The 110,143-nt window shown below is 71.5% G+C and carries 107 protein-coding genes, 3 pseudogenes and 1 CRISPR repeat array (1 of these 111 only partly in view); of the genes and pseudogenes, 58 read left to right on the top strand and 52 right to left on the bottom strand.

Annotation, left to right across the window (positions count from 1 at the left end; all coding sequences use genetic code 11):
• Together ACZ60Q_RS18610 and ACZ60Q_RS18605 are read right to left on the bottom strand one after the other, a co-directional pair.
• Positions 1-65, bottom strand: partial view of a sensor histidine kinase gene (locus ACZ60Q_RS18610; protein WP_469635392.1) — the 5' end (the start) only. 1,159 nt of this gene lie to the left of the window's left edge; the window shows 65 of its 1,224 coding nt (coding positions 1-65); the start codon lies at positions 63-65; its stop codon lies off the left edge, out of view.
• Positions 62-763: a response regulator transcription factor gene (locus ACZ60Q_RS18605; RefSeq protein WP_469635390.1), complete on the bottom strand. Its 702-nt coding sequence runs from the start codon at positions 761-763 to the stop codon at positions 62-64. Before ACZ60Q_RS18605 ends, ACZ60Q_RS18610 begins: the two co-directional genes overlap by 4 nt.
• 127 nt (positions 764-890) lie before the next feature.
• On the opposite strand from ACZ60Q_RS18605, the gene ACZ60Q_RS18600 reads away from it, so the two are divergent.
• Genes ACZ60Q_RS18600 through ACZ60Q_RS18585 form a run of 4 tightly spaced genes read left to right on the top strand, consistent with a single transcriptional unit; the run spans position 891 to position 4,544 of the window.
• Positions 891-1,451 (top strand): hypothetical protein, encoded by a 561-nt coding sequence (locus ACZ60Q_RS18600; protein ID WP_469635387.1) that lies wholly within the window; start codon positions 891-893, stop codon positions 1,449-1,451.
• Positions 1,448-2,512: an efflux RND transporter periplasmic adaptor subunit gene (locus tag ACZ60Q_RS18595; protein WP_469635385.1), complete on the top strand. Its 1,065-nt coding sequence runs from the start codon at positions 1,448-1,450 to the stop codon at positions 2,510-2,512. The genes ACZ60Q_RS18600 and ACZ60Q_RS18595 overlap by 4 nt, the downstream gene beginning before the upstream one ends.
• Positions 2,509-3,333 carry an ABC transporter ATP-binding protein gene (locus ACZ60Q_RS18590; RefSeq protein ID WP_469635382.1) on the top strand — a complete coding sequence of 275 codons (825 nt, stop codon included), beginning with the start codon at positions 2,509-2,511 and terminating at the stop codon, positions 3,331-3,333. Before ACZ60Q_RS18595 ends, ACZ60Q_RS18590 begins: the two co-directional genes overlap by 4 nt.
• Positions 3,330-4,544: an ABC transporter permease gene (locus tag ACZ60Q_RS18585; protein WP_469635380.1), complete on the top strand. Its 1,215-nt coding sequence runs from the start codon at positions 3,330-3,332 to the stop codon at positions 4,542-4,544. The genes ACZ60Q_RS18590 and ACZ60Q_RS18585 overlap by 4 nt, the downstream gene beginning before the upstream one ends.
• A gap of 297 nt (positions 4,545-4,841) precedes the next feature.
• Here the strand turns inward: ACZ60Q_RS18585 and ACZ60Q_RS18580 are convergent, their stop codons facing one another.
• Positions 4,842-6,374 (bottom strand): PAS domain-containing protein, encoded by a 1,533-nt coding sequence (locus ACZ60Q_RS18580; protein ID WP_469635378.1) that lies wholly within the window; start codon positions 6,372-6,374, stop codon positions 4,842-4,844.
• 176 nt (positions 6,375-6,550) lie between these two features.
• On the opposite strand from ACZ60Q_RS18580, the gene ACZ60Q_RS18575 reads away from it, so the two are divergent.
• Positions 6,551-6,715 (top strand): hypothetical protein, encoded by a 165-nt coding sequence (locus tag ACZ60Q_RS18575; RefSeq protein ID WP_469635375.1) that lies wholly within the window; start codon positions 6,551-6,553, stop codon positions 6,713-6,715.
• Between the two features lie 284 nt (positions 6,716-6,999).
• Here ACZ60Q_RS18575 and pdxH read toward each other — a convergent pair whose 3' ends face one another.
• Positions 7,000-7,641 (bottom strand): pyridoxamine 5'-phosphate oxidase, encoded by a 642-nt coding sequence (pdxH, locus tag ACZ60Q_RS18570; RefSeq protein ID WP_469635920.1) that lies wholly within the window; start codon positions 7,639-7,641, stop codon positions 7,000-7,002.
• Positions 7,642-8,133: 492 nt separating this feature from the next.
• On the opposite strand from pdxH, the gene ACZ60Q_RS18565 reads away from it, so the two are divergent.
• Complete coding sequence (locus ACZ60Q_RS18565; protein WP_469635373.1) at positions 8,134-9,237, top strand: citrate synthase 2; 1,104 nt, start codon at positions 8,134-8,136, stop codon at positions 9,235-9,237.
• A gap of 30 nt (positions 9,238-9,267) precedes the next feature.
• On the opposite strand, the gene ACZ60Q_RS18560 is transcribed toward ACZ60Q_RS18565, so the two are convergent.
• Complete coding sequence (locus ACZ60Q_RS18560) at positions 9,268-9,930, bottom strand: class I SAM-dependent methyltransferase (protein WP_469635370.1); 663 nt, start codon at positions 9,928-9,930, stop codon at positions 9,268-9,270.
• Positions 9,931-10,054: 124 nt separating this feature from the next.
• On the opposite strand from ACZ60Q_RS18560, the gene ACZ60Q_RS18555 reads away from it, so the two are divergent.
• A complete protein-coding gene (locus tag ACZ60Q_RS18555) occupies positions 10,055-10,702 on the top strand; it encodes a helix-turn-helix domain-containing protein (RefSeq protein WP_469635367.1) in 648 nt (215 codons plus the stop codon).
• A gap of 300 nt (positions 10,703-11,002) precedes the next feature.
• Positions 11,003-12,169, top strand: coding sequence for an alanine--tRNA ligase-related protein (locus ACZ60Q_RS18550; RefSeq protein WP_469635365.1), 1,167 nt, complete (start codon positions 11,003-11,005; stop codon positions 12,167-12,169).
• A gap of 111 nt (positions 12,170-12,280) precedes the next feature.
• On the opposite strand, the gene ACZ60Q_RS18545 is transcribed toward ACZ60Q_RS18550, so the two are convergent.
• The gene (locus tag ACZ60Q_RS18545) at positions 12,281-13,180 is read right to left on the bottom strand and encodes a methyltransferase domain-containing protein (protein ID WP_469635363.1); all 900 of its coding nucleotides are present in this window, start codon (positions 13,178-13,180) and stop codon (positions 12,281-12,283) included.
• Positions 13,181-13,307: 127 nt separating this feature from the next.
• Between ACZ60Q_RS18545 and ACZ60Q_RS18540 the strand changes: the two genes are divergently transcribed.
• A complete protein-coding gene (locus ACZ60Q_RS18540; RefSeq protein WP_469635360.1) occupies positions 13,308-13,892 on the top strand; it encodes a TetR/AcrR family transcriptional regulator in 585 nt (194 codons plus the stop codon).
• Between the two features lie 325 nt (positions 13,893-14,217).
• Positions 14,218-15,109: direct repeats of the CRISPR family, unit length 29 nt; unit sequence GTGGTCCCCGCGCGTGCGGGGGTGTTCCC.
• A gap of 610 nt (positions 15,110-15,719) precedes the next feature.
• Here the strand turns inward: ACZ60Q_RS18540 and ACZ60Q_RS18535 are convergent.
• The 3 genes from ACZ60Q_RS18535 to ACZ60Q_RS18525 all read right to left on the bottom strand — a co-directional run bounded on the left by ACZ60Q_RS18535 (position 15,720) and on the right by ACZ60Q_RS18525 (position 17,468).
• Positions 15,720-16,823, bottom strand: coding sequence for a methyltransferase domain-containing protein (locus ACZ60Q_RS18535; RefSeq protein ID WP_469635358.1), 1,104 nt, complete (start codon positions 16,821-16,823; stop codon positions 15,720-15,722).
• A gap of 127 nt (positions 16,824-16,950) precedes the next feature.
• Complete coding sequence (locus ACZ60Q_RS18530; protein ID WP_469635355.1) at positions 16,951-17,172, bottom strand: hypothetical protein; 222 nt, start codon at positions 17,170-17,172, stop codon at positions 16,951-16,953.
• The gene (locus ACZ60Q_RS18525) at positions 17,169-17,468 is read right to left on the bottom strand and encodes a hypothetical protein (protein ID WP_469635354.1); all 300 of its coding nucleotides are present in this window, start codon (positions 17,466-17,468) and stop codon (positions 17,169-17,171) included. Before ACZ60Q_RS18525 ends, ACZ60Q_RS18530 begins: the two co-directional genes overlap by 4 nt.
• 458 nt (positions 17,469-17,926) lie before the next feature.
• Between ACZ60Q_RS18525 and ACZ60Q_RS18520 the strand changes: the two genes are divergently transcribed.
• Both ACZ60Q_RS18520 and ACZ60Q_RS18515 read left to right on the top strand, forming a co-directional pair.
• Complete coding sequence (locus ACZ60Q_RS18520; protein ID WP_469635351.1) at positions 17,927-19,171, top strand: Twin-arginine translocation pathway signal; 1,245 nt, start codon at positions 17,927-17,929, stop codon at positions 19,169-19,171.
• A gap of 2 nt (positions 19,172-19,173) precedes the next feature.
• Positions 19,174-19,533, top strand: a complete 360-nt coding sequence (locus ACZ60Q_RS18515; RefSeq protein ID WP_469635349.1) for a 4a-hydroxytetrahydrobiopterin dehydratase — start codon at positions 19,174-19,176, stop codon at positions 19,531-19,533.
• Between the two features lie 537 nt (positions 19,534-20,070).
• On the opposite strand, the pseudogene ACZ60Q_RS18510 reads toward ACZ60Q_RS18515, so the two are convergent.
• Together ACZ60Q_RS18510 and ACZ60Q_RS18505 are read right to left on the bottom strand one after the other, a co-directional pair.
• Positions 20,071-20,259, bottom strand: a pseudogene (locus ACZ60Q_RS18510) (helix-turn-helix domain-containing protein); the annotation flags it as partial.
• Positions 20,260-20,304: 45 nt separating this feature from the next.
• Positions 20,305-20,943 (bottom strand): HAD family hydrolase, encoded by a 639-nt coding sequence (locus ACZ60Q_RS18505; protein ID WP_469635346.1) that lies wholly within the window; start codon positions 20,941-20,943, stop codon positions 20,305-20,307.
• Between the two features lie 453 nt (positions 20,944-21,396).
• Between ACZ60Q_RS18505 and ACZ60Q_RS18500 the strand changes: the two genes are divergently transcribed.
• Positions 21,397-22,542 (top strand): MarR family transcriptional regulator, encoded by a 1,146-nt coding sequence (locus ACZ60Q_RS18500; protein WP_469635344.1) that lies wholly within the window; start codon positions 21,397-21,399, stop codon positions 22,540-22,542.
• Positions 22,543-22,579: 37 nt separating this feature from the next.
• Here ACZ60Q_RS18500 and ACZ60Q_RS18495 read toward each other — a convergent pair whose 3' ends face one another.
• The 10 genes from ACZ60Q_RS18495 to ACZ60Q_RS18450 all read right to left on the bottom strand — a co-directional run bounded on the left by ACZ60Q_RS18495 (position 22,580) and on the right by ACZ60Q_RS18450 (position 34,881).
• A complete protein-coding gene (locus ACZ60Q_RS18495; RefSeq protein ID WP_469635341.1) occupies positions 22,580-23,188 on the bottom strand; it encodes a DinB family protein in 609 nt (202 codons plus the stop codon).
• Between the two features lie 446 nt (positions 23,189-23,634).
• Positions 23,635-23,850 carry a DUF6243 family protein gene (locus ACZ60Q_RS18490; protein WP_469635339.1) on the bottom strand — a complete coding sequence of 72 codons (216 nt, stop codon included), beginning with the start codon at positions 23,848-23,850 and terminating at the stop codon, positions 23,635-23,637.
• A 453-nt stretch (positions 23,851-24,303) separates the two neighbouring features.
• Positions 24,304-24,921 carry a TetR/AcrR family transcriptional regulator gene (locus ACZ60Q_RS18485; RefSeq protein WP_469635337.1) on the bottom strand — a complete coding sequence of 206 codons (618 nt, stop codon included), beginning with the start codon at positions 24,919-24,921 and terminating at the stop codon, positions 24,304-24,306.
• Positions 24,909-25,643, bottom strand: coding sequence for an enoyl-CoA hydratase family protein (locus ACZ60Q_RS18480; protein ID WP_469635334.1), 735 nt, complete (start codon positions 25,641-25,643; stop codon positions 24,909-24,911). Before ACZ60Q_RS18480 ends, ACZ60Q_RS18485 begins: the two co-directional genes overlap by 13 nt.
• Positions 25,640-27,232, bottom strand: a complete 1,593-nt coding sequence (locus tag ACZ60Q_RS18475) for a 4-coumarate--CoA ligase family protein (protein ID WP_469635330.1) — start codon at positions 27,230-27,232, stop codon at positions 25,640-25,642. The genes ACZ60Q_RS18480 and ACZ60Q_RS18475 overlap by 4 nt, the downstream gene beginning before the upstream one ends.
• A 224-nt stretch (positions 27,233-27,456) precedes the next feature.
• Positions 27,457-28,638, bottom strand: coding sequence for an acyl-CoA dehydrogenase family protein (locus ACZ60Q_RS18470; protein ID WP_469635328.1), 1,182 nt, complete (start codon positions 28,636-28,638; stop codon positions 27,457-27,459).
• Positions 28,635-30,626 carry an acetyl/propionyl/methylcrotonyl-CoA carboxylase subunit alpha gene (locus ACZ60Q_RS18465; protein WP_469635917.1) on the bottom strand — a complete coding sequence of 664 codons (1,992 nt, stop codon included), beginning with the start codon at positions 30,624-30,626 and terminating at the stop codon, positions 28,635-28,637. The genes ACZ60Q_RS18470 and ACZ60Q_RS18465 overlap by 4 nt, the downstream gene beginning before the upstream one ends.
• Before the next feature lie 108 nt (positions 30,627-30,734).
• Complete coding sequence (locus ACZ60Q_RS18460) at positions 30,735-32,333, bottom strand: acyl-CoA carboxylase subunit beta (protein ID WP_469635324.1); 1,599 nt, start codon at positions 32,331-32,333, stop codon at positions 30,735-30,737.
• Positions 32,330-34,069: an acyclic terpene utilization AtuA family protein gene (locus tag ACZ60Q_RS18455; protein ID WP_469635319.1), complete on the bottom strand. Its 1,740-nt coding sequence runs from the start codon at positions 34,067-34,069 to the stop codon at positions 32,330-32,332. The genes ACZ60Q_RS18460 and ACZ60Q_RS18455 overlap by 4 nt, the downstream gene beginning before the upstream one ends.
• On the bottom strand, positions 34,066-34,881 hold the full coding sequence (locus ACZ60Q_RS18450; RefSeq protein WP_469635316.1) for a TIGR03084 family metal-binding protein: 816 nt from the start codon (positions 34,879-34,881) through the stop codon (positions 34,066-34,068). Before ACZ60Q_RS18450 ends, ACZ60Q_RS18455 begins: the two co-directional genes overlap by 4 nt.
• Positions 34,882-35,135: 254 nt before the next feature.
• Here ACZ60Q_RS18450 and ACZ60Q_RS18445 point away from each other — a divergent pair, with 254 nt between their 5' ends.
• Positions 35,136-35,870 (top strand): NUDIX domain-containing protein, encoded by a 735-nt coding sequence (locus tag ACZ60Q_RS18445; RefSeq protein ID WP_469635314.1) that lies wholly within the window; start codon positions 35,136-35,138, stop codon positions 35,868-35,870.
• A 115-nt stretch (positions 35,871-35,985) separates the two neighbouring features.
• Here ACZ60Q_RS18445 and ACZ60Q_RS18440 read toward each other — a convergent pair whose 3' ends face one another.
• Positions 35,986-36,984: an EamA family transporter gene (locus ACZ60Q_RS18440; RefSeq protein WP_469635310.1), complete on the bottom strand. Its 999-nt coding sequence runs from the start codon at positions 36,982-36,984 to the stop codon at positions 35,986-35,988.
• A 160-nt stretch (positions 36,985-37,144) separates the two neighbouring features.
• Between ACZ60Q_RS18440 and ACZ60Q_RS18435 the strand changes: the two genes are divergently transcribed.
• The gene (locus tag ACZ60Q_RS18435) at positions 37,145-38,035 is read left to right on the top strand and encodes a LysR family transcriptional regulator (RefSeq protein WP_469635306.1); all 891 of its coding nucleotides are present in this window, start codon (positions 37,145-37,147) and stop codon (positions 38,033-38,035) included.
• Between the two features lie 48 nt (positions 38,036-38,083).
• Here ACZ60Q_RS18435 and ACZ60Q_RS18430 read toward each other — a convergent pair whose 3' ends face one another.
• Positions 38,084-40,999: an FAD-binding and (Fe-S)-binding domain-containing protein gene (locus ACZ60Q_RS18430; protein WP_469635303.1), complete on the bottom strand. Its 2,916-nt coding sequence runs from the start codon at positions 40,997-40,999 to the stop codon at positions 38,084-38,086.
• A gap of 341 nt (positions 41,000-41,340) precedes the next feature.
• Here ACZ60Q_RS18430 and ACZ60Q_RS18425 point away from each other — a divergent pair, with 341 nt between their 5' ends.
• From ACZ60Q_RS18425 to ACZ60Q_RS18390, 8 genes are all read left to right on the top strand, one after another.
• Complete coding sequence (locus ACZ60Q_RS18425; RefSeq protein WP_469635300.1) at positions 41,341-42,897, top strand: sensor histidine kinase; 1,557 nt, start codon at positions 41,341-41,343, stop codon at positions 42,895-42,897.
• Positions 42,894-43,313, top strand: a complete 420-nt coding sequence (locus tag ACZ60Q_RS18420; protein WP_030117604.1) for a roadblock/LC7 domain-containing protein — start codon at positions 42,894-42,896, stop codon at positions 43,311-43,313. The genes ACZ60Q_RS18425 and ACZ60Q_RS18420 overlap by 4 nt, the downstream gene beginning before the upstream one ends.
• Positions 43,310-43,681 (top strand): DUF742 domain-containing protein, encoded by a 372-nt coding sequence (locus tag ACZ60Q_RS18415; RefSeq protein ID WP_003967208.1) that lies wholly within the window; start codon positions 43,310-43,312, stop codon positions 43,679-43,681. The genes ACZ60Q_RS18420 and ACZ60Q_RS18415 overlap by 4 nt, the downstream gene beginning before the upstream one ends.
• Entirely contained in the window at positions 43,662-44,306 is a 645-nt protein-coding gene (locus ACZ60Q_RS18410) for a GTP-binding protein (RefSeq protein WP_469635296.1), read from the top strand. The genes ACZ60Q_RS18415 and ACZ60Q_RS18410 overlap by 20 nt, the downstream gene beginning before the upstream one ends.
• Positions 44,303-45,565 (top strand): cytochrome P450, encoded by a 1,263-nt coding sequence (locus tag ACZ60Q_RS18405; RefSeq protein WP_469635293.1) that lies wholly within the window; start codon positions 44,303-44,305, stop codon positions 45,563-45,565. Before ACZ60Q_RS18410 ends, ACZ60Q_RS18405 begins: the two co-directional genes overlap by 4 nt.
• Positions 45,562-46,791 carry a cytochrome P450 family protein gene (locus ACZ60Q_RS18400; protein WP_469635290.1) on the top strand — a complete coding sequence of 410 codons (1,230 nt, stop codon included), beginning with the start codon at positions 45,562-45,564 and terminating at the stop codon, positions 46,789-46,791. The genes ACZ60Q_RS18405 and ACZ60Q_RS18400 overlap by 4 nt, the downstream gene beginning before the upstream one ends.
• A gap of 97 nt (positions 46,792-46,888) precedes the next feature.
• Entirely contained in the window at positions 46,889-48,007 is a 1,119-nt protein-coding gene (gene serC / locus ACZ60Q_RS18395) for a phosphoserine transaminase (protein WP_469635287.1), read from the top strand.
• A 185-nt stretch (positions 48,008-48,192) separates the two neighbouring features.
• A complete protein-coding gene (locus ACZ60Q_RS18390; RefSeq protein ID WP_469635283.1) occupies positions 48,193-48,804 on the top strand; it encodes a Uma2 family endonuclease in 612 nt (203 codons plus the stop codon).
• Between the two features lie 9 nt (positions 48,805-48,813).
• Here ACZ60Q_RS18390 and ACZ60Q_RS18385 read toward each other — a convergent pair whose 3' ends face one another.
• From ACZ60Q_RS18385 to ACZ60Q_RS18355, 7 genes are all read right to left on the bottom strand, one after another.
• Entirely contained in the window at positions 48,814-49,227 is a 414-nt protein-coding gene (locus ACZ60Q_RS18385) for a DUF4259 domain-containing protein (protein ID WP_469635280.1), read from the bottom strand.
• Between the two features lie 26 nt (positions 49,228-49,253).
• Positions 49,254-49,976, bottom strand: a complete 723-nt coding sequence (locus tag ACZ60Q_RS18380) for a class I SAM-dependent methyltransferase (RefSeq protein WP_469635277.1) — start codon at positions 49,974-49,976, stop codon at positions 49,254-49,256.
• Positions 49,977-50,049: 73 nt separating this feature from the next.
• A complete protein-coding gene (locus tag ACZ60Q_RS18375) occupies positions 50,050-50,304 on the bottom strand; it encodes a (4Fe-4S)-binding protein (protein ID WP_469635274.1) in 255 nt (84 codons plus the stop codon).
• A 32-nt stretch (positions 50,305-50,336) separates the two neighbouring features.
• Complete coding sequence (locus ACZ60Q_RS18370) at positions 50,337-50,645, bottom strand: GNAT family N-acetyltransferase (RefSeq protein ID WP_469635272.1); 309 nt, start codon at positions 50,643-50,645, stop codon at positions 50,337-50,339.
• Positions 50,646-50,719: 74 nt separating this feature from the next.
• On the bottom strand, positions 50,720-51,379 hold the full coding sequence (locus tag ACZ60Q_RS18365; RefSeq protein WP_469635269.1) for a hydrolase: 660 nt from the start codon (positions 51,377-51,379) through the stop codon (positions 50,720-50,722).
• 90 nt (positions 51,380-51,469) lie between these two features.
• Complete coding sequence (locus ACZ60Q_RS18360; protein WP_469635914.1) at positions 51,470-51,745, bottom strand: transposase; 276 nt, start codon at positions 51,743-51,745, stop codon at positions 51,470-51,472.
• 8 nt (positions 51,746-51,753) lie between these two features.
• Positions 51,754-52,887 (bottom strand): type III polyketide synthase, encoded by a 1,134-nt coding sequence (locus ACZ60Q_RS18355; RefSeq protein ID WP_469635267.1) that lies wholly within the window; start codon positions 52,885-52,887, stop codon positions 51,754-51,756.
• A 149-nt stretch (positions 52,888-53,036) separates the two neighbouring features.
• Here ACZ60Q_RS18355 and ACZ60Q_RS18350 point away from each other — a divergent pair.
• Both ACZ60Q_RS18350 and ACZ60Q_RS18345 read left to right on the top strand, forming a co-directional pair.
• Positions 53,037-53,117: pseudogene (locus ACZ60Q_RS18350) on the top strand (IS5/IS1182 family transposase); the annotation flags it as partial.
• A gap of 341 nt (positions 53,118-53,458) precedes the next feature.
• Positions 53,459-53,923: a MarR family winged helix-turn-helix transcriptional regulator gene (locus tag ACZ60Q_RS18345; protein ID WP_469635264.1), complete on the top strand. Its 465-nt coding sequence runs from the start codon at positions 53,459-53,461 to the stop codon at positions 53,921-53,923.
• 49 nt (positions 53,924-53,972) lie between these two features.
• Here the strand turns inward: ACZ60Q_RS18345 and ACZ60Q_RS18340 are convergent, their stop codons facing one another.
• From ACZ60Q_RS18340 to ACZ60Q_RS18330, 3 genes are all read right to left on the bottom strand, one after another.
• The gene (locus ACZ60Q_RS18340) at positions 53,973-55,001 is read right to left on the bottom strand and encodes a MarR family transcriptional regulator (RefSeq protein ID WP_469635911.1); all 1,029 of its coding nucleotides are present in this window, start codon (positions 54,999-55,001) and stop codon (positions 53,973-53,975) included.
• Positions 55,002-55,559: 558 nt separating this feature from the next.
• The gene (locus ACZ60Q_RS18335; protein WP_469635261.1) at positions 55,560-55,892 is read right to left on the bottom strand and encodes a PCC domain-containing protein; all 333 of its coding nucleotides are present in this window, start codon (positions 55,890-55,892) and stop codon (positions 55,560-55,562) included.
• Positions 55,889-56,650 (bottom strand): helix-turn-helix domain-containing protein, encoded by a 762-nt coding sequence (locus ACZ60Q_RS18330; RefSeq protein WP_469635258.1) that lies wholly within the window; start codon positions 56,648-56,650, stop codon positions 55,889-55,891. Before ACZ60Q_RS18330 ends, ACZ60Q_RS18335 begins: the two co-directional genes overlap by 4 nt.
• Positions 56,651-56,736: 86 nt before the next feature.
• On the opposite strand from ACZ60Q_RS18330, the gene ACZ60Q_RS18325 reads away from it, so the two are divergent.
• The 9 genes and pseudogenes from ACZ60Q_RS18325 to ACZ60Q_RS18285 all read left to right on the top strand — a co-directional run bounded on the left by ACZ60Q_RS18325 (position 56,737) and on the right by ACZ60Q_RS18285 (position 64,791).
• The gene (locus ACZ60Q_RS18325) at positions 56,737-56,964 is read left to right on the top strand and encodes a hypothetical protein (RefSeq protein WP_469635256.1); all 228 of its coding nucleotides are present in this window, start codon (positions 56,737-56,739) and stop codon (positions 56,962-56,964) included.
• A 340-nt stretch (positions 56,965-57,304) separates the two neighbouring features.
• Complete coding sequence (locus ACZ60Q_RS18320; protein WP_469635253.1) at positions 57,305-58,558, top strand: TfuA-like protein; 1,254 nt, start codon at positions 57,305-57,307, stop codon at positions 58,556-58,558.
• The gene (locus ACZ60Q_RS18315) at positions 58,545-59,693 is read left to right on the top strand and encodes a YcaO-like family protein (RefSeq protein WP_469635250.1); all 1,149 of its coding nucleotides are present in this window, start codon (positions 58,545-58,547) and stop codon (positions 59,691-59,693) included. The genes ACZ60Q_RS18320 and ACZ60Q_RS18315 overlap by 14 nt, the downstream gene beginning before the upstream one ends.
• Positions 59,690-60,583 (top strand): class I SAM-dependent methyltransferase, encoded by an 894-nt coding sequence (locus ACZ60Q_RS18310; RefSeq protein WP_469635248.1) that lies wholly within the window; start codon positions 59,690-59,692, stop codon positions 60,581-60,583. Before ACZ60Q_RS18315 ends, ACZ60Q_RS18310 begins: the two co-directional genes overlap by 4 nt.
• Positions 60,580-61,590 (top strand): NAD(P)H-dependent glycerol-3-phosphate dehydrogenase, encoded by a 1,011-nt coding sequence (locus ACZ60Q_RS18305; protein ID WP_469635245.1) that lies wholly within the window; start codon positions 60,580-60,582, stop codon positions 61,588-61,590. Before ACZ60Q_RS18310 ends, ACZ60Q_RS18305 begins: the two co-directional genes overlap by 4 nt.
• A gap of 72 nt (positions 61,591-61,662) precedes the next feature.
• Positions 61,663-62,019, top strand: coding sequence for a hypothetical protein (locus ACZ60Q_RS18300; RefSeq protein WP_469635243.1), 357 nt, complete (start codon positions 61,663-61,665; stop codon positions 62,017-62,019).
• Positions 62,006-62,866, top strand: a complete 861-nt coding sequence (locus ACZ60Q_RS18295) for a hypothetical protein (protein WP_469635240.1) — start codon at positions 62,006-62,008, stop codon at positions 62,864-62,866. The genes ACZ60Q_RS18300 and ACZ60Q_RS18295 overlap by 14 nt, the downstream gene beginning before the upstream one ends.
• A gap of 135 nt (positions 62,867-63,001) precedes the next feature.
• Positions 63,002-64,009: pseudogene (locus tag ACZ60Q_RS18290) on the top strand (JmjC domain-containing protein); the annotation flags it as partial.
• The gene (locus ACZ60Q_RS18285; RefSeq protein WP_469635239.1) at positions 63,943-64,791 is read left to right on the top strand and encodes an aldo/keto reductase; all 849 of its coding nucleotides are present in this window, start codon (positions 63,943-63,945) and stop codon (positions 64,789-64,791) included. The pseudogene ACZ60Q_RS18290 and the gene ACZ60Q_RS18285, both read left to right, overlap by 67 nt.
• Here ACZ60Q_RS18285 and ACZ60Q_RS18280 read toward each other — a convergent pair.
• The 4 genes from ACZ60Q_RS18280 to ACZ60Q_RS18265 form a co-directional block, all read right to left on the bottom strand.
• Positions 64,779-65,639 carry a hypothetical protein gene (locus tag ACZ60Q_RS18280; protein ID WP_469635236.1) on the bottom strand — a complete coding sequence of 287 codons (861 nt, stop codon included), beginning with the start codon at positions 65,637-65,639 and terminating at the stop codon, positions 64,779-64,781. The genes ACZ60Q_RS18285 and ACZ60Q_RS18280 overlap by 13 nt on opposite strands.
• Positions 65,640-65,735: 96 nt before the next feature.
• On the bottom strand, positions 65,736-66,260 hold the full coding sequence (locus tag ACZ60Q_RS18275; RefSeq protein WP_469635234.1) for a GNAT family N-acetyltransferase: 525 nt from the start codon (positions 66,258-66,260) through the stop codon (positions 65,736-65,738).
• Between the two features lie 75 nt (positions 66,261-66,335).
• Positions 66,336-67,175 carry an ABC transporter permease gene (locus ACZ60Q_RS18270; RefSeq protein ID WP_469635231.1) on the bottom strand — a complete coding sequence of 280 codons (840 nt, stop codon included), beginning with the start codon at positions 67,173-67,175 and terminating at the stop codon, positions 66,336-66,338.
• Complete coding sequence (locus tag ACZ60Q_RS18265) at positions 67,172-68,302, bottom strand: ATP-binding cassette domain-containing protein (RefSeq protein WP_469635228.1); 1,131 nt, start codon at positions 68,300-68,302, stop codon at positions 67,172-67,174. Before ACZ60Q_RS18265 ends, ACZ60Q_RS18270 begins: the two co-directional genes overlap by 4 nt.
• 128 nt (positions 68,303-68,430) lie before the next feature.
• Here ACZ60Q_RS18265 and ACZ60Q_RS18260 point away from each other — a divergent pair, with 128 nt between their 5' ends.
• Both ACZ60Q_RS18260 and ACZ60Q_RS18255 read left to right on the top strand, forming a co-directional pair.
• On the top strand, positions 68,431-69,294 hold the full coding sequence (locus tag ACZ60Q_RS18260) for a TetR/AcrR family transcriptional regulator (RefSeq protein WP_469635225.1): 864 nt from the start codon (positions 68,431-68,433) through the stop codon (positions 69,292-69,294).
• A gap of 52 nt (positions 69,295-69,346) precedes the next feature.
• Entirely contained in the window at positions 69,347-69,751 is a 405-nt protein-coding gene (locus ACZ60Q_RS18255; RefSeq protein ID WP_469635222.1) for a PPOX class F420-dependent oxidoreductase, read from the top strand.
• A gap of 57 nt (positions 69,752-69,808) precedes the next feature.
• Here ACZ60Q_RS18255 and ACZ60Q_RS18250 read toward each other — a convergent pair whose 3' ends face one another.
• Positions 69,809-70,858: a YncE family protein gene (locus ACZ60Q_RS18250; RefSeq protein ID WP_469635219.1), complete on the bottom strand. Its 1,050-nt coding sequence runs from the start codon at positions 70,856-70,858 to the stop codon at positions 69,809-69,811.
• A gap of 58 nt (positions 70,859-70,916) precedes the next feature.
• Here ACZ60Q_RS18250 and ACZ60Q_RS18245 point away from each other — a divergent pair, with 58 nt between their 5' ends.
• Positions 70,917-71,621, top strand: coding sequence for a GDSL-type esterase/lipase family protein (locus ACZ60Q_RS18245; protein WP_469635216.1), 705 nt, complete (start codon positions 70,917-70,919; stop codon positions 71,619-71,621).
• Positions 71,622-71,642: 21 nt separating this feature from the next.
• Here ACZ60Q_RS18245 and ACZ60Q_RS18240 read toward each other — a convergent pair whose 3' ends face one another.
• The gene (locus tag ACZ60Q_RS18240; protein ID WP_469635213.1) at positions 71,643-73,262 is read right to left on the bottom strand and encodes a right-handed parallel beta-helix repeat-containing protein; all 1,620 of its coding nucleotides are present in this window, start codon (positions 73,260-73,262) and stop codon (positions 71,643-71,645) included.
• An 899-nt stretch (positions 73,263-74,161) separates the two neighbouring features.
• Here ACZ60Q_RS18240 and ACZ60Q_RS18235 point away from each other — a divergent pair.
• From ACZ60Q_RS18235 to ACZ60Q_RS18225, 3 genes are all read left to right on the top strand, one after another.
• A complete protein-coding gene (locus ACZ60Q_RS18235) occupies positions 74,162-76,498 on the top strand; it encodes a glycoside hydrolase domain-containing protein (protein ID WP_469635210.1) in 2,337 nt (778 codons plus the stop codon).
• A 64-nt stretch (positions 76,499-76,562) separates the two neighbouring features.
• Positions 76,563-76,994, top strand: a complete 432-nt coding sequence (locus ACZ60Q_RS18230; protein WP_469635207.1) for a hypothetical protein — start codon at positions 76,563-76,565, stop codon at positions 76,992-76,994.
• Positions 76,991-77,680, top strand: coding sequence for a hypothetical protein (locus ACZ60Q_RS18225; RefSeq protein ID WP_469635205.1), 690 nt, complete (start codon positions 76,991-76,993; stop codon positions 77,678-77,680). Before ACZ60Q_RS18230 ends, ACZ60Q_RS18225 begins: the two co-directional genes overlap by 4 nt.
• Before the next feature lie 192 nt (positions 77,681-77,872).
• Here the strand turns inward: ACZ60Q_RS18225 and ACZ60Q_RS18220 are convergent, their stop codons facing one another.
• Both ACZ60Q_RS18220 and ACZ60Q_RS18215 read right to left on the bottom strand, forming a co-directional pair.
• On the bottom strand, positions 77,873-78,514 hold the full coding sequence (locus ACZ60Q_RS18220; protein ID WP_469635202.1) for a TetR/AcrR family transcriptional regulator: 642 nt from the start codon (positions 78,512-78,514) through the stop codon (positions 77,873-77,875).
• 279 nt (positions 78,515-78,793) lie between these two features.
• Entirely contained in the window at positions 78,794-81,085 is a 2,292-nt protein-coding gene (locus ACZ60Q_RS18215; RefSeq protein ID WP_469635199.1) for an exo-beta-d-1,3/1,6-glucosidase, read from the bottom strand.
• A gap of 173 nt (positions 81,086-81,258) precedes the next feature.
• Between ACZ60Q_RS18215 and ACZ60Q_RS18210 the strand changes: the two genes are divergently transcribed.
• Positions 81,259-81,858 carry a TetR/AcrR family transcriptional regulator gene (locus ACZ60Q_RS18210; protein ID WP_469635196.1) on the top strand — a complete coding sequence of 200 codons (600 nt, stop codon included), beginning with the start codon at positions 81,259-81,261 and terminating at the stop codon, positions 81,856-81,858.
• Positions 81,859-81,953: 95 nt separating this feature from the next.
• Here ACZ60Q_RS18210 and ACZ60Q_RS18205 read toward each other — a convergent pair whose 3' ends face one another.
• The 3 genes from ACZ60Q_RS18205 to ACZ60Q_RS18195 form a co-directional block, all read right to left on the bottom strand.
• A complete protein-coding gene (locus tag ACZ60Q_RS18205) occupies positions 81,954-82,454 on the bottom strand; it encodes a GerMN domain-containing protein (RefSeq protein ID WP_469635193.1) in 501 nt (166 codons plus the stop codon).
• Entirely contained in the window at positions 82,451-83,902 is a 1,452-nt protein-coding gene (locus ACZ60Q_RS18200) for an ATP-binding protein (RefSeq protein ID WP_469635909.1), read from the bottom strand. The genes ACZ60Q_RS18205 and ACZ60Q_RS18200 overlap by 4 nt, the downstream gene beginning before the upstream one ends.
• Before the next feature lie 104 nt (positions 83,903-84,006).
• Positions 84,007-84,723: a response regulator transcription factor gene (locus ACZ60Q_RS18195; protein ID WP_469635190.1), complete on the bottom strand. Its 717-nt coding sequence runs from the start codon at positions 84,721-84,723 to the stop codon at positions 84,007-84,009.
• A gap of 135 nt (positions 84,724-84,858) precedes the next feature.
• On the opposite strand from ACZ60Q_RS18195, the gene ACZ60Q_RS18190 reads away from it, so the two are divergent.
• From ACZ60Q_RS18190 to ACZ60Q_RS18175, 4 genes are read left to right on the top strand one after another with little or no spacing between them, the layout of a single operon-like run.
• Positions 84,859-85,497 carry a hypothetical protein gene (locus ACZ60Q_RS18190; RefSeq protein ID WP_469635188.1) on the top strand — a complete coding sequence of 213 codons (639 nt, stop codon included), beginning with the start codon at positions 84,859-84,861 and terminating at the stop codon, positions 85,495-85,497.
• Positions 85,494-86,579, top strand: a complete 1,086-nt coding sequence (locus ACZ60Q_RS18185; protein ID WP_469635186.1) for a peptidoglycan-binding protein — start codon at positions 85,494-85,496, stop codon at positions 86,577-86,579. The genes ACZ60Q_RS18190 and ACZ60Q_RS18185 overlap by 4 nt, the downstream gene beginning before the upstream one ends.
• Entirely contained in the window at positions 86,576-87,427 is an 852-nt protein-coding gene (locus ACZ60Q_RS18180) for an ABC transporter ATP-binding protein (RefSeq protein ID WP_469635184.1), read from the top strand. Before ACZ60Q_RS18185 ends, ACZ60Q_RS18180 begins: the two co-directional genes overlap by 4 nt.
• Positions 87,424-88,617, top strand: coding sequence for an ABC transporter permease (locus ACZ60Q_RS18175; protein ID WP_469635181.1), 1,194 nt, complete (start codon positions 87,424-87,426; stop codon positions 88,615-88,617). Before ACZ60Q_RS18180 ends, ACZ60Q_RS18175 begins: the two co-directional genes overlap by 4 nt.
• Positions 88,618-88,647: 30 nt before the next feature.
• On the opposite strand, the gene ACZ60Q_RS18170 is transcribed toward ACZ60Q_RS18175, so the two are convergent.
• Positions 88,648-89,550, bottom strand: coding sequence for a lysostaphin resistance A-like protein (locus tag ACZ60Q_RS18170; RefSeq protein WP_469635906.1), 903 nt, complete (start codon positions 89,548-89,550; stop codon positions 88,648-88,650).
• Positions 89,551-89,995: 445 nt separating this feature from the next.
• Here ACZ60Q_RS18170 and ACZ60Q_RS18165 point away from each other — a divergent pair, with 445 nt between their 5' ends.
• Positions 89,996-90,781 (top strand): SAM-dependent methyltransferase, encoded by a 786-nt coding sequence (locus ACZ60Q_RS18165; protein ID WP_469635179.1) that lies wholly within the window; start codon positions 89,996-89,998, stop codon positions 90,779-90,781.
• Here ACZ60Q_RS18165 and ACZ60Q_RS18160 read toward each other — a convergent pair.
• Positions 90,754-91,854 carry a hypothetical protein gene (locus ACZ60Q_RS18160; RefSeq protein ID WP_469635176.1) on the bottom strand — a complete coding sequence of 367 codons (1,101 nt, stop codon included), beginning with the start codon at positions 91,852-91,854 and terminating at the stop codon, positions 90,754-90,756. The genes ACZ60Q_RS18165 and ACZ60Q_RS18160 overlap by 28 nt on opposite strands.
• Before the next feature lie 198 nt (positions 91,855-92,052).
• Here ACZ60Q_RS18160 and ACZ60Q_RS18155 point away from each other — a divergent pair, with 198 nt between their 5' ends.
• The 4 genes from ACZ60Q_RS18155 (at position 92,053) to ACZ60Q_RS18140 (ending at position 94,480) form a co-directional block, all read left to right on the top strand.
• On the top strand, positions 92,053-92,331 hold the full coding sequence (locus ACZ60Q_RS18155) for a type II toxin-antitoxin system Phd/YefM family antitoxin (RefSeq protein ID WP_469635173.1): 279 nt from the start codon (positions 92,053-92,055) through the stop codon (positions 92,329-92,331).
• A 3-nt stretch (positions 92,332-92,334) separates the two neighbouring features.
• Positions 92,335-92,613 carry a type II toxin-antitoxin system RelE family toxin gene (locus tag ACZ60Q_RS18150; protein ID WP_469635171.1) on the top strand — a complete coding sequence of 93 codons (279 nt, stop codon included), beginning with the start codon at positions 92,335-92,337 and terminating at the stop codon, positions 92,611-92,613.
• 223 nt (positions 92,614-92,836) lie between these two features.
• Positions 92,837-93,589: a hypothetical protein gene (locus ACZ60Q_RS18145; protein WP_469635903.1), complete on the top strand. Its 753-nt coding sequence runs from the start codon at positions 92,837-92,839 to the stop codon at positions 93,587-93,589.
• A gap of 195 nt (positions 93,590-93,784) precedes the next feature.
• Complete coding sequence (locus tag ACZ60Q_RS18140; RefSeq protein WP_469635168.1) at positions 93,785-94,480, top strand: GmrSD restriction endonuclease domain-containing protein; 696 nt, start codon at positions 93,785-93,787, stop codon at positions 94,478-94,480.
• Positions 94,481-94,516: 36 nt separating this feature from the next.
• Here the strand turns inward: ACZ60Q_RS18140 and ACZ60Q_RS18135 are convergent, their stop codons facing one another.
• Positions 94,517-94,942, bottom strand: coding sequence for a hypothetical protein (locus ACZ60Q_RS18135; RefSeq protein WP_469635166.1), 426 nt, complete (start codon positions 94,940-94,942; stop codon positions 94,517-94,519).
• An 82-nt stretch (positions 94,943-95,024) separates the two neighbouring features.
• On the opposite strand from ACZ60Q_RS18135, the gene ACZ60Q_RS18130 reads away from it, so the two are divergent.
• The 3 genes from ACZ60Q_RS18130 (at position 95,025) to ACZ60Q_RS18120 (ending at position 97,198) form a co-directional block, all read left to right on the top strand.
• On the top strand, positions 95,025-95,843 hold the full coding sequence (locus tag ACZ60Q_RS18130; RefSeq protein ID WP_469635163.1) for a helix-turn-helix domain-containing protein: 819 nt from the start codon (positions 95,025-95,027) through the stop codon (positions 95,841-95,843).
• The gene (locus tag ACZ60Q_RS18125) at positions 95,840-96,079 is read left to right on the top strand and encodes a DUF397 domain-containing protein (protein WP_469635160.1); all 240 of its coding nucleotides are present in this window, start codon (positions 95,840-95,842) and stop codon (positions 96,077-96,079) included. Before ACZ60Q_RS18130 ends, ACZ60Q_RS18125 begins: the two co-directional genes overlap by 4 nt.
• Before the next feature lie 354 nt (positions 96,080-96,433).
• Complete coding sequence (locus tag ACZ60Q_RS18120) at positions 96,434-97,198, top strand: hypothetical protein (RefSeq protein WP_469635157.1); 765 nt, start codon at positions 96,434-96,436, stop codon at positions 97,196-97,198.
• A gap of 316 nt (positions 97,199-97,514) precedes the next feature.
• Here ACZ60Q_RS18120 and ACZ60Q_RS18115 read toward each other — a convergent pair whose 3' ends face one another.
• Complete coding sequence (locus tag ACZ60Q_RS18115) at positions 97,515-98,135, bottom strand: DUF1707 SHOCT-like domain-containing protein (RefSeq protein ID WP_469635154.1); 621 nt, start codon at positions 98,133-98,135, stop codon at positions 97,515-97,517.
• 180 nt (positions 98,136-98,315) lie between these two features.
• Positions 98,316-98,810, bottom strand: a complete 495-nt coding sequence (locus ACZ60Q_RS18110) for an anthrone oxygenase family protein (protein ID WP_469635151.1) — start codon at positions 98,808-98,810, stop codon at positions 98,316-98,318.
• Positions 98,811-99,719: 909 nt separating this feature from the next.
• On the opposite strand from ACZ60Q_RS18110, the gene ACZ60Q_RS18105 reads away from it, so the two are divergent.
• Complete coding sequence (locus ACZ60Q_RS18105) at positions 99,720-101,243, top strand: NHL domain-containing protein (protein WP_469635148.1); 1,524 nt, start codon at positions 99,720-99,722, stop codon at positions 101,241-101,243.
• 52 nt (positions 101,244-101,295) lie between these two features.
• Here the strand turns inward: ACZ60Q_RS18105 and ACZ60Q_RS18100 are convergent, their stop codons facing one another.
• Both ACZ60Q_RS18100 and ACZ60Q_RS18095 read right to left on the bottom strand, forming a co-directional pair.
• Positions 101,296-101,796 (bottom strand): hypothetical protein, encoded by a 501-nt coding sequence (locus ACZ60Q_RS18100; RefSeq protein ID WP_469635145.1) that lies wholly within the window; start codon positions 101,794-101,796, stop codon positions 101,296-101,298.
• 41 nt (positions 101,797-101,837) lie between these two features.
• Entirely contained in the window at positions 101,838-102,932 is a 1,095-nt protein-coding gene (locus ACZ60Q_RS18095) for a hypothetical protein (RefSeq protein ID WP_469635143.1), read from the bottom strand.
• Positions 102,933-103,323: 391 nt separating this feature from the next.
• On the opposite strand from ACZ60Q_RS18095, the gene ACZ60Q_RS18090 reads away from it, so the two are divergent.
• Both ACZ60Q_RS18090 and ACZ60Q_RS18085 read left to right on the top strand, forming a co-directional pair.
• The gene (locus tag ACZ60Q_RS18090; RefSeq protein WP_469635140.1) at positions 103,324-104,043 is read left to right on the top strand and encodes a hypothetical protein; all 720 of its coding nucleotides are present in this window, start codon (positions 103,324-103,326) and stop codon (positions 104,041-104,043) included.
• Positions 104,044-104,107: 64 nt separating this feature from the next.
• Positions 104,108-105,943, top strand: a complete 1,836-nt coding sequence (locus tag ACZ60Q_RS18085; RefSeq protein WP_469635137.1) for an FG-GAP-like repeat-containing protein — start codon at positions 104,108-104,110, stop codon at positions 105,941-105,943.
• Positions 105,944-106,133: 190 nt separating this feature from the next.
• Here ACZ60Q_RS18085 and ACZ60Q_RS18080 read toward each other — a convergent pair whose 3' ends face one another.
• Positions 106,134-106,550, bottom strand: a complete 417-nt coding sequence (locus tag ACZ60Q_RS18080) for a hypothetical protein (protein WP_469635134.1) — start codon at positions 106,548-106,550, stop codon at positions 106,134-106,136.
• Between the two features lie 313 nt (positions 106,551-106,863).
• Between ACZ60Q_RS18080 and ACZ60Q_RS18075 the strand changes: the two genes are divergently transcribed.
• The 3 genes from ACZ60Q_RS18075 to ACZ60Q_RS18065 all read left to right on the top strand — a co-directional run bounded on the left by ACZ60Q_RS18075 (position 106,864) and on the right by ACZ60Q_RS18065 (position 110,121).
• Complete coding sequence (locus ACZ60Q_RS18075; RefSeq protein ID WP_469635131.1) at positions 106,864-107,730, top strand: helix-turn-helix domain-containing protein; 867 nt, start codon at positions 106,864-106,866, stop codon at positions 107,728-107,730.
• The gene (locus ACZ60Q_RS18070) at positions 107,705-108,511 is read left to right on the top strand and encodes an SAM-dependent methyltransferase (RefSeq protein WP_469635128.1); all 807 of its coding nucleotides are present in this window, start codon (positions 107,705-107,707) and stop codon (positions 108,509-108,511) included. Before ACZ60Q_RS18075 ends, ACZ60Q_RS18070 begins: the two co-directional genes overlap by 26 nt.
• 74 nt (positions 108,512-108,585) lie before the next feature.
• On the top strand, positions 108,586-110,121 hold the full coding sequence (locus tag ACZ60Q_RS18065; RefSeq protein ID WP_469635125.1) for a helix-turn-helix domain-containing protein: 1,536 nt from the start codon (positions 108,586-108,588) through the stop codon (positions 110,119-110,121).
• Positions 110,122-110,143: the final 22 nt, after the last annotated feature.

Genomic DNA, 110,143 nt, shown 5'->3' with positions numbered 1-110,143 from the left:
AGGACGCCGGCCATGACCAGCAGTCCGCCGTACAGCGCGGCGAGACGGGTGCGCTCACTGTTCACCGGGGGCTCCCCGGCCCGGCGGCGCCCGCGTCGGGGCGGCCGTCCCCGACGCGGTAGCCGGCTCCGGGGACCGTCTCGATCACCGGGGGCGCGCCGAGCTTGGCGCGCAGCTTGGAGAGGGTGACGCGGACCGCGTTGGTGCGGTAGCTGGTGTCCTCCTCCCACACCTCCTCGATCAGGTCGTCGCCGCTGACGACCGCGCCCTCGGCCCGCAGCAGGGTCTCCAGCACGGCGAACTCCTTGCGGGAGAGGGAGAGGAAGCGCCCGTCGCGGCAGACCTGGCGGCGGGCGGTGTCCAGCCTCAGTCCGGCCCGTTCGAGGACCGGCGGAAGGGCGGGGCGGGAGCGGCGGCCCAACGCCAGGACCCGGGCGAGGAGTTCGTCGTACGCGAACGGCTTGGTCAGGTAGTCGTCGGCGCCGAGCCCGAGGCCGGCCACCCGGTCCCGTACCGTCCCGGCGGCGGTGAGCATCAGGATCCGGGTCAGCAGGCGCCGGGCGACGACGCGGCGGCACACCTCGTCGCCGTGCAGCCCCGGCAGATCGCGGTCGAGGATCATCACGTCGTACGCGCCGAACCGCAGCTTCTCCAGCGCCGCCCGGCCGTCGGGGGCGATGTCCACGGCGACGGCGTCACGGCGCAGCCCCTCGGCGATCATCTCCGCCAGGAATTCCTCGTCCTCCACCACCAGCACGCGCATGGGCACCTGTGTACCCGAAGGCGTTGTTTCGTCGGTGTAAGCATCCGGGCCGAGAGAAACGAAACCCCGTCCTCGCGCACGCTCAAGCCGTTCGTACCGGCCTGTCAGCCATCGACGAGGAGCCCCCATGAACCAGACCCCCACCCTCTGCCGCCGGACCACCACGCGTTCGCGAGGGCGCTCCCTCGCCGCGGCCTGCGCGATGGCCGCCGCCCTCGCCCTGACGGCGACCGCGTGCTCGGGCGACGGCGGCGGGACGAAGGACGCCGGATCCGCCTCCGGCTCCGGCTCCGGCTCCGGCTCCGGCTCCGGCTCCGGGAAGACGAAGGAGGACCAGGCCCTGGAGCACCGCACGTGCCTGCGTGAACAGGGCCTGGACATTCCCGAGCCGAAGCCGGGCCAGGGCGGTATGGGCGTCACCATCGACGGCGGGTCCAAGAGCCAGAAGGAGATGGAGAAGGCGTTCAAGGCCTGCGAGGACAAGGCGGTCGGCGGCGGAGCGAAGGAGCTGACCCAGGCGGAGAAGGACAAGATGGTCGCCTTCGCCCGGTGCATGCGCAAGAACGGCTTCGACATGCCCGACCCGAAGTTCGACGGCGGGGGGATGGAGGCGATGCCCGCGCTGGAGTCGAAGGACATGAAGAAGTTCGAGAAGGCCAACAAGGCGTGCGAAAGCGCCGGCCGATGAGGCGGGGACGGGCCGTGGCGGCGGCGGTGGCGGTGACGGTGCTCGCCGCGGTGGCCGGCTCGCTCGCTCTCACGCAGCTCGGGTCCGGCGCGGAGACCGGCGGGGCGAGGAACACCGGGCTGCCCCCGGCCACCGCCCCGGTCGAGCGCGGGGACCTGCGCGACAGCGCCCGGGCCGACGGGACGCTCGGCTACGACAAGGAGCGCAGGGTCAACGCGGGCACGACGGGCACCGTGACCTGGACGCCGCGCACCGGCTCGACCGTGGAGCGCGACGAGCGGCTGTACGAGGTCGACGGCCGGCCGGTCCGCCTGATGTACGGCTCCGGGCCCATGTACCGGACGCTGAAGCCGGGCGACGAGGGACGGGACGTGGAGCAGTTGGAGCGCAATCTCGTGGAGTTGGGCTACACCGGCTTCACCCCGGACGAGGAGTACACCGAGCTGACGGCGGCGGCCGTCAAGCGCTGGCAGAAGTCCCACGACGTGAAGCGGACCGGGAAGGTCGGGCCGCAGGACGTCACGTTCGCCCCGGGGAAGGTCCGGATCAAGAGCGTCGGGGCGGGCGTGGGCGAGCAGGCCCAGCCCGGCGCCCCGGTCCTCGAGACGACTGGTTCCGAGCGCATCGTGACGTTCCGGCTGGACGTGGCGGAGAGCCGGTTGGCGAAGGCGGGAACGAAGGTCACGGTGGATCTGCCGGACGGCACGACCGCGTCCGGGAAGGTCTCGTCGGTGGGCCGGACCGCGAAGCCGGGCGACGACCCGCAGGACAACAGCCCCAAGGTCACCCTCATCGTCTCCTTCGACGAGCCGGACGAGGTGGACGGCTTCGACCAGTCGCCGGTCACGGTGAACCTGACGGGCGAGACCCGCAGAGACGTCCTGACGGTCCCGGTGAACGCGCTCCTCGCCCTGCCCGGGGGCGGCTTCGGCCTCCAGGTCGTCGAGGGCGGCACGACCCGCGAGACGGCCGTCGAGCTGGGCATGTTCGCCGAGGGCCGGGTCGAGGTGTCCGGCGGCGGTCTGCGCGAGGGCACGAAGGTCGGGGTGCCGAAGATATGAGCCGCTACCTCGACGCAGACGCAGACGCCGATTCGGGCACGGGCCCCGGCACAGGTACGCACACGGGCTCGGGCTCGGGCACGGGTACGCACACGGCGGCCGGCGCCCGTACGGTCGTGGCCCTCGCGGGCGTCACCAAGGAGTACCCGGGCCCGGTCGTCGCGCTGTGCGGGGTGGACCTCACCGTCGAGGAGGGCGAACTCCTCGGCATCGTGGGCCCCTCCGGCTCCGGCAAGTCCACGCTGCTGCACATCATCGGCACCCTGGACCGTCCGACCGCGGGCTCCGTCCACATCGCGGGCCACGATGTGGCGGCGCTCTCCGACCGCCGCCTCTCCGCGCTGCGGGCCCAGCACGTGGGCTTCGTCTTCCAGGCGTTCCACCTGGTCCCGGGCGTCAGTGCCCGGGACAACGTGGCGGAGGGCCTGCTCTACTCCGGCCTCTCCCGCTCCGTACGCCGCCGCAGGGCGGCCGAGGCCCTGGAACGGGTCGGCCTCGCGGACCGCCTCGACCACAGGCCGCACCAGCTGTCCGGCGGCCAGAAGCAGCGGGTCGCCATCGCGCGGGCCGTGGTCGGCGAGCCCGCGTTGCTGCTGGCCGACGAACCGACCGGGGCGCTCGACTCGGCGTCCGGGGAAGCGGTGATGCGGCTGCTGCGCGACCTCAACCGGGAGGGGGCCACGATCGCGGTCATCACGCATGACACGGAGATCGCGCGGGAGTTGCCGCGCGAGGTGCGGATCCGGGACGGCCGAGTGGTCGCGGACGTGCGCAACGACGCCTCCGTGCCCGGAGCGGCCGCGACGGGAGCCGGGCTGTGAGCCGGGGCAAGGGCGGCCGGGGCGGGCTGAAGGCGGCCCGGCTGGGCCCCCGCGATGTGGTGCACGTGGGCTCGGCGGGACTGCGCAGCCGGCCGATGCGGGTGGTGCTCTCCGCGCTGGGCATCGCCATCGGCATCGCCACGATGATCTCGGTGGTCGGCATCTCCGCCTCCAGCCAGGCCCAACTACTGCGGGAACTCGACAAGTTGGGCACCAACCTCCTCGTCGCCTCCCCCGGCGAGTCGATGTTCGCCGGGGAGGAGGTGAAGCTGCCCGAGGAGTCGGTCGGCATGGTGGGCCGCATCAAGGGCGTCCAGGACGTCGGCGCGACGGCCGACCTGGAGGCGACCGTACGCCGCAACGCGAAGATCGACGAGGACGATACGGGCGGGATAGCGGTCAGGGCGACGACGGACGGCCTGCTCCGCGTCCTGCGCGGCGAGGTCAGCAGCGGCAGTTGGCTCAACGCGGCGACCGGCCGCTACCCCTCGGTCGTGCTCGGACATGTCTCCGCCGAACGCCTCGGCATCACCAGGCCGGGACAGCAGGTGTGGATGGACGACCGGCACTTCACCGTCGTCGGCATCCTCGCGCCGCTCCCCCTGGCCCCGGAGATCGAGCGCTCCGCCCTGGTCGGCTGGGAGGGCGCGAAGCGCCTGCTGGACTTCGACGGCCACCCGACGTCGGTGTACGAGCGCTCGACGGACGCGGCGGTGCGGGACGTTCGCAAGGTGATGGCGGCGACGGTCGACCCGCGAAACCCGCAGAACGTGAAGGTCACCGACCCGTCGTCGGCGCTCCGCGCGAAGGCGGCGACCGAGGGGGCGTTCAGCAGCCTGCTGCTGGGACTGGGCGGCATCGCGCTGCTCGTCGGAGGTGTCGGAGTCGCCAACACCATGATCATCTCGGTCCTGGAGCGGCGGTACGAGATCGGCCTGCGCCGTTCGCTGGGCGCGACCCGGGGCCAGATCCGCATCCAGTTCGTCACGGAGTCGCTGATGCTGTCGGGCCTGGGCGGCCTGGCGGGCGTGGCACTGGGCGCGGCGGCGACCGGGGCGTACGCCTACTCCGGCGGGCTGCCCTGGGTGGTTCCGCCGTGGGCGGTCGGCGGCGGCTTCGGCGCGACGCTGGCCATCGGCACGGTGGCGGGCCTGTACCCGGCGGTCCGGGCGTCCCGGCTCTCCCCCACCCTGGCGCTGCACGCGGCGTGATGGCCGTGTCTCCTGCCCGGACCGTCCGGCGCTTGCCCCTCCGGGCAGGAGGCACTGTCCCTGAGGACCCTCCGCACCGGTGTGGCAGCGCCGGGCGGTCCGGTACGCGGGAAGGACCCCATGCGTCGGCCGAAAGGTTCTCCTGCCCCTGCGTGGGAAAGAAACCAGAGTGCGTCACGGGCTCCGGAGCCACCCGACGGCCGGGTGGTTCCGGAGCCACCCGGCTGTCCGTGGGCCGGGGCCGGACGGTCGACGCCCAGCACGGGCGCCACCGAGGCCCGGAGAGGGCGGGGCCCCTCAGGGGCGCCGCCGCAGCGCCTGCGCCAGGTCGACCGCCCCCGCCACCCGGGCCGCCACCGTCTCCGCGTAGGCCGTGTCCGGGCGTTCGAAGGCTGCCCGGTTCGCCGCGCGCAGGAACGTGAGCACGCCCAGCGTCCGTCCCCGGCTCCGGAGCACCGTGCTCAGCGCGTGGGCCGCGTCCCGGGGCCAGCGGCGCTCCGTCGCCCAGGCCGCCGCCTCGGGGTCCCCGGCGCCCACGCTCGTACGGACCGAGCCGGTGCGCTCGACGGCCCGAAGGGCGGGGTGCCCGGGGCCGTAGCGGACGGGGAGGGAACCGCCCGCGACGAGCAGGCAGGGACCGGGCCCGTCCGCGGGGGTGGAGGCCGTGCGCACCAGGCGCTCGCCGCCCGCCGCAGAGCCGCCGGCGACCGGACCGTTCTCCGCCGGACCGTTCTCTGCCGGGCCGCTCTCTACCAGGCCGTTCTCTACGGGACCACTCTCCGCCAGGACGCCCGCCACCAGGTCGACCAGGACGTGGTCGGCGAACCCGGCGAGCGCGAAGTCCAGCAGGGAGGTTGCCGCCTCCATCGGGTCCTCGCACTCGGAGGCCGTACGGGCGGCCCGGTGCAGCTGGCTCGTCCGGAACCGCAGCCGGTCGGCCTCCTGCTCCGCGAGCCTGTCGGCGGTGACGTCCCGGAACAGCCACCCCACCCCGAGCGGGACCGGCTCCCCCGTCAGCGGCGAGGCCAGCCGCAGGAACCCGCTGCGCCAGCACCGGCGGCGTTCGCCCTCCGCCGTCCGCAGGGTCACCCACAGCTCGGCCGGGGCGCTCGGGGCGCCCTCGGCGAGCACATGGCTCAGGGCCGCCTCCAGCTCCTCGACGCCCTGGACCACCAGTTCGCCGAGCGGACGGCCGAGGAGGGCGGTGCGGCCCCCGCCGAACGCGCGGGCCGCGTAGGGGTTGGCGACCGTCGGGCGCAGGTCGACGTCGACGAGGACCACCCCCCAGGACGCGTCCTCCAGAAGCGCCTCGCTCAGCGCGATGGCCCGCTCCAGGTCGATCTGGGCGTGTACCTCGCTGAACGCGCAGTAGACACCGGCCGGTTTCCCGTCCGCGCCGCGCACCCCGGCGGACTGGGTCCGCACCAGCACCCGGCCGCCGTCCTTGCGCAGCAGCGCGAACTCGTGCACCTGCCGCCCCGGCGCGTCCATGGCCGACATCAGCCGTGTCCGCACCTCGTCCGCGTCGGCCCGGCGCACCGCCCAGCCCGCGAAGCCGGTACGTCCCACGGCCTCGCGCGCCGTCCAGCCGAGGACACGTTCGGCCTCGCGGTTCCAGTGGGTGACCGTGCCGGCCGCGTCGAACGCGCAGAGCGCGGCGTCCATGCCGTCGAGCAACGCCGCCAGCAGTTCGGACCCGGGAGGCTCACCTGGGATCCCGCCTTCGCCGACCGGTGGTCCGGGGTCCGCGGAGCACCCCGGGGGCCCGCCGCCGGAGCCCTCGTCCGGCCCGAGCTCGTCGGTGGTCCCGCTGCTCCTGGAAGCACCCACTCCGCACCCCCCGCAGAACATGTCGGCCGTTTTCCCACGCGTCGCCGCGCGTATTGCTGCACGTCAGACCATTCAACTCGACCGTGACCCAGCACACATCGACTTCACCGAAATCATTTCTCCCGTCCTAGCGTCGCCTTCGCACGTCTTCGCATGCCTCCCTCGGGTCGTCCCGGGTGCCTCGGGTCGTCCCGGGTGCCTCCGGACGCCTCGGCCCCGGGGTGTTCTCCGCCGATCAGGACGAGGGGAGCGAGCAGACGACGGCGTACGCGGGGCCCGGCCACCTGGACGGACGGGAGGCCACCGGCTTCCAGTTCGGCACGGAGAAGATCATCGGATAAATAGCTTGAACCGGGATCCGGGACGCTCCTAGTCTGTGGGCACACAGGAAAGGAGGTGTTCCGGAAGTGATTTCTTCTCGGACTCGTGAGGTGACTGCGGGCTGACGCCCGCCGTCGCACTCTTTTGCAGTGCATGGCCGGATGCCGGCCAATCCCCAGCAGTCACCGACCCGCAGGCTCGCCGGTAAGTCCGGCCGGCTCCTCCGTGCACGGAGGAACCAGAGCCTGCGGGTTTCTGCGTTTCCCGGCCCAGCACCGCACGCCACTCACGGCGTGCGTGCGGATCACGGGCTGAGCCGCTCCACCCGCCATTTTCCGGCGCCCGGCTCGCCGCCCTCCCTCACGTACCGCAGCCGGTCGTGCAGCCGGTTCTCGCGCCCCTGCCAGAACTCGATCGTCTCGGGCACCACCCGGAAGCCGCCCCAGTGCGACGGGGCCGGGACCTTCTCGCCCTCGGGGTAGCGGGCGGCCAGCTCCTCGTACCGCCGGATCAGCTCCTCGCGGGAGCCGACGACGGTGGACTGGGCGCTGGCCCACGCGCCGAGCTGGGAGCCGTGCGGACGAGTGCGGAAGTAGCCCACGGTCTCCTCGCGGGAGGTGCGCGCGGCGGTGCCGGTGACGATGACCTGGCGGGCCATCGGGTGCCAGGGGAACAGCAGCGAGACATACGGGTTGGCGGCCAGCTCACGGCCCTTGCGGGAGTCGTAGTTCGTGAAGAAGACGAAGCCCCGGTCGTCGTACTGCTTGAGGAGCACGGTGCGCGAGGACGGGCGGCCGTCCGGGGTGGCGGTGGAGACGATCATCGCGTTGGGCTCGTGCAGGTCGCCGCCGGCGGCGACCTGCCGGAACCAGCGGGCGAACTGGTCCATCGGATCGGGGCTGAGGTCGTGCTCGGTGAAGTCCTCCGAGCGGTACTGCTCGCGCATCGCCGCCGGATCGGTGGTGGAATCGATGGGGGAGGGCTTACGGGAGGGCCCGGCGGAAGGAGCGGAAGGAGCGGGCCCGGCGGAAGGAGCCTGATGGGCGACGTGATCCGGTGCGGGCACAACATGATCCGGAGTGGGCACGGAGTGATCTGGCCAGGGCGCGGAGTGATCTGGTGTGGGCACGGGCCCATCCTGCCGCAGCGACCCAGTGTGCCCGGCTGGGAGGGCACGTAATCACGCGTCGTCGAAATGGAGCCCTGTGCCGGATGTCACGCTTCCCCGCTCCGTGGGAACCCGCCAATATCTTGGGCAGGCCCCTGCGTTCTTCGCAGTACTTCGGAGTCCTTCGCACAGCAGCGGCCTTTGTACACAGACAGCTGTACACAGACAGCTGTACACGGACAGCGGCCTGGATACACCTGCTCCGCGTACGCCACGGCCGCCGCCCCCTTGCCCGCCGCCCGCCGCCCGCCGAACTGAGGGAGCCGCCTGATGTCCGACTTCGTACCCGGTCTTGAGGGAGTCGTCGCATTCGAAACGGAGATCGCCGAACCGGACAAGGAAGGCGGTTCGCTCCGTTACCGAGGGGTCGACATCGAAGATCTCGTCGGCCATGTCTCGTTCGAGAACGTGTGGGGCCTGCTGGTGGACGGGGCGTTCAACCCCGGGCTGCCGCCCGCCGAGCCGTTCCCGATCCCGGTGCACTCCGGTGACATCCGGGTCGATGTGCAGTCGGCGCTGGCGATGCTGGCTCCCGTCTGGGGCCTGAAACCGCTGCTGGACATCGACGAGGCGACCGCCCGCGACGACCTGGCGCGGGCGGCCGTGATGGCGCTGTCCTACGTCGCCCAGTCGGCACGCGGCCAGGGGCGGCCGATGGTGCCGCAGAGCGAGATCGACAAGGCGCGGTCGGTGGTGGAGCGGTTCATGATCCGCTGGCGCGGCGAGCCGGACCCGAAGCATGTGAAGGCGGTCGACGCGTACTGGACGTCGGCGGCCGAGCACGGCATGAACGCCTCGACGTTCACCGCCCGGGTCATCGCCTCGACGGGCGCGGACGTCGCTGCCGCCCTGTCCGGCGCGGTGGGCGCGATGTCGGGCCCGCTGCACGGCGGCGCCCCGTCCCGGGTCCTCGGCATGATCGAGGAGATCGAGCGTACGGGCGACGCGAGCGCGTACGTGAAGCAGGCCCTGGACCGGGGCGAACGCCTGATGGGCTTCGGCCACCGCGTCTACCGCGCCGAGGACCCCCGCGCCCGCGTCCTGCGCCGCACGGCCCGCGAGCTGGCCGCCCCGCGCTTCGAGGTGGCGGAGGCGCTGGAGAAGGCGGCGCTGGCGGAACTGCACGCGCGGCGTCCGGACCGCGTCCTGGCGACGAACGTGGAGTTCTGGGCGGCGATCGTGCTGGACTTCGCGGAGGTCCCGGCGCACATGTTCACGTCGATGTTCACCTGTGCCCGTACGGCGGGCTGGTCGGCGCACATCCTGGAGCAGAAGCGCACGGGCCGCCTGGTGCGCCCGTCGGCGACGTACATCGGCCCGGGGACACGCGACCCGCGCGAGATCGACGGGTACGACGACATCGTCGCGGGCTGAGACGGACGGAGCTTCCACCGCCGCCGGGTGTCAGGCGCGGTCGCCCCGGCGGACGGCGATGACGTTGTCGGTCACGGTCGCGGTCTCCCCGGCGGGGCCGGTGGCGGTCCGCCGGGGCGCGTGGCACAGCTCGGTCCGCCATCCGTCGCCGAGCCGCAGGGACGCGAGTACGTCGTCGGGGGCGGGGAAGCGTACGTCCTCGTGGCCGTCCCGCCAGGACCAGGGGGCGAGCGAGGCGTGCTCGAACAGCACGAGCAGGCCGCCGGGGGCGACGGCTCCGGCGGCGCGCCGGAGCACCTGTTCGCGGGGGATCTCCACAGGGGTGTGGAAATAGCCGGCGGTCACCAGGCCGAAGGTCCCGTCGGGGAAGGTCCGGGCCAGGTCGTGCCTGCTCGGGTGGACGCGGTCGGCCAGCCCGGCCGCGGCGGCCCCGGCGGCGACCCGGCCCAAGGCGGTCGCCGAGACGTCGACGGCGGTGACGTCCCAGCCGAGCGAGGCGAGCCAGAGCGCGTCGCCGCCGTGTCCGCAGCCCAGGTCCAACGCCCGTCCGCCGCCGTCCGGCACGGGGGCGAGGGCGGTGACGACCTCGGCGAGGACGGCGTTGGGGCGGGTGCCCCACTGCGCGTCGACGCCCGCGTAGTGGTTCTCCCAGAAGACGGCGGAGTCGGTGGCACCAGTGGTGTCGCTGCTCATGGCTGTTCCCTTCGATGTCCAGGTCCACGGCGGCTGCCCCGGATGGGCGCCCCGCTGATGAGGAAGGTGCGCCGCGGCCTGCCGCCCTTGCAAGCTGCCATGCCGTTTCGGCAAGCTGGCCGACATGACGGACACGGCGGACGGGGCAGGCGCGGCAGAGCACACACCCAGGGCGACGAGGGGCGGCGTCCTGGCCGCGGTGGGCCCCCGTCTGCGGGAACTGCGGCGCGGGCGCGGGATGACGCTGGCCGAGCTGGCCGAGCGGACCGGGATCAACGAGAGCACCCTGTCCCGCCTGGAGGGCGGCGCGCGCAAGCCGACGCTGGAGTTGCTGCTGCCGCTGGCGGAGGTCCACGCGGTACCCCTGGACGAACTGGTGGGCGCGCCCCGCACGGGCGACCCGCGCATCCACCTCCGCCCGGTGACCCGCGACGGCCTCACCTATGTGCCGCTCAGCCGCCCCGGCGGCGTCCAGGCCCACAAACTCCTGATCCCGCCGGGACCGGACACCGAACCGACCCTGCGGACCCACGAGGGCTTCGAGTGGCTGTACGTACTGGCCGGGCGGCTCCGGCTGGTCCTGGGCGACCGGACGCTGGTCCTGAAGCCGGGCGAGGCGGCCGAGTTCGACACCCACGTGCCGCACTGGCTCGGCCCCGACGACGAACGGACCGTGGAACTCCTCGTCCTCTTCGGCCACCAGGGCGAACGGGCCCATCTGAGGGCCCGCCAGGGGTCGGAGCGGGGATCAGCGAAGGGGAGGAAGCCCTGAGGCCGTCGGCGTCCTCCGCCACGCGCCCGCCCACCTGGCGGGGCCTCCCCCGCCCCCGTTGAATTCACGTGCCCCGGCGGCCGGGGCGCGCTAGGGTCCCCAGCATGAACGTCACCGGCCTCAGCACCACCGCGACCGCGCGAGCGACCAGCTCGCCGGTTGCCGCCGCCTGACCTTCTCTCCCCCCGGCGACCGGAAACGGTCCGTCGGCAGTGCCGTGGAGCCTCTGGCCCCGGCCGGGTGACCGAACGGTCCCGTTCTCCGGTGCCTCCCCCGCCGCAACGCGAAGGAGCCACCCCCATGCGTACCGACCAGCTGATCAGCACGTTCGTCGAGTACTACGAAGAGCGCGGCCACAGCCGCATCACCGGCTCGACCCTGCTGCCGCCCGACGGCGACCCCGTACTCTTCACCACCTCCGGCATGCACCCGCTCACTCCGTACCTGGAGGGCCGCCCCCACCCGCTGGGCCGGCGACTCGTGAACGTACAGCGCTGCCTGCGCACCACGGACCTGGACGAGGTCGGGGACGCCACCCACCTGACGGTGTTCGAAATGCTCGGCACCTGGTCGCTGGGCGACTACGAAGGCCCGCTCAGCCTCGACTGGGGGTACGGGCTGCTCACCGAGGGCCTGGGCATCGATCCGGCCCTCCTGCACGCCACCGCCTTCGCCGGTGACGGCCGAACAGGGCCGGACACCGCTTCCGTCGACCTGTGGCAGGGCCTCGGCGTCCCCGTGGAACTCACCGTGGAGGACAACTGGTGGCCCAACGACTCCGTCGGCCCCTGCGGCCCCGACTCGGAGATCTTCCTGTGGAGCGGCGAAGGCCCGCCGCGGTCGACGCCCACCCAGGACGACCGCTGGGTCGAGGTGTGGAACCACGTCACGATGACCCACCGCCGCCTCGGCGACGGCACCCTCGTCCCCCTCCCCCAGCGGAACGTCGACACCGGCCTCGGCCTGGAGCGGCTGGCCGCCCTCCTCCAGGGCAGGTCGTCGATCTTCGAGTGTGACGTCCTCGCCCCCTGGCGCCGCCTCGTGCCGCCCCTGTGGCGCCTGGACGAACCCGCCCTGCGCCTGGTCAGCGACCACCTGCGCTCGGCCGTCGTCGTCCTCGGCGACGGGGTGCGCCCGGCCAACACCGGGCGGGGCTACGTGCTGCGCCGCCTGGTACGGCGGGTACTCACCGTGCTGTGGCGCGAGGATCCCTCGCGCAGCGTCGGAGACCTCCCGGAAGAACTGGTCCGGCACACCTTGGACCACTTCCGGCAGGACATGCGCCCGGATGAGGTCCTGCGGACCCTGATCGAGGAGGAGCGCCGGTTCGGCCGGCTCGTGGAGCGCGGCCGGGGAGTGCTCTCCAAGCCCCGGTTCCAAGGCCCGCTGACCGAGGAGGACTTCCACTACCTCCACGACACCCATGGGCTGCCCCGTGAGCTGATCAGGAGCCTGCGCCAGGAGTGAGGGCGTGGAGCGGGGCGTCCCCCGCCACTGGTGATGGCCCTGCCCACTCCGCGGACTGGTCTCGCCCTGTCCACTCTTCGGGACAGGACAGGGCCATGCCGCCACCGCGTGTCAGGCCGCGACGCCGGGTCCGCCCCTGACCGGCGCCGGTCCGCCTTCCCCGCCGGCCGGGCGCTCCGCCGTGACCAGCCACGACGTGCTGCGCAGCCGCACCGTGCCGTCGGCCGCCAGATGGCCGCCCAGGTGGTCTGTCAAGGTGCGGCGGGCGAGCGTCCGGGAAGGCGCGTCGGCCTGCTCCAGAAGGTAGCGGCCGGGGCCCGTTCCCAGCAGGAAGTCCGTCGCGTCCTCGACTCCGGCTCCCCACACCCCGAGGGCTTGTGCCTGGCCGATGGCGATGCCGGTGAACCCGGCCGCGTCGAGGGTGTCGTGGATGCGGTCCGGAGCGGCCAGGGAGAACATGCCGGGCTGCCCGGCCTTCCCGAAGTCGCCGACCGGCAAAAAGTCACGCAGCGACTCGATGGCCGTCACCCAGCCGTTGAGACCGGCATCGGCCGGGCAGACGAAGGCCAGGCGCCCGCCGGGCCGCAGTGCCCGGCCGATGTTGGCGAAGGCCGCTACGGGGTCGGCGAAGAACATCACCCCGTAGCGGCTGATCGCCGCGTCGAACGCGCCCTCCTCCAAGGGGTGCACCTGCGCGTCGCCCTGGGTGAAGGAGACGTTGGCGATGCCCTCCCGCTCCGCGCGGGACCGCGCCTCGGCCAGCATGGGAGCGGAGAGGTCGAGCCCCAACGCGTGCCCGCCGGGCGCACGGAGGGCGGCGAGCCTCGTCGTCTGCCCCGAGCCACAGCCCAGGTCGAGGACCCGATGGTCCGACGTGATTCCGGCCGCGTCGAGCAGAGGCTCGTTGAAGCCCTCGTTCACCGCGTTCCAGCGGTCCTGGGTACGGGCCCAGTGGGCGCCTTCGGGACCGTTCCATGCCTTCTCCTGGTCGGTGTTGACGATGTCCGGCACGGGTGCCTCCTGTGGTGGATGACAGAGAATGGGCGCTTGCCCAAACAGTATGGGCATCTGCCCATACTGGCAATCCCGCTATCATCCGAGGAGTTACAGCCTTGGGAGCAGAACGGGAGATCGGCACATGTCACCGCGCGGAGTGGCGACGCCCGACGTACGCGAGCGGCTGTTCGCGGCCGCCGAGCGCGTCGTGGAGAGGGATGGGCCCGGCGCGCTCACCAGCCGGTCGGTCACCACCGAGGCCGACTGCGCCAAGGGGCTGCTGCACGCCCACTTCGCGGGATTCGACCAGTTCGTGGCGGACCTGGTCCTCGACCGGTTCGCACGGGCGGCGACGAAGGCGCGGGCGCTGTCCGACCTCACCGGGCAGGGCACGGTGGCGGGAAACCTCGACGACGTCGTCCGCGCCCTGTTCGACTCCGGCGGCCCCGCCCTCTCGGGCCTCGCCATGACCCGCGCCGAGGCCTCACAGCGGGTCCGTGCGGCCCTGGAAAGCGGCGCGCCCGGTTTCGCCGCGATCCAGGAGTCCATCACCGGCTACCTGAAGGACGAGCAGAAGCACGGCCGGGTGGCGGAGACGACCGAACCGGACACCGCCGCCCTCGCCATCGTCGGCACCGCCCACCACCTCCTGATGACCAGCCTGCCGAGCGCACCTGACCCACGGCCCCTCATGGCGCGCCTGGTTGCCGCGTTGGTGGAGAGCTAGCGGCCACCGGCATCACCAGCACGCGGAGGAACAGCGCTGGGCCGCGCGACCCCTTCGGAGGGGGTGCGCCGGGAGCGCGCCCCCGCCGACACAGGGCACACCCAGCGGGGCCAACGCGCCCGGCACGACAACCACCCGCCTCCGTAATGCCCCGACCCCCTCTCCTTCCTTTGAAGAAGCCACCTTCACGGCTGACAGAGGGCAGAATCGCTTCTGATTACCTGACTTCAAGCAAGATCATTTACATGTTTGGTGCGAAATGTCCGCTTCTCAAGAAGTAAGTAAAAACAGCCCCTCAGCCACATAAAACCGCAGGTCACGAACTGTGGTCCCCGCGCGTGCGGGGGTGTTCCCGCTTTGGCGGCCTCCAGGGTGCGCTGCTGGGTGTGGTCCCCGCGCGTGCGGGGGTGTTCCCGCAGCGCACGGCACCCGAAGTGCCATCACCGCGTGGTCCCCGCGCGTGCGGGGGTGTTCCCCTTGCATCACGTGATGCAAGGTTGTCAAGGGGGTGGTCCCCGCGCGTGCGGGGGTGTTCCCCCCGGCAAGGCGCCGGAATGCGACCGAAACCGGTGGTCCCCGCGCGTGCGGGGGTGTTCCCGCTGACTAACCTGGCCCGGGCCGCCACCACGCGTGGTCCCCGCGCGTGCGGGGGTGTTCCCCTTGATCCACGGCATGCCCATGGCGTCGCATGGTGGTCCCCGCGCGTGCGGGGGTGTTCCCCTCACCCGCATCGGCCACCACAACCCCAAGACGTGGTCCCCGCGCGTGCGGGGGTGTTCCCTCGACCTTCATCGGATGCCGCGCAGAGTGGACGTGGTCCCCGCGCGTGCGGGGGTGTTCCCCGCGTCCGGGCCCACACCGTCACGGCGCGGGAGTGGTCCCCGCGCGTGCGGGGGTGTTCCCGGACCCGGCTTGATGCCCTCCGGCCGCTTCTCGTGGTCCCCGCGCGTGCGGGGGTGTTCCCGTCAGCGGCACGCTCGCGTTGTACTGGTAGGCGGTGGTCCCCGCGCGTGCGGGGGTGGTCCCTCGTAGGAGCTGAACGTCTGCCCGCTGGAGTCGTGGTCCCCGCGCGTGCGGGGGTGTTCCCGGTCTCCGTGTCGCCGGGGCCCATCACCGTACGGTCGGATGTGGTCCCCGCGCGTGCGGGGGTGTTCCTGAGGACGAGCGCCGCGCGTTCGCGGACGCCGAGTGGTCCCCGCGCGTGCGGGGGTGTTCCGATTATTACGCCGTAATACTGGGCGGCCAGTCGGTGGTCCCCGCACGTGCGGGGTGTTCCCGTCGCCGACGCCCGCGAGTGGATCCTCTGGCCCGTGGTCCCCGCGTGCGGGGGTGGTCCCGCGACGGAGATCCGCCCGAAGATCGGTGAACAGTGGTCCCCGCGCGTGCGGGGGTGGTCCCGTGATGTCGGTACGGTGCTTGGCCGCCATCCGGTGGTCCCCGCGCGTGCGGGGGTGTTCCCCGGCCGACCATGAGGTTGGCGGCGTGGACGGTGTGGTCCCCGCGCGTGCGGGGGTGTTCCCTGCCTGATGCAGTCGGCCATGGCCAACGTGAAGTGGTCCCCGCGCGTGCGGGGCGCGACGCCCGACTGGACGCTGTGGTCCCCGCGCGTGCGGGGGTGGTCCCTTGATCAGCCCCTTCCTCAGGGTGAAGTCCCGTCCGGCCGCCTGGCACCGTTCGTCTGTGCGAAGATCGCCGGTCCTCACGCATACGAAGCCGACCCCCGACTGGAGTCGGCGCCCGAGGCAACCAATCGGCTCGTCGGAGGACTTCAGCCCTGCTGACAGCCTCGCGTCAGGAGAAAGCGGTGCCCGGCGACAGCCTCGCCCATTACACCCTGCTGGGTCGGATGGCCTCGGCCGGGTCCCGCAGCCATACCTGCTGCCCCCGGTCGGTCACGGTCAGCCCGAACTGCTCGGCGTCTGGCCGCCCGACCGACTCGTACTCCCACCAGACCTGCTCGATCTCCTCCCACAGGAACCCCGGCCCGTACTGCCACACCTCCTCCCCCGTGGCAGCCGTCGCGGCGCTTCCGTTCTCACGCGTCACCCACACCCGGGCACCCTCAGCGGTATCCCGGTGGACGAGCCGTACACCCGGCAGCCGCGCCCCCGCGAACAGCGCGAACCCGAGATCGAGAAGCCGGGCCGGATCCAGACCCGCCGCACGGGCCCGCCCCTTCCCCCGCACCTCATGCAGATCAGGCACACGAAGGGCTCGCATCGGCATGTACGCAGCCCCGCCACAGAACGGCCCCACCGCCGTACCGTCGCCCTGAACACGGAGCTGGACCAACGCACCCGACCAGAACTCCCGGGCGAGCGGAGCCACGACAACCCCACCGGGCCGGACCTGCCGCAGCAACGCGTACGGGACATACCGCAACGCGCACGTCACGATCAACCGGTCCACGGGCCCCAGACCGGGCCAGGGCTGCTCACCGTCCCCGACGCGGAGGTGCGGCCGGTAGCCGGCCTGAGCCAGGGCGTCGGCCGCCTGCGCGGCCACGACCGGGTCCACCTCCACACTGTGGACCAGATCGTCGCCGAGCCGTTCACAGAGCAGCGCGGAAACGTACCCGGTACCAGTTCCGATCTCCAACACACGCTGTGCGTCATCGACTTCGAGGAGCATGAGCATCCGGGCGACCATCGAAGGCATCGAGTTCGACGAAGTAGCGATGCCCGGGCCGCCGTCAACTCCATCATCGAGCTGGGTAACAACCGGCTCATCGCTGTTCACCAGAGCCAGCCACGCATCCGGTCCCACGACCGGCTCACACCGGTCGGGCAACTGCCGCCACACATCCGCCGGAACAAACCGGCTGCGCGGCACCGCCTCGAACACCCGCCGCCACCGGCCAGTGAGCAGCCCACGATCGGCCAGCCCCCGCACCAGCGCCGGGTACGTAGGCACCTCCTGCGCCGTGCTCACGGCTGCGGGAAGCACTGAGGGCAGCTGCCGTCCGGAGACGGCTTCGGCTCCGACGGCGGCGCCCACGGCTTGTCCGACGGCAGCCCGCCATGCTTCCCAGCCTCGGCCAGTACAGGGTGAGTGGTCATCATTCATCTCCTCTGATCGGTGAAGCCGATCGGCCGGCAGGGCCGTGAAGCCGGTAGACCCCGTACGGCGGAAAAAGATCGACCCGACACGGACAACCACTCTCGGCACACGCCCGACACAGCAGATCCCGGCCACCCTCGGTACGCCGTACGGCAGTGACCCGAGCACGCCAACACGCCTCGCACATACGGACATCTGTTACTGAGAGGCTGATGCTCATCCGGCTTCCCGGAGAGCGATGGCCGCCGCATGGCACGGGCAGGCACAATCCGGCCGCAGGCACAGAACGTGCACGCCCGCCAGATCCGTCACCAACGCACTCCGGCAGACAACGCCGTACGGACCATCCACCCCCGCCGACAACCCATCCAAGTCAGCCACCGCACCCTGATGCACATCCGTGGCGGTGATCGGATCACCACGCCACAACAGCGTCACCTCATGCTCCGGGCAGTAGGCCCCCGCCTCGTTCTCGATCAGAAAATCGTGCGCGTCGTCCTGCGCGTAACACCTCACCCGCGTCGAGCCTCCCGCCAAGCACGGCCAAGACGCACAGCCACCGGACAGGACACTCCCGCGCGGCAGGTGGCGCAGCGCTGGGTGTGCCCGAGCCACGTCTTGTACGTGAGGTCGCCCAGAGCGACAGTCTTCACGACGTGCCCTCGGGGCACGTAGGGCACTCGCAAGCAGGGAAGTCGTGCGACATCTCCGGCCATTCGAACGGAGTCACCTCGGTCTCTTCCCGCAGGACACGGACAGTGCCCGTGCGGTTCACCTCGTACACCTTCAGCGTCATCGGCACGACCTTCTCCCTGACCGATCGTCGGGCTCTCAGCCATTCCGCTTCATGGCCCGTTGTCACACCCTGATGATGTGCGGGTACGTCGAGTAAGGGATAGGTCGTCCGGTGGCCACGTGCGGCCATCCGGCGGCCACGGCCAGGAGCACGGACGATGACACTTCACACTGACCGCATGGGCCGCAACGACGCGCTACGAGCCGCCCGCCTACGCTGTGGATGGCGGACCATCGAGGCCGCTGCCGGGGCACTCACCAGGCACGGGCAGCAGTTGCTGGACGACCGCCAGTTCACCGTGTCCGCACGGACGTGGCGTCGCTGGGAAAGTGAACGTCCCGGCTGGCCGGTGGAAGAGACCGCGATCATTCTCCACGACGCCCTCGGCCGGTGGCCGGAGGACCTGGGCTTCACGACTCCGCCGGGCTGGATCCGGCCCGAGCGCCACGAGGAGGAGCAGGTGAACCGCCGAGCCTTCACCTCCGTCACAGCGGCTGCGCTCGTCACGGGCCCAATGGCCCCGCAGCACGTCGACCCTGCTCTGGTCGACTACTTCCAGCAGCAGTTGGAGGGGCACTACCGGGCCGACATGTTCCTGGGCCCCCACGACCTGATCGGCACGGTGTCCGCGCAATACCAACTCATCGACAAGCTGGTGCGATCCGCGAAGGGTGAGACGCGGCGTGGTCTCCTACGTACGGGCGCGGCCTACGCGGCACTCGTCGGCTGGCTGTACCAGGATGCCGGTGACATGGGCGGAGCCGCGTTCTGGCGAGGAGTGACGCAGGAGATCGCGGTTAGGTCCCGTGACCCGCACCTGATCGGGTACTCACTGGTGAATCAGGCACAGGTGCGCACAGATCTGGGTGACGGGCACGCGGTCGTCGAGTTGTGCGAGGCCGTCCTTGATGACGCCGACCGGCTCGTGCCGAAAGTGCGGGTCATGGCGATGCAGCAACAAGCCCACGGTGCCAGCCTTACCGGCGAACGCCGTCTCGTAGATCAGCTCCTGGACCGCGCAGACCGCCTTCTGCCGGGTGTCGACGACGACTTGCCGTGGGGAAACGCGTGCCGCCGGACGCCCGGGTACATGGAGGTGCAGCGAGCCACCTGCTACGGGCGGCTCGGCCTGGGTGCCGAAGCAGGGTCCATCTGGGCACAAGTACTGGCTGGGGTGCCGGAGACGGCCCGCCGAGACCGCGGGGTTTACCTGGCCCGGCAAGCAACCGCCGCCGCAGCGGCACGAGAGCCGGACCAGGCGGTGGAGATCGCCCGCACCGTGGCCACGATCGCCATTGAGACCCGTTCCGCCCGCATGCGCCGGGAGCTTGCCACGCTAGAACGGGCGATGCGCCCGTGGCACGATGCACCGGTCGGTCAGGACCTTGCGGAGATCCTGGCACCAGTGACCGAGGGGAGCTGAAGATGGGCAAGGATCCGTTGCCGGACGAGGAGATCACGACGCGCTTGGCCGAGTTGCCGGGCTGGGCACGCGAAGGGGACACGATCACCCGAACGTTCGGGATCCGGTACCACGGCGGCGTCGCACTGATCGTGAACGTCGCGGATGTCGAACGGCTCATCGGCCACCACGCGGACATCGACCTGCGGTGGGACCACGTGCGGTTCGCGATCACGACGCACGACGCCGGGCACCGGCTGACCGCAGCGGACTTCGACCTGGCCGCACGGATCGACCGGATCGCGGCTGCCCACCAGGCACAGCCTCACGGGTGGTCCCCGCGCGTGCGGGGGTGTTCCCCGTGCTCCCGACCGTCGCCATGACGGCGGTCTGTGGTCCCCGCGCGTGCGGGGGTGTTCCCGTGCCGCCTCCGCCGTGACGATGAGCAGCAGCGTGGTCCCCGCGCGTGCGGGGGTGTTCCCGAGGACACGGCCGCCGCGCCGTCCATCGCTGCGTGGTCCCGCCTGGACGAGGGGGTCCGCAGCGCGGTCGGCCGCCCAGCGCATCAGGTCGATGAGGCGAGCGGAGAGGTCGTGTGCCCCGTGTTTGTAGGCGACGGCATCGGCGGTGCGAGCGGCAGAGGCCAGCATCCGCGCAGCATCCTGGTGTTCGGCACCGGGGGCAGTATGGACGTACCGAATCGCATCGGTCAGCAGACCGGGAATGACGGTGGCGATCCGGCCGTACTGGGCGGCGAGACGCCAGCCCACCGCCGTGGTGATTTCATTGGCCAGCTCTTCCGGTCTGCGCGTCGGCGAGCCGAGAGCCAGGTCGTATCCAGCGATCGCCTCCGACAGGGCGGGCAGGGCCTTGTGGACACGCCGCTCCGCGCCGACATAATCCGTGCGCAGACGCGTGACGTCCACCTCAAGGGCGCCCGCGATCGCTTCGAGGACTTCGTCGCTGGGTCGGCGGGCACCTCGTTCGATGGCGCGAACCATGGCGTAGGACACGTGGGAGGCCGCCGCGAGTGCGGTTTGGGTGTACCGGTGTGCACGGCGACAGGCGGCGATCCGCCTGCCGATCTCTTGCGGACTATCGGAAGACACACACTGACCGTACTTGTGCCATGACGCTGCGGAACCCGAGTTCCTCTACTTCTCGGCGATCGCGGTGAGTTCCGTAAGCGACTGGATCACCCAGTCGGCAGTCGCGCATACTTGATCGTCAGCGCCCCATCGGTGCCCCCAAGGACCACGGCGGATGTGTGCCGTGCGGAGCCCGGCCCTGGCGGCAGGGAACGTGTCGTTCGCGGGGTGATCGCCGACGTACACGGTGTCTCTCGCGGAAGCGCCGGAGGCGTCGAGGACCCGCGCGAAGAACTCCGTCGAAGGTTTGGCGCAGCCCCACTCCTCGGAGGTGGCGACGAGATCGGCGGGCAGATCGAGCGCCCGAAGCAACTCACCCGCGCGCACGGTCTGGTTGCCTGCGACGACGACGCGCATCCCGAGGTTCCGGAGCTTCGCCAGCGCGGGGCGGACGTCTTCGTACAGATCGGACTCATCGAGGTGCTCACCTCGTCCGGCTGCCTCGCGGGCGGCGTATTCGGCCGGAATGTCGATGCCCGGCTTCACCAGCCTCAGCGCTTCGGAGTTGTCGAGCCCCTGAGCGGTCACCGCGCCCACAAGGGCTGACAGGGTGTGTCTGGGCATGCCGAGCCAATCGGCCCAGGAACCCCAGTAGCGGTCGTCGCGGACGAGTGTCTCGCCTATGTCGAACACGAACGTCTTCACACGTCGAGCCTAGGGGGACGGTCAGGCATCGCGACATCCTCCCGGCCATGGGTGAGGGCAAGAAGTAGCGCATGCCCGTGACCCCGCTCTCGAAGCTCGGGGTCCGAGGCCTGAGACCCGAGCCCCGAGCCCCGAGCCCCGGAAGACCCCATTCACTCGTTCGGGCGTACTCAAGTCACGCCCCGGCCCGAAGCTCGGGGCCCGAGTCACGTGCTTCGGGATGCGGGACCCGAGGTTCGAGCGCCTTCTCTAACCGGTAGGTAGATAAGGGGGGTTGGGAAAACCTCCCCCACCTCCCCACCCCGCCACGGCCAGCAAGTATGACTAATCGTGACAGCTTGCGGCACAGCGTCACGACTGCTTACGGTGCGAGAACCAAACGACCCCGACGCGGTGTAGCAATCACCAGGCCGGGGTCTCACCACAAGATCGATCACCTAGAAAGCCGATCCCATGGCTATCCAGCACCCTAGCTCCGCCCTGAACGCCCCCGCATCCTCACCCGCGTATCCGATGGCCAAGCCCGGCTACGGAAAAGTTTCGGCACCCGGCCAACTTCCCCACGCACAGGATGACTTCGCCCTTCTCCCGACGCGCGAACGGTACGTCGCCGGGTTCGTCGACCACCTCCCCGAGGGCGCGGCGATGAGCGTGAAGACCCTGGCCAAGCAACTCCCGCTCTACGGGCAGCAGGCCATCTCCACCGCCCTCACGGCCCTGTCCGTCGCCGGGCACCTGCGGCGCGTACGGTGCCCCGTCGGCGCGGGCGAGACGACCCGCTGGGTCTTCCGCACCTTCTGGTCCCGCACCGCCCGCGACAACGAGTGGTGGAACACCTACCTCGCCACCGAGAAAGCCGCCCTGGCCACAGCCCCCGTACCGGGAATGACGGCCACCCCCACCGCCGCCCCTCCGCCTCCCTGGGTCCCGGCCGACGACCCGCCGTCGCCCGCACTGCCGGAGGAGCCCCGGGGAGAAGCCGCCCGAAAGTCGCTGGAGCCATCTCGCACGGCCGCCGCCCCGTGGCCCGCAGAGCCTGCGAGGCCCTCGGCCCCCATCTCCGTACCGCACCAGCGCGCCCCGATCGGCCCCCCGGACACGGCACCCGCTCCGGGTCCGGCCGCACCCCGCTCCCCCGCCTACCTCGCCCTGGCCCGACTCGGCCGCACGGACCAACGCCTGGGGCTGTCCGCCGACGACTGCGCCGCACTGGAGGCGCAGGCGGCGGAATGGTTCGCCCGGGGTGTGGACGCCGACTATCTGACCGCCGCCCTCACCGCAGGGCTTCCCGCCAAGGTCGACAGCCCCCTCGGCTTCGTCCGCCGTCGCCTCGCCGACAAGATCCCGCCACGGCTGCCCGCCGAGCCGGCCTCGCCCGGCACACCCGCCCGCCGCGTCCTGATGGAGTGCACCGACTGCGGCGCCCCCGGACGCCCCGAGGCCCTCCCCGACGGGCTCTGCCGCCCCTGCCGCGCCGCCCACCGCACCGGGTCGGCCGAGTCCCCGGTCGGCATCGCCGACGTTCCGGCCGACGCCCGCGACATCGGGGCGTACATCGCCGGGCTCCGCGACCTGCTCAGGACCCCTGAGAACTGGTGAACACGATCATGATCGGCGCTTCAAGACCACACGAGCGTCACGTCACGTCAGGCAACCCTTGAGTCTTGATCGGTGCGGCCGTTCTGGCGGCCTGCTCGATCTTCGCGCAGTAGGCCGCACGCGCTTCCTCGTCGATCCGCATCTCGTGTTCGGCACGCACCCCGGTCCGGCCGTCGAGGCCCTCGCGCAGGACATCGGCGTGCCCGGCATGCCGGATGGACTCGCCGAGGACATGGACCATGACGGCGAACAGGTTCGTGTTGGGATGAGGCTCCGGCCACCACGGCACGCGGCCGGGGGCGTCGAGGGGAAGCTCGTCGATCGTCGCGTCCGAGTGCTCCCACGTGCGCCGGTAGAACCCGACGATCTGATCTCGGGTCTCGTCCTCGGTCGCCCACAGATCGCTGCCGTTGGAGTGGTCCTGCCACCGGGGCAGCGGTTCCGGGGAAGGGCGGTCGAAGACCTCGCCGAAGTACCTTGCCTCGACGGTGGCCACGTGTTTGACCAGGCCGAGGAGGTTGGTCCCGGTCGCCGTCAAAGGCCGGCGGGCGTCGTATTCGGACAAGCCGTCGAGTTTCCAGAGCAGAGCCTCGCGGTCCCGCCGCAGTCTCCCGTGCAGGTTGTCCTTCGCGAATTCATCGATCATGCGGCACGAGCCTTCCATGGACTGCTCACGGCCTCAAGATCCCGTAGGTGGTCCGCGACGACAGGTCGGCCGGGACCTCCGGGCCGGTCCCCGCCGGCGACCACCGGGCCGGTCCAGAGCCTCTTGATCTCCGGCCGCCCGTCGGTCGGTCGCGGAGGTCACCACCGGACACCCCGCAGCGGTGTCCCCCGGGAGAGCCGCCAGCCCCGCATCCCCGGCGGAGGCGGTCCGGGGAGCGCTGATTTCCGCTCGGTAGCGACCCGGCAGCCCGTCCACATCGGTAGCCGGTGCGGGCATGGGCGCGAGACATGGGCAGGCGGATACGGGCGGGCGGATACGAGCGCGGCCACCGCTGATCGTCGGTCGGCAAAGACGAACGATCACGCGGTGGCCGCAGAACACGGGGGGCCATGCCCCGTGCGGCGCCGCCCTGTGGCGGCAGTGCGTCAGCTCTGCGCGGCGTCGTCGCCCGTCGGGCCAGTGCCCTCAGCCGCGCCGGTCTTCTCCCGCATCTTGCGCACCAGCTCCGCCTTCTGGTCGGCTGCGCTCTGGCGGTCGAGGTTGCGGTGCGGACCGTTGTTCTGCCGTTCGGCGCGGGACAGCTTCTTGCGCTGGCCGCCGCCCTGGCCCACGGGGTTGTTGATGTTCTTGCTCACGGTCACGGGTTCTCCCGGTGGTGATGTGAAGTGATCTACGGATTCATCGGTGGGGGACGGGCGGCGACGTCGCAGGACGTCAGCGGCGGCCCATCACGCGCTCACTCGTAAATCGGCGTCTGGAATGACAAAGACGTTACCCGGTTCCGTCGGTCCCGCACACCAGCCCTTTCGCCGCCCGGCGTCGGCCGGGCCCTCTCGGGTGCCGTCAGTGGCCCTGATCACACCGAGGGTGCGTACCGGCTGCTGGTCTTCCCTCTCATCCTGGGCGGCGGAAAGCAGCTCTTCGCCGATGGCAAGAGCCCTCGGCGCCTGGCGCTCACCGCCACGCGGCCGACACCGTCCGGCGTCCTGATCAACACCTACCGTCCCCGCGCCGATGGCTGAGGGGCCGCCTCGGCGATCATGGCCGGATGAATCCGGGTCCACGATCCGGCCCGCCCCTGACCGCGACAGCCGTCACCCCAGCCCCTCCTCCACCAGTGCCGCCCACTGCGCCACCACCCGTGCCCGCCGGGTGGCGTCGTCGGTGAGGAGGTTGGCGAGGCCGAGGCCGCGGGCCATGTCCAGGAGGCCCTGGACCGTCTCGCGGGCTCCGGGGCGGGTTTCGTCCGCGCCCAGGAGTTCGACGGCGATCCGGTGGGTCTCCCGGCCCACCCGCGCCTCCAGTTCCGTCACGCGCGGACGGAGCTGGGCCTCGTTGGAGGCGGCGACCCAGAGCTGGAGCGCGGCCCGGAACAGGGGGCCGGTGTAGAGGTCGACCAGGGCCGCGACCACCTCGGCGCGGCCCTGGACGGGGAGCGCGCGCAGGGCGGCCGAGCGTTCCTCGGCGACGTACTCCACCGCCCCGGTGAACAGGTCCTCGCGGGTCGGGAAGTGGTGCTGGGCCGCGCCGCGCGAGACGCCGGCGCGCTCGGCGACGACGGAGACGGTGGAGCCCGCCCAGCCGTGTTCGGCCAGGCAGGCCACCGCCGCCTCCAGGAGGCGCTGCCGCGTCGCCCGGCTGCGGTCCTGCTTCGGCGCGTGAGCGGCCTTGGAAGGGGAATTGGAAGGGGAAGAGGATGTCACCGCACCCATGCCGGGTCCCGTCGTTCGAGGAAGGCCGTCATCCCCTCCCTCGCCTCGTCGGAGGCGAACAACGCGGCGGATCGGGCGACGAGGTCTTCGGCGTACTGGTCGAAGCTCCTCAGCACCGTAGCCGTGACCAGCTCCTTCGATGCGGCCAGGCCCTGCGGTGACGCCCGGCGCAGGCCGTCCAGGATCGGTACGAGTGCCTGGTCGACGTCCTCGGCGGCCACCGTGACCAGCGAGATCCTGGCCGCCTCCGCCGCGTCGAAAGGCTCACCGGTGAGGTAGTAGCGGTTCGCCGCCGTGCGGTCCAGGCGGGGGAGCAGGGTGAGGGAGATGACCGCCGGGGCCAGGCCCAGCCGGGACTCCGTGAGGGCGAAGGTCGACGCCGGACCCGCCACCGCGATGTCGCACGCCGCCAGCAGGCCCAGACCGCCCGCCCGGACGTGGCCGTCCACCCGGGCCACGACCGGTTTGGGCAGCGCCACGATCTCCCGCATCACGCCCACGAACGCCTCCGGGTCCGGCGGCGCCTTCAGGTCCGCCCCGGCGCAGAACGTCGTGCCGGCGTGGGTGAGCACCACCGCCCGTACGGTGTCGTCCGCCGCGCACGCCGCCAGTGCCGCGCGGAGTTCGCCCACCAGGGGCGCGGAGAGCGCGTTGCGGTTCGCCGGGGAGTCCAGCGTCAGCGTCGCCACTCCCCGGTCCGCCGTCCGTCCGATCAGGGTCACTTCTCCTCGGTCCTCTCCGTCTTCTCCCGGTCGCGCAGCTCGCGCCGGAGGATCTTGCCGGACGCCGCCCGGGGCACCGCCTCGACGAACTCGGCCTGCCGCACCTTCTTGTACGGGGACACCCGCTCGGCGACGTACGCCATGACCTCGTCCGCTGTCAGCCCCGCGCCCGCCGGGCCCCGGACCAGGAACGCCTTCGGGACCTCGTTGCCCTCCGGGTCGTACACCCCGATCACCGCCGCGTCCGCGAGGTGCTCGTGGGTCAGGAGCAGGGCCTCCAGCTCGGCGGGGGCCACCTGGTAGCCCTTGTACTTGATCAGCTCCTTGACCCGCTCGACGACGAACAGCCAGCCGTCCGCGTCCACCCGCCCGACGTCGCCGGTGTGCACCCAGCCGTCCGCGTCGATCATGTCGGCGGTGGCGTCGGGGCGGCCCAGGTAGCCCTTCATCACCTGGGGGCCGCGGATGAGGATCTCGCCGTCCGCCCCCTCCTCCACGTCCTGCGCCGGGTCCTCCAGCGACACGATCCGCATCTCGGTGCCCGGCAGCAGCTTGCCGACCGTGCCCGGCGGCGGCTGCTCGGCGGAGAGCGGCACCACGTGCGTACCGGGCGACAGCTCCGTCATCCCGTACGCCTGCCGCACCGGCGGCACCCCGAGGCGGGCCGAGCAGGCGGCGGCCAGGTCGGCGTCGAGCGGGGCGGCGGCGCTGACGATGTACTGGAGCGAGGAGAGGTCGTACTCCCCCACCAGCGGGTGCTTCGCCAGGGCCAGCACGATCGGCGGTGCCACGTACAGGCCGGTGATGCGGTGCGTCTGGATGGCCTCCAGGAACTGCGCGAGGTCGAAGCGGGGCAGGACGACGACCGTCGAGCCGCAGCGCAGGGGGACGTTCATGAGCGCCGTGAGTCCGTAGATGTGGAAGAAGGGGAGGACGGCCAGGATGCGGTCACCCTCGCTCATCGGGATGAACGGTCTCAGCTGCTCCAGGTTGGTCGCGATCGAGCGGTGTGTCAGCATCACGCCCTTGGGCGTGCCCGTCGTGCCGGAGCTGTACGGGAGGGCCGCGACGTCCTCGCCGGGGTCGATGGCGATCTCCGGTTCGGGGGCGGTGGAGGACAGCATGTCCAGGATGGAGGTGTGGCCCTCCGCCCGGTCGCAGACGTATATCTCCCTTATGGCGCCGGCGAGTTCGGCCGCCCGGCGGGCGGCGTGGAGGAGCGGGGAGACGGTGACGATCCACTTCGCTCCGCTGTCGGCGAGCTGCTTGGCGAACTCCTCCGGCGTGGCCAGCGGGTGGACCGTGGTGACGGAGGCCCCGGCGCGGGTGGCCCCGTGGAAGACCGCCGGGTAGGCGATGGTGTTCGGGCTGTGGAGAGCGAGGACGTCACCCTTGCGGAGACCGGCCTCGGCCAGCGCGGCGGCGATGCGCCGGTGGAAGCCGTCGAGCTGGGCGTAGGTGAGGGAGGCGCCGTTCGTCCCGTCGATCAGGGCGACGGTGTCACCGAACCCGGCGGCCTCGCCGAGGACCGCTTCGTGGATGGGCGTGTCGAGGGCCGGTACGTCTGCGTACTCGCTGCGGAACACCATGGCGGTCCCCTGTCGTCGCGGGGTCCCGCGCCGCCCGGGTGGCGGTGCTGGACACCGTGCGGGTGTGGAGGGTCGGAAATCATCCCTGTGGGGGAGGGATGGGGAGATGGGGAGATGGGGGAACGGGGAGGGGTCGGACGCGCTTCCTCACGGACCGGGTCCGGACCGGGTCTGGAACGGAACGGAACGGGTCCGGAACGGGTCTGGACCGGAACGGAACGGGTCTAGTACGACTTCGGCAGGCCCAGCGTCTGGTGCGAGACGTAGTTCAGGATCATCTCGCGGCTGACCGGGGCGATCCGGGCCACCCGGGACGCGGTGATCAGGGACGCGAGGCCGTACTCGCGGGTCAGTCCGTTGCCACCGAGGGTGTGCACGGCCTGGTCGACCGCCTTCACGCACGCCTCGCCCGCCGCGTACTTCGCCATGTTCGCCGCCTCGCCCGCCCCGACGTCGTCGCCGTCGTCGTACAGCCGGGCCGCCTTCTGCATCATCAGGCGGGACAGCTCCAGCTCGATGTGCGCGGTGGCCAGGGGGTGCGCGATGGCCTGGTGGGAGCCGATCGGGGCCTTCCAGACCTGTCGGGTACGGGCGTACTCGACGGCCTTGCCGAGCGCGAAACGGCCCATGCCGATGCCGAACGCGGCCGTCATGATCCGTTCGGGGTTGAGTCCCGCGAAGAGCTGGAGGAGGCCCGCGTCCTCGTCGCCGACCAGGGCGTCGGCCGGCAGCCGCACCTCGTCCAGGACCAGCTCGAACTGCTTCTCGGGGGCGTGGAGTTCCATGTCGATCTGGTTCCGCCCGAAGCCGGAGGCCTCGCGCGGGACGATGAACAGGCAGGGCTTCAGCTTCCCTGAGCGGGCGTCCTCGGTGCGGCCGACGATCAGCGTGGCGTCGGCTATGTCGGCGCCGGACACGAAGACCTTGCGGCCGGTCAGCACCCAGTCGGCGCCGTCACGGCGGGCGGTGGTGGTGATGCGGTGGGAGTTGGATCCGGCGTCGGGCTCGGTGATACCGAAGGCCATGGTGAGGCTTCCGCCGGCGAGGCCCGGCAGCCATGTCCGCTTCTGTTCGTCGGTGCCGAAGCGGGCGATGACCGTGCCGCAGATCGCGGGCGACACGATCATCATCAGGAGGGGCGATCCGGCCGCACCCAACTCCTCCAGCACGATGGAGAGTTCGGCCATGCCGCCGCCTCCGCCGCCGTACTCCTCGGGGAGGTTCACGCCGAGGTAGCCGAGCTTGGCGGCCTCCGCCCACAGCTCGTCGGTGTGGCCGCCCTCGCGGATGAGGGTGGTCATGTAGTCGCGCCCGTACCGCTCGCCGAGGGCGGCGACGGCGGCGCGCAGGGCCCGGTGCTCTTCGGTTTCGAGGGTGGTGCCGGTGGCGGTGCGGGCGGTGCTCATGCGGTCTCCTCCGGTACGGGGATGGCGGCCGGGCCCTCCTGGACCACGGCGAGCAGCGCGCCGACGTCGACCTGGTGGCCGGGGGCGGCGTGCAGGGCGGTGAGGGTGCCGGAGGCGGGGGCGAGGATGCGGTGCTCCATCTTCATCGCCTCCAGCCAGATCAGCGGCTGCCCGGCCTCGACGGGGACTCCGGCGGCCAGGCCCTTCGCGAGGCGGACGACGGTCCCGGGCATCGGGGCGAGCAGGGAGCCCGGTTCGGTGTGGGTGACGGGGTCGGTGAAGCGGGGCAGGGCGGTGAAGGTGTACGAGGCGTCGGCGGTGTCCACGTACACCCGGCCGCTGTCTCGGTCGCCGTCGACGGTGGGAGTGACGGTGAAGTGCCGTGTCAGGCCGTCCACTTCGAGGGTGACCCGGTCCGGGGTGACGGCGAGGACCCGGACACCGGGGGCGTCGTGCGGTTCCGGGGTGCCGGTGCGCGGAGTGCGGTGGGCGACCTCGTGCTCGGACCCGTCGGGTTCGCTCCGGTAGCACCTCCGCTGCGGCCCCGAGGGTACGTTGCGCCAGGCCCCGAATCGGGTGGGGACGGGGCCGCCGGAGGTGGTGGCGCGGACGGCTGCCGCCAGGGCCCCGGCGAGGGCGGCCCGGGCGGGGTCGTGGCCGGCCGCCGGGGCGGTCAGGGCACCGAGGTGGCGGTCGTAGAACCCGGTGTCCAGGCGTGCCGCCGCGAAGTCCGGGTGGCGCAATGACCGGACGAGCAGGTCACGGTTGGTGACCGGGCCGTGGATCCTGGCCCGCTCCAGCGCGCGGGCCAGCAGCCGGACGGCTCCGGCGCGGGTCGGGGCGTGGGCGATCACCTTGGCGAGCATCGGGTCGTAGTGCACGCCGATGGTGTCGCCGCCGGTGTATCCGGTGTCCAGGCGCAGGCCCGGCGCGTCCGGCACGTCCAGTGCGAGGAGCGCGCCGGTCTGCGGCTGCCAGTCACGCGCGGGGTCCTCGGCGTAGAGCCGGGCCTCGACCGCGTGGCCCGAAGCCGTCGGAAGCACCGGGTCCAGTGGCTCGCCCTCCGCGACGCGCAGTTGCAGAGCGACCAGGTCGAGCCCGAACACGGCTTCCGTCACCGGGTGTTCGACCTGGAGGCGGGTGTTCATCTCCAGGAAGTACGGCCGCCCCTCGGCGGAGACCAGGAACTCCACGGTCCCCGCTCCCCGGTAGCCGACCGCCCGCGCGGCGGCGGTCGCCGCGTCGCGCAACCGGGTGCGCAGGGCGTCGTCCAGGCCGGGGGCGGGAGCCTCCTCGATGACCTTCTGGTGGCGGCGCTGGAGCGAGCAGTCCCGGGTGCCGAGCGCCCACACGGTGCCGTGCCCGTCCGCCATCACCTGGACCTCGACGTGCCGGCCGCGCTCCACGTACGGCTCGGCGAAGACCTCGCCGTCGCCGAAGGCGGACGCGGCCTCGGCGGAGGCTGCCAGCAACTCGTCTGGCAGTGCTGCGAGTTCGCGGACGATCCGCATACCGCGCCCGCCGCCGCCGGAGGCCGCCTTGAGCAACAGCGGCAGGTCGGCCTCGACCGCCGTCGCCGGGTCCACCGGGGCCAGCAGCGGCACTCCGGCCCCGGCCATCAGCTCCTTGGCCCGGGTCTTGGACGCCATCAGCTCGATGGCCTTCACCGGCGGGCCCACCCACACCAGGCCCGCTTCCCGCACGGCGGCGGCGAAGGCGGCGTTCTCGGAGAGGAAGCCGTAACCGGGGTGCACGGCGTCCGCCCCTGCGGCCTGTGCGGCGGCCACCAGGAGGTCGCCGCGCAGATAGGTGTCGGCGGGGGCCGCGCCCGGCAGGCGTACGGCGAGGTCGGCCTCCCGTACGTGCAGGGCGTCGGCGTCCGCGTCGGAGTACACGGCGACCGTGGTGATGCCCAGGTCACGGCAGGTGCGGAAGATCCGGCAGGCGATCTCGCCCCGGTTGGCGACAAGTAGCGTGGTGATGGTCATCCGGGCCCCGTAGGTGGTGGTCATCCGGGCCCGTGGGCGGCGGTCGCCCGGGTCCCGTGGGTGGTGGCGGTCGTCCGGGTCCCGTAGGTGGTGGCGGTCATCCGGCCCTCACATGCGGAAGACGCCGAAGCCGCCTCGGGCGCCCTCGACCGGTGCGGTGTGGATCGCGGACAGGCAGATGCCGAGGACGGTCCGGGTATCGCGCGGGTCGATGACCCCGTCGTCGTACAGCCGCCCGGACAGGAACATCGGGAGCGACTCCGCCTCTATCTGCCGCTCCACCATCGCCCGCAGCCCGGCGTCGGCCTCGTCGTCGTACGGCTGCCCCTTGGCGGCGGCGGAGGCGCGGGCGACGATGGACAGGACCCCGGCGAGCTGCTGGGGGCCCATGACGGCGGACTTGCTGCTGGGCCAGGCGAAGAGGAAACGCGGATCGTAGGCGCGACCGCACATGCCGTAGTGGCCGGCCCCGTAGGACGCTCCCATCAGGACCGACAGATGCGGGACCTTCGAGTTGGCGACCGCGTTGATCATCATCGCACCGTGCTTGATGATGCCGCCCTGCTCGTACTCCTTGCCGACCATGTAGCCGGTGGTGTTGTGGAGGAAGACCAGCGGGATGTCGCGCTGGTTCGCCAACTGGATGAACTGGGCCGCCTTCTGGGACTCCTCGCTGAACAGCACGCCTTGCGCGTTGGCGAGGATCCCGACCGGATAGCCGTGCAGCCGCGCCCAGCCGGTGACCAGGCTCGTCCCGTACAGCGGCTTGAACGCGTCGAAGTCCGAGCCGTCGACCAGCCGGGCGATGACCTCGCGCGGGTCGAAGGGCACCTTCAGATCGCCGGGCACGATGCCGAGCAGCTCGTCCTCGTCGTACTTCGGCGGCTCCGCGGGACCCGGATCCGCGTGCGCCTTACGCCAGTTGAGGCGGGCGACGATCCGCCGGGCCTGGCGGACCGCGTCCTGCTCGTCGAGGGCGAAGTGGTCGGCGAGCCCGGAGGTGCGGGCGTGCATCTCGGCCCCGCCGAGGGACTCGTCGTCGCTCTCCTCGCCGGTCGCCATCTTCACCAGGGGCGGTCCGCCGAGGAAGACCTTGGACCGCTCCTTGATCATCACCGTGTGGTCGGACATGCCGGGGACGTACGCGCCTCCGGCGGTGGAGTTGCCGAACACTACGGCGACGGTGGGGATTCCGGCGGCGGACAGCCGGGTGATGTCCCGGAAGAGGGCCCCTCCCGGGATGAAGATCTCCTTCTGGGACGGCAGATCGGCCCCGCCCGACTCCACCAGGCTGATGCAGGGCAGCCGGTTGGCGAAGGCGATCTCGTTGGCGCGCAGGGCCTTCTTCAGCGTCCACGGGTTCGACGCCCCGCCGCGCACGGTCGGGTCGTTGGCGGTGATCAGGCACTCGACGCCCTCCACCATCCCGATCCCGGTGACGAGCGAGGCGCCGACCGCGTAGTCGCTGCCCCAGGCGGCCAACGGGGACAGCTCCAGGAACGGGGTGTCGGGGTCGACGAGCAGCTCGATCCGCTCGCGGGCCGTGAGCTTTCCGCGCCCCCGGTGCCGGGCGACGTACCTCTCGCCACCGCCCGCCAGCGCCTTGGCGTGCTCGGTCTCCAGCTCGGCGAGTCCGGCGACCATGGTGGCTCGGTTCGCCGCGTATTCGGGGCCGTTGGTGTCGAGCCCGGTGGGCAGGACGGTCATGCGGTCACCTCCGGGAGGGGGACGCCTTCCAGCAGCGGAACGGGGACGGGCAGTGACCGGGACCGCAGCCACTCCCCCAGCGCCTTCGCCTGCGGGTCGAACCTGGCCCGGGCCGCGACGCCCTCGCCCAGGAGGCCGTGCACGGTGAAGTTCAGGGCGCGCAGGTTGGGCAGGATGTGACGGACGACGGTCAACGGTGCTGTCTCCGGCAGGAGTTCCTTGAACCGCTCCACGGTCAGCGCCTGAGCCAGCCACCGCCAGGCGTCGTCATCACGCACCCAGACGCCCACGTTGGCGTCGCCGCCCTTGTCGCCGCTGCGGGCGCCCGCGATCAGACCTAGGGGGGCGCGTCGGGTGGGGGAGCGGGGGTACGGGGCGGGCAGCGGCGGGTCAGCCACCACGCTCAACGCCCGTGTGTGCGACGGCGGTTCGATGACGGTGCGGGTCCCGTCCGGCAGTACGGCGGAGTGCTCGACGTCCGCCGCCGGTACGGGCCTGGCCTCGAACACCCCGTAGGGCGCGCCCTTTCCCGGCGGGGCGGTGACGTGGAAGCCCGGGTAGCTGCCGAGGGCCAGCTCCACGGCCGCCCCGGAGACGGCCCGGCCGACCGCGTCGGCGTCCTGGTCGCGGACGACGAGCCGGAGCAGGGCACTGGCCCGCTCCTCGGTGTCGGCGTCGGTGTGGTCGGTCCGGGCCAGCTCCCAGCGCACCTCGGCGGGCGGGCGCGCGCCGCCCCGTTCCAGAGCGTCGGCGAACTGGTCCTTCACGAGGTCCGCCTTGGCCTCGATGTCCAGGCCGGTGAGGACGAAGACGACCTCGTTGCGCCAGCCGCCGAGCCGGGTGAGCCCGGCCTTGAGGGTGGGCGGCGGGGCCTCGCCGCGTACGCCGTCGACGCGGACCCGGTCCGGGCCGTCCGGGGTCAGGGTCACGGTGTCGAGGCGGGCGGTGACGTCGGGGCCCGCGTACCGGGCTCCGCCGGTCTCGTACAGGAGTTGGGCGGTGACGGTGCCGACGTCGACGACCCCGCCCGTACCGTCGTGCTTGGTGATCACCGAGGAGCCGTCGGCGTGGATCTCGGCGAGCGGGAAGCCGGGGCGGCGGAGGCGGCGGGCGTCGTGCTCGCCGAAGAACGCGTAGTTCCCGCCGGTCGCCTGCGTACCGCACTCCAGGACGTGCCCGGCGACGACGGCCCCCGCGAGCGCGTCCAGATCCTCCGGGCCCCAGCCGAAGTGGGCGGCGGCGGGCCCGGTGACCAGAGCCGCGTCGGTGACCCGGCCGGTGACGACGACATCGGCCCCGGCGCGCAGGCAGGCGGCGATCCCGGAGCCGCCGAGGTAGGCGTTGGCGGTGAGGAACCCGTCCGGGACGGGCAGGCTGTCGCCCTCGACGTACGCGACGGCGACGGGCACGCCGACCCTCTCTGCCAACCGCCTTACGGCGTCGGCCAGTCCGGCCGGGTTGAGACCGCCCGCGTTGGTGACGATCTTCACCCCGCGTTCGTGGGCGAGGCCGAGCCCTTCCTCCAGCTGGCGCAGGAAGGTGGTGGCGTAGCCCTTGTCCGGATCCTTGAGGCGGCTCCGGCCGAGGATGAGCATGGTCAGCTCGGCCAGGTAGTCGCCGGTGAGGACGTCGAGGGGGCCGCCGGTGAGCATCTCGCGCAGGGCGTCGAAGCGGTCGCCGTAGAAGCCGGAGGCGTTGCCGATCCGGAGGGGCGCACGGCCCGGGGCGGCGTTCACCGGTGGCCGTCCCGCCCGGCACGCTCCGCGCGCGGCAGGCGGCCGGGGCCGGGAGGCCCGGCGAAGGCCTGGGCGATACCGAGCCACTGGCCGGCGTCGCGCCCCTCGGCGGTGACCGCGAGGTCGGACCGGTGGGCGCGCTGGGTGACCAGGAGGCAGAAGTCGAGGAGCGGGCCGCTGACCCGCTGGGTGGCGTCCTGCGGCCCGTACGCGATCATCTCCCCTTCCGGGGTGTGGAGTTCGACGCGGAACTCCTCCTCGGGCGCGGTGATCCCGCGTACCGCGTAGGCGTAGTTCCGGGCCCGGACACCGATCCGCGCCACATGCCGGAGCCGGGCCGTGGGGGCCCGGGTCACCCCGAGGGCGTCGGCGATGTCCTGGCCGTGCGCCCAGGTCTCCATGAGCCGGGCGGACGCCATGGACGCGACGCTCATCGGCGGCCCGTACCAGGGGAAGCGGGTGCCGGCCGGGGCGTCCCTCAGGACCTCGCCGAGCCGCTGCCGCCCCTCCCGCCACCGGGCGAGCAGGGCGTCCGGGGCGTGGGCGGCGACCAGGGCGTCGGCCGCCTCGTCGACGAAGGTCCCGGGCGCGGCCATGGCCTTGGCCACCTCGTCCCCGAACCGGTCGGGCTCGGTGGCCGCCAGCAGTGCGACCTCGTCGGTCCAGCCGAGGTGGGCGATCTGGTGGGCGACGGTCCACCGCTCGGCGGGCGTCGGTCCGCGCCAGTCCGCGGGGCCCAACACCCCTACCAGGGCGTCGAGTTCGTCGCTCTCTTCGCGCAGATCCTCGATCACGGCTACGACAGCGGACACAGGCGCTCCCTCGGGACCGGGTGTGGTGCCCAGGAGCATGGCAGCGCGCCAGAAAACAAGCAAGCACGCTTGCATGATTTTCTGCCCGCAGGGCGCCCCTCCCCGTCAGGCGTCAGGCGTCAGGCGTCAGGCGTCAGGCGTCAGGCGTCAGGCGTCAAACGTCAAACGTCAAACGTCAGGCATCAGGCATCAGGCATCAGGCATCAGGCATCAGGCATCAGGCATCGGGCATGGTGCGCTGTTAGCCTCCGTCGATGACTGCCGAACCTCGCACGGTGACCCTCCGGTTCGATGCCGACAAGCTCGTCCTGGAGCCCCGGTACGACGCCGAGGGCCTGTACTACGTCTTCCCCGACGGACACTCGGCCTTGCCCGACGGACACTCGGGCGATCCCGGTGCGCCGCGCGCCGCCCTGTCCCTGGCGGAGGCGGTGCACGCGCGCATCCGGCCCGCCGGGACGGCCGAGAGGGTCCTGCGCGCCTGGGCGGAAGGCGCGCCCCCGCGCGGCCCGGTGCGTCTGGAGGATCCGGCGGCGGCGGCGCCGGTGCGGGTACGGGCCGGGGCGATCGTCATCCGTGACGGGGCCATGCTGCTGATCCGCTTCGAGGAGGACGGCGCGCCGTACTACGAGATCCCGGGCGGCGGGGCCGAGGCGGGCGAGACCCCGGAGGCGGCCGTCGTGCGCGAGCTCGACGAGGAGACCGGTCTGGCCGGGACCGTGGGGCCCGAGGTGGCGCGGGTCTGGAAGGGCGGACGCCGCGAGCACTACTTCGCCGTCTCCGCGAGGGGTGAGATCGGGCCGCCGGAGACGCTGGACAACTACGGCGGCACGCCGGTCTGGATACCGGTGGAGCGCCTGCCCGCCACCCCGGTGTGGCCCCGGCGGCTGTCCTGGCGCATCGAGCACTGGCACCGGACGGGGTGGCCGGAGCGCCCGGCCGAGCTGGCCGACTCCATCACCGAGCTGGGCAGGCCGTGCGGTTGGTGAGGCCCGCACGCTGAGCCCGCCCGGCGCGCGACCCCCACCGGGAGACGCCGGGAGACGCCGGGAGACGCCGGGCGGTCCGGCCGCGTCACCCCGCCGCGGCTCACCCCGCCGCGGCTCACCCCTCGCGGCGCGGGCCCGTCCGGCTGCGCACCGCGCCGACGCTGGCCCCGATGACCAGGGCGATGGCGAGGGCGTCCGTGGTGGAGAGTGCCTGATCCAGGATCAGGAAGCCCGCGCCGGCGGCGATGGCCGGCTCCAGGCTCATCATCACGGCGAACGTGGGCGCGGGCAGCCGGCGCAGCGCCATCAGCTCCAGGGTGTACGGAAGGACCGAGCTGAGGAGGGCCACCGCCGCGCCGAGCGCCACGGTGGACGGGACCGTGAGTTTCGCGCCGGACTCGATGATGCCCAGGGGCAGTGAGAGGACAGCGGCGACCACCATCGCCAGCGCCAGCCCGTCCGCCTGCGGGAAGCGGCGGCCGGTGCGGGCGCTGAACACGATGTACGCCGCCCACATCGCCCCGGCCCCCAGGGCGTACGCCGCGCCGACCGGGTCGAGGCGGTCGAAGCCGGCGCCACCCAGCAGGACGACGCCGACGAGGGCGAGGCCGGCCCACACGAGGTTGATCAGGCGGCGGGAGGCGAACACCGAGAGGGCCAGCGGGCCGAGCACCTCCAGGGTGACGGCGATGCCGAGCGGGATCCGGTCCAGCGCCTGGTAGAAGAGCGTGTTCATGCCGCCCATCGCGACGCCGAAGGCGAGCACCGTGCCCCAGTCGCCGCGCGAGTGGCCGCGCAGCTTCGGGCGGCAGATCACCAGCAGGATCAGCGCGGCGGCTGCCAGCCGCAGGGTGACGACGCCCAGTGCGCCCGCCTTCGGCATCAGGAGCGCCGCGACGGCCGAGCCGAACTGGACGGACAGGCCGCCGGCGACCACCAGCACGATCGGCGTCAGCGCCGCCCGGCGGTCGACCCCGGTCCGCCCGGCGGGGATGGCCGTGCCCACGTCCCCCCGGACGTCCGCACCCGCCCCGGCGCCTTCGAGTGCCGCCACGGCTTCGGGTACGGCGACGGCTGCGACGGCCGGTTCGGCGGCGCTGCGCTGGTCGTTCACGGGGGACCTTCCGAGGGAACAGGGACGAGACAGGTAAGTGCACTGTAATGGACCGGGTGGTACGACATGACGCACTGCCCCGTCGGCGGCGCCCCTTCACCGTAGGGACCCCCGCGCGTTCCGTGAAATACCGATCGAGCTCCCGTTATGCTCCACACGCATGAACGAAGCGCCCTCCACCGGCCGCCCCGTGGAACTCCGGCATCTGCGGGCCTTCCTCGCGGTCGCCGAAGAGTTGAACATCACGCGCGCCGCCGCCCGCCTCCGGCTCACGCAGCCCGCCGTGTCCCGCACCCTCGCGGCGCTGGAGCGGCACCTGGGGGTCCGGCTCGTCGACCGTTCCACCCACCACCTCGCCCTGACACCCGACGGCGTCGCCTTCCGTGACAAGGCCGCCGCCGCGGTCGCCGCCTTCGACGAGGCCCTCGCCCCCGGGCGGCTGCGCACCTGGCCGCTGCGGCTCGGGCACGCCTGGTCCGCGTTCGGGCCGTACACCACGCCGCTGCTGCGGGCCTGGCAGACGCGCCACCCGGGGACCCCGCTGGAACTGCTCCGGATCGACGACCGCACCGCCGGCCTGACCCGGGGCGAGGTCGACGCGGCGCTGCTGCGGGGCCCCGTGGACGCGCCGGGGCTCGTCACCGAGGTGCTGTTCACCGAGGTCCGGGTGGCGGCGGTGACCGCGGACGGGCCGCTCGCGGGACGGGCCTCGCTCGCCCTCGCCGATCTCGCGGAAGGACCCGTCGTCCTGAACACCGTCTCCGGCACCACCACCGTCGGCCTGTGGCCGCCGGACGCCCGGCCCGCCGCCACCGTCACCGTCGGGAACACCGACGAATGGCTCACCGCCATCGCCGCCGGCCGCGGCAGCGGCGTGTCCACCGCCTCGACCGCGACCCTGTACCCGCACACCGGAGTCGCCTACGTCCCGCTCGACGACGCCCCGGGCGTCCCGGTCCTCCTCGCCCGCCGGGACGCCCCCGGCCACCCCGCCCTGCCGGAGCTGGCCGCGCTCGCCCGCGAGATCGTCGCCCGGGGCGCCACGCACTGAGCCGGGGCGGGGCGGTCCTCGGCGGGCGGGCCGAACCCGGACCGGGCCCTACACCTCGCCCCCCGGCCGCTTCTCCACGGCCGTCGAGGGGTTCCCCGTGGCGGCGGCCTCCTCGATGGCCTCCGCCACGACCTCCGCGAGATGCCGGGCCCGCCGCCCGGCCAGCTGGTCGAGCTGCGTACGGCAGGAGAAGCCGTCCGCGAGGAGTTCCGTCCCCGGCTCCGCATCCCGTACGGCGGGGAGCAGCCGCTCCTCCGCGCAGGCCACGGACACCTCCCAGTGGCCCTTCTCGAAGCCGAAGTTCCCGGCGAGCCCGCAGCAGCCACCGCTGAGTTCGCCGGTCAGACCCATCCGTTCGCGCAGCCCGCGTTCCGCCGCGTCACCGAGGACCGCGTGCTGGTGGCAGTGCGTCTGGCCGGCGACCGGGCGGTCCAGCCGGGGCGGGGTCCAGTCGGGGGCGTACTCCTGTAGATACTGGGCGAACGTCCGCACGGATGAGGCCAGTTCGGCGGCGCGCGGGTCGTCGGGGAGAAGTTCGGGCAGGTCGGTGCGGAGCGTCGCGGCACAGCTCGGTTCGAGGACGACGAGCGGCTGGCCCGGCAGGAGGCGGAGCCGGTCCAGGGTGCGGCGCATCACGCGGCGCGCCGCGTCGAGCTGGCCCGTCGACACATACGTGAGGCCGCAGCACAGCCCGCGCGGGAGCGGCAGCACCGTGCGGTCCGTCGCCTCCTCCAGGACCCGGACCGCCGCCCGCCCGGCCTGCGGCGACAGGTGCTCGGTGAAGGTGTCCGCCCAGAGCGCCACCACCCGGTCCGACGCGAGGGTCCGGCTCCCCTTCCCCTGGCGGCGGAGCAGCCACCGGCTGTACGTCTGCGGCGCGAGCACCGGGATCGTACGCTCGGGCGCGATCCCGGCCAGCCGTTTCGCGAGCGCGGCGAGGGGGCGCAGCCGGGCCAGCGCGTTCAGCGGCCGGGCGAAGGGGGCGGCCAGCCGCAACCAGCGCGGGAGGCGGCCCATCGCGTAGTGGGCGGCGGGGCGGAGGCGGCCCCGGTAGTGGTGGTGCAGGAACTCCGCCTTGTACGTGGCCATGTCGACGCCCACCGGGCAGTCGCTGCGACAGCCCTTGCAGGAGAGGCACAGGTCGAGCGCGTCCCGGACCTCCTCGCTGCGCCAGCCGTCCGTGATGACCTCGCCCGCGAGCATCTCGTGCAGCAGCCGGGCCCGGCCCCGGGTCGAGTGGGCCTCCTCGCCGGTCGCCCGGAAGGACGGGCACATGACGCCTGGGCCGCTCGCCTCCGTCGTACGGCACTTGGCGACGCCGACGCAGCGGCGGACCGCGCCCGCGAAGTCCCCGCCGTCCTGCGGGTAGCCGAACTCCACGTCCACCGGGCGTTTCGGGAGGACGGCGAAGCGGAGGTTCGCATCGAGGCGGGCGGGGCGGGCGAGAACGCCGGGGTTCAGGCCGCCGTCCGGGTCCCACAGGTCCTTGAACCGGTGGAAGAGGGCGACGAGTTCGTCCCCGTACATCCGGGGCAGCAGTTCCGCGCGCGCCTGGCCGTCGCCGTGCTCGCCGCTGAGGGAGCCGCCGTGCGCGACGACGAGAGCGGCCGTCTCCTCGGAGAACCGGCGGAAGCGGGCCACTCCCTCCGCGCTGATCAGGTCGAAGTCGACGCGGACGTGGACGCAGCCGTCGCCGAAGTGGCCGTACGGGGTGCCGCGCAGGCCGTGTCCGGCGAGGAGGGCCCGGAAGTCGCGGAGGTACGCGCCGAGCCGGGCGGGCGGCACCGCGCAGTCCTCCCAGCCGGGCCAGGCCTCACTGCCGTCGGGCATCCGGGTCGCGGTCCCGGCGGCGTCCTCGCGGATCCGCCACAGGGCCCGCTGCCCCGCCGGGTCCGTGACGACCGCCCCGTCCACCGCGTCCGCACCCCGCAGGACGCGTTCGGCGTGCGCTTTCGCCTCGGCCGGAGTGTCGCCGCCGGTCTCGACGAAGAGCCAGGCGGCCCCGCGCGGCAGCCCGGCGGACCTGCGTACGAGGTCGGCGGCCATGCCCTCGACGGTGAGCGGGCGGTACGGGAGGAGGCCCGGGGCGGCGTCCGCGGCATCGGACTCGTCGGCGTACCCGAGGACGGCCAGGGCGCGGGCGCGCGGGGCCTCGACCAGGCGCACGGTGGCCTCGGTGACGACGCCGAGGGTGCCCTCGCTGCCGCAGAACGCCCGGACCGGGTCGGGGCCGCCGGGGTGTTCGGGGAGCAGGGCGTCCAGGGCGTACCCGGAGATGCGGCGCGGGAGTGCGGGGTAGCCGGTGCGCAGGAGGGCGAGGTGGGCGGCGACGAGTGCGCCGACGCCCTCGGGGCCCTCGCCGCTCCCCTGTTCCAGGTGCAGTTCCTCGCCCCCGTAGCGGACCACCGACAGCTTGTGCACGTTGTCCGCCGTCGTGCCCCAGGCCACCGAGTGCGCGCCGCAGGAGTTGTTGCCGATCATCCCGCCGAGGGTGCAGCGACTGTGGGTGGAGGGGTCGGGGCCGAAGGTCAGGCCGTGGGGTGCGGCGGCGGCCCGCAGGTCGTCCAGGATCACGCCGGGCTGGACGACCGCGGTGCGGGCGGCGGGGTCCAGGTCGAGGATCGTGCGCAGATGGCGGGTCAGGTCGAGGACGAGTCCGGTGCCGGTGGCCTGTCCGGCGATGGACGTGCCACCACCGCGCGCCACCACCGGCACCCGGTGCTCCCGGCAGACGGCCAGGGCGGCGGCGATGTCGTCGGCGTCGCGCGGGGCGAGCACGCCGAGCGGGACCCGGCGGTAGTTGGAGGCGTCCATCGTCGTCAGCGCCCGGGCCGCGGCCCCGAAGTCGCTCGCACCGCGTACGGCGGAGCGGAGCTCCGTGACGAAAGCCGGGGAAATGGGGGGAGCGGGGGAAGTGGGGGGAGTGGGGGAAGCGTCGGTATGCGGTCGATGCTGTTCGGCCATGGTCTCAGCATGCCGCCGCGGCGGGTGAACTCTTGGGATACGGGCGGATCAAAGCACGTAAGCAGTGCAATAAAGCCCACAAGATCTTCCCAAGCGGACCGTCAAGTCTCCTATAGTGACCAAGACTTGCGCAGGAATTAGCAGCTCCAGTTGCGCATGATCGCCCACACCCGTGCCGAACTGTCCTGAATTCGACTAGTCGTTTTCACCCGGTTCACACCATCCGCACCGCCTCGCACCACCCTGCAAAGCCATGCACCACCCCGCACCATCCCGTACAGCCATGCACCACCCCGCACCGCCTCATACCGTCCCGCACCGTCCGCCACCGAGGACTCCGATTGCGCCCCTCACACCGGCCCACCGCACTGGCCCTGCTGATCTCGGCAGCCGCAACCGGCACGCTGACCCTGTGGGGCGTGGCCACGGCCCCCGACGCGGTACGGACCCCGCTGGCCTGGGGCGCGGGCGCGGCCGCCGTGCTGCTGAGCGTCTGCGTGGCCGTCACCGTCCACACCCTGGGGACCGCGCGGACCCTACGCGCCCTGCGGGCCGCCGACGCCCAGCGGTTCACCGCCGAGACCTCGCGCCTGGTCTCCGCCTCCGCCGTCGAGGCCCAGCGCTTCACCGCGGAGACCGCCCGGATCAAGGGCGCCGCCTCCGCCGAGAACGCCCGGGTCGTCGCCGACGCCCGTGCCGAGAACGAGCGGATCACCACGGCCGCCGTCGCCGAGCAGGGCCGGCTGACCGTCTCCGTCGACCGGCTGACCGCCCGTGCCACCCGCGCCGAGACCGAGCGTTCCGCGGCCGTCGCCGCCTGCGCCAACGCGGCGGGGCGTATGCAGGCCCTGGCCACCAGCATGCTGGCCGACCTCCGCGAGATGGAGCACCGGCACGCCGACGAGTCCGTACTCGGGGACCTGCTCCACCTGGACCACCGCACCGCCCAGGCGGGCCGCCTCGCCGACTCCATAGCCGTGCTGACCGGGGCCCGCTCCGGTCGGCGCTGGGCGAAGCCGATCGTCATGGAGTCGATCCTGCGCGGCGCGATGGGCCGGATCGGCAGCTACCAGCGGGTCCGCCTGCACTCCACCAGCGACGTCGCCATCGCCGGCCACGCGGCCGAGGGCGTCATGCACGCCCTCGCGGAACTCCTCGACAACGCTGCCAACTTCTCGCCGCCCACCGCCGAGGTCCATGTGTACGTGGAGGAGGTCCCGTCGGGCATCGTCATCACCGTCGAGGACAGCGGGCTCGTCATGAGCGAAGTGCAGCTGCGCCGCGCCGAGAAGGCGGTCTCCGCCGACCACCAGGACCTCACCAACCTCTCCGGCACCCGCCTCGGTCTCGCCGTCGTCGGCCGGCTGGCCCGCAAGCACGGCCTGACCATCTCCTTCCGGCCGTCCGCCCGGGGCGGCACCGGCGCGCTGATGATGCTCCCCCAGGACCTCATCTCCCGCTCGACCGCGCCGACGCCGACGATCCCGGCCCCGGCCACCCCGGCCCCGGCAGCCCCAGCAGCCCCGGCAGCCGCCCCGGCAACCCGCACCGCTCCCGCCGAGCCGGAGCCCTCGCACGCCTCGGCCGCCGGAACGGACACCGCCGCCCCCGCGGCCCGGTCCCTTCCCGAGGACGACGCCTCCACGCCCCCGCCCCCGGCGGAGTCGGAGTCGGAGACCACCGGCGCCGTGCCCGCGTTCGGTGAGAGCGGCCTGCCCAAGCGCCGACGCGGCCGCACACTGGCCGCCGCCGAGTCCCGTACCGGCAACGCCACCCCCGGCGGAGCCGACAACCCCCGGGCCCGCACCACCGACCCGAAGGTCCAGGCCGCGCGCTTCAGCACCTTCAGCAAGGCGGTACGGGCCAACTCCACGCACCCGGAAGGCAACACCCGATGACCGCGACCACCGACGAGAAGCTCAACTGGCTGCTGGAGGGGCTGCTCGACCGCACCCCCGGTACCCGCCACGCCCTCGTCCTGTCCCGCGACGGCCTCAAGCTGTGCCGCACCCCCGAACTCTCCGTCGACCAGGCCGACCAGCTGGCCGCGATCTCCGCCGGGATCCAGAGCCTGTCGCACGGTGCGTCCATCGAGTTCGGCGACGGCACCGGCGGCGTACGGTCCGCGATGGCCGAGTTCTACGGCGGCGTGCTGTTCATCGTCGAGGCGGGAGCCGGGGCCCACCTGGCTGTCGTCGCCGACGAGGACTCCGACGTGGGACTCGTCGGCCACAACATGAGCGAGCTCGTCGAGCAGCTCGGCGAACACCTCGTGGCGCCGCCGCGCGAACCCTCCGAGACCCCGGCCGTATGACGACGGCACCCCGCCCCCGACCGGGCCGCGACGAGGATCCGGACCGGCTGTACACCCTCACCGGGGGCCGCAGCCGCTCCGACTCCGCCGCGTTCGACCTGGTGACGCTCGTCGTCGCCGAGTGCGATCCGGCCCCCGGGATGCAGTCCGAGCACGTCGCGATCCTGCGGATGTGCCAGGGCCCCACCGCCGTCGTGGAGATAGCCGCGACCCTGAACCTGCCGGTCAGCATCGTCCGCATCATGCTGTGCGACCTGCTCGACACCGGCAGGATCAGCGCCCGCCACCCCCGTACAGCCCGTGTCGCGGACCGGCTCCCCGACCCCGACATCCTGGAACAGGTGCTCGTTGGACTCCGCAACCTCTGACCGCGCCGCCCTGAGCGCGACGGCCGACAACGGACTGAAGATCGTTGTCGTCGGCGGCTTCGGGGTCGGCAAGACCACCATGGTCCGATCCGTGAGCGAGATCCGTCCGCTCAACACGGAGGAGACCATGACCCGCGCGGGCGAGGCCGTCGACCACCTCGACGGCATCCAGGCCAAGTCGTCCACCACCGTGGCGTTCGACTTCGGCCGCATCACCCTCGACGCCCGCTCCGTGCTGTACCTCTTCGGCGCGCCCGGACAGGAGCGCTTCTGGTTCCTGTGGGACCGGCTGTTCTCCGGCACGCTCGGCGCGGTCGTCCTCGTCGACACCCGCCGGCTCGCCGACTCCTGGTACGCCATCGACCGCCTGGAGCACCACGGCACGCCGTTCATCGTGGCGTGCAACGACTTCGGCGGCCCGCTCCACAGCGAGCAGCAGATCCGCGAGGCCCTGGACCTCTCGGAGGACGTGCCGCTGGTGGAGTGCGACGCCCGCGACCGCTCGTCCAGCAAGTACGTGCTCATCACGCTCGTCGAACACCTCGCCACGCTCTCCGCCGCCCGCCTCGGCGCCCCCGAGGCGGCCCTGGCGGCGGCCGGCCCGACCCCGGAGCCCGCCCCGTGACCCCTGTCTCCGGCTGCCCCGTCACCCACGGGTCCGTCCCCCTGTCCGGGCCCCGCTTCCAGAGCGACCCCGTCCAGCTCTACCGGGACATGCGCCGCGACCACGGGGCGATCGCCCCGGTCGTCCTGGACGGCGACGTGCCCGCCTGGCTCGTCCTCGGCTACCGCGAACTGCACCAGGTCACCGGCGACCCGGCCCTCTTCAGCCGGGACTCCGAGCTGTGGAACCAGTGGGACCGCATCCCCGACGACTGGCCGCTGCTGCCGATGATCGGGCGCAGGCAGCCCTCGATCCTCTACACGGTCGGCGAGCGCCACAGCGTCCGCGCCATGATGATCAGCAACGCGCTGGAGGGCGTCGACCCGTTCTCCCTGAAGCGGTACGCGGAGGAGTTCGCCGACGAGCTGATCGACCGGTTCTGCACCAAGGGCTCCGTCGACATCATCGCGGAGTACATCAAGCTGCTGCCCGCCCTCGTGCTGGCCAGGATCTACGGCTTCTCCGACGAGAAGGCCCACCCCCTGGTCGGCGCGATCAACGACATGATCGACGGTCGGGAACGGGCGCTCGCCGGACAGCAGCACCTCGCCATGTCGATGTTCCAGCTGCTGGCCGACAAGCACGCCGAGCCCGCCGACGACGTGGCCACCCGGATGCTGGCGGACCCCGGCGGCTTCACCGACGAGGAGGTCGCCCAGGACCTCATGGTGATGATGGCGGCCGGTCACCAGCCGACCGCCGACTGGATGGGCAACTCGCTGCGCCTGATGCTCACCGACGACCGGTTCGCCGCCTCGCTCTCCGGCGGCCGGCACAGCGTCGCCGAGGCGATGAACGAGGTCCTCTGGGAGGACACCCCCACCCAGAACGTGGCCGGCCGCTGGGCCGCCCGCGACACCCACCTCGGCGGCCGTCACATCCGCGCCGGCGACCTGCTGCTCCTCGGCCTCGCCGCCGCCAACGGCGACCCGCAGGTACGGACCGACGGTTCGACGCTGACCGGCGGCAACAACGCCTTCCTCTCCTTCGGCCACGGCGAGCACCGCTGCCCGTTCCCGGCCCAGGAGACCGCCGAGGTCGTCGCCCGTACCGGCATCGAGGTGCTGCTCGACCGGCTGCCGGACGTGGACCTCGCCGTCCCCGCCGAGCAGCTCACCCGCCGCCCGTCGCCGTGGCTGCGCGGGCTCACCGACCTGCCGGTGCTCTTCACGCCCACGCCCGCCCTCGGCAGACCCACAAGCCACGGAGGCCCCGCATGACCCGCATCGCTCTCGATCCCTTCGTCAGAGACCTCGACGGCGAGGGCGCCGCGCTGCGGGCCGCCGGCCCGCTGGCCGAGGTGGAGCTGCCCGGCGGGGTGCACGTCTACGCGGTCACCCGCCACGCGGAGGCCCGCGCGCTGCTCACCGACAGCCGCGTGGTCAAGGACATCAACGTCTGGAACGCCTGGCAGCGCGGCGAGATACCGATGGACTGGCCGCTGATCGGGCTGGCCAACCCGGGCCGCTCGATGCTGACGGTCGACGGGGCGGACCACCGCCGTCTCCGTACGCTGGTGGCGCAGGCGCTCACAGTAAAGAGGGTGGAGCGGCTGCGCGCCGGGATCGAGGCGCTGACGAACGCGAGCCTGGAGAAGCTGGCGGCCCTGCCGGCCGGACAGCCGGTGGATCTGAAGGCCGAGTTCGCCTACCCGCTGCCCATGAACGTGATCAGCGAGCTGATGGGCGTGGACGCGGCGGACCACCCCCGGCTGAAGGAGCTGTTCGAGAAGTTCTTCTCGACGCAGACGCCGCCGGAGGAGGTCCCGCAGATGATGGCGGACCTCGGGACCCTCTTCACGAAGATCGTCGACTCCAAGCGGGCGAACCCGGGCGACGACCTGACCAGCGCCCTGATCGCGGCCTCCGAGGACGGTGACCACCTCACCGACGAGGAGATCGTCAACACGCTTCAGCTGATCATCGCCGCCGGGCACGAGACCACGATCAGCCTGATCGTCAACGTCGTGGAGGCGCTGGCGACCCACCCCGAGCAGCGCAAGCAGGTGCTGAACGGGGAGATCGGGTGGGACGGCGTGATCGAGGAGACGCTGCGCTGGAACACCCCGACCTCACACGTCCTGATCCGCTTCGCTACGGAGGACATCGAGGTCGGCGACCGGACCCTCCCCAAGGGCGAGGCCCTGATCGTCTCGTTCGGCGCGCTGGGCCGGGACGAGGAGGCTCACGGCCCGACGGCAGGCGAGTTCGACGCCACCCGCACCCCGAACCGCCACATCGCCTTCGGTCACGGCCCGCACGTCTGCCCGGGTGCGGCACTGTCCCGGCTGGAGGCGGGCATCGCGCTCCCGGCGCTGTACGAGCGGTTCCCGGAACTGGAGCTCGCGGTTCCCGCCTCCGAGCTGCGCAACAAGCCGATCGTGACCCAGAACGACCTGCACGAACTGCCGGTGGAGCTGGGCTGCCCGTTCGGCCACGACGCGTAACTCCCCGCTCCGCCCCGAGGTTCACGGGCCGGAGCGGGCGTCTCATCGGACGGACACGGTTGCTGAGCCGTGCCACCGAGGGACTACGCTCCGTCCCGTGGCCGACATCCAGATTCCCGCTGACATCAAGCCCGCAGACGGACGCTTCGGCGCCGGTCCTTCCAAGGTGCGGACAGAGGCGCTCGACGCGCTGGCCGCCACCGGCACCTCCCTCCTCGGCACGTCCCACCGCCAGGCCCCGGTCAAGAACCTGGTCGGCGAGGTACGGGACGGCGTGCGCGGCCTCTTCTCCCTCCCCGAGGGTTACGAGGTCATCCTCGGCAACGGCGGCTCCACCGCCTTCTGGGACATCGCGACGCACGGTCTGATCGAGTCGAAGTCCCAGCACCTGAACTTCGGCGAGTTCTCGTCCAAGTTCGCCAAGGCCGCGAAGCTCGCGCCCTGGCTGTCCGACCCCACCGTCATCGCCTCCGACCCGGGCACCCACCCGGACCCGAAGGCCGAGGCGGGCGTCGACGTCTACGCCTTCACCCACAACGAGACCTCCACCGGTGTCGCGGCCCCGGTCAAGCGCGTCGCGGGCGCCGACGAGGGCGCCCTCGTCCTGGTGGACGCCACCTCCGGCGCGGGCGGCCTGCCCGTCGACATCACCGAGAGCGACGTCTACTACTTCGCCCCGCAGAAGTCCTTCGCCTCCGACGGCGGCCTGTGGATCGCCGTGTTCTCCCCGGCCGCCCTGGAGCGCGCCGCCCGGATCCACGCCTCGGGCCGGCACATCCCGGAGTTCTTCTCGCTGCCCACGGCGATCGACAACTCCCTCAAGAACCAGACGTACAACACCCCGGCGCTGTCCACCCTCTTCCTGCTGAACGAGCAGCTGAAGTGGATGAACACCCAGGGCGGCCTGGACTTCACGACGGGCCGCACGGCCGCGTCCGCCCAGAACCTCTACGGCTGGGCCGACGAGTCCAAGTACGCCACCCCGTTCGTCACGGACCCGGCGAAGCGCTCGCAGGTCATCGGCACGATCGACTTCGCGGACGAGGTCGACGCGGCGGCCGTCGCCAAGGTGCTGCGCGCCAACGGCATCGTGGACACCGAGCCGTACCGCAAGCTGGGCCGCAACCAGCTGCGCGTGGCGATGTTCCCGGCGATCGACCCGGCGGACGTCCAGGCACTGACGGCGTGCGTCGACTACGTGATCGAGAAGCTGTAGCTCCTACCGGCTCACCGCTTACCGGCTCACGGCTCCACGGCTGTACGAAGACGGCCCGGCACCCACGCGGTGTGCCGGGCCGTTTCTGCTTCACTCGACCGGGTGGCATATGCCAAAAGCGCGATCTTCGGCTGTCCCGTCCTACGATGATGCTCTCGACACCAGCCCATTCCAGGAGGCCCGCAATGTCTGCAGCAGCAGTCGAGCACCCCTGTGACGATGAGCCGGAAACGCTGTTGGAAACGGCCAACCGTCTCGCCGAGCAGCTTCCGGGGCATCGCGTCGAGATCATCGGAGGCGTCATCACCGTGGCACCAGCCCCGGACGGCCCGCACGCACGCGCGCTCACCAAGCTCATGCGCCCCTTCATCTCCGCAGGTCTCGACGACGGCGAGAGCGAAGTCCTCCAGGGCATCGGCCTCTGGCTCCCCGGCGGCCCACAGGACTTCGCGATCCCCGATCTGGCGATCGTCGACGCCGACTTCGACGAGCACCCGCGCGAGAACAACAGTTACGACCCCGCCTGCTTCCGCCTGGTCCTGGAGGTCACCTCCGGGAACTACCAGAACGACCTCCGCAACAAGGTCACCGCCTACGCCCAGGCCAAGATCCCGGTGTACGTGATCGTCGACCGCAAGCACGGCCGGGTCCACGTCCTGACCGAACCGCTTCCCGGCGGCTACGACCGCCACGAGGTCTACGCACCCGGCCAGCAGGCCCCGCTCCCCGTCTCCATCGGCGCCGAACTCTCCCTGGACGTGGACGAGATCGTGCGCGCGGGCCGCTCGAAAAGCTGAGGACGCGGCCTACTCCCCCGACGCCCCCGCCAGCACCGCCCGCAGCGCGGCTATCCCCGCGAGCCACGCCTGGTCCTCGCCGGCGTCCGCCCACAGGTCCAGCGGCTCCGCGTTCTCGGCGGTGAGGCGGTCCAGGGCGCGGACGGCCAGCGGGCACAGATCGGCGGGGAGCGGCGGCAGGGGCTCCTTCGGGCCGTACGCGGTGGTGACGGGCTCTCCCCCGGGGCACTGCGCGGCGATCAGCGCGGCGGCGGCCACCGCCTCCTCACCGCAGTCCGCATAGTCCTCCGGCCCGGTGTCCGCTATCGCCGTCAGGACGGCCCGGAGCACGTCCGCCTTCTTCCCGGTGTCCGCTTCGTCGACCCGTGCGCCGAAGTCGGCCGCGGTGTCGTTGTCGAAGTGGCCGATGTCCCAGGCGCCCATGGGGTCCCCTCAATCCGCTGTGCCGGTCAACCCGTCGTGCCGGTGTCCCCATCCTCACAGCCACCACTGACAATCGGCCTCCGCGCCAGGACGAACCCCTGCGGCGCCCGCTCCGGGAACGGCCCGTCCGTGTCCCGTTCCCGCCACACCACGGACCGGACCTCCAGTCCCGCCTCCCGCAGCAGCTCGGCGATCCGCTCCGGCTGCCGCCGGTGGAAGTCGAGCGAGATCTCCAGGCCCCACGCCTCCGTCAGCCGCAGCGCCTCGTCCCCGACCTGGAAGCCGAGCTGTACATGGGCCCCCGGGGCCAGTACGCGACGGAACTCCGCGAAGGCGCGCGGCAGTTCCTCGTCCGGGACGTGGATGGTGGAGTACCAGGCGAGCAGCCCGCCCAGCGAGGCGTCCGGCAGCCCGAGGTCGAGCATGGACTCCACCTCGAAGCGCAGGTCCGGGTGTTCCTCGCGCGCCACGGCGACCATCCCCGGGGCGAGGTCGATCCCGAACACGTCGAGTCCCAGGCCCAGTTCATGGAGATGTGCGGTCACCCGGCCCGTGCCGCAGCCGACGTCGGCCACCGGGAGGCCGCCGCCGCTCGCCGCCGCGAGTTCCGCGAACGTGCTCAACAGCGCCCGTTCCAGGGGCTTGGCCGCCAGCTCGCCCCGGGCGAACTCGACATAGGTGGGGGCCATGGTGTCGTACGAGGTCCGGGTGGTGTGCAGGAAGTCGGGCGAGAAGCCGGGTGCGGTCATGGCCACACCCTAGGCACCCGCCCGGGAGGGCGGGGGAGAGGGCCGGCGCCTCTCCCCCGCCCTCCGCCGTCCACTACCCGGGAGGCAGCCGAGGCATCTCCCCGCCGTCCGCGAACGCGTAATGCAACGCGCCCGAGGGACAGCTCCGCACCACTTCCGCCAGGCGCTCGGCATCAGCGCCGTCGGGCTCGATCCACGGGCGCCTGCCGGTGTCGAAGACCTCCGGCAGGCCTCCGACGCATGCGGCGGAGTGCCGGCAGAGACCGGCCTCGAAGGTCACGGTGATCGACCGGCCCTCGTAGGACTTCTTCCCCGCTCGGTTGCTCATTTCCGACCTCTCTCGCGGCCGTACCCGGCCGTTCAGTCACTGACCTTGCTGCGGGACTGGTACAGCAGGTCCTGGTATTCGGGGTGCCGGGCGATCCATCCCGCGTAGAACGGGCAGGTGGGCAGTACCCGGAGGCCGGCGGCGCGCGCCTCGTCCAGGGAGGTGCGGGCCAGTGCCGACCCGACCCCCCTGCCCTCGTACGCGGGCGAGACCTCGGTGTGGAGGAACGCGATGAGTTCCGCCGTACGGAGGTAGTCCGCGAAGCCCGCGACCTCGGCCTCTCCGTCGACCCGGGCCTCGTACCGCTTGGCCTCGGGGACGTCCTTCACTTCGACTGCCATGGGTCCTCTTCTCTCCGTTCGTCCGCGCGCCGGACCGGTCCGGGTGGCGCGTCGTTGTCCTACCAGCTTCGGCGTCAGCCGGCGCTTCCGGCGCGCCCGGCGGCGAGGAGTTGCGTCTCCCAGGCGAAGGCCACACCCGTGGCACCCCCGTGCTGGGCCTGGACCTCGGCGGCCCCCGGGATGGTCTCCTCGCGGGCCCAGTCGCGCTGCCACTCGCCCATCACGGCCAGCCAGGTGATCGGCACGACGCCCGCCTGGACCATGCGCCGCACCGCCATGTCGTGGGCCTCGGCCGATACGCCCCCCGAGGCGTCGGTGACGGCGTAGACCTCGAACCCCTCACCCGCCGCCTGGATGGCCGGCATCGCCAGGCAGATCTCCGTCCAGAGCCCGGCAAGGATCAGCTTCTTGCGCCCGGTCGCCTTGACGGCGTCGACGACGCGCTCGTCCTGCCAGGTGTTGATGAAGGTCCGGTCGATGGGCTTCTGCTCCGGGAACACGTCCTGGATGCCCTGGATGAGCAGGCCGCCGCGCTCCTCCAGAACGGTCGTCAGGATGGTCGGCACGCCGTAGACCTTGGCGGCCTTGGCGAGCCCGACGACGTTGTTGACGATCATCGTCGGCTCATGGCTGTTCAGATTGGCGAACTGGAACGGCTGGTGGTCGATCAGCACGAGGACGCTCTCCTGCGGCGTCAGCAGAGCGTCGAGTCCGGCCTTGTTCTGGGTGCTCATGGGATTCCCCTTCTGGAGCTTCACGTGTGCCTGCCACAGCCATTTAGTTGACGTGTCATCCACACTAGGCAGCATTGATTGACACGTCAACTAGTTGCCATGGCAGCCGATTTGCCGAGGCGTACGGGAGACCGGTCGCCCGATGCGGGAATCGGGGCCACGCCCAGGAGATGGCTGAGAGCCTGCCGGGAACCAGCGGCGGGCCGCATCCCGGAGCATCAGATCGCGCGGAAGCATCCGCCACTGGCAGCCCGACCGCAGCACGCAGAACACCGAGCCGAGCACCAACCGGTCCCCGTACCTGCGCATCCCGCCGCCTTTCCGCAGGTCACGCGAGGGAAGAGGGGGCTGGATGATCTCCCACATCTCATCGGTCAAGCTGGACGGACACCATGGGCCGCTGACGGCCCCGGGCCGTTGCCCCCGTCGTGCCAGGTGCCCGCGAGGATCTCGGTGGTGAAGCCGGGTCCGAAGGCGAGGATCAGGCCCGGTGCCCCGTGCTCCGGGGAGCCTTCGTCGTGGTGCCGCCGCAGGACGTCGAAGACGGAGACGCTGGAGGTGTTCCCCGTCCGCGCCATGCTTTCCCGGCTGTGCCGCAGGGTGCCGGGGCGCAGTTCCAGCCCTTCCTCGACGCCGTCCATGATGACCGGGCCGCCCGTGTGCGCGACACAGAAGCCAAGGTCAGCGGGTTTCCAGTCGAGTTCGGCGAGGAAGGCCGTGATCTCGGGTATCACCCGGGGGACCGTGGAGCGCACCCGGGGGTCGGTCCGGAAGTGGAAGCCGTGCTCGGTGGTGCTGCCCGCGATCACCGACTGGGAGGCGGGGAGCAGGTGCTGCCGTACGGCCTGAATCCGGAAGCCCGTGGTACCGGGGGCCGCGCGGCGCAGTACGGCGCCGGCCGCGCCGTCGCCGAAGACACCGTTGGAGATGAAATCGCTGAGCGAGTGCCGCTCTGGCTGGAATGAGAGGGAGCTGAGTTCCACGGCGACGGCGAGGACCGTCGCGTCGGGGTACGCCTGGAGGAAGTGGAATGCCTCCGCGAGCGCGGAGGCACCGGCGGCACAGCCCAGTTGCTGGATCGGAGTGCGCCGTACGGTCGGCCGGCAGCCGATCTCCTGGGCGATGTAGGCGTCCGGGCCCGGCAGCGCGTAGCCGGTGCAGGAGACGAAGAGGAAGGCGTCGACATCGGCGGCGTCGACACCGGCGGACTTGAGGGCCTGCTCCGCGGCCGCCGCGCCGAGCCGGACGGCCTCCGCCAGGTAGTGGGCGTTGCGCTGGCCGAAAGAGCGGGGCGCCAGCATGGCGGGGAGCGTGGTGACCAGGTTACGGGTCCGTACGGTCGTGCTGCGCATCAGGTCGAGTCCGCGCTCGGCGTGGGGTATTCGGGCGAAGTGGTCGCCGAGGGCGCTGATGATCTCTTCCTGGGTCACCACGTGCTCGGGGAGGACGACTGCGGGGCGGTGGACGGCGACGCGGGTGCGGGGTTCGCGCGCAGGTGCGATCGTCACGGGTGCTTCCTTCGTGTGGGGGAGCGCGCGGGTCCGGTGGTGTTGGGTGGCTTCGCGCGTGAGGGAAGCATGAGGCTCCGGATATCACCCGGCAAGATCATCTTTCGGACAGCCCGGCCGGGCTGACGGAGGGGTGCCGGCCGGGGGCCGCCGACCCGTCCGGCCGCCCGCTGCGGGCCTCGCCCGCACTTCCCGGCTCCACCCACGACATGACTGCCGCCCGCACCCGCGGCGCCGGCAGCCTGGACAAGGTCGTTTCACCTGCGGCCCGCAAGAACGACGGCGGCCAGAGGCGAAGCAGAAGCCGCGTCCGGTCCGTACAGTGCGGTACGACCGGCGCGAGCCGATGGGCCTCGGGGCGACGAACGGCTGACCGCGACCTCCGAGGCCGTGATCAAGGTGGCAATGATCCGCTTGGTGCTTGTCCGGCTCGCCGGGCAGTCCTCGCGGTGGAGCCATGAGTCCCACCGCGAGACCGCACGAGCCAACACCGTCGAGGACTACATCACAGCGTAATCAACAGGCCACCCGACAGGCTCTCAGCCGCCGACCGCCTCGCTACGCTCCTCGCATGGACGCACCGCAACGCTGGCTGACCCCGGAGCAGCAGACCGCCTGGGACAGCTTCATCCGTATGCAGGAGAAGCTCATCGGACGGCTCTCACGCCAAGTACAGACCGACTCCCGTATGTCCCCCGCCGACTACATCGTGCTGGCCAAACTCACCGAGGCCGGCGGGCGGATGCGCTTCATGGACCTGACCAAACTGGTGGAGTGGGAGAAGAGCCGCATGTCCCATCAGGTGGGGCGGATGGCGAAGCGCGGGCTGGTGACCAAGGAGGACTGCCCCGACGACGGACGCGGAGCGTTCATCGTCGCCACCCCGGCCGGCCGGAAGGCGATCGAGGACGCCGCCCCCCTGCACGTCGAGCATGTCCGCAGGCTGTTCATCGACGCCCTCACCCAGGAAGAGCTGGACGCCCTCTCCCGCATCGCGAACCGGGTCCTCACCCACATGGAGAAGCAGCCCGACTGACCGGCTCCGGACAGCGCCGCGCCGTACACATCGGCCTGTCGAGGCAAGGTCAGACGGGTTTGAGCAGCTCGCGGAGGTTGGCCATGTGGGCCCTGACGGCGGAGATCTCGGCTGGGGTGGGCGTGTTCTCGCCGTCCACGGAGTGGGCTTCGCGGCAGGGGTGGCAGAGGCCGTCAAGGAGGGCCTGTGGCCGGCCGGGGCGGCCGCAGTCGGTGCATTCCACGAGGATGCGGCGGGTGGGGGCGGGGGCGGCGGGCTGAGTGTTCTCGGTGGTCAGCCGGGGCGGGATCTTGTCGGTCAGGCGGCGGCGGACGAGGCCGAGGGGGCTGTCGACCTTGGCGGGGAGCCCCGCCGTCAGGGCGCTGGTCAGGTAGTCGACGCTCACGCCCCGGTCGAGCCATTGCGTTGCCTGCGCTTCCAGGGCGGCGCAGTCGTCGGCGGAGAGGGTGAGGCGGTGATCGTCGCGGCCGAGGCGGGCCAGGGCGAGGTAGGCGGGGCTGGTTCCGGCGGAGTGGGGCCTCGCGGGAACGGCGTCCGGGGCGGGTGGCGCTGGCTCGGCGTCGGGGGCCTGGGCCGGGGTGCGCTGGTGCGGTACGGAGGTGGGTTCGGGGTCCGGTTCCGGACCGGGGCCCTCCGGTGCGGGTGGCGGCGACGTTTCCTCGGCCGGGGCCCACGGTGGTGGCGGTGCCGTGCCAAGGGTGGAGGCTTCCGGTACGGGGGCTGTGGCCAGGGCGGCTTTCTCGGTGGCGAGGTAGGTGTTCCACCACTCGTTGTCGCGGGCGGTGCGGGACCAGAAGGTGCGGAAGACCCAGCGGGTCGTCTCGCCCTCGCCGACGGGGCACCGTACGCGCCGCAGGTGTCCGGCGACGGACAGGGCGGTCAGGGCGGTGGAGATGGCCTGCTGCCCGTAGAGCGGGAGTTGCTTGGCCAGGGTCTTCACGCTCATCGCCGCGCCCTCGGGGAGGTGGTCGACGAACCCGGCGACGTACCGCTCGCGGGTCGGCAGGCGCGCGAAGTCGTGTCGCGTACGCGCCTGTTGGTCGGGTGCGGAGCGTTTGCCGTAGCCGGACTTCGCCATCGGGTACGCGGGGGAGAGCGCGGGGGCGCGCAGGGCAGAGCTAAGGTGCTGGATAGCCACGGGATCGCCTTCCAAGGGATCGATCTTGCGGTGAGACCCCGGCCGGTGTGCCAACACCGCGTCGGGGTCGTTTGGTTCTCGCACCGTAAGCAGTCGTGACACTGCGCCGCAAGCTGTCACGATTAGTCATACTTGCTGGCCGTGACGGAGTAGGGAGGTAGGGGAGGTTTTCCCCAACCCCCTTCTTCTACCAACCGGTTAAAGAAGGCGCTCGAACCCCGGGTCCCGTATCCCGACGCCCGAGTCCCGGCACCCGAGCTTCGGGCCGGAGCCCCACTCACGTACCCCCGGAAGAGTGACCCGACCGTCCCGAAGCCCGAAGCCCGAAGGTCAGGACCCGAGCTTCGAGGGAGGGCTACTTCCTGCCCTCGCCAAGGGCGGTACGCAGCCAATCAAGACTCCCCTGCACCAGAAGCTCGTCGGCCAGCCGGTTGGCGGCCCCACGGGGGAAGGGCGGCACCGGGGCCGACGTGTGCGAACACCCCGACGTGGGGCCGGTCAGTCAGTAGGGATGACGTAGACGCGGGCGAAGTGGGCGCCGATGTGCGCTTCGTGGAGGTGTCCGGCGATGGCGCGGTCTCCTTCGACACCCATGACTACGTGGAGGTGGACGAACCCGTTGCGGATCTCGCCGGTGCCGGTCATCTCGCCGGGCAGGTCGTACTTGGTGATGGTGTCCTTGAGCGCGTCGCCCTCGGGCATGGTGGAGACGGTGAAGGAGTCGGCGGCCCCGATCAGGGAGACGATCGCCGCGTCGGTGATACCGGCCTCGGCGGCCTGGCGGTTCAGCTCGTTGACGAGCTCACCCTGGGGGACTTCAAAGACGATCACGCGGGACTCCGTCCGATCATGGGGCTCAGCTCCCGCAGCATGACCGAGGAGCACCAGCGGGCGCCAGAGTCCTGTGGGTTGAGGGTCTCTTTCGCGAAGCGGGTGGCGAGGAAGTCCGCGCGGTGCGCGTACGCGGCGGGCTCGGAGGCGATCCGGCCTGCGGTCGTCCAGTCCACGGCGCAGACACGGGAGGTGACGGCCGTCAGGTAGAGGTGGCGGACCTCTTCGTCGTGGGCCAGAACGCGGGCGACGGCATCGGCGTAGCCCTGCCCGGGCACCTTGGCGAGGATTCCGGCGGCGTTGACGCGCAGGATCGGAACGTCGCCGCCGAGCATCCACCCGCGCAGGTTCGCCACGGCCGTCTTGTCCGTCAGTGAGGCGGTGACGACGTCCGCGCCGTGTGTGGTCTGGACCCCCGTCAGGGGGCCCGGGTCGCGGCCGGCGATGCCGGCCGCCATCTCCGAGGCCAGCCGGCCGTGCGAGAGCGCCAGGGTGGACAGTCCCAGGAAGGCTCGTCGGTTCACGCGGTCGAGGGTAGCCTCCGCGGCCAGTTGAGGGTGAGAGACGCCCAGCACGCGGGACAGGTGCCCGATCCAGTGCTTGCCGGGGATAACCTTGCCGGTCTCCCACCGTTTGACCCCGTCCCGGCCCGGTGCCCCGGTGGGGTCACCTGCGGAAAGGGCGAGCTGTTCGGCGAGCTGAGTCTGGGTCCACTGTTTGAGGGTGCGCAGATCACGGATCAACTGTCCGATCGGCATGGGCACATGATGCCCCCCGAGATGCCCCTCCGTGGCCCTCTCGTCACGGTTCACCCTTGCGGGAGCCGAAAGAGAGAGGTTGCGCCATGACTACACACCGGCCCGCCCCTCACCATGATCTGCCCGGCTGGCTGGGTGAGGGCGCCGCGGTCGTCGACGGGGGCGGGCACGGCCGTCGGGGCTTCGTGCAGTTCATCGGCGAGTGGGAGGACCCCGCCACCCGGCGCGTCACCCCTTGCGCGGTCTTCCTGCGTCCCGAGGACGGCGGCAAGGAGTGGATCGCCGCCGACAACCGCACCCTGACCAGAGGCTGAAGACTTCCCGCCCCGGCCAGGGGCGGGCAGGCGGGCCCCGCCGGGCGAGCAGCCCCGGGCCTGCGGAACCACCGGTGGGGGCAGCCTGCCCGCACCGGCAAAGTCGGCACGAAGGAGAAGCCCGTGGAGCCGTCCAAGTCCGCAATCGCCGCCGCCAGCACCTCGGCATCGGTGGAAGGGACCGAGGAGATCACCGGCCCCGTGGTGGTCGCCGTCGACGTCGAGGACGAGGAGTAGTCCCCTCTCTCGTTCGCGTCCTGACCTGGGTGCCCCTCCTGTCTCGCGTGCCCGTGAGCGCGGGGAGGGGCGCCCTTCGTGCTTCACCGTGGAGGAGGCCGTTGTGATTCACGTGTTCGTCGGGCCGACGCTGTCGGCGTCCGAGTCCGTACTCACCGCGCCCGGTGTACGGGTGCTTCCGCCGGCCCGGCACGGCGATCTGTTCGATACCTCGATGGGGGTCGGTGACACGGTCGTGCTCATCGACGGGGTGTACCACCAGGCGCCGGCACTGCGGCACAAGGAGATCCTCGCCGTCATGGGGCGGGGTGTTGGGGTGATCGGGGCGGCGAGCATCGGTGCGCTGCGGGCGGCCGAACTGGCGCCGTACGGGATGCTCGGCGTCGGCAGCGTCTACACCGCGTACGCCTCGGGGGAGATCGACGGCGACGACGAGGTGGCGATCGGGCAGGCCCCGGACGGGGAGTTCGGCGCGCTGACCTGGCCGCTGGTCAATCTCCGGCACGTCCTTCGGCTCGCCCGGTCGGCCGGGGTCCTCGACGGTGTGCGGGCCGCTGGGCTCCTTCAGGCGCTGCGCGCGGTCTACTACCCGCATCGCACGTGGGCCGCGGTGCGGGCCGTCTGCCGCCGCCGGTACGAGGCCGGGTTCGTCGGGTGGCTGGCCGAACAGCGTGAGCAGGACCGGCACTTCGGTGACCTCAAGCGCGTCGACGCGCTCGCCGCCGTCACTGCCGCGCTCGACGGCGCGGCAGTGACGGACCGGGCGGTCGTCGGGCCGCTGGTATGGGAGACGGCGTACTTCCGCCGCTGGTCCAACGCCTTCGCCAGCGCGTGTGTGGAGGGCCTGGAACTGTCCACCGAGGACCGCCTTGTCTACCAGCAGGTGTTCGACCCCGCGTTCCACGAGAGGTGGTCGGCCTACCTCGAACGCCTCTCCCGGCATCCCGCAGACGGCGGTCCGGGGCTGGTGCTGGCCGAGCGGCTGGCACAGGTGACCGGCGGGGACCTGCCCGCAGACCGCGTGTTCCACCCCACGATCGATCTGCGCGACGAGCGGGCGGTGGCGCTGTTGTTGGACGGCGAGAGTCCCCAGGACCGGCAGGCGGTCGCCCGGTATTCCGATGCTTTCGCCCGGGCTCGTCGCAGCCGGCCCGGATTCTCGGCGGCGGCGGTCCGCGAGGAGGTGACCCGCGAGCTCCTGCTCAGGGTGTGGCGTTGCCATGAGCAGGAGTTCGACGCGGAGGCATCCGCGCGGGGGCTGGCCAGCGGGGCGCGCGCCGCCTCGGCGGCCAAGCGGCTCGTGCCCGGATTCGTGGAAGAGACGAAGAGGACGGAGGCGGCCCGTGGGGGGCGTTGAGGAGCTGGTGGTGCTGCCAGGCACGGTGCGCGCCCGCACGCCGCAGGAAACATGGGAAGCACTGTCCGGACGGCTGATGGAGTTCGGGATCACCCGGGTCGCGGATCTGACCGGTCTGGACTGCGTCGGGCTTCCGGTCTTCGCCGCGATCCGGCCCGCGTCGCTGACCTTGTCGACGTCGCAGGGCAAGGGTGCTACACCCCTGTTGGCAAAGCTGTCGGCAGTCATGGAGGCGATCGAGCTGTGGCACGCCGAGCAGCCGCTGCCCGTCGCCGCGGTGGGCCCGGCCGCCGAGGTTGCCCCCGGCTGCCCCGTCGCCGCGCTGCCGATGGCCGTCCCGTACCCGGAGCGCGCCGTGTCGCGGATGGTGTGGGAGTGGGCGGCCGGTACCAGCCTGGTGAGCGGGGCCAAGGTGCTGCTGCCGGTCGACCTGGTCCGCCGCCGCGGACAGCGCCCGCAGTGGACCCCGGACGTACTGCGCGCGACGAGCACCGGGCTGGCGTGTGGCAACAGCCGGGATGAGGCCCTGCTGCACGGCCTGTTCGAGGTGGTGGAGCGCGATGTATTGCACCGGGACGGGCAGGCGGGCGGGCGGCTTCGCACGCTGATCGACCCCCGGACTGTCGATGACCCGCACGGCGGGGAGGTGATCGCCCGCCTGGCGGCGGCGGGTATGGCGCTGGAGGTCGCAATGGTGGACGGCCCGTACGGGCTGCCGGTGTGCGTGGCCTACCTGTGGTCGCAGGACTACCCGGTCGTCTTCGCCGGCGGCGGCTGCCACAGCGTCCCAGGGATCGCGCTGACGCGGGCGGTGACCGAGGCCGCCCAGTCCCGGCTGACCGCCATCGCCGGGACCCGGGACGACCTGCCCGGCGACCCGGGCAGCTTCGACACCCCGCCCTTTCACCCTGCTCAGACCGCCAGGCTTGCGCCGTGGACGGCCGCGACGGACCGCTTCACCCCGCCCCGCGGCGGCTTCGCCGACCAGGTGACGGCGGTGGCCCAGCAGGTCACGCGCGTCACCGGGCACGAACCGGCGGCCCTGGACCTGTCCGTCCCGGGCTGTCCCGTCCACGCCGTGCAGGTCCTCTGCCCCGGCACCCGCTCACGCATCAGGAGGTCGATGCCCCGATGAACCCCACCACCACGGCGCCGCCGAGCGAGACGGCGGACGGACAGCGCTCCGCCCAGTACGACGCCTTCCACTCCGCCCGCGCCCGCACCGATCTGGTCGCCCGCCTGTACGCCGAGGCGATGGGCGAGGACTACCCGGTGGAGGTCGCCGCCGCCAGCTCCTGCGACTGGCCCTTACTGGGGCTGCTGGCCGGCAGGCTGAGGATGCGTCCCGGCCAGCTCCTCGTCGACGCCGCATGCGGCGCCGGCGGAATCGGCCTGTGGCTGGCCCGCGCACTCGCTGTCCGCCTGGACGCCTTCGACCTCTCGCCCGTCGCCACCACGCAGGCCACCGCCCGCCGCGACCACTTCCTCGGCCCGGCCGCCGACCGTGCCGTCTTCCGCGTCGCCGAGCTGGAGAACACCGGCCTGCCGGACGGCTGCGCCCACGGCATCGTGTGCGTGGACGCCCTCGGACGCGCCGCAGACCGCGGGAACGCGCTGCGCGAGCTCGGCCGCGTCCTGGCCCCCGGCAGCCGTCTTGTCGTGACCCGCGCGCTGCGGCGCGGTGCGGACCCGGCGTGGCACCAGCAGGTGGCCACCGCCGGGTTGACGCAGGAGCACCTGGAAGAGCGGCCCGGCGAACCCGCGATGTGGGAACGGCTGTACCGGCTGTGGATCGCGCACGCCGATCAGTTGCGCCGTGAGCTGGGCGAGGCCCCGGCCGAGAACATGCTCCGCGAAGCACAGCACAAACTCCCCACCCTGCGCGGCCGGCGGGCCGTCCTACTGACGCTGCGGCGCCTCCCCGCCTCGGACGCACCGCCGTCAGCGGGGGCGGTCGATAGAATCGTCCGGCCCGGCCTCCAGACCGGCGACAGGACCGCGCCCGGCGAGAGGACCCCGCAGTGAACCAGCACCACGTCCGTGCGGCAGTGTTCTCGGCCGGGTCCTGGGGCACCGCCGTCGGCAAGATCATGGCGGACGCCGGTACCAGCGTGATCATGCACGCCCGGCGCGCTGAGATCGCCGACGCGATCAACGCCACCCACCGCAACCCTGGGTACTTCCCGGACGTCGAACTGCCCCACATCCTGACGGCCACCACGGACCCGGCCGCCGCCCTGGAAGGCGCGGACTTCCTGGTGCTGTCCATCCCCGCACAGTCCCTGCGGGCGAGCCTCGCTGCCTGGGCCCCGCACATCGGTGCGGACACTGTCATCGTGTCGCTGATGAAGGGCATCGAGATCGGCTCCGGCCTGCGGGCGAGCCAGGTCATCACCGAGGTGACCGGAATCCCCGCCTACCGGGTCGCCGTACTGTCCGGCCCGAACCTGGCCCGCGAAATCATGGACGGCCAGCCCGCCGCCGCCACCATCGCCTGCCCCGACGAGGACGCGGCCCACCGCGTCCAGCGCGCCTGCCACACCCCGTACTTCCGGCCCTACACGTCCACCGACGTGACCGGCTGCGAGCTGGGCGGCGCGGTGAAGAACGTCATCGCCCTCGCCGTCGGCATCGCCTCCGGTATGGGCATGGGCCACAACGCGCAGGCCATGCTCATCACCCGGGGACTCGCGGAGACCACCCGCCTCGCAACAGCCATGGGCGCGCACCCAGCTACCCTTGCCGGGCTCGCCGGCCTGGGTGACCTGGTGGCCACGTGCTCCTCCCCGCTCTCCCGGAACAGGACCTTCGGCACCCACCTCGGCCAGGGCCTGAGCGTCGAACAGACGACGGCCGCCACCCGGCAGACCACCGAGGGCGTCAAGAGCGCGGAGGCCATCCTCGCCCTGGCCCAAGCCCACGGCGTCGAGATGCCGATCACTGAAGTGATCTCCGCCCTGCTGCACGAGAAGGTCACCCTCGACCAGGCCGCTGCCGCGCTGATGCAGCGGCCCCCCAAGCCCGAGCGCTGACCCTCGCGGGCGCCCCGGATGCGGGGCCCACCGCCCTTCACCTCCACCCTCCCAACACGGAGGTTCCCCGTCATGCCCCCATCCCTGCTGTCCGCTGTCCAGATCGCCGTCGCCTGCGCCCTCGTGGCCTGGATGATCACCGGCTTCACCCCCCTGCCCGGCCGCTGGCTGCGCTGGAAGATGTTCTGCCGGGCCACCTTCACGATCGTCTCGCTCACCGGCACCACCGAGGACGGCCACACCGAACCGGTGAACGTCTACGACCACCTCTCGCCCGGTTCCTTCATCCTCGGACCACCCCAGCTCCAGGCGATCCTCGATCACCTCACCCGCGGCGGCCACTACGAACGAATCGACGGCACCGGCCGCGTCCTGACCGGCCGCGGCGAGCACCGGGTGGAGGTGCGGGACAGCCGTGTGGTTCTTTGACGCCATCGCCTCCGGATTCCAGCACCCGACCGACCCCGGCCGCATCCAGTGGTTCCGCATCCTCTTCGGCACGGTCCTCACCGCCCGGTTCGTCCTTTCCTTCGGGCAGGGCGGATGGGAACGCCTCGCGCCCGGCTCGCTCAGCCTCCACCTCGCCGAACAGCGCTTCGGCCCCCACCGAGCCCGCCTCCTGGCCGCCGGGTACCGGCCCGCGCTGGCCATCCGCACGATCGCCGCCCTCACCCTGGCCGTCGGGCTCGCACCACGCCTGTCGCTGCTGATCGTCCTGACCGGGACTGCCATGGAACTGCTCTACCTCAGAAGCCCCAACGCGGTGCGCTACACCCTGCTGACCGGCACCTGCCTTCTGCTCGCCGGGGACCTCGGCCACGGTCTGACCATCGAGCACGACCCGAGCACGGCCAACACCTGGGCCCAGTGTCTGATCGTGCTGATCACCACAGACATCTACTGGAACAGCGCCTGGCAGAAACTCCGCTCTCCCCAGTTCCGCAGCGGGCTCTACCTCGCCCAGTGGATCCACACCTACACCCAGGTCCGTGACCAGCTGCCCCACCGCCGGTTCCAGTACGCCGTCCCCGGCCTGATCCGCCGGCACATGGGCAACCTCACCCGTCGGGACGTCCGCCTCTGGCGTACGGTCGCGGCCACCGCCATCGCAGCCGAGATCGCACTGCCGCCCGCGCTCCTCATCCCGCAGACGATGCCGTACGCCGTCGCTGCCGGGATCGCCATGCACGCGGCCTTCACCTGCCTCAAACCCCGCCAGCTCATCACTTTCTCCGGGCTGACGGTCAGTACCTACCTGACCTTCGCCGCCGCGTGACCGTTCCCGCTCCGGCCCGGCCGGGGGCCCGCTGCACGGCCCGGATGCGGCCGGGCTCGACAAGGACGGGGAGAGCAGGCGGGCTCAGCGTCCCTCCCCGGGAGCCGGATCGTTGTCCTGGGTGAGGTGCCGGGCCAGGGCGAGGAGGTCCACCCGGCCATCTACTACACCGACAGCGTCAGCCCTCGGGGCCAGAGCATCTCCATGGTCGACATGCGCAGCCTGGGGTCTCTCCTCCAGAACGGCGCGACGCTCATCCTGGACCAGGCCAACGTCTTCGACCCGACGATGGAAGTGGCTTGCCGTGCCTTCCAGTGGTGGTCACACGAGCGGGTACAGGTGAACGCGTACCTCACGACGAACGACGCCGCCGGATTCCCGCTGCACTGGGACGACCATGATGTCCTGATCGTCCAGCTCGCCGGGGAGAAGAACTGGGAGGTGCGTGGTACCTCGCGTACAGCCCCGATGTACCGGGACGCGGACCCCAACACCACGCCGAGCAAGGACATCGTCTGGTCCGGCACGATGAGCGCTGGCGACGTCATGCACATCCCGCGTGGGCACTGGCACCAGGCCACCCGCACCGGCAGTGGCTCGGGTAGGAGCCTGCATGTGACGTTCGGCGTCACTAAGCGCTCGGGAGCCAGCTGGCTCGCATGGTTGGCCGACTGGTCTCGCGAGCAGGAGATCTTCCGGCACGACCTCGACCGCTCCGGCACGGTCGGCCACGGTGCCCTCGCCGATTCTGCGGCCCGACTCGTGGGCGAGCGATCCCCCGGCGACTTCTTGGCAGCGTACGAGCAGGAGACGGCACCCGCACGGCACGTGCCGTTTCTCGAGATCTTCGGCCCGCTGGACTTCGTGGTGTGCACCACCCAATTTCCGCCCCGAATCCAGGAGAACGGAGAGACAGTCGATGTCCTGACCTCGGGAAAGAAGCTCACTCTCACCATCAAGGCGCTCCCGTCGCTGCGTCTCCTGCTAAGTGGCAGGCCCGTCCACATGGACCAGGCGGCATCTGAAACGGGTGCTGAAGCGGCAGAAGTAGCAGCGATCCTGGTGGAAGAGGAGATATGCGCACCGCTCACCCCCGAGTTGTCCTTGGGCTACACCGGTCTCGTCATGAACGCTCTCTCCTGACCAAGGCGGCAGACCTCGGCATCACCGCGATCGACACCAGCGCCAACTACCTCGGGTTCCAGTCGCACAGGGTCCTCGCCGAGGTAGCCGGAGACCTGCTGCCGAACTTCTCGGTATCCACGAAGATCGGCTACTTCTCCGCGGACGGGACTTCGGTGCACTCGCTCGACCCCGATCGCCTGCGCGGCGCTTTGGAGGGCGCCGTCCGCGACCTGCGCAGGGAGCCGGACCTGGTCTTTCTCCACAACCCGGAACACAGCCTTGCCGAGGCCTCCGAGAGATCGGCACCGAACCTCCTGAGCAATGCCTGCTCCGTCCTTGTGGACGCCACCACGCGTGGACTCTGCGGGTCCTGGGGGATCTCGTCATGGGACCCACGGTCACTGATCGAACTGGAGCATCGGCAGTTCCCCCGCCCCGATGTCCTCATGCTCAGGGCGGGTCTCCTGGTCGGTGCCGAAGTCCTCCAAGCAGGCGAGAAGTTCGCCTCGCGTTTCGCCCCTTCAGCTGTATGGGGCATGAGCCCGTTCGCCGGCAGCACAGCCGACCCGGTGTGGGCGAGATTCGATCCGCGACTGTTCCTACGCGCACCAGAGCGGGCCAACAAGGCTCAGGCGGCCTTCCGCGTCGCCTTCCACCTACCCGGAGCAGCCAAGGTGGCAGTGAGTTCCCATAGCGCAGATCACCTGAGCGAGCTGGTTGGGTCTCTGGCTCACGAAGTGGACTCCGCGGCTGTCGCCGAGTATCGCCGCCTCCTGGCGAGAGACGCTCAGGAGGACTGAAGTTGCTCGACGATCCGAACGGCTTCCTTGCGCGCCGGCTGCAGTCGTGGGTCGGATTCGTGCGCGTACGGGCCGACGATCTTCGCGCAGACGAACAGAGACATCAGTCGGCCGGACCGGCTTTCCAGGTCCGGCCGCCGCTCGTTCCACACACGATCCGCAAGCGCCGGTACCACCAGCGCATTTGCCCACAGGGTCGCCGCGTCCAGTCCTCTCGGTGCCGTCCCCCAGTCCTCCCAGTCGATGATGCAGAACTTGGGGCCCATGACGTTGGCCCAGGTCAGGTCAGCGTGTGCGGGGGCCCATTCATCAATGGCGAGGTTGGCGATCTCAGGGAAGACCTGCCGGATGGTCGCGTCCACGAGGCTCTGCGTGATCGACTCGGTGTCCGGCGTCGCGATGCGTGGAGTGAGCTGTGCAGCAAGAGCGTCCAGCGATGTGTTCAGCCCGGCCCACCACATGTCCGTCAGCGGAGGGGCCTCGATCACCAAGGCCGCTTGTCCGACGGGTGTCCCAGCGACGAACTCCGTCTCGTCGGCCCTCCACATGACTGGTTCCTGTGCGTCCCGCCAGGTAAGCCCTGTATGCCATCGGGGCATGGCCACTCCGCGTAGAACGGCTGCTGTCTCCGGCCCGTTGCCGCCCTGGGCTGCGATTCGCTGAAACGACCGCCGTTCCACCCGCACCCACGTGTTCCGATCTGTGAGTCCCCCGACAGACCGCCGTTTTCGGATGACTGTGTCCCGGTCAACGCGGACCTTCAGAGACCGTTCCACGCGATCGAGCACGTCATCGACCGGCTCGACCCTAAGATCAACAGCACGCGCAGAAGGCACCGACGACGTCATGGTGGGACCGTAGCAAATCGCGCTACTTGAGCAGAAAGCTTCCTCAAGCCAGTAGGCAGTAGGACTCGCATGAGCCGTGTGCCGGCCCAGCAGGCCCTAAAGGGCCCCCGGCACGGGCGGGTTGCCCGCCCAGCGCCGTTCGCCGTCCTCCCACTCCCCCGTCAGCCGGAGGCCCGCCGCCGCGGCGACCGCCTCGGACCCGGCGTGGTCGGGGTGGATGTGGGCGACGAGTTCCCGGACGCCCGCAGTCTCGACCAGGTGCGCCGCGAGGCCCTTCGCCGCCTCGCTCGCGTAGCCCCGGCCCTGCCACGGCGTCCCGATCACCCAGGCGATCTCCGCCCGGGGTCCCCGTACCGTCGCCTGGACGTATCCGGCGAGGCTCCCGTCCTCGCGGATCCGGAGCACCCAGTTCCACCACAGCTCCCCGGGGTCCGGCGAACCGGCGCTCTGCCGCTCGTAGCGGGACCGCAGCGCGACCGGGTCCGGCGGACCGCCGCCGGTGAACACGTACAGCGCCGGGTCCGCGAGGACGGCCGCCATCTCCTCGGCGTACGCCGGATCGAGGGGGAGCACGTCGAGGCGGGCGGTGGTGAAGGGCAGGGGCGCAGTCGTCATCGGCACGGTGTCCGACCCTATGCCGCCCCCGCCCCCCCGTGCCACGGGTTTCCGCGGCTCACGGCCGGTGCGCGAGTGCCCTTACCGGCTCAGGCGCTGGAAGCGGCGGACCGCCAGCGGCAGGAACACCAGCGTGATCGCGAGCGGCCACACCACGGCCATCAGCAGGGCATGCTCCTCGACCCAGGTGCCGCCGCCCGCCACGGGGTTCCCGAACAGCTCGCGGGTGGCCGTCGCCGTCGAGGAGATCGGGTTCCAGGCCGCGATCGTGCCCAGCCAGCCCGGCATCAGGGACGGGGCCACGAAGGTGCTGGAGATCATCGTGATGGGGAAGGCCACCGCGTACAGTCCGCCCGCCGCCTCCGGGGTGGGCACCAGCATGCCGAGCCAGACGCCCACCCAGATCAGGCTGAACCGCAGCAGCAGGAGCAGCCCGAACGCCCCGAGGCCCGCCATCACCCCGCCGCCCGCGCGCCAGCCCATCAGCAGCGCGGTGACGGCCAGGATGGTCAGCTCGGCCGCGGCCACCACCAGGTCGGCCACCCCGCGTCCGGAGGCGAAGGCGGAGGGAGCCATCGGCATGGACCGGAAGCGGTCGACGACCCCCTTGGCGACGTCGGTGACGACGGCCACGGCGGTGTTCATGAAGCCCATGGCCATGGTCATGGCGAACATGCCGGGCATCAGGAACTCCCGGTAGTCCCCGCCCCCGGGCACCTTCATCGCGCTGCCGAAGACGTATCCGTACAGCAGGACGGAGAGGATCGGGAAGCCGAGCTGCCAGACGACGGCGGAGGGATAGCGCTGGTACTGGGTGAGGGTGCGGCGGGTGATGTTCCAGCAATCGGAGACCGCCCAGTAGACGAGACCGTGGTCACGGACCGGGCCCGTCGCCGCCGGGTTCCTTTCGAGTGTGGTCATGCCGCCGCCACCTCCGGGGAGTCGTGGTTCTCGGTGCTGTGGTTCCCGGTGCCGTGGTTCTCGGTGCCGCCGTTCCCGGCGTTACGACTCCCGCTGTCATGACTCCCGGCGTCACGGCTCCCGGCGTCGGGGGCCGTGCCGTGTCCCGTCAGGCGCAGGAACACGTCGTCCAGGCTCGGCCGACGCAGCCCGATGTCCTCCACCGCGATTCCGTCGTCCTGGAGGCCCCGGGCCACCTCGGTGAGTGCGGACACCCGGTCGGCGACCTGGGCGTGCACCCGGCGGGCGGTGGCATCGGTGACGACGAGCCCGCCCCCGGCCACCCGGTCGACGGTTCTCGCCACCGCTTCGAGGTCCCCCGCGTCGGCGGCCACCACCTCGATCCGGTCGCCGCCGACCCGGTTCTTCAGCGCGTCCGGGGTGTCGTCGGCGATGGCCCGCCCCCGGTCGATGACGGTGATGTGCGAGGCGAGTCTGTCCGCCTCGTCCAGGTACTGCGTGGTCAGCAGCACCGTCGTACCGCCGGCCACCAGCGCCCGGACCGCGTCCCAGACCTCGCCCCGGCCGCGCGGGTCGAGCCCGGTCGTCGGCTCGTCCAGGAAGAGCACATCGGGCTGGAGAATCATCGAGGAGGCCAGGTCGAGCCGTCGCCGCATGCCGCCGCTGTACTCCTTGGCGCCCTTGTCGGCGGCCTCGTTCAGGTCGAACCGGTCCAGCAGTTCCGCGGCGCGGTGCCGGGCCCGGCGGTTGCCGAGGTGGAAGAGCCGCCCGAACATCTCCAGGTTCTGCCGCCCGGTGAGGCCTTCGTCGACGGCCGCGTACTGGCCGGTGAGCCCGATCCGGCTGCGTACGCGGCGGGGTTCGCGCGCCACGTCGAGCCCGGCGACCTCCGCCCGGCCCCCGTCGTACCGCAGGAGCGTGGCGAGGACCCGCACGGCGGTGGTCTTGCCCGCCCCGTTCGGGCCGAGCAGGCCGTGGACGGTGCCGGGGCGGACGGCGAGGTCGAATCCGTCGAGCGCCCGCTTCTCCGTGCCGCCCTTCCCCCGCCCCCCGTACCGCTTCACGACATCTTCGGCGAGCACCGCGTACCCGGACGCGGACCCCGCCCCTGTTTTAGGCATGGACATAGCGCAACCCCCTGTTCCTCGGACCGGCCGGAAGCCGATCGAGGTGCACCGTACCGCACTTTGGGTACACCGTACCCATATTCGGGTACGGTGTACCCACAACTGTTCCGGGGCACTACGCTGACCTCATGGCGAAAGACGGATCGACAGCGGCGACGGACGGCACGGCCACCGGGAGCGGCGACATCGCACGCAGCCTGGAACTCCTGTGGGGCACCGGGGACCGCCCCAGCCGCGGCCCCAAACCGGGTCTCTCGCTGGACCGGATCGTCACCGCCGCCATTGCCGTCGCGGACGCGGAAGGGCTGACCGCCGTCTCCATGCGCCGGCTCTCCACCGAGCTCGGCACGGGCACGATGTCGCTCTACCGGTACGTCCCCGGCAAGGCCGAACTGCTGGACCTGATGCTCGACCGGGTGCTCGGCGAGCCCCTGCCTTCCGACACGGAGCATCCCGTCGACGCGCCCCCCGCCGACTGGCGGGCGGCCGTCGACGCCATGGCCCGTACCTATCTGGAGAACCTGCGCGGCCACCCCTGGCTGTTGAAGATCAACCAGGCCCGTACCGTGCTCGGCCCCAGCGCCCTGCGCGGCCTGGAGCTCTCCCTCACCGCGCTGCGGTCCATGGGACTGCGCGACGCCGAGCTGATCGGCGTGATCATCACGGTCAACAGCTTCGTGGAGGGCCTCGCCCGCACCCAGGCCGACGCGGCGGAGGCCCTGCGGCAGACGGGGCTGAGCGACGAGGAGTTCTGGGACAACCAGCGCCCCTATCTGGAGCGGGCCATGCTCAGCGGCGCGTACCCGATGATGGCGAGCCTGTCGGAGGACACCTTCAGCTTCGAGTTCGACCACTTCGAGTTCGGGCTGCGACGGCTGATCGCCGGCTTCGAGGCCCTGGTCGCGGAGCGGACCTCGGAGCGCACGGCGGACCGGACCTCCGAACGCACGGCGGAGCGCACGACGGACCGGACCGCGGAGCAGGCCCCGTAGCCGACAGCAGCCCGGAAGTGACAGCGCCCCCGGCCCGTGCCCCAATGGATGTATGGACGCCAGCCGGGAGCTCGCTCCTTTCGTCAAGCAGTACGCCGTTCTGCTGAGCACCCACCGCCAGGACGGGACCCCCGTCGGCACACCGGTCAACATCGCCGTCGAGGGCGATCACGCGTTCATCCGCACGTTCTCCTCCGCCTGGAAGGTCGAGCGGATGCGTAACCACCCGCAGGTGGAGATCGCCCCCTGCACGGTCCGGGGCCGCCCCACCGGGCCGCAGGTCAGGGCGCACGCGCGGCTGCTGCGGCCGGGCACGGGGGAGAACACGCACGCGGCGCGGATGCTGTCGCGGAAGTACCCGGTCGTGCAGGGCGTGCTCGTCCCGTTCGCGCACCGGCTGAAGCGGGACCGGACCCTGCACTACGTGGTGTGGCCGGTGACGGACGAGGACACCTGAGCACGAGCGAGCGGGAACGCGACCGTGAACGCGCCGATTCGCCCGCCCTCCGTCCGGCTACCCGCGCCGCCGCTTCAGCGCCCACCAGAGGGCCGCGGCCCCGACGAGGACGGCCGCCCCGAGGGCCGCGTTGCCACTGCCGCCCTCGCCGGCGCTCCCCCGGTCACCGCCCTTCGAGGGGGCCCCGGAACCTTCGCCGGAACCTTCGCCGGAACCGGACCCGGAGCCGGACCCCGAACCGCTCCCCGAACCGCCCTCCGCCTCCACGCGGACGACCTCGCTGCGGGCCCCCTCCGAGCCGAACATCAGGGCCGAGCCGTCCGCCGTGTACGTCACCGACTCGGCCTGCCGCTGGAACGGCGCGGCGACCGATCGGTCCTCACCGAGGCGGCCGTCCTCGAAGGCGTACTCGCGGGCGCTGAAGTACGAGCGCAGCACCAGCCGGGTCCCGTCGGGCGAGAAGGCCCCGTCCGTGACCCACGGCACCTCGCCGACCCGCCGGAACACGTTCGGGGAGCCGGCGGACAGCTTCGCGGGGCCTTCGTAGAGGCCGCCGCCGTCCTCGTTCTTGGAGGCGATGTAGACGCGGCCGGTCTTCGGGTGGACCATCAGCGCCTCGGCGTTGCGGGCCCCGTCGGCGTACGTCACGTCGTACTGGACGGCCGTGACGGTGGCGTCGCGCAGGGTCTTCGGCTCGGGGAAGCGGTAGATCCAGACGTGGTCCCAGCTGCCGTCGAGGTTGTCCCCGATGTCACCGACGTAGAGGTCGCCGTCCGGCCCGATGGAGATGCCCTCGACGTCCCTCGGCTCCCCCACGCCCCGCAGGGTGATGGTCGCGAGGGTCTTCCCGGTGCGGGAGTCGACGGCGTAGACGTAGGGGCCGTCGTCGCTGTCGTTGTGCGTCCAGTAGACGCCGGGGTGCGCGCGGCTGGCGGCGAGCCCGCTGGACTCGGTGACGCGGGGGTCCTCGATCGTGAAGTCACGGTCGGGCCGCCCGTCGTCGGCCACGGCCGGACCGGCCCCGGCGAACAGCCAAACGGCGACGGAGAGAGCGGCGGCGAGGGTGGCGGCGGCGCGGCCCGCCGGGCCGGTCGGATACGAGCGCATGGCCCCAGTGTCCATCGTCACGTCGCAGGCCGGAGCCGGGATCGGCCATGATGACGCCATGCGTTTTCTCCCGGTCGGCGATTCCATGACCATCGGCGCCACCGGCGACTTCACCTGGCGCTACCGCATCTGGCAGCACTTCGAGGCGCATCCCGGCCTGGCGCCCGAGATCGTCGGCCCGCGCACGACGCTGTACGACCTCGGGGCGAACGCCCCGGTCTCCCACGCGTACGCCGACCCGTCCTTCCCGCCCGCCGCCCGCCGGCACCTCTCCGGCTGGGGCGAGGGCTGGCTGCACATGGCCCCGGTGATCGCGGACGCGGTCCGCGAGGCGGAGGCGGACGTCCTGCTGGTCTCGCTCGGCCTGATAGACCTCGGGTTCTACACGGACGCCGGGCAGACGGCGGCCAACGCCCGCGCGTTCATCACGGCGGCCCGCACGGCCAACCCGCACCTGCGCATGGTGCTGCTCCCGGTGATACCGAACATCCGGGCCGTGACGGACGCCCCCTTCGCCGCCTCCTGCGCCCGCTTCAACGAACTCCTCGCCAAGGCCGTGGCCGACCTCGACGAACCGTTCTCACCGCTCCTGCTGGCCTCGCACCCCACGGCGTACGACATCCGCACGGACACCTACGACGGCACCCACCCCGGAGCGACGGGCGAGCACAAACTGGCCGCCGCGTTCGCCGACGCGATGCACCAGGCATGGGAACTGGGCGGGCCGTACGTCGGCAGGCACGCGACGCCGGCGGCTGTCTGAGGCACTGCCCGCCCGGACCGTTCAGCCGAGGTTTCCGTCTCCTACGGTCCCCGTGCCCCGGTCGCGGACCGCCGTGCCCCAGCCGCGCAGGTCGTTCCCGGTGACCCAGGCGGCCTGGCTGCCGGCCATCACCCCCACCCCGGCCCCCGCGCCGCCGCTCTCACCGACCCGTGCGACGTTGCCCCGGACCGACACGTTCACCGCGTTGCCGCCGATCCGGATCGCGTAGTTCGTGTCCAGCCCGGCGGTGCCCGCGCCGGTGACGCGGTTGTCGCGGACGGCGGCTTCGGAGGAGGCCACCGAGATCCCGTTGTCGCTCGTGCGGAGCACGGTGTTCTGGGCGATGAGGGCCTCGGTCGAGCCGGTGTCGACAGCGATGCCGTCGCCGGTGATGTCCGACAGGTGGTTGCCGGTGATGACGGCGTGCGGGGACCGCTGCACCTGGATGCCCTGGCAGTTGCCGCCGGACGGATGGCCGGTCGTGGCGACGATGTTGCCGGTGATCGACGCCCCGTCCGTCTGGCTGACGTAGATCGCTGTCTCCCCTTTCGTCTCGCGAATGATGTTGCCGCTGATGACCACCGAACTGTTGCGCCCGGAACCCGCGTTGGACACCACGATGCCGCCGCCCGCGCGACGGATGATGTTCCCGGTGACGGCGATGTCCTGGAGTGCGTTGCCCGACCCCGAGCCGATGTGGATGCCGGTGACGGTGGCCGCGTCGATGGTGTTGTCGGCGATCACCGACTGCTGCCAGTCGGTGGCGCGGATCCCGTAGGCCCCGCTGCTCTCCACACGGTTGGCCAGCACGCGGATGTTCCGGTGGGCCGGCCGGTGTCCGTCGCCGGACGCGACGTAGTGGTCCCCGCAGAGGGCGTCGTACGGGGCGTCGAGCTCGGGCCGGGAGTTGCGCATGACGCACCCCGTGATCAGGACGTCCTCGCAGGGGGTGCCGTCGAAGTCGGGGGCGGGAAGATTGGCGGAGTTGGTCGCGCCGGTGATCTGCACGGCCTCCAGCCGGTTCGGCACGGTCGGAGTTCCGGTCCCGGCGTACACGCCGTCGAAGAGGCAGTCGACGATCCTCGCCCGCCGCACCGCGTTGAGCTCGATCGCGTGCGCCTGAGGAACATCGAGCACGGTGACGTCCCGGACGGTGAACCCGTCGGCGTGCGCGAACACGAAGGCGGGGCAGGTCGAGGTGAACCGGCTGCCGCGCATGTCCCACGCACCGCCGAAGACGGATATGTTCCCGGCGCCCCCGTAACCGGCGACCGGGGGCATGCCGCTCGTGTAGTTCTTGACGAGAGCCGAGGTGTTGCCCGTACGGAACAGCCGGGCCCCGTGGGCCCGCACGGTCATACCGGGCCCGAGCAGCAGGGATTCCCCGAGCGCGTACGAGCCCGGCGGCACCAGCAGGGTCGCCCCGCCACCGGCCACGGCCCGCGCGTCGGTCAGCGCGCCGCGGAAGGCCGCGGTGTCGTCGGCCACGCCGTCCCCGACCGCGCCGTAGGCCCGGACGTCGAAGACGGGGCCCGCCGCCGCTGCCGGTGCCGCGGCGGCGGGCCCGGCGGCCGTCAACTGCGTGGCGCCGGCACCGCCGAGGAGCCCGCCGGTGGCCAGCATCAGGGCGCGTCTGTCCATGGTTCGTTCGTCCGTCCATCGGTGAGCGGGAAGGCCGCGGGGAGCACAGCTCCGCCGTGCCCACGCGGCCCGGAGTATGCGACGCATCCTGCCACGGGCCGCGCCCCGCACCCCGTCGGCCGAGAGCGGGCCGGACCGGCGGCAGTTCGAGTCCTGCCGGAGGCAGACCCGACTGTCGGGGCGGTCCTCTTGCTTCCGGACGGACATATCCCCGTTCGCCGATGTCGCGGTTCTCGCCGTCAGCGCCCGGGCGGCTCCGGCACACGGGAACTCGCGATAGGTACCTGGGAAGCGAGATATTCACTCGCTGCCGCATTGCCCATCGAAGCACTGGCAGAGTTCGCGATAACTTCATCGACCGCGACATCGACAGCACGCACCCCTCCCTCATAAAAAAACCCGCCACCGCAAGGCACCCCGGGCGAGGGAGGGAGCTCCGCAGGGTTGGCCGACTCCCGGCCGTCGACCCTGGTCCACTTTCTCCTGGAACTTCTCATTAGGGCCGCTTGCCCATCTGATGCCCCATAGCATCAACTCTTCTATGTAATCGACAGAAACACCACCCTTTCTACACACAGGGATTCACCTACCGTGCGACCACCAGGTGTAGACCCCATGATCAATTCGCGTTAAAGTCCGACAGGCGCACACGCCGTGAACACAACTGTCGTGCCGGTACTCAACGAGGAAGGCCCGTGTGCATGCCGACAGGATCCGCCGTATCGGTAGGGATTTCCTTCATCGCTGTCGCAGGAATACCGCCCGCGCCATGAAGCACCCCCAAGAATGGCGACCTTTCCACGATCCGCCGCGACAGGCCGTCCTCCCCCAAAACCAAACCGGTTCCGGACCGCCATTTCCCCACATCCACCGAAGAATTGAAGGAGCAGGCTTCCGCCATGGCTGACGTGATGGTTCTCCAGGCCCAGCAGTGGGTCAACGCGACATACAAGACGGTCGCCGGATACAACCCCGTCAAGGAGGACGGGAAAACCGGTTGGAACACCATGTACTCCCTGACCCGGGCCCTGCAGCACGAGCTCGGGATCACGGCTCTTTCCAACTCCTTCGGCCCCACCACCTTGTCGAAGCTGGCGGCCAGAGGGCCGATCAAGGTTGGCGAGTCGAACAAGAACATCGTCAGGATCATCCAGTGCGGCCTGTGGTCCAAGGGCTACAGCGCCGGGGCCATCGACGGCGAGATGTCGATAGGCACGCTGGGCGGCATCCGGACCATGATGGAGAACATGGGGCTGCCGGCGGCAGACATCGACAACACCCTGTCGTCCAAGGTGTTCAAGGCCCTGCTCACCATGGACGCCTACATCTTCCAGTCCGGCGGACTGGAGCAGATCCGCCTCATGCAGCAGTGGCTCAACTCCCGCTACTGGAAGAAGTCGACCTTCTTCCTCGGCCCGTGCGACGGCTTCTTCTCCCGTGACGTCCAGCAGGCGTTGATGAAGGGGATCCAGTACGAGTCGGGAATCCCCGAGGACTCGGCCACCGGCGTCTTCGGTCCCGCCACGGAAGCAGCCCTGCGCTCCCGCACGCTGACCGAGGGCGACACCGGCACCTGGGTGCAGCTGTTCTCCGCCGCCTGTGTGGCGAACGGCCCGTCGAACACGAGCGGTGACATCGCCAGCTTCAGCTACGAGTTCGGCCCGAAGCTGAGGAGCTGGGTGGAGAAGTTCCAGAGCTTCTCCGCGATCGGTGTCACGGGCAAGGCCGATTTCGACACCTGGGCGCAACTGCTGGTCTCCTACGGCAACCCCGACCGGGACGTGAACAGCTGCGACACCCGCTTCACCATCACCGCCTCCCGGGCGAAGGCTCTCTACGCCGCCGGCTACCGCGCCGTGGGCCGCTACCTGGACGAGCCGGCCAACAGCACCCTGAACAAGGAGATCCAGCCCGGAGAGCTGGCCGCGATCTTCTCCGCCGGTCTGAACGTCTTCCCGATCTGGCAGTACGACGCCCGGAGCCTCGCGGACTTCTCGTATCCCAACGGCTACCACCACGGGCGCAGAGCGCAGGAGCGGGCAGAAGGCTACGGATTCAACCGGAGCACGGTGATCTACTTCGCGGTCGACTACGACGCCACAGCAGCGGACATGGACAAGATCGTCGACTACTTCCTCGGCGTGAACGACGCCCTCAAGGGGGGCGGCAGCAAGTACATAACCGGCGTGTACGGTTCACGGAACGTGTGCGCGAGCGTTTCCGCCGGCGCGTATGTTCCGTACGCCTTCGTCTCGGGTATGTCCTACGGATTCTCCGGCAACCTCGGATTCCCGCTGCCGCAGAACTGGACGTTCAACCAGATCAAGGAGTTCGAGTTCTCCGCAGGTTCGGACTCGTTCGGACTGGACCGGGTGGCACACCGTCCGGGGTCGGACTTCGGGCAGGACTCGGTGAACAAGCCGGGAAGTTCCACCGTCACGGCGTTCCTCGCGTACGCCCAGGAGGTGTACGACGCCGCCGTCGCGTACGGCAAGGGCAACGCGGACGAACTCTCGCTTCAGTTCATGCGCTGGGACAAATACACCGACTCCCGCTGGGGCGCGCTGTTCGGCGACGTGGACAACGCGTTCATCCAGTTCGCGCGTGACCGAGGACTCGGCCGGGCGCGGGACAAGTCCTACCTCGACCCGTCCATGGGCGTCGAGATCAGCCCGGACCACCTGATCGCCAGTGCCGCGGGCTACTACCTCAAGGGGAACGCCGGCGTCGGCAAGGCGAACCGTGCCGAACTCGCCAGCTGGGGTGGGGACCTGCTGACGTTCTACGGCGAATGGAGCCGCTCCGACAACGCCTCCCCGCTGGATTTCTGCCGCAAGAACCTGGCCAGGCCCGACGTCGCGTCCACGTTCTCGCTCAGCGATCTGATCGAGGACATCGACGGGTTCGCGGTCGCGACCAGGCTCAAGGCCGGCGGCACGAACATCGTCGCCGAGCTGAAGAGGATCCTGACCGGCGGGGCCCACAAAACACGCTTCAGCGACTTCTCGGCGGCCAGGTTCGGCAACACCACCGACGGCGCCAAGACGACGTCCAAGGCGTTCCTCGAGGACCAGATCGACGACACGCTGCTGTCGAGTACACGCGCTCTGCTCATCCAACGGAACTGCCCTCTCCTCAAGGAGCCCTGGAACGAGCGCGACTCCGTGATGGACGAGTTCTACCGGGGTTTCGCCGAGGTCCTGCAGAATCTCATAGCCCAGGAAGTCGCTCGCTGAACCTGGAATCACCCGGTCCCGCGGCTCCGTTGTCCGCGCGACCGGCCGAGAAGGAAGGACTGCCATGCCGACCCCGTTGATGGGCCTGCTTCTGCTCCTCAGTGTGACGGCGGTACCGGCCTGCGTCGTGGTGGTCGTCCTCCTCCTGAGGAACCCGGCCCGTTCGCCGGCCGCGATCTGTGGGGTCGGCGCGCTCCTCCTCGGCTTCTCGGCGCTGGCTGTGTACTGCTACGGCTGGTTCGCCGTCACGCTCGGCGGGCCGTTCCCGGAGCTGTGCGAGGACCGGGCCGCCTCCGGTGCCCGACTGGCAAGCCTGCGTCAGGACTTCCTGCCCCTTCGCAACGCCTGTGTCTACTCCGATGGCTCCACGGTGGAGCACCTCTCCGCCTCGATCAACGTGTTCGTTTACGTGCCGGCCGGTCTCGCCGTCGCCCTGATCTGCGCCACCGCGTTCCTGGCCCGGCGCGCACGACACCTTCCCGAAGGGACCTCATGACCACCGAATTCTCGCGTCGCACCCTCCTCAAGCAGTTCACAGGCGTCGCCGCCGGGGCCGCGATGCTCTCCGGCGCGGGTGCTCTGCTGGCTCCCGCGAGCGCCGTCGCGGCCGACACCACCTGGCGCGAATCGACCTCGGCGAACGGCTGGAGCATTCCGGACGCGCGCACCTCGATCACCGCCCCCTGCGGCATCCAGGGAACCGACCTGGCCGTCGTCCTGCGCGAAGGAGACGTCGCCACGGTCCTGACCTACGTGGCACAACGCTTCCACTACGACGTCGACCGGCTGGAGAGCGAGCGCGGCGAGATAGTCGGCCACCACGCCGATCGCGACGTCAGGGCGGCCTATACGTCCAACCACCTGTCGGGCACCGCCCTGGCGCTCTACCCGGAGAACTGCCCCCTGGGGGCCACGGGGAATCTCTTCCCCTACCAGGTCACGGCGATCCGGGACATCCTCGCCGAGCTCGAAGGCGTGGTGAAGTGGGGCGGTGACATGACACCGGCGAGCGAATCCACCTTCTTCATCGATGTGCCGCCGGGGTCACGGAAGCTCGGACAGGTCGCGGCGAAGGTCAGGGAATGGCAGTTCACGCCGGGCCGGGGTGCGGGGACGCAGAACGTCCAGGACCCCCAGCGCCTCAGATCGGCGAAGGCACTGGCCAGGAGCCAGAAGGCCTGAGGACGGTCCCACTCCCGTCGGGTCCGCCGTGCGTGAACAGCAGGTGAAGGGCGCACTCCCCAAGGAGTGCGCCCTTCGCCGTGCTCGATGTGTGCCGGCGCACCAGGGGGCCCGCCGCCGCTGCCGGTGCTGCGGCGGCTGGACCGGTGGTCAGTCCGGCGGCCAGTCCGGCGGCCGACAGGTGCGCCCCGCTCATCCGCTCCGCTGCGACCCCAGCATCGACAGTGCCAGTTGGGTCAGTTCCCCCGAGACCTCCCCGGGCTGGGCCCGGCGGCTGCGGCGGGTGTGGTGGGCCATCAGCTCATGGACCGTGCCGACCATCACCATCACATCGACCCGGTGGTCCCGGTCCTCCGCCTCGCCGCGCTCCACCGCCCGTTCGGCCTCCCCGGTCAGGAACTCCGTCCACAGTGCCCGCCAGAGCTTGCAGTGCTCGTCCACCACGGCGCTCACCCCCAGCACCTCGACGAACGTCACCCGGGCCTCGCGCGGGTCGCTGGTGACGGTCTCCACGTACGCGTCGAAGAGCAGTTGCACCCGCTCCCCGATCGAGCGCTTGTCGATGCCCTCGGCCAGAAGAGCGTTCTCCGCCGCGCGCAGCCCGGTCGTCGTGACCCGGTTGTGGAGGGCGATGAGCAGACCCTCCCGGGAACCGTACTCCTGACGCAGCACCTCGACCGGCACGCCGGCCGCCGCGCACACATCGTGCTCGGCGGTGGCCCGGTATCCGTTGATGCCGTACAACTCCCTGGCTGCCTCCAGAAGTTGTTCACGCGCGTGCGCGCGCGCGGCATCCCCGGGCCCGGTCCGCTGAACCGTCCAGCTCTCCGCCACCGGTCCTCCTTGAGCGCAAGGTGCGGGAGAGGGGCCTGCGCGCCTCTGCACGAACCGCCGCCCCATTGTGCTCGCCCCGGGGCCGTCCGGATGTCCGCGCCACACCCATACGAGGGAATGCCCGCACGCGGAAACGCTTCTTCTCGGCGTGTCCCCGGCCGGATCGAAACCGAGTCCGAGGGAGTACCGGCCGATCGCCCACGCCTCCGGTCCCCCGTCCGGACGGGGGACCGGAGGTCCGGCTCCCCGGAGTACGGGTCGCCGGCCACGGCCCCGGCCTCAGCCCCTGACCGTGAACTCCCCCCGCAACAGCGCCTCGTCCCGGGACGAGGGGCCCACCAGCAGCTCGAAGCGGCCCGGCTCCACGACGCGGAGGCCCTCCGCGTCCACGAGAGTGCAGTCGGCCGCCGGGAGTTCGAGGAGGATCTCCTGCGACTCCCCGGGGGCCAGCGCCACCTGCCGGTAGGCCTTCAGCTCCTTCTCCGCCCAGGTCACCGAGGTCACCGTGTCGCTCACGTACACCTGCACGGTCTCCAGCGCGGGCCGCGTCCCCGTGTTGGTCACCGTGACCCGGGCGCGTACGGTCTCCGACGCGTCGACCACCGACGTCAGCACCTCCAGGTCCGTGTAGTCGACCGTCGTGTAGCTCAGCCCCTGGCCGAACGCGAAGGCCGGGCGCTGGGTGAGGTCCGCGTAGCGCGAGCCGTGCTGGCCGCGCACCTGGTTGTAGTACGTCGGCTGCTGGCCCGCGTGCAGGGCGAAGGACAGCGGCAGCCGGCCGGCCGGCTCGATCAGGCCGAGCAGCAGCTCCGCGACGGCCCGGCCGCCGAGCATCCCCGGGTTGGCCGCGTACACGATCGCCGCCGCGCCGAGCGCGGACGGCGGCAGTACCAGCGGCTTGGAGCTGACGACCACGACCACCAGCGGCTTGCCCGTCACCGCCAGGGCGTCGAGCAACGCCACCTGGTCGCCGACGAGTTCGAGCGTGGCGGTGGACCTGCCCTCGCCGATCAGCTCGATCCGGTCGCCGACGACGGCGACCACGTGGTCGGCGGCCCCGGCGGCGGCGACCGCCTCCGCGATCAGCCCGGCGTCGGGGGCCGCCGGGACGACGACCTCCGGGCGGGGCTGCCCGTCCGGGAAGTACGCGCCTTCCGGGTCGGGGCCCACGTCGAGGATCCGGGCCCCGGGCGCGTACGCGATCGTCCAGTCGGCGGGCACATGGTCGCGGAAGCCGTCGAGGACGGTACGGATCATGGCGCGCGGCTGGCCTTCCGGCAGCCAGTCGGCCTGGCCCGAGGAGCCGGCCCAGTCGCCCAACTGGGTCTGCGCGTCATTCGCGTTGGGGCCGACGACAGCCACCGTACGGGGGCCGCCGGAGGCGAGGGGGCGGCCCCGGCCCTCCTCGTCCGCCTCCAGGCCACCCGCGAACGGCAGCGTGCCGTCGTTGGTCAGCAGCACCAGCGAGCGGCGGGCCGCTTCCAGGTTCAGCACGGCGTGCGCCCCGCTGCCGATGACCTCGGCCTGCCGGGCCGCGTCGGGGTGGCGCGGGTTCTCGAAGAGGCCCAGCTCGAACTTGAGCGTCAGGACGCGGCGTACGGCGGAGTCGATCTCGGCCTCCGTCAACGTGCCCTGTGCCACCGCCTCCTGGGCGCCCGCGAAGAAGTTCGGGGTGGTCATCACCATGTCGTTGCCCGCGCGGACCGCCGCCGCCGACGCCTGCGCGTAGTCGGCGTGAACCTTCTGCTCCCACACCATGCGGCCGACGTTGTCCCAGTCGGTGACCAGGGTCCCGGTGTAGCCCCACTCGCCGCGCAGCACCTCGCCCAGCAGCCAGTTGTTCACGGTGATCGGCACGCCGTCCATCGACTGGTAGCCGAGCATGAACGTGCGGCAGCCCTCCTTGGCGACCCGCTCGAACGGCGGCAGGAACCAGGAGCGCAGCTTGCGCCGCGAGATGTCCGCCTCGCTGGCGTCCCGGCCGCCCTGGGTCTCGGAGTATCCGGCGAAGTGCTTGGCGCAGGCCAGGATGGCGGTCGGGTCGTCGAGGCCGTCGCCCTGGTAACCGCGCACCATGGCGGAGGCCAGCTCGCCGATCAGGAACGGGTCCTCGCCGAAGGTCTCGCTCACCCGGCCCCACCGGAGGTCCCGGGTGATGCAGAGCACCGGCGAGAACGTCCAGTGCACCCCGGTCGCCGCGACCTCGACCGCCGTCGCCCGCGCGATCCGCTCCACCAGCGCCGGGTCCCAGGTGGCGGCCATCCCGAGCTGTGTCGGGTAGATCGTGGCCCCCTCCCAGAAGGAGTGCCCGTGGATGCAGTCCTCGGCGACGAGCAGCGGGATGCGCAGCCGGGTCTTCCCCGTGAGCACGGCGGCCTCGCTCACCCGCTCCGGGGAGGCGTGCAGGATCGAGCCCGCGTGCAGGTCCTCGACGAGGTGCCGCACCCCCTCCTTGGCGTTGAGCTGGAGCATCTGGCCGACCTTCTCGGGCAGCGTCATGCGCCCCAGGAGGTCGGCGACCCGCTCCGCGACGGGCAGCGTGGGGTCGAGGTACGGCGGCTTGGGGCCCACAGGAGTTCCTTTCACGAAAGCACTCCGCAGCACCGTACGCTCAATCCCGACCGCTCGGTAAGCATTGAGGGTGCCGGGATGAGGTCCTGTGAGAATCTGGGCCGGGGCGGCGGAGCGAGAGAGGTGTCCATTCCGATGACAGCGCATGCGGCGGGTTCAGCGGGTGATGGCGCGTGACGTCCGGGGCGCGGCGCGGCTACGCCAAGGGCCGGGCCAGGCGGACCGAGATCCTCGACCAGGCGATGGCCCTGTTCGGCGAGGCCGGCTACCGGGGCGCGTCGCTCCGGGAGATCGCCACCCGCTGCGGCATCTCCCACCCGGGCCTCCTGCACCACTTCCCGACGAAGGAGGCCCTGCTGCTCGCCGTGCTCCAGCATCGTGACGACGTGGACGACGCGTGGCTGGCCCTGGGCGTGACCCGGGGCGTCGACCATCTGCGCCGGCTGACCGACCTCGCGGAGCTGAACGCGAAACGGCGCGGGATCGTCGAGCTGTTCTCGGTGGTCGCGGCGGAGGCCACGTCTCCCGGTCATCCGGCGCACACGTACTTCGAGGCCCGCTACCGCACCTCGCTCGCCAACACCGAACTGGCCTACCGCCAGGCCCGGGAGGCGGGCGAACTCCGGGACGGAGTCGACCCGCCGGCCGCCGCACAGCAGCTCATCGCGCTGATGGACGGGCTCCAGATCCAGTGGCTGATCAGCGACTGCTCGACGGACATGGCGGGGGTGCTGAGGGACCATGTGCGCGCGCAGTTGACCGTGCCGTTCTGACGGACTGGCGCGCCCACGGCCGGACCCGCCCGCCACGCCCCGCAGCCCGTCGGGAAACGCCACGCCACTCGGCCCGTCGGAGAACGCCGCGCCCCTCAGCCGTCGAGGAACTCCGCGCACTTCAACGGCCCCAGCACCGGCCCCTCCCCCGGGCGGATCGCCACCTCCACGTCGTCCGCCCGGACCTCCGTCTCCCGCACGGACTGGAAGCTGGCGAGGGTGCAGACCAGTTGCCCCGTCACCTGGTCCCGCGCCGCCGCCCAGTACGGTCCCTCCAGCTCCACGGTGACGCGCGTTCCGTCCCCGGTCACGGAGTAGCCGCCGGGGGCGTGGAGCAGCGTGGTCAGCCCCTCGCGCCGCTCGGCGGCCGTCGGCCCCTGGGCGAGCAGCTTCATCACGGCGTCGAGGCCGCTGATGTCCCGGTCGAGCAGGGGTACGGCCCGCAGCCCGGTGTCGGAGGCGAAGTACAGCCGCATCCCGCGCGTCAGCCCGGAGGCGGGCTCGCCCGCCTCTATCACCCCGGTCGGCTGCACCCCGCACCCGAAGACGAGCGCGGACCCCAGCACCGTGATCACGACTCCCCGCAGACGCCTCACCCGTCCCCCTCCTCCGGGTGCCGCAGCGGCAGCCGGAGTGTGAACACCGCGCCGCCCTGGGGCCCTTGGCCCACCTCGATGGTGCCGCCGTGCAGCCGCGCGTTCTCCAGCGCGATGGCCATGCCGAGACCGCTGCCCTGCCCGCCGCCCTGCCCGCTGTCGTCGATGTCGGCGGTGCCGCGCGTGCGCGCCGCGTCCGCCTTGTAGAACCGGTCGAAGACCCGCTCCCGGGCCTCCGCCGGCAGCCCCGGGCCGTGGTCGGCGACCTCCAGCGTCATCCGGTCGCCGCCGGGCGCGGCCAGGGTGACCGTGACCGGCGGCGCCCCGTGGCGCAGCGCGTTGCCCACCAGGTTCGCCACGATCACGTCGATACGCCGCCGGTCCACCACGGCCCGTACGCCCTCGCGGAGTTCGACGGTCACCCGGTGCGTCCACCCGCGCAGCGCCAGCGACGCCCGTACGGCGTCGGCGAGATCCGTCACGGACGCGTTGAGCCGGGCCGCCCCGGCGTCGAAGCGGGATATCTCCATCAGGTCCTCGACCAGCCGGGACAGCCGGGCCGTCTCCGCGCCGACGGTACGGGCGGCGTGGGCGGCGTCCGGCGGCAGCCGGCCGGCGTCCTCCTCCAGGACCGTCGCCACCATCGTCATCGCCGCGAGCGGTGTGCGCAGTTCGTGCGAGACGTCCGCCACGAACCGCCGCGCCTTGGCCTCCTGCGCCCGCAACTCCGCGTCGGACGCCTGGAGTGCGTCGGCGCTCTCGTTGAACGTGACGGCCAGGTCGGCGAGTTCGTCGTGGCCACGGACCGCGACCCGGCTGCCGAGGTCCCCGGCGGCGAGTTCGCGGGTGGCCCGCCCCAGCTTCCGTACCGGGCGCAGGACCGTCCCGGCGGCCAGCAGTGCCAGCAGCGCGGCCAGCACCACCACGGGCACGGTCCCCGTCCGTGCGGAGTCCAGCAGGGCGGCGGTGTCGTCGCGCTCGGCCCGCAGGTCGCTGATCACGAAGACCTCCAGACCCGAGGTGCGCCGGTCCCCGTCGGCGTACGTCACGGGGGTGCCGACGACCAGGTACGGCTCGCCCCGCCACTGGACCCGCTGGAACCGGGCCCCGTCCCCGGACCGGACGGCGGCCCGCAGCTCGGCGGTGATCCGGCCCTCCGTGTCGGCGTACGCGTCGGAGACGGCGGACAGGTCCTGGTGGCGGGCGACCACGATGCGCGCGCCCAGGCCCTCGGAGACCTTCGCCGCGAACCGGGACAACGACCGCTGGTCGGGCGGCAGGTCGAACCCCGCGGCGACGGCGGCGACCCGCTCCCGGAGGTCGTTCACGGCGGTGTTCTGGGTGCGCTGGAGGACGGCGGTGCGGGCGTCCCGGTAGGCGAGGGCGGTCGCGGTCACCGCGCTGAGGAGGGCGACGAGGACGAAGGTGACGACGAGCCTGACCCGCAGTCCGCCGACGAGCCGCAGCGGGCCGCGCCCGAACGGCCGCCGGAGGGAACGCCCGGACGGGCGCCCGAGGGAACTCCCGGACGAACGCCGGGGGGCGGGCCGTCTCACAGCGGCCCGAAGCGGTAGCCGAAGCCCCGCACGGTCTGTACGTACCGGGGTCTGGCCGGCACGTCCTCGATCTTGGCCCGGAGCCGGCCCACCGCCGCGTCCACCAGCCGGGAGTCGCCCAGGAAGGTGTGGTCCCACACCGAGGCGAGGAGCTGCTCCCGGGTGAGGACCCGGCCGGGCGAGGCCGACAGCTCCAGCAGGACCCGCAGCTCGGTGGGAGGGAGGGGAACGGCCGCCCCGTGTTTGGTGACGGTCAGCCCGGCCCGGTCGATCACCAGACCGGCGTGGTCGGTACGGTCGGCGTCGGGGCCCTGCGCGTCGGGCCCCTGCCGTGGATACGGTTCCGCGCGGCGCAGGGCGGCCCGGATGCGGGCCTCCAGGACGGGCGCGGTGACCGGCTTGACCACGTAGTCGTCGGCCCCCGCCTCCAGCCCGGTCACGATGTCCTGGTCGTCGCCGCGCGCGGTCAGCATGATGACGGGCAGTGTCGCCGCCCGGGCCCGGATGCGGCGGCACACCTCGAAGCCGTCCATGCCGGGCAGCATCAGGTCCAGCACGGCCAGTTGCACCCGCGCGCCCCGCTCCCCGGCCAGCAGCGCGAGGGCCTGCTCGCCGGTGGCGGCGGTCTCCACCCCGTAGCCGTGCCGGCGCAGCACGAGCTCCATCCCGTCCCGTACGGACGCGTCGTCCTCGATGAGCAGCACATGCGGCATGGGGCCGATTATGCGCGGGCCGGGACCGACTCCGCCTCCTCCCCCCGAGGGCGGACGCGCAGGTCGGAGGCATTGTTACGTTCCCATCACGTGGCCATGCACGGGCCATCATCCTTGGCGGCCAGCGTGAGGCCCATGAGCTTCCCCACCACCACCGCCGGGCTCCGCCTGGCCGCCTTCGTGGCCGTGCCCGTACTCGCCCTCACCGTCGCCTGCGGCGACGACGCCACCGGGACCAAGGGCCACGACGCCGTCGCCGACGTACCGTCCCCGAAGAGCGAGCCCTCCGGGGCGAGTGCCACGCCGGGCGCCGCGAGCACGAAGCCCGCAGGCAGGAGCGCCTACTACGACGCCCAGGTCGCGTTCGTCCAGTGCATGCGCGCCAAGGGCGGCTACAAGGACTTCCCCGATCCCAGGCTCAGCGGCTACCTCGACTGGGAGAAGGTCAACGAGATCGGCTCCCGGCCCGGCCGCAACCAGGGCATCAAGGCCGGAAAGGACAACGTCTGCCTGGACGAGCTCCGGGCGTCCATGGCGGCCGAGCCCAAGCGCGACCAGCAGAAGTCCTACGAATCGATGCTCGCGCACGCCCAGTGCATGCGGGACAACGGCATCAGCCGGTTCACCAACCCGGTGATGTCCGGCGGCAACGCGGTGCCCGGCGGCGACCCGAACCCTGCCTCCCCGGTCTACGACCCCGATTCGCCCGCGTACAAGGAGGCCCGCAAGGCGTGCGAGTCGAAGCTCCTCGACGGACTGGACGGCATGCAGTGAGGCGCCGCACCCCCTACGTCGCGCTCGGCGCGGTGACAGCCGCCGCCGTGGTCGCGGTCGGCCTCTTCGGAGGTATCCCGTTCCTCGGGAGAGGCGACGACGCGAACGCCTCCGGCAGGGGCGAGGGCCTGCCGCCCGCCACGGCCACCGTCGTCCGCACCGACCTCGTCCTCTCCCGGACCGTCGACGGCAGGATCGACTTCGCCCGGCGTCGCGCCGTCAAGGCCGCCGTGGAGGGCACCGTCACGGTGGCGGCGGCCGAGGGGGAGACCGTACGGAGGGGGGAGGCCCTGTACGAGCTGAACGACAAGCCGGTCACGCTCCTCTACGGGCCGGTCCCGGCGTTCCGCGGGATGAAGACGGGCGACCGGGGCAGCGATGTCCTCCAACTGGAGCGCAATCTGCGGGACTTGGGTTACGGGGTCGGGCTGTACGTCGACACGGAGTACGGCAGGGACACCGAGGCCGCCGTCAAGCGGTGGCAGAAGCACCTCAACCGCGAGACCAGCGGCAGGGTCGGCCGGGGCGATGTCGTCTTCCAGCCCGGCCAGGTCAAGGTGGTCTCCGCCGACGCGGCTCTCGCCGACCAGGTCGGCCCGGACGGGCCCGTCCTGACGATCGCCTCCACCGAGCCGGTCGTCCGGGCCCTCCTGGACCAGGCGGACGGCGCGCTCACCGCACGCGGCACGAAGGTGGAGGTGGCCCTGCCCAGCGGGAAGACCGTGCCCGGGAAGGTCGCGGGGACGGTACGCCCGGCGGAGGGCGGCTCCGAGGCGGAGACCCCGGAGGGCATCACCGTCGAGGTCGTCCTCGACGGCGGTCCCGGCGTGGCCTCCGGGGAGGACGCCGAGGCGGCGGCGAGCGTGACGTTCGTCAGCGAGGCCCGCGAGGGGGTCCTCGCGGTGCCGGTCGAGGCGGTGGTGGCGCTGCGCGGCGAGAACGGGGGGTACGGGCTCCAGATCGTCCGGGGCGGGGCCTCCACGATGGTCCGGGTGGAGACGGGCATGACGGCCGACGGGCAGATCGAGGTCAGCGGTGCGGAACTGCGCGAGGGCATGAAGGTGGGGGTGGCGAAGCCATGACCCCACTCCCCCAGGCACCCGTCCCGCCCGCCGTCCCGCCCGCCGTTCCGGCTCCCGCCCCGCCCCCCGTCGTCGAACTCCGCGACGCCACGAAGTCCTACCCCGGCGGCGTCCACGCCCTGCGCGCCGTGAACCTCACGGTCCACGAGGGCGAACTCCTCGCGGTGGTCGGCCCGTCCGGCTCCGGAAAGTCCACGATGCTCAACGTCATGGGCACCCTGGACCGGCCCACCACGGGTACGGTCCGGGTCGCCGGACACGACGTGTCCGCGCTCTCCGACGCCCGGCTCTCCGCCCTGCGCGCCCGCCATATCGGCTTCGTGTTCCAGCACTTCCACCTGGCGGCGGGGCGCGACGCGGTGGACAACGTCGCCGACGGGCTGCTGTACACGGGCGTCCCCTCCCGGGAGCGGCGGAACCGGGCGCGCGAGGCGCTGGCCCGCGTACGCCTGGACCACCGGATCTCGCACACGCCGAACGAGCTGTCCGGCGGCGAGAAGCAGCGCGTGGCCATCGCCCGCGCCCTGGTGGGAGAGCCCCGGCTGCTGCTGGCGGACGAGCCGACCGGGGCGCTGGACACCGCGTCCGGCGAGCTCGTCATGGAGCTGCTGCACGAGCTGAACGCCTCCGGCACCACGGTCTGCGTGATCACCCACGATCACGGGATCGCGGCCTCGCTGCCGCGACAGGTCCGCTTCAGGGACGGCGAGATCGTGGCGGACGAACGCTCCGCCCCCCGGGCGCCGGGCCGCTTCTCCGCCCCGGGTGCGGTGGACCGACGCTCCACCCGCCGTACACCGGGCGCGCACGCCACCGCACCCACCCCCCGTACGGAGGCCGGCGCATGACCCACGCCCTCAAGCCCGCCCGCCTCTCCCCCCGGGACGTCCTGCGCGTCGGCGCGGTCGGTCTGCGGGCGCGCCGGGCCCGGGTGGTGCTCTCGGCGCTCGGGATCGCCATCGGTATCGCGACGATGGTCGCGGTCGTCGGCCTGTCCGAGTCGAGCCGCGCGGACCTGATGTCCCGGCTGGACCGCCTCGGCACCAACCTCCTCACCGCCGAGGCGGGCGAGGACCCCCTCGGGGGCACGGTCGAACTGCCGAAGAACGCGGTGGCGATGGTCGAGCGGATCGGCCCGGTCCTGCACGCCACGGCCACCGCCGAGGTCGACGCCCGCATCCGCCGCAGCGACGTCGTCCCCGAGGAGCGCACCGCCGGGGTCACCACCCAGGCGGCCCGGACCGACCTGCTCTCCACGCTCGGCGGCGAGGTGGCCCGGGGCACCTGGCTGACCCGGGCCGGCGAGCGCCTGCCCACCGCCGTCCTGGGCGCGGTGGCGGCGGACCGCCTCGGTATCACCCGCCCCGGCGAGACGATCATGATGAATGACACCCGGGTGGCCGTCGTCGGGATCCTCGAACCTGTCGAGCTGGTCCCGACCCTGGACCGGGTGGCCCTGATCGGATTCCCCGCCGCGCAACGCTACTTCGGCTTCGACGGCCGCCCCACCACGATCTTCGAACGCTCCACGGACGCCTCGGTGGAGGATGTACGGGCGGTGCTGGCCCGCACGGTCAGCCCCGGCAACGAGACCGCTGTCCGGGTCTCGCGCCCCTCCGACGCGCTGGCGGCCCGCGCCGCCGCCGACAAGGGGCTGACGACCCTGATGCTCGGGCTCGGCACGGTGGCCCTCCTGGTCGGCGGGGTGGGCGTCGCCAACACGATGGTCATCTCCGTCCTGGAGCGCCGCCAGGAGATCGGCCTGCGCCGCGCGCTGGGGGCGACGCGCAACGCGATCCGGCTCCAGTTCCTGACCGAGTCGCTGCTCCTGTCCGCGCTGGGCGGCGTCGCGGGCGCGTTGCTGGGCGCGGCGGCCACGTACGGGTTCGCGCGGGCGCAGGGGTGGACGGCGGTGGTTCCGCCCTGGTCCCTGGCGGGTGGTCTGGCCGCGACCCTGCTGATCGGCGTGGTCGCGGGCCTCTACCCGGCGATCCGTGCCTCCCGCCTGCACCCGACGGTGGCGCTGAACGCGACATGAGGAGGCCGCCCCACCGGGCGGCGGAGCAGGTCAGGGGCTGACCCGCTCGATTCCCCGGCGCTCGGCGATCTTCGCCACGGTCAGGCAGTACAGCGGGGCGAAGACGAGTTCGAGGACCAGGGCCTGCCAGGGGGCGTCGGCCGCGGTGCTGGTGTCGTCGAGTTCCCCGAAGCCCGCCGCCAGGCCGAAGGCCAGCAGGTTGTTGGCGACGTGCAGGACGATCACCGCTTCGAGACCGCCGGTGCGGATCACGAGCCAGCCCCACCACATCGCCGAGTAGAACAGCAGGAGGAAGCCGGAGAGTTCGCCGAAGCCGTGGGCCAGGGCGAAGAGGAGGGACGCCAGGACGATCGCGGGCCAGGGCGAGCGCACGACCCGGCCGATCACCTGGACCAGCCAGCCCCGGAAGACGTACTCCTCGGCGGCGGCCTGGAACGGGACGAGCGCCAGCACCACGGCCAGGCTCAGCAGGAAGTAGGGCCATCCCGGGAAACCCGTGCCGGACTCCGCGAGCGGTTCCGCGTCCCAGGTCCAGGCGATCAGCAGCCCGATCTGCACGGCCATCAGCGGGAAGCCCACGGCGGCGCAGCGGCCCAGCCAGCCCCAGCGCAGCCGCCCGACGACGGAGGACACGGTCCCGGCGGGCCGCCGGCCGAGGCCGCGGGCCGCCCACAGGACGATGGGTATGCCGACCGCGATGCCGACGAGCGAGACCGCCAGTTCGGCGACCGGGTCCTCGAAGAGGAGCTCGCTGTCCGCCGAGGCGGGTCCCGCGTCCAGCACTTCCGCGATGATCGCGCCCGCCACGCTGACCACGAGCACGCCGACCACGACCAGCACCAGGGCGAGGAGCAGTTCGCCCAGCCAGCCGAACCGTCCGCCCTGGCCGTTGCGCCCCTGCTCGTCGTAGCGGGAGCCCGAGGGCGCCCGCACCGGCCCGGACGGCGGGCGGCTCCACTCCGAGGGCCCCTCCCAGCCCTGCGACGCCGGGCCGGGCGGACGCGGCGGCTCGGCCGAGGACGGCGGCGGGGCCCAGGGCGACGAGGGCGGGGGCGGGGGCACGTCGGAAGGGGGGTTCACACCAGCGATCTTCGGTGCGCGCGGCGTACGAGGTCAACGCGGAGGCCCGTCGGGACGAACGCACGGGACGAACGCACGGATCGGGCACCGGGAGCGAGCGCATGGAGAGCGGGCACATGGCGCGGGCACATCGCGCGGGCACCCGGAGCGAACACGGAGCGAACGCACGATGAGGCACGGCAGACGCGCGGAGCGGCACGGCGCGCGCCCCGAAACCCGAACACCCTTCCGACTCAGCGGGGTTGCTGTGGCAGACTGCGCCGACTTAATGGTCCACACCGTGTATCAGGAGTCCGGCATGACGGCAATGACGCCTCACCCCCCGATCGACACCAGTAAGCCCCACTCGGCCCGGGTCTACGACTTCATGCTCGGAGGCAAGGACAACTACCCGGTGGACCAGGCGGTGGCCGAACTCCTGCCCGTCGAGGCGAAGATCGGCGCCCACCAGCAGCGCGCCTTCATGAACCGGGCGACGGCCTGGCTGGCGAACGAGGGCGTGACGCAGTTCCTGGACATCGGCACGGGCATCCCCACCGAGCCGAACCTGCACCAGGTCGCACAGGAGATCATCCCCTCCGCCCGGATCGTCTACTGCGACAACGACCCCATCGTGCTGCGCCACGCGGAAGCACTGCTGATCAGCCGGCGGGAGGGCGTGACGGACTACGTCCACGCGGATGTCCGCGAGCCCGCCATCATCCTCGAAGCCGCCCGCGAGACCCTGGACTTCGACCGCCCGATCGCCCTGTCACTCCTCGGCCTCCTGCACTTCCTCCCCGACGCCGAGGACCCGATCGGCATCGTCCGTACGCTCACGGACGCCATGGCCCCCGGCAGTTACGTCGTGCTGTCCCAGGGCGCGTCCGACGTGAACGCGGAGCTGGGGCAGCAGAGCGAGGACGAGTACAAGAAGGGCGGCATCCAACTGGCCCTGCGGACCGGCGAGGAGTTCTCCCGGTTCTTCGAGGGCCTGGAGATCGTCGCCCCCGGCCTGGTGAAGGCCCCGGAGTGGTTCAACGGCACCGCCGCGCCCACCCAGGAACACAGCGGTATCTACGTGGCCGTGGCCCGGGTCCCGTAACCGGAAGCCTCCTCCGTACGCGTAACGCCCCCGCCCCCGCCAGGGCCCTCGCCCTCGTCCGCGAGGGCCATGGCGGCGCGCTCCCGCCAGGACGGCCGCGGTGGTACGGGGTCGGCCTCGGCGCGGGCCAGCAGAGCGGCCCCTTGGGCGCGTCGCTCCTCGCGACAGCAGGGCCAGCAGGTGGTGACCCATGACTCGTGCGGCCGGAACATGTGCTCCTCCCCTGGCCCGTCGCAGGCGATCAGGGGCAGCGGCCGGGGCGGTGGTGGCGACGCGGACTCCGCCACCACCAGGTCCGCCGTCTCCTCCGGGGGCGCGGGCAGCTTCTCCACGAGCCGGTTCTCCAGGAACCCGAAGGCCGAACGCACCCCGTCCTCAGGCAGCGCGCCGCTCAGCGCCAGCCGCAGATCTCCGGCGCTGACGCCCCGCCGCAGCCACTCGGCGGCGAGCGCGGCGAGCTTGCGGGCCTCGCGCACCCCGAGCGAGAGCTCACGCGTCGTGTGCCGCAGCGAGAGCAACACACGTTCGGCGAGGTGAAGTTCAGCCTGCGCAGCCGCACACGGCTCCCCCTCGGCCGCTTCGGTGGGTGGGTGGGAAGAGTCTTCGCCCTGTTCTTCGTCCGCGGGTAATTGACCACCGGCCCTCCGGCCGGTCGGCTCACCGACCGTCGGAGAGTGCGTACTCGGAGCGGTCCCCGCGTACGGGGCCGCGCGGGCGCCCACGTTCTCGTACCCGTCGGCGGGAACACCGGCGCGGAGACGTGCGGCCTGATCGGCCGTCAGCGGCTCGTTGCTGAACACCTGGACGGTCCGCCAGCGCCCTCCGGCGATGCTCTCGCGCCGCTCGTGAACGTACCCGTGCGTCACGAGGTCGGTCTTGGCCTTCTGGTAGGCGCGACCGGTCATACGGAGGGCACGGGCGTGCTCGCCCAGCGCCTTGTCGCGGTGCTCTTCGGGCAACCCCTGGACGTAGAGGACCAGGACCTTCGCGTCGCTGCCGATACGCGGATGGCGCACGAGGCTGTTGGGGGCCTTCGTGTAGCCCCGAGGGGGCGGGATAACATGCGAAAGCATCGCGGGTGGACTCCTGATCCACTAGTGGTGAAGGCCCTCGGGTAGGTGCTTGTAACACCCCCGGGGGCCGCCCTATGCGCTGTCGAACCCGAGCGCACGGAGCGTGATGTCACGATCACGGTACCGCAGGGAGTGACGCCCTCGGCACCGTCCGTCTCCGCCTCGTGCAATAGATGTACATCTACTACATTGGGTTGTATGAGCGAGCCCGTGACCGAATCCATGGCAGAGGTACGCAAGCACCTCGCGGACGTCATCGACCGCGCCCGCCGTGACGAGACGCCCACGATCATCACCCGCCGGGGCAAGAGCGAAGCGGTTCTCGTGGACATCGACGAATACCGACGCCTGTGCGAGGCCGCCGAGCGGTACGAGGACGAATGGCTCAACCGACTCGCGGACAAGGCGGAGGCCGAAGGAACCGATGGATCGGTATCCCTCGAGGAGATGGCCGCGCTCCTCCGGTCGGCCAACTGACCCATGGGCCACGTCACACGATTCACGGCCCACGCACAGCGTGACCTTCTCAGGATTCCGCTGCCGGAAGCCCGACGTGCCCTCGGCCGCCTGGCGGACCTCCAGAAGGCCTTGGACACGGGAGAGCTCGCCGCGTTCGACGTCAAGCCGCTCCAGGGCCACGACGCGCGATGGCGTCTCCGCGTAGGTGACTACCGGGTCGTCTACACGGTGGAAGGCGGTCGGCTCATCGTCTGGGTGCTCACCGTCGGCCATCGGCGCGAGACCTGCCGAGCCCCCTGAGCTCGCCCCTTCGGCCCACGCCACCTGAACCGCCACCGAGCCGGAGCAAGGCCGAGCCCCGGTGACCAAATCGTTGCCGCTCCGCGCACAACCGCGCACCCCCCTCCCTGGTCACCTGGTCAGCCGCGAGGAAAACCTCGGGCAGGCGCGCCCGCGCGCGCGGCCCCGGGCGGCTGGGTGAGAGGACGGGTTCGACGTGAAGAGAGCGACGCGGAGAGCGGTGGTGGCCGGTGCGGCCGCCGTCGTGTTCACGGGAGTGGCCGCGGTGCCGGCCGGGGCGGCGGAGGGCGGGGTCGCCTTCAGCCGGGTCACGGTGAACGGCGGGAAGCCGATCGTGATCGGGGTGAAGAAGGAGGTCGAGCTGTACGTGACCTTCCGGATGACGACCAAACTCAAGCACAAGTCCTACCCGACGGTGTTCCCCTACCGGGGCAAGCTCGGCTCCAGCGAGACGCTGTGGAATTCCATCCTCATCAACGACTGCGTGGTCGTGAGCAAGGCGAAAGGGATCTGCGACTTCGAGGAGTGGCTGACCATCGACCCGCGGCACTACGACTTCGGGAACGAGGACGCCGGCGCCTGGAAGACCGCCGCGCAGCTGTACCTCCCCAAGGGGGCGGAGGACACGGACGACATGAAGCTCCCGTTGCAGGTGAAGCGGGCCACCCGTGTCACGGTCAACGCCTCGCCGGAGCCGGTCGTGAAGGGGAAGACGCTCACCGTGACCGGAAAGGTCAGCCGGGCGAACTGGGACACCCACACGTACCAGGGGTACGGGGGCCGTTCGGTGAGCCTCCAGTTCAAGGCGGCGGGCACCTCCTCGTACAAGACGGTCAAGAAGGCGACGTCGAGCACGTCGGGAGCCCTCAAGACCACGGTGAAGGCCACCGGGCCGGGAACGTGGCGGTGGACGTACTACGGCAACACCACGTCCGGCGCGAGTTCGTCGGCCGGGGACCGGGTCGCCATCCGGTAGGCACGGCCGGGGGGCGCGCGCTGGGGGGCGCGGGCCGGCGGCGACGGTCCGGGACGACGGGCTACTCAGGACTGGTTGCTCAGGACGGGTCGCTCAGGACGGTTGCGGAAGCGTTCCTCCGGTGAACTCGCTGACCCGGGCGGGTGAGCGCTGACGCTCGGGCTGCGCCGGGGCCGGGGCAACCGGTAGAACGCGATGGTGATCAAAAACCTCGTGCGCGGTCTCGGCGCACTCTCCCTCGCTCTCCCTCTCGCCCTCGTCCCCTTTCTCCCCCCTTCCGCCGCGCAGGCCGCTCCGGCCGCTCCGGCGGCGGAGGTGATGACCCTGGCCGACGCGGTCGGACTGGTGAAGGTGACCGAGGAGAACCGCACCGGCTACACCGCTTCGGCCTTCCGGCACTGGAACGCGGGTGAGGACACGACGGACGGGTGCGACACCCGTGCCGAGGTCCTCCTCGCCGAAGCGGTCGCCGCACCGACCGTGGAGACCGGCTGCAAGCTGACCGGCGGCAGGTGGACGTCCTACTTCGACGGCCAGGGGGTCACCGCCGCCGGGTCCCTGGACGTTGCCCACCTGGTCGCGCTCGGCGAGGCCTGGGACTCCGGCGCCTCCGCCTGGACCGAGGGGCGGCGGGAGGCCTACGCGAACGACCAGGGGGCGGACGCCTCCCTGGTCGCGGTGACGGCACGCCTCAACCGGCAGAAGGCGGACAAGGACCCGGCGGACTGGATGCCGCCGTCCCCGGAGGTCCAGTGCCGGTACACGGGAGAATGGGTGTCGACCAAGCTCCGCTGGCAGCTCACCGCGGACAAGGGCGAGATGGAAGCGCTGAAGGTGTACGCCGAGGGGCCGTGCGAGGACACCATCGTCCGCTACACACCGGCGGCCTGATCCACCCGTGAGCGACAAGCCGACCAGCTGACCACCTCACTCCCTCACGGCGCACCCAGCCCGCAGCCAGGCCATCTCGTGCAGCAACGCGCCGTCCACGAAGGGCTCCTGGGCGGTGGGCCGCGACCGCCAGTCCAGCGGCCAGGTCCCACCGCCCAGCGCCGGAATCCCGACGAACGCGTCCCCCCTCGCGCTCCGGCTCATCGCCTCCACCCCGGGTGGCCACCGGTGCCCGGCGGCGGCACCGGGCGCGAGCAGGAAGTACATGCTGCGCTCGCCGATGCCGGAGCGGACGATGGGCCCGGCCTGGAAGTCGGTGAACTGCATGACCTCGTACGCGATTTCCTCGCCGAGGAGCCCGATGGCACGGACGGCGTCGAAGTGAATGCCGACGTGCCGGAGGGCGTGGCCGGCGGCGGGAATCCAGGACGGCACCGGATCCGGTGAATTCTTCAGTTCCATGCGCTCAGCTTTGCGCCGAACACGTACCGTGACCAGGGTCACAAGCGAGTTGTGGACGTTGGTGTACATACGAGGTGAGCCTGTGCACTCCAGTGATCAGCCCGAAAGCGCCGCCGAGATGTTCGGCCTGCTGCTCCGGCACTTCCGCGAGCGGGCCGGGCTGTCCCAGGAGCAGTTGGGCAAGCGGATCGGCTACTCCAAGTCGCAAGTGGCGATGGTGGAACGGGGCGCGCGACCGCCGAAGGGCGTCTTCGTGCAGCGGGCGGACGAGGTACTCGGTGCACAAGGTGCACTGATCGTCGCCGCGCCGAAGCCGCCGAGGAAGCGCAGCCCGCTGCCGGACTGGTTCACGCCGTTCGCGGACGAGGAGGAGAAGGCGTGGGCTCTGCACACTTACGAGAACCAGGTCATGCCCGGCCTGCTCCAGACGGAGGCGTACGCACGGGCGGTCTTCACGAGCCGGTACCCGAACTATGACGACGAGGAGATCGAGGAGAAGGTCGCCGCACGGCTGGAGCGGCAGAAGCTGCTGTCGCGCAGGCCGCTGCCCGACATCAGCTTCGTCCTGGAGATGATCGTGCTGACCCGGCCGATCGGCGGCCGCCGGGTGATGAAGGCCCAGCTCCACCATCTCGCCGAAGTGGCGCGGCTCCGGCATGTGCGGATCCAGCTGATGGACCCGTACCGCGAGGACCACGCGGCGCTGGACGGCCCCTTCGTCCTGCTGGAGACCGACAAGCGCCAGCAGCTCGCCTATATCGAGGGGCAGGGCGGCAGTTTCTTCATCACCGAACATCCGCAGCTGGGAAACCTGTTCGGTAAGTACGGCGTCTCGCGGGCCCAGGCATACACTCCGGAGAGGACGCTGGAGAGGATCGAAAAGATGGCAGAGGAACTATGAGCACCGACCTCCACTGGTTCAAGTCCAGTTACAGCGGCAGCGAGGGCGGCAACTGCGTAGAGGTGGCGCTCACCTGGTCCAAGTCCACCTACAGCGGCCCTGAGAGCGGCAACTGCGTCGAGGTAGCCGCCTGCCCCCACACCGTCCACGTCCGGGACTCCAAGGACCTCGCCGTCCCCGCGCTCGCCGTCTCCCCCGCCTCCTGGACGTCTTTCGTGGAGTTCGCCACCTTCTGAGCGAGGCCGGGGCGGCTGTCACCGGGCGTCGCTCATCCGCGCGGCGCGGTGGGCAGCACGGCGGTGAGCCGCCAGCCGTCGTCACCGTACGGCCCCGCCGAGGGCCCGCGCGTGCTCGGTGAGAGCGGGGAGGCCGAGTCCGCCCAGGGAGGCGCGGCGGCGGGCCGGGGCGCGGGCACCGCAGTCGTTGGTGAGTGCATCGGGCCGGGCGCGGGGCCGTCCCTATCCGGGGCGGGGATCGTCCGATGCTCCATCGTGATTCGCGCGTGTACAACCTCGTGTGGATACCGGCGGTCTGTAAGGCGCTGGGGGGATGAGTCTTCGGCACCTTTCCGTACGGAGATCGGGGATCAGGTGGGAAAGCAGGTCTGGAGAGTCGTCGTGGCCGGGGGTGCGGCGGCGGTGTTCACGGCGGTGGCGGCGGTGCCGGCCGGGGCGGCCGAGGGTGGGGCCTCGTTCACCCGTGTCCAGGTGAACGACGGCAAGCCGATCGTGATCGGGACATCGAAGAGGGTCGCGGTGCCCGCCTCCTTCCGGTTCACGACCAAGCACCAGTGGAAGTGGCCGACGGTGTTCCTCTACCGCGGTGATACGGATGAACGGCTGTGGCATTCCATCGAGACGAGCGACTGCATCAAGGTGAGCCCGGGCGTCTGTGACATCGACGAGACGATGTACTTCGACCCGAGCGAGTGGGGCATGCGCAACAGCGAGGCCGGGGCCTGGCAGGTGGCGGCCGAGGTGTACTTCAAGGGCGGCGGCGGTGACGTGGACGACGAGGGGCTGACGGTGCACGTCAAGCGCAACTCCCGCCTGACCGTCAACGCCTCACCCGAACCGGTCTCCAAGGGCAGGACCATCACCGTGACCGGAAAGGTCACGCGGGCCAACTGGGAGACCAGGAAGTACGCCTCCTACGCGGACCGCACGGTGAGCCTCCAGTTCAAGCCCTCCGGTGCCGCCTCCTACACCACGGTGAAGAAGGTGCAGGCGAACGGCTCGGGCGCCCTCAAGACCACCGTGAAGGCCTCCAAGACGGGCACCTGGCGCTGGGTGTACTACGGCAACACCACCACCGGGCCGTCGACGTCGCCCGGGGACAACGTCGTCGTGAAGTGAGGCCCGCCGGACCGGCGGGCCGGTGGAGGCCGAGCCGGCCGTAGCGGCTGCGACGGGAAGGGCTTCGGGTCCCGAAGCCCTTCGTCCCGGCCGACCGCGAGCGGCCGTGCACGGGCCTCCGTACGACGTCGGCCGACACCCCGTGCGGGCCATGGAGCCGGTCTCCGTCCGGCCTCTTCCGTACCCGCGACGAATCAGACAACGACGGCGGGGCGAACTCCCGCTAGCCGAAGCACCGTTCATGGTTACGCGTCACGACAGCGTGACCAACCGGCGCTGAACGATCCGAAGGCGCTGAACGATCCGAAGGCGCTGCTCAGGGAGCGTCCAACTTGCGTCGTTCCCGCTTGTTGGGGTGGCGGACGACCACTCCGCCCACGCCGCCGGACCCGGTGAGCCGGATCAGCGGAGTTCCCGGGAGCCGGCCCGAAGTGGTCTTGTTCTTCAGGCCGCCGAAGCCGGGATCCATGCCGCCGGTGTCCACGGTCCAGCCGTCGGGGATGACGACCGTGACACCGGAGGTCTCCCCGTGCGCCTCCACCACGACCTCCGTGAAGCGGCACTCGACCCGGGTGAAGTCGAGGCTCACACCCCCCACGCCTCCGTGAGCGATCACGTGTCCCGGAACCTCCCAGCGCCCGGGGCCTCGGGACGCACCAGAGATTCCGCCCTTGACCACCAGAGGCGGCAGGCCCTCCGAGGCCGGGGCCAAGGCGGAGTGCGGGATCGGCAAGTCGGCGGTCAGGACCGCCAGTTCGGCATGCGTCTTGGCCGTCAGCGCCTGCTCCAGGCGCGAATCCAGCTCATCGAAGTCGATACGCCCCTCGGCTGCCGCGTCGCGCAGCTGCTCCACCACGGCCTCCCGGTCGTCGTGAGAGGCGCGGAGCCCTCCCGATGGAACAGGGCGCGGAGAGGGCTCCGGAAGCGGGGAAGTCATAGGCGCAAGGATAAGCAGCCCGGACGCCGACCGCGTAGAGGCGGCCGTCTGCCCCGCTCTGTCCGCATCCGCGACTCCCAGGACCTCGCACCGCCCCGCGCTCGACCGGCCGGGCACGATGAAGCCGGCCGGGCCACTGCTCTTCGGTGAGGCGACGATCCATCGCTTTGGTGCCGGGGGTCAGAGGGGCGTGCGGACCGTCAGTGCCCCCAGCAGGCAGCAGAAGGCGATTGCGGTGGTGGCCGTGCGGAGAGTGTTCATGCGATTCCAGCGGGCTTCGAAGCTCGCCCGGACCGCGGCTATGTCGTGAATACGTCCGGGGTCTCCGGCTGCGATGAGCGCGTTGTTCAGCGGCACGTTGACCGCGAGGGTGACGACCAGGGTGACGGTGTACAGAGCGAGTGCGGCCAGCGTCCACGGCAGCACACCCCGGTGTTCCAGGGGCAGATGAAGTCCTGTGGAGAGCGCGGTGAACAGGAGGGCCGCATTCGACAGTGCCATGAACAAGGGGTTGTGGATGGCTGTGTTCAAGCGCTGCGAAGCATCGACGAACGTACGGTCGTCGGCCTTGCCGAGCCCGGGCATGACCGAGTTCGCGTAGGCCAGGACGATCCCCGCGACAAGACCTGTCGATCCTGCCGCGGCGACCAGCGAGAAGAGGCGGAGGGTGTCCATGGTGGAACTCCGTGGAATAGGAGGAGGTCGCCTGGGGCATCAGGGCCACAGGCTGCGAGTGAAGAGGCCCGCCTTCCCGGGCTCCGCCGGGAGATTGCCGGGTGTTGGGAGGCCGGCGCCGGGGCATGCGTGGGCTGCACAGACACCCGGCCCAGTTGTCTTCGTACGGTCGCACTCCTGCGGGCTTGTGCGGCCTGTGCGGCGGGGCCGGGCGTGCGCGGGGCCGGTGAACGGTCCAGCCCCCAGCGCTATCTATGCGGCCTGAACGGGAGCGAGTGGCGCTCTCGCGAAGAAGTGGCGTCCACGAACTGGAACATCGCTATCGAGAAGAGCATGCCGTCCTCACAAGGATCCGCTGTCGCCAAAGGCGCAGAGACTCTCGGACACCGGCCGGGGAACTTCTCGTTCCGGGCATCTCGGAATATCGCTGCCGTCAGAGACAGCGTAGGCCATCCCACCGTGCGGAGGAGGGGGACAGGGGCAGCAGGAAACGTTGTGAACATCCCACTCGGCCGCACTTGTGTTTTCCGGGACGGTGATAGCCCTCCACGCAGGATCGGGAGGCTGCCAGCTGCCCAGGATCTGTAAGGGGCCTGACTCTGGGGGAGGATGACAGGATCCCGTTCCTTTCGAAACGGGACTGCACCGGGACTGCACCGGGACTGCTGGACGGGACGTTCTACCGAGACGCGGGACGGGCGTATCGGCAGGCGGTTCGTGGGTGACATCACGATCACGGGCGAATACGCATCGCTGACCCACGCGGCGCGGGAGCGGCTGCCGACCTCGTCAACAGCGTGCACACATGGCACTCAGAAGTGACTTTTCCGACCGGAAGCGCCGCGGCTTGTTGGAATCGACTCACCACCGTCCGGCAGCAGCCGGTCGGTGAACCGTGAAGGGATGACCATGAGCACCAACTCAACGGGAGCCACGGGCAGCGAGCTGCCCGCCACTGTGATCACCACGGTCGCGGGGACCGGGGTCGCCGGATTCAAGGGGGACAACGAGCCCGCTGTTTCCGCTCAGTTGAACCGTCCGTACGGGATCGCGGTGGACAGCCTCGGAACCGTCTACTTCTCCGACTACAACAACCACAGGATCCGGAAGATCACCACTGACGGGAAGATCAGCACGGTCGCGGGGAGCGCGGCCGGTTACAGCGGTGACGACGGTCCCGCTGTCTCGGCTCGGCTGAACTGCCCGCGCGAGGTGGCGGTGGACGGTGCGGGCGCCGTCTACGTCACCGACGCCGCCAACAACCGGGTCCGGAAGATCACCACTGACGGAACGATCAGCACCGTCGCCGGAACAGGCACCGCCGGATACGGCGGCGACGGCGGCCCCGCCACCGCCGCCCGGCTGCACTACCCGCTGGGCGTGGCGGTGGACAGCAGCGGTGTCCTCTACATCTCCGACCACAGCAACAACAGGGTCCGGAAGGTGACCGCCGACGGCACGATCAGCACGATCGCCGGGACCGGCGCGGCGGGGTTCAAGGGAGACGGCGGTCCGGCGCTCTCGGCTCAGCTGAACCGCCCGTACGCGGTGGCCGTGAACGACGCGGGCGTCCTCTTCATCGCCGATGGCAACAACCATCGGGTCCGGAAGGTCACCACTGACGGAACGATCAGCACCGTCGCCGGAACAGGCACCGCCGGATACGGCGGCGACGGCGGCCCGGCGACGTCGGCGCAGGTGAACCTGCCCCTAGGGGTGGTGGTGGACAGCGCCGGCTACCTCTACATCTCCGACTACAACAACCATCGCGTACGGAGGGTCGCGCCGGACGGCGAGATCACCACGATCGCGGGGACGGGCACCGCGGGGTTCGGCGGCGACGGCGGGCTTGCCGGCGCCGCCCAGCTGAGCAACCCGTTCGGACTCGCGGTGGACTGCGTCGACAGCCTCTACATCGCCGACCACCTCAGCAGCCGGGTCCGGAAGATCCCGTCGGCCAGGATGGCCGGACTGCCCGAGTCGGGCACGGTGGTCTCCTGGGCCAACGTCCGCAGCCGACTGCGGATGGGGGTCCACCGTGAGTCCACCAAGGACGGGGCCGAGATCCACCAGGCCCTCGCCTCCGCCAGGGACCACCAGCGGTGGCGACTCGTCGTGGCGGGCCAGGACGAGGGCGATGTCCTGTACAGGATCGAGAACGTGCGCAGCGGCAAGGTCCTGGAGGTCGTCGGAGGGGGGACGGTGGACGGGGCGGTGGCCGCACAGCGCGCCTACGAGGGAAACGACGCGGACCATCAGCAGTGGAAACTGATCCCTGTGGGCTCGCCGGCCGACACTCCGCGGGTCTATGAGATCGCGAACCGCAACAGCCGGCTGCTGCTGCGCGCCGAGACCAACGCCCCCACGGTGATCAAGCAGTACGGGGCACAGGGCGACCACCGCGACCGCCAGTGGCAGCTGCTTCCGGTGTGACACACGAGTGGTCAGGGGCGAGGACGCCCCTGACCACTCGGACCTACGGGGTCTACTGGGAGTCGGACGGCTTCTCCGCGGTGGCCTTGGACGCCTTGGGGGGCTCCTCCGCCTTGGGGGAGGCCGGCGGCTCGGGAGCCTTGAAGTCGCTCCTCTTCGGCGCCTGCAGGCCCTCGTCCTTCTTCAGGTCGCCGTTCTGCGTCACCGTCTCGCTGGACGTCCGCATGCCGGCCGCAGCCGCGCCGGACACCGAGGCGGGGTCCTGGGCGTACTGGGACTGCGCGCCGGCGGACTCCTGGGTGGTCTGGATGAAGGAGGCGAGGAAGCCCAGGACGGCCCGCGCTTCGGGCGACTGCTCCTGAACGGTCTTCGCCCGGTGGGAGGCCCCGTGCAGCCCGCTGGTGAACAGGCTCGTGGTCGTGTCGTCGTACGTGGCGTCGTCGGCGTCCTCGAAGTCGACGTCCGCCCCGGGTTGTGGCCTGTCGCGGTCGGTGGTCACCGAGAAGAGCCCGGCGCCCCTGCCCGCGGCGCCGAAGACGTTGCTGAACACCATGGTCGTCACCTCTGGTCGTTGTGGCGGCGTCACCCGCCCGGTCAAGGCTGCTTGAACAGCTCTCGGTCACTGTCGGTCAGGCTCTCGCCGTCGAACATCGTGTGGTGGACCTCCAGAGCGGAGACGACCTCGGCCAGCCCCTTCATGCGGAAGCCGCCGCCGGCCAGGTCGATGTCCCCGATGTCCCGGGCGACCAACTGGTCGAGGCCGGGGTAGTCCCCGGACTGCGGGGGAGCGAGGACGGTCACCGGCACGGCGTACTTCACCGCGAGCAGCCCGGAGAAGGTCACCGGGATCTCGTAGGAGTACTGCTTGAGGGCACGGCGCTGCGTGACGATGGTCTCCACCCTGGAGCCCGGCGGGACCTTCCCGGAGATCTGGGACTTCGAGGCCCAACTGGTGGTCAGGGAACCGCCGACGGATGCCGTGATGCCCAGGGCCAGAGCGGCGTTGAGCGCGGCGGTGCCGGAGGCGCTGCCCGTGGTCGTGAAGTCCACCGAGCCGGCCATCGAGGCGGAAGCGGAGTTCGTCATCCCGTTGGTCACCGCTGTGTCCACGGTGTTGGCGTTGTCCACCCCCACGCTGTCCTTGCTGTTCTTGTTGGTCACCGTGTTCGCGTTCTTGTTCGACATGTCGTTCTTGAGCTGCGTCCCGAGCTGCGTCTGCAGGTTCAGACCGAGCTTGTTCTGCAACTGCAGTTGCAGCTGGGCGCTGACGCTGCCGCCGAACGTGAGCTTGGAGTCCCCCGAGAGTGACCACGTGGCCCCGTTCGACACGTTGAAGTCGACCGCGTCGGTGAAGGTCATCTCGGACTGGCCGCGGTTGACGTAGGTGCGCGAGGAGAACGTGTCGGGCGGGGGCTGGGTGATGTTGCGCCGCTCCTCGATCAACGGCTCCCCGAGGTTCATGTAGGCGAGCCACCCGAGCCCGTGGGCGGAGCCCGAGAAGGCGCCGAAGCTCGACTTGTTCACGGAGAACCCGACGGGCTTGTGGCGCACACCGTAGTCGTCGACGTAGACCAGGTTGGGGTGCTCCAGGATGGCCTGCCAACTCTGCTCGATGTTGAGTTCCCGCAGGTTCTTCTTCGTCAGCGGCTGACGTTTGGCCCGTTCCAGGTTGTACGCATGGGAAGGCAATTTCTGTCCTCGACTGATCTGGCCGAAACCGCGCTCGGTTAAAGGTAAACAGGAATCTGCACCCGTTCCGGAAAGCGAAGTTAGCAGGGCCCCCACGGGCCGAGAAGGAAACCCCGAGCATCACACTCGAACGGGTGATCAAGATTTCCCTGTTGCCCCTGATCACCCGATCGATAGCGATCCGGCACCCCCACACACCGCCATGACCTCGAATGATGCCGCTTTGAACACATTTACCTCGATCATGCGTTCGCCATGGATTCGCTCCGGTCGGCAGCGATTCGAGCGCACGGAAGCACCACGTGATAAACCACATCACTGAGCGCCCGACGCATTGTTCTCCGTGCCCGACGCATTGTTCTCCACATCAAGAACAGGTGAGGTTTTCGCGATGTATACCCAGGAACGCACCGCAATGACGAATTTGGTCGTCGGCGGCCCGGTGGCGGTGAACAGTTACGACAACGCGATCGTGGCGGCACTCGTCGAGAATCGGCCAGTCATGCTCGTCCACGCCTTCAACGGCGGTTATCTGCGGCCCGCCGAGCTGAAGGAGGAGAGCCACGACAAGGGCGTCAAACTGGCCACCGCGCTCGACCCCGCCACCAAGGAAGCACAGGGCCATCTCTGGCACATCACCCCCGGCGGCTTCTTCGGCCAGCGCCCGCTGTACTTCGTCGAGAGCGCCGCGGGCCAGGTGTCACCCCGTCCCGCCGGCGCGGCCGGCCCGGACACCGGGCGCGGCGACGACGGAACGCCCAAGCCGCAGCGCAGGCGTATCACCGTCCACCAGGACGCTCCTCAGAGCACGGCCGACACCGTGCAGGTCGGCCTGCCCGGCAAGGTCGGCGACAAGTGGCGCGGGAAGAACGGCGCGACGGAGGACACCCAGCTGTGGGTCGTCACGGTGACACCGTGGGGCGGGATCACCTTCGTGCCGATCACCCATCCCGACGCCATCCTCGGGTTCAAGGACCACACGGTGGCGAAGGACAGCGAGGCACGTCTCACCTACAACTGGGGCGGGGACTTCACGGGGACGGTCATCAACACGTTCTACCCGCGGCTGCCCAACGAGTGGGACGTCCCGTACCACCACGTCTTCACGTGACCCGCCGCCGTCGCGCCGCCCCCGTCCCGAGTCAACGCCCCAACCGCCCGGAAGAGGCACCACGATGCCCGTGCCCACTCAAGACCTGAAGCTGGAGATCGTCAACGCCGCCACGGGGCAACCCCTCGGCGGCAGGGCCGCGGCGAGCGCGGACGGGAAACTCGTCGTCCGCGATGTCCCCGATGACGGCCCGAACCCGGAGCAGTGGCAGTTCACCCCCGCACAGCCCGCGCAGGACGACCCGTCCTACGTGATCCGTAACGCGGTCAGTGGCAAGGTGCTCGACAACCCCGCCGCCGCGGACCGCGGCGTCCGCCAGTGGGACGCCGCCGCGAACAAGAAGGGCCAACAGTGGCGCCTCGTCCCCGTCGAGGGGGAAGCGGGCCTCTACTTCATCGAGGGCGCGGTCGACGGCGCGGTCCTCGACCTCGACGAACCCGGCGAGGACGACACCCGGATCGTCCTGCGTGAGTACGACGACAGTGCCGAGAGCCAGCGGTGGCGCCTCGTCCCGGCCGAGCCCGAACGCACCAGCGACCTCGTGCTGAACTGGGCGCCGCTGAGCCACTGGAACAGCCGCCGGTCCTGGCGGCTGGACCACACCAGGACCGCGCTGCGTCCGGCACCCGACGCGACGCCTTCCTTCAGCGACGTACTGCTGGTCCTGGAACGGTTCGGAAGCGACCAGGACGCCGGCGGGTGGAAGACCGAGAAGCCCCACCGCTGCCCAGGCGGCCGGACGGACCGGTGGGCAGGGCTCGGTGAACGGTTCCTCGCGGACACCACGGGAACGGGACGGAAGGACATCGTAGGACTCAAACCCGCGAAGGGAGCGGTGACTTCGACCGGCAGAGGTGACGGGACGTTCGCTGACGACGAGCGGGTCCTGCACGCACCCGCGTCCTCCGCGAAACCGACGGACCTGTGGACCATCGCGGACACCACGGGGGAGGGCCGTCCCCGCGCGGTCGTTCTGTCCGCCGAGGGTGTCCGGGTGTCCTCTCCTGACGCGGGCGGCACGTTCGCGCCCGCGGGCGGCGAGCTGGTCCTCAAGGCGTTCGGACACAGCCCGCAGGCCGGGGGGTGGCTCGCCGACGACCACCCCCGGTTCCTCGCCGACACCACCGGCGACGGCAGGCTCGACATCGTCGGCTGCCACGACGACGGCCTCTGGCTGTCACTCCAGGACGAGGAGGGGACGTTCGCACCGCTCGCCGGCGAACCCGCCCTCAGGGCGTTCGGCCGAAACGAGGAGGCCGGTGGCTGGCTCGCCGACAAGCACCCCCGGTTCCTCGCCGACACCACCGGCGACGGCAGGCTCGACATCGTCGGCTGCCACGACGACGGCCTCTGGCTGTCACTCCAGGACGAGGAAGGGGCGTACGCCGAACCGCGGTACGTTCTCGACGACTTCGGGGTCGACCAGGGCTGGAGCTCCGTCGGGGAGCACCCCCGGTTCCTGGTCGGAACCACCGGCGGCGGAGTACCGGATCTCGTCGGCTTCGGCCCGCTGGGCGTCGTCGTCGCGCTCGGGCGTGGCGACGGCACGTTCGAACCCTCCCAGCTCGTCCTGAACGACTACGGACAGGCCCAGGGATGGACGAGCGGCAAGCACCTCCGGCTCCTCGCCGACGTCACCGGCGACGGAAACCCCGACATCATCGGATTCGGCGACGAGGGCGTCTGGGTGTCGCACGGCCTCGGCGGCGGCCGTTTCGAGCAGGCCCAGTTGGTGTGCCGCGGATTCGGATACAACGAGGACGCGGGCGGCTGGCGGGTCGACCGCCACCCCCGCTTCGTCACCGACATCACCGGCGACGGGCGCGTCGACATCGTCGGCTTCGGCGGCCCGGGAGTACACGTCGCGCGCAACCTCTTCCGCCGCTTCACCAGCCGGTAACCGATAGCCGGTAGCCGATACCCGATGGCCCGAGAGCAGCCACAGCCCCGCTCCGCCCGGTGCGCCCGGCCGGAGCGGGGCTCGCCGCGCTTGCCGGCGCGCGAGCGGAACATCCGGCCGACGCACCACCGGCCCGGGTCGCGCTCCGGTCGCGCTGCTGGTTCCATCGAGGCCCACCGTCCGGAAGAGGTCAGTCCCGCTGGTCCGGGGCGGCGGTCCGTACCAGGGAGACGGGCTCCGTCTGCTGGTTGGAGGCGGAGACGCGGGTGGTGTGGCGGGTGAGGCGCAGCCCCATGGCCGTGAGCACATCCGTGTCGTAGAGCGCGCACAGGAGCGCCGCCGCGGCCGGGAGCGACAGCGGGGTGGCCGGATTGTGCCCGAGCAGGGCCGCCGTGTCGGGGTCGTTGAGGGCGGCCTGCCCGGCGTGGGCGAGCACCTGACGGGGGTCGTCGACGATGAGCTCGTCGATCTGGATCCGCTGGGCGCGGACGCGCAGGTCGAGCGGGCGGGCCGGGGCGGGCCTCGGGGCCCCGACGACGGACCGGAGCTTCGGGTGGGCCGGACGGATCAGGTGGGTCAGGTGGGTCAGATCGGTCAGGTTGTTCATGCGGTGGGCTCCAGAGAACGGGCCGCCGGAACGACGGTGCGCGGAACGGCTGGGGCGGAACGGCTGGGCCGGGGGCGGGACGGCTCGGGTGGTGGGGCGGTGGGGCTGGGCTGAGCATGGGGTTGACGCTGGGGGCAAGATCGGTCCGGTCTCACCGAGTTGGCGTGAGGTGGAGTCGGACATGCTTACCTTGAGAGCGCCGTGCGACCGTCGCAAGGTGCGCTGTGTGCAGTGTGCGCAGACTGCGCGGAATGTCGGATAGATCGAGCCGAAGCGGGACCGGGGCAGGACCGGAGCCGGGAGGGGGGAAACCGTGGCGCGCGAGAGGTCGGGGCGGACGGCACGGCATCTGGTCCTGGTGGCCCGCCTGCGGCGGCTGCGGGAAGGTGCCGGCCTTTCCGTCCCCCAGGTCGCCACGCAGCTGGGGTGGCATCCCTCGACGCTGCGGCGGCTGGAGCAGGCGCAGACCTCCCTCGACGTGGGGCAGGTGTCCGCCCTGCTCGCCGTCTACGGGACGGGTGCGGCGGAGACCGACGACATCATGGGGCGGCTCAACGCGGCCAACATGCCCGGCTGGTGGCATCCGTGGCGCGATGCGATGGCACCCTGGCTGATGGACCTGATGAGCGTGGAGTCGGCGGCCGGCGTCGTACGCACCTGGGACCCGGCGCTGGTGCCGCTGCTGCTGCGGACCCCGGCCTACGCGATGGCCGTGGACAGGATCAGGTGCCCCGGGGACCCGGCCGGGCGGCAGCGCCGGGCGGACTTCCTGGTCGAGCGTCAGAAACGGCTCCAGGAGCAGCAGACCCGGATCTGGGCCGTGCTTCCCGTCACCGCGCTACGCGTCCGGGTGGGCGGCGACGAGGTGATGCGTGAGCAGGTCAGGACGATCCAGCAGGTGGCGGAGCGCGGGGACGTGACGGTGCAGCTGCATCCCGAGTACGCACCGCCGCACCCGCTGACCGGTGTCCCGGCGCTGACCCTCTACCGGGTGGAGACCCGGGAGATCGCCGACCATGTGGTGCGGGAGGGCGGGCTCCCCGGCGCGGCGGAGGTGTGGGACAGCCCCCACCCCGTGCAGACGTATCAGGGAATGCTGGACGTGTCGTGCGTGATGGCGATGCGGCCGGCCCGAACAGGAGAGGTGTTACAGGATGAGTACGACCGGAAATGGGCCTGAACTGCCCGCGCAGATCGACACGAGCGTCGCGCACTCCGCACGTGTCTGGAACTACTGGCTCGGCGGCAAGGACAACTTCCCGGCGGACCGGGCGGCGGGCGACGCCTACCGGGAGAAGTACCCCCTGATCGAGACGTTCGCGAAGGAGTCGCGGGACTTCCTGCGTCGCACGGTCACCCATCTCGCCAGGGACGCCGGAATCCGCCAGTTCCTGGACGTCGGCGCGGGGCTGCCGACCGCGAACAACACGCACGAGGTCGCCCAGCGGATAGCCCCGGACTCCCGGATCGTCTACGTCGACCACGACCCGCTGGTGCTCCTGCACGTCCACGCGCTGCTGACCAGCACCCCCGAGGGCGCGACCGCCTACGTCGAGGCGGACATGCGCGACACGGAGGCCGTGCTCGCCGGGGCCGCCGAGACCCTGGACCTGACCCGGCCCGTCGCCCTCGTGATCAGCGACGTCCTGGGGCACATCGTGGACTGGGACGACGCCCTGTCCCTGGTGCGGCGGCTGGTGGACCGCCTGCCCTCCGGCAGCTACCTCTCGCTCAGCCACTCCACCGCCTCCGACGACGCCCACCGCGCCGTCCAGGACGAGTACAACGCGAGCGGCGCGATCCCGTACATCTTCCGGGAGCCGGAGACCACGATCGCGTTCTTCGAGGGGCTGGAGATGGTGGAGCCGGGCATGGTGTCCTGGCCGAACTGGCGGCCCGACGCGAACACCGGCACCACCACGGCCCGGGCCGGGTGGGGCGCGGTCGCCCGCATTCCCTGACCCACGTCCGCAACTGCCGCGCCGCGCACGGAACCTCCCCGCGCGCGGCGCGCACGGCCCGCAGAGGCTCGCACATGAGCAGCACAGGCACGACCGACCACGAGGCCACCGGCCCGCGGGGTGCCCGGCACGGGCGGGAGACGGCGGACCGGCTGCTGCTGGCGGCGACACGTTCCGGTGCGCACCTGATCGCCGAGGCCGCGTCGCTGGTCCAGGGGTGGGCGGTACTGGCCGACCCCATCGCCGGGGCCGTCTACAGCACCCCCGCCGCCGCGGCGGCCGACGGCGTACACGCGGCCGCCGCGCCACTGGAACACCCCTACTGCACGCAGCGCCCGGCGGCCGGAGCCGTCCTCGTCCTGGCTCCGGCGCCCACCGTGCCCCCGGGGCACACCGACCACGTCGCCACGACCACCGCCGCTCTCCTGGAGGTGCGCGGACAGCGGGCGGCCGAGCTGCGGGGCGAACAGATGCGGCTGCACACCACCCTCATCCGGCTGCTGCTGACGGGCCACACCGCCGCCGTCACCGAGACCCTCGGCGGGAACAGGCTCACCCATGTCACGGTCTACCGGCTCTCCGGTGCCGACCTGCCCACCGCCCACGAGGTTCTCTGGCGGGCCGTACGCCCCTCGATCGCCCCGCACGCCGACGCCTGCACCCTGATGGGCCGGCCGGACGGCGAGCTGGTCGTCGCCGAGCTCCACCACGGCGGTGACGACGGGCGGATCCTGCGCCTGGTCTCCCGGCTGAGCGAACGGCACCACCTGCTCGCGGGCATGGCCGGGCCACTGCCCCTGGCCGAGATGCCCACCGCCCACAGCGACGCCGCCGCCGCCCGGCACAGTGCCACCCCCGACTGCCGCATCGTCCCCGCCGACGCCATGGGCACCTCCCGGCTCACCCCCCTCCTGCCCACCGCCCCGTACGCCCGCTGGGCGGGATCCGTGCTGCGCCCGCTGTCCCCGGCCCACCAGCACCTGCTCCTGGTGTGGCTCCGCACCGGCAGCAAGCCCCGCGCCGCCGCCGCGCTCGGCCTGTCCGCCGGCACCGTCCGGGCCCGGATACGTGACCTGTCCCGGCTGCTCGACGCGGACCTGGAGGACGCGACCGTCCAGGCGCATCTGCTGCTCGCCCTCCGCGCGCCCGCCACCGGCCTCGACCCCGACCCCGACCCCGACCCCGACCCCGACGACACCAGCGACAGCCCCAGCCGCAGCCGCAATAGCGGTGGCGGTGGCGGTGGCAGTGGCGGTGGTGGTCCGTCCGGCCCGGCCCGGCTGGAGGCGCTGCCGGACGATCTCCTGGACACCGAGGCGGCCCGGACCTGGGCCGTCGGCCTGGTCGGCGGTCTGGAGCCGCATCTACGGATCGCCCTGGCCTGCTGGCTGCGCCACCACGCACGGACCGCCCCCGCCGCGGCCGAACTGCACGTCCACCGCACCACCCTGGCCGGCTGGCTCACCCGGTGCGCCGAACACCTCGCGCGCAACCTCGCGGACGCCACCGTACGCGCCGAGGTCCACCTCGCACTGAAGGCCACCCGGACCGGGCCCGACGACCCGACAGCCCTCCCCCGGCGCGGCGGCCGCACCTACCGCCGCCTGTGACCGGAACCGAGCGGGCGACCGG

The sequence above is a fragment of the Streptomyces sp. NPDC104313 genome, from assembly GCF_055583985.1.
Note: the sequence above shows the minus strand (reverse complement) of the source record. Positions and strands in the feature narration are given on the sequence as shown.

Excerpts from the sequence above, each read along its gene's own strand:
- ACZ60Q_RS18190 (WP_469635188.1), top strand. The coding sequence starts at position 84,859 with ATGAGCTTCCCCACCACCACCGCCGGGCTCCGCCTGGCCGCCTTCGTG.
- ACZ60Q_RS18475 (WP_469635330.1), bottom strand. The coding sequence starts at position 27,232 with ATGGTGTTCCGCAGCGAGTACGCAGACGTACCGGCCCTCGACACGCCC.
- ACZ60Q_RS18285 (WP_469635239.1), top strand. The coding sequence starts at position 63,943 with ATGCGCACCGCTCACCCCCGAGTTGTCCTTGGGCTACACCGGTCTCGT.
- ACZ60Q_RS18555 (WP_469635367.1), top strand. The coding sequence starts at position 10,055 with ATGACGGACACGGCGGACGGGGCAGGCGCGGCAGAGCACACACCCAGG.
- ACZ60Q_RS18605 (WP_469635390.1), bottom strand. The coding sequence starts at position 763 with ATGCGCGTGCTGGTGGTGGAGGACGAGGAATTCCTGGCGGAGATGATC.
- ACZ60Q_RS18485 (WP_469635337.1), bottom strand. The coding sequence starts at position 24,921 with ATGGGTGCGGTGACATCCTCTTCCCCTTCCAATTCCCCTTCCAAGGCC.
- ACZ60Q_RS18080 (WP_469635134.1), bottom strand. The coding sequence starts at position 106,550 with ATGAACAACCTGACCGATCTGACCCACCTGACCCACCTGATCCGTCCG.
- ACZ60Q_RS18240 (WP_469635213.1), bottom strand. The coding sequence starts at position 73,262 with ATGGACAGACGCGCCCTGATGCTGGCCACCGGCGGGCTCCTCGGCGGT.
- ACZ60Q_RS18070 (WP_469635128.1), top strand. The coding sequence starts at position 107,705 with ATGAGTACGACCGGAAATGGGCCTGAACTGCCCGCGCAGATCGACACG.
- ACZ60Q_RS18330 (WP_469635258.1), bottom strand. The coding sequence starts at position 56,650 with ATGCCGATCGGACAGTTGATCCGTGATCTGCGCACCCTCAAACAGTGG.
- ACZ60Q_RS18135 (WP_469635166.1), bottom strand. The coding sequence starts at position 94,942 with ATGGAACTGAAGAATTCACCGGATCCGGTGCCGTCCTGGATTCCCGCC.
- ACZ60Q_RS18245 (WP_469635216.1), top strand. The coding sequence starts at position 70,917 with ATGCGTTTTCTCCCGGTCGGCGATTCCATGACCATCGGCGCCACCGGC.
- ACZ60Q_RS18595 (WP_469635385.1), top strand. The coding sequence starts at position 1,448 with ATGAGGCGGGGACGGGCCGTGGCGGCGGCGGTGGCGGTGACGGTGCTC.
- ACZ60Q_RS18230 (WP_469635207.1), top strand. The coding sequence starts at position 76,563 with ATGCCGACCCCGTTGATGGGCCTGCTTCTGCTCCTCAGTGTGACGGCG.
- ACZ60Q_RS18430 (WP_469635303.1), bottom strand. The coding sequence starts at position 40,999 with ATGGCCGAACAGCATCGACCGCATACCGACGCTTCCCCCACTCCCCCC.
- ACZ60Q_RS18560 (WP_469635370.1), bottom strand. The coding sequence starts at position 9,930 with ATGAGCAGCGACACCACTGGTGCCACCGACTCCGCCGTCTTCTGGGAG.
- ACZ60Q_RS18445 (WP_469635314.1), top strand. The coding sequence starts at position 35,136 with ATGACTGCCGAACCTCGCACGGTGACCCTCCGGTTCGATGCCGACAAG.
- ACZ60Q_RS18270 (WP_469635231.1), bottom strand. The coding sequence starts at position 67,175 with ATGACCACACTCGAAAGGAACCCGGCGGCGACGGGCCCGGTCCGTGAC.
- ACZ60Q_RS18600 (WP_469635387.1), top strand. The coding sequence starts at position 891 with ATGAACCAGACCCCCACCCTCTGCCGCCGGACCACCACGCGTTCGCGA.
- ACZ60Q_RS18530 (WP_469635355.1), bottom strand. The coding sequence starts at position 17,172 with ATGAGCATCAGCCTCTCAGTAACAGATGTCCGTATGTGCGAGGCGTGT.
- ACZ60Q_RS18500 (WP_469635344.1), top strand. The coding sequence starts at position 21,397 with ATGGCTATCCAGCACCCTAGCTCCGCCCTGAACGCCCCCGCATCCTCA.
- ACZ60Q_RS18515 (WP_469635349.1), top strand. The coding sequence starts at position 19,174 with ATGGGCAAGGATCCGTTGCCGGACGAGGAGATCACGACGCGCTTGGCC.
- ACZ60Q_RS18400 (WP_469635290.1), top strand. The coding sequence starts at position 45,562 with ATGACCCGCATCGCTCTCGATCCCTTCGTCAGAGACCTCGACGGCGAG.
- ACZ60Q_RS18160 (WP_469635176.1), bottom strand. The coding sequence starts at position 91,854 with ATGCTTTCGCATGTTATCCCGCCCCCTCGGGGCTACACGAAGGCCCCC.
- ACZ60Q_RS18280 (WP_469635236.1), bottom strand. The coding sequence starts at position 65,639 with ATGACGTCGTCGGTGCCTTCTGCGCGTGCTGTTGATCTTAGGGTCGAG.
- ACZ60Q_RS18380 (WP_469635277.1), bottom strand. The coding sequence starts at position 49,976 with ATGACCGCACCCGGCTTCTCGCCCGACTTCCTGCACACCACCCGGACC.
- ACZ60Q_RS18225 (WP_469635205.1), top strand. The coding sequence starts at position 76,991 with ATGACCACCGAATTCTCGCGTCGCACCCTCCTCAAGCAGTTCACAGGC.
- ACZ60Q_RS18255 (WP_469635222.1), top strand. The coding sequence starts at position 69,347 with ATGGACGCCAGCCGGGAGCTCGCTCCTTTCGTCAAGCAGTACGCCGTT.
- ACZ60Q_RS18365 (WP_469635269.1), bottom strand. The coding sequence starts at position 51,379 with ATGAGCACCCAGAACAAGGCCGGACTCGACGCTCTGCTGACGCCGCAG.
- ACZ60Q_RS18370 (WP_469635272.1), bottom strand. The coding sequence starts at position 50,645 with ATGGCAGTCGAAGTGAAGGACGTCCCCGAGGCCAAGCGGTACGAGGCC.
- ACZ60Q_RS18465 (WP_469635917.1), bottom strand. The coding sequence starts at position 30,626 with ATGACCATCACCACGCTACTTGTCGCCAACCGGGGCGAGATCGCCTGC.
- ACZ60Q_RS18150 (WP_469635171.1), top strand. The coding sequence starts at position 92,335 with ATGGGCCACGTCACACGATTCACGGCCCACGCACAGCGTGACCTTCTC.
- ACZ60Q_RS18325 (WP_469635256.1), top strand. The coding sequence starts at position 56,737 with ATGACTACACACCGGCCCGCCCCTCACCATGATCTGCCCGGCTGGCTG.
- ACZ60Q_RS18565 (WP_469635373.1), top strand. The coding sequence starts at position 8,134 with ATGTCCGACTTCGTACCCGGTCTTGAGGGAGTCGTCGCATTCGAAACG.
- ACZ60Q_RS18340 (WP_469635911.1), bottom strand. The coding sequence starts at position 55,001 with ATGGCGAAGTCCGGCTACGGCAAACGCTCCGCACCCGACCAACAGGCG.
- ACZ60Q_RS18175 (WP_469635181.1), top strand. The coding sequence starts at position 87,424 with ATGACCCACGCCCTCAAGCCCGCCCGCCTCTCCCCCCGGGACGTCCTG.
- ACZ60Q_RS18260 (WP_469635225.1), top strand. The coding sequence starts at position 68,431 with ATGGCGAAAGACGGATCGACAGCGGCGACGGACGGCACGGCCACCGGG.
- ACZ60Q_RS18085 (WP_469635137.1), top strand. The coding sequence starts at position 104,108 with ATGCCCGTGCCCACTCAAGACCTGAAGCTGGAGATCGTCAACGCCGCC.
- ACZ60Q_RS18195 (WP_469635190.1), bottom strand. The coding sequence starts at position 84,723 with ATGCCGCATGTGCTGCTCATCGAGGACGACGCGTCCGTACGGGACGGG.
- ACZ60Q_RS18180 (WP_469635184.1), top strand. The coding sequence starts at position 86,576 with ATGACCCCACTCCCCCAGGCACCCGTCCCGCCCGCCGTCCCGCCCGCC.
- ACZ60Q_RS18100 (WP_469635145.1), bottom strand. The coding sequence starts at position 101,796 with ATGGTGTTCAGCAACGTCTTCGGCGCCGCGGGCAGGGGCGCCGGGCTC.
- ACZ60Q_RS18235 (WP_469635210.1), top strand. The coding sequence starts at position 74,162 with ATGGCTGACGTGATGGTTCTCCAGGCCCAGCAGTGGGTCAACGCGACA.
- ACZ60Q_RS18110 (WP_469635151.1), bottom strand. The coding sequence starts at position 98,810 with ATGGACACCCTCCGCCTCTTCTCGCTGGTCGCCGCGGCAGGATCGACA.
- ACZ60Q_RS18375 (WP_469635274.1), bottom strand. The coding sequence starts at position 50,304 with ATGAGCAACCGAGCGGGGAAGAAGTCCTACGAGGGCCGGTCGATCACC.
- ACZ60Q_RS18250 (WP_469635219.1), bottom strand. The coding sequence starts at position 70,858 with ATGCGCTCGTATCCGACCGGCCCGGCGGGCCGCGCCGCCGCCACCCTC.
- ACZ60Q_RS18125 (WP_469635160.1), top strand. The coding sequence starts at position 95,840 with ATGAGCACCGACCTCCACTGGTTCAAGTCCAGTTACAGCGGCAGCGAG.
- ACZ60Q_RS18300 (WP_469635243.1), top strand. The coding sequence starts at position 61,663 with ATGCCCCCATCCCTGCTGTCCGCTGTCCAGATCGCCGTCGCCTGCGCC.
- ACZ60Q_RS18345 (WP_469635264.1), top strand. The coding sequence starts at position 53,459 with ATGGACGCACCGCAACGCTGGCTGACCCCGGAGCAGCAGACCGCCTGG.
- ACZ60Q_RS18435 (WP_469635306.1), top strand. The coding sequence starts at position 37,145 with ATGAACGAAGCGCCCTCCACCGGCCGCCCCGTGGAACTCCGGCATCTG.
- ACZ60Q_RS18520 (WP_469635351.1), top strand. The coding sequence starts at position 17,927 with ATGGGCCGCAACGACGCGCTACGAGCCGCCCGCCTACGCTGTGGATGG.
- ACZ60Q_RS18165 (WP_469635179.1), top strand. The coding sequence starts at position 89,996 with ATGACGGCAATGACGCCTCACCCCCCGATCGACACCAGTAAGCCCCAC.
- ACZ60Q_RS18105 (WP_469635148.1), top strand. The coding sequence starts at position 99,720 with ATGAGCACCAACTCAACGGGAGCCACGGGCAGCGAGCTGCCCGCCACT.
- ACZ60Q_RS18590 (WP_469635382.1), top strand. The coding sequence starts at position 2,509 with ATGAGCCGCTACCTCGACGCAGACGCAGACGCCGATTCGGGCACGGGC.
- ACZ60Q_RS18265 (WP_469635228.1), bottom strand. The coding sequence starts at position 68,302 with ATGTCCATGCCTAAAACAGGGGCGGGGTCCGCGTCCGGGTACGCGGTG.
- ACZ60Q_RS18550 (WP_469635365.1), top strand. The coding sequence starts at position 11,003 with ATGCGTACCGACCAGCTGATCAGCACGTTCGTCGAGTACTACGAAGAG.
- ACZ60Q_RS18495 (WP_469635341.1), bottom strand. The coding sequence starts at position 23,188 with ATGATCGATGAATTCGCGAAGGACAACCTGCACGGGAGACTGCGGCGG.
- ACZ60Q_RS18460 (WP_469635324.1), bottom strand. The coding sequence starts at position 32,333 with ATGACCGTCCTGCCCACCGGGCTCGACACCAACGGCCCCGAATACGCG.
- ACZ60Q_RS18385 (WP_469635280.1), bottom strand. The coding sequence starts at position 49,227 with ATGGGCGCCTGGGACATCGGCCACTTCGACAACGACACCGCGGCCGAC.
- ACZ60Q_RS18540 (WP_469635360.1), top strand. The coding sequence starts at position 13,308 with ATGTCACCGCGCGGAGTGGCGACGCCCGACGTACGCGAGCGGCTGTTC.
- ACZ60Q_RS18140 (WP_469635168.1), top strand. The coding sequence starts at position 93,785 with ATGGTGATCAAAAACCTCGTGCGCGGTCTCGGCGCACTCTCCCTCGCT.
- ACZ60Q_RS18470 (WP_469635328.1), bottom strand. The coding sequence starts at position 28,638 with ATGAGCACCGCCCGCACCGCCACCGGCACCACCCTCGAAACCGAAGAG.
- pdxH (WP_469635920.1), bottom strand. The coding sequence starts at position 7,641 with ATGCGCGAGCAGTACCGCTCGGAGGACTTCACCGAGCACGACCTCAGC.
- ACZ60Q_RS18415 (WP_003967208.1), top strand. The coding sequence starts at position 43,310 with ATGACGACGGCACCCCGCCCCCGACCGGGCCGCGACGAGGATCCGGAC.
- ACZ60Q_RS18310 (WP_469635248.1), top strand. The coding sequence starts at position 59,690 with ATGAACCCCACCACCACGGCGCCGCCGAGCGAGACGGCGGACGGACAG.
- ACZ60Q_RS18155 (WP_469635173.1), top strand. The coding sequence starts at position 92,053 with ATGAGCGAGCCCGTGACCGAATCCATGGCAGAGGTACGCAAGCACCTC.
- ACZ60Q_RS18115 (WP_469635154.1), bottom strand. The coding sequence starts at position 98,135 with ATGACTTCCCCGCTTCCGGAGCCCTCTCCGCGCCCTGTTCCATCGGGA.
- ACZ60Q_RS18390 (WP_469635283.1), top strand. The coding sequence starts at position 48,193 with ATGTCTGCAGCAGCAGTCGAGCACCCCTGTGACGATGAGCCGGAAACG.
- ACZ60Q_RS18090 (WP_469635140.1), top strand. The coding sequence starts at position 103,324 with ATGTATACCCAGGAACGCACCGCAATGACGAATTTGGTCGTCGGCGGC.
- ACZ60Q_RS18420 (WP_030117604.1), top strand. The coding sequence starts at position 42,894 with ATGACCGCGACCACCGACGAGAAGCTCAACTGGCTGCTGGAGGGGCTG.
- ACZ60Q_RS18065 (WP_469635125.1), top strand. The coding sequence starts at position 108,586 with ATGAGCAGCACAGGCACGACCGACCACGAGGCCACCGGCCCGCGGGGT.
- ACZ60Q_RS18360 (WP_469635914.1), bottom strand. The coding sequence starts at position 51,745 with ATGTGGGAGATCATCCAGCCCCCTCTTCCCTCGCGTGACCTGCGGAAA.